General features: G+C 41.6%; 106 protein-coding genes, 4 tRNA genes, 1 other RNA gene and 2 pseudogenes (2 of these 113 cut by a window edge). 34 read left to right on the forward strand and 79 right to left on the reverse strand.

Features of this window, described 5'->3' with window-relative positions; genetic code table 11:
* Positions 1-404 carry the 3' end of a hypothetical protein gene (locus H0R92_RS00310; protein WP_432960010.1) on the forward strand. It extends 457 nt beyond the left edge of the window, so the window shows 404 of its 861 coding nt (coding positions 458-861); its start codon lies off the left edge, out of view; it ends in the stop codon at positions 402-404.
* A 16-nt stretch (positions 405-420) separates the two neighbouring features.
* Here the strand turns inward: H0R92_RS00310 and H0R92_RS00315 are convergent.
* The 3 genes from H0R92_RS00315 to H0R92_RS00325 all read right to left on the reverse strand — a co-directional run bounded on the left by H0R92_RS00315 (position 421) and on the right by H0R92_RS00325 (position 3,080).
* A tRNA-Gly gene (locus H0R92_RS00315) sits at positions 421-492 on the reverse strand.
* Between the two features lie 87 nt (positions 493-579).
* The gene (thrC, locus tag H0R92_RS00320; protein WP_432960012.1) at positions 580-1,995 is read right to left on the reverse strand and encodes a threonine synthase; all 1,416 of its coding nucleotides are present in this window, start codon (positions 1,993-1,995) and stop codon (positions 580-582) included.
* Positions 1,996-2,012: 17 nt separating this feature from the next.
* The gene (locus H0R92_RS00325) at positions 2,013-3,080 is read right to left on the reverse strand and encodes a hypothetical protein (RefSeq protein ID WP_432960014.1); all 1,068 of its coding nucleotides are present in this window, start codon (positions 3,078-3,080) and stop codon (positions 2,013-2,015) included.
* A 131-nt stretch (positions 3,081-3,211) separates the two neighbouring features.
* Between H0R92_RS00325 and alr the strand changes: the two genes are divergently transcribed.
* The gene (gene alr, locus H0R92_RS00330) at positions 3,212-4,366 is read left to right on the forward strand and encodes an alanine racemase (RefSeq protein ID WP_432960016.1); all 1,155 of its coding nucleotides are present in this window, start codon (positions 3,212-3,214) and stop codon (positions 4,364-4,366) included.
* A gap of 19 nt (positions 4,367-4,385) precedes the next feature.
* On the opposite strand, the gene H0R92_RS00335 is transcribed toward alr, so the two are convergent.
* From H0R92_RS00335 to H0R92_RS00350, 4 genes are all read right to left on the reverse strand, one after another.
* Positions 4,386-4,715 carry a zinc ribbon domain-containing protein gene (locus H0R92_RS00335; RefSeq protein ID WP_432960018.1) on the reverse strand — a complete coding sequence of 110 codons (330 nt, stop codon included), beginning with the start codon at positions 4,713-4,715 and terminating at the stop codon, positions 4,386-4,388.
* 71 nt (positions 4,716-4,786) lie between these two features.
* A tRNA-Leu gene (locus H0R92_RS00340) sits at positions 4,787-4,870 on the reverse strand.
* A gap of 154 nt (positions 4,871-5,024) precedes the next feature.
* Positions 5,025-6,005, reverse strand: coding sequence for a hypothetical protein (locus H0R92_RS00345; protein ID WP_432960020.1), 981 nt, complete (start codon positions 6,003-6,005; stop codon positions 5,025-5,027).
* A complete protein-coding gene (locus H0R92_RS00350; protein ID WP_432960022.1) occupies positions 6,002-6,961 on the reverse strand; it encodes a hypothetical protein in 960 nt (319 codons plus the stop codon). The genes H0R92_RS00345 and H0R92_RS00350 overlap by 4 nt, the downstream gene beginning before the upstream one ends.
* A gap of 50 nt (positions 6,962-7,011) precedes the next feature.
* Between H0R92_RS00350 and mfd the strand changes: the two genes are divergently transcribed.
* From mfd to H0R92_RS00365, 3 genes are all read left to right on the forward strand, one after another.
* The gene (gene mfd / locus H0R92_RS00355; RefSeq protein ID WP_432960024.1) at positions 7,012-10,545 is read left to right on the forward strand and encodes a transcription-repair coupling factor; all 3,534 of its coding nucleotides are present in this window, start codon (positions 7,012-7,014) and stop codon (positions 10,543-10,545) included.
* A 237-nt stretch (positions 10,546-10,782) separates the two neighbouring features.
* Entirely contained in the window at positions 10,783-11,409 is a 627-nt protein-coding gene (locus H0R92_RS00360; protein WP_432960026.1) for an HAD family hydrolase, read from the forward strand.
* A 37-nt stretch (positions 11,410-11,446) separates the two neighbouring features.
* Entirely contained in the window at positions 11,447-14,029 is a 2,583-nt protein-coding gene (locus H0R92_RS00365; protein WP_432960028.1) for an AAA domain-containing protein, read from the forward strand.
* Positions 14,030-14,141: 112 nt separating this feature from the next.
* On the opposite strand, the gene rodA is transcribed toward H0R92_RS00365, so the two are convergent.
* The 26 genes from rodA to H0R92_RS00495 all read right to left on the reverse strand — a co-directional run bounded on the left by rodA (position 14,142) and on the right by H0R92_RS00495 (position 36,264).
* The gene (gene rodA, locus H0R92_RS00370; RefSeq protein ID WP_432960030.1) at positions 14,142-15,449 is read right to left on the reverse strand and encodes a rod shape-determining protein RodA; all 1,308 of its coding nucleotides are present in this window, start codon (positions 15,447-15,449) and stop codon (positions 14,142-14,144) included.
* A 1-nt stretch (position 15,450) separates the two neighbouring features.
* Positions 15,451-17,343 carry a penicillin-binding protein 2 gene (mrdA, locus tag H0R92_RS00375; RefSeq protein WP_432960032.1) on the reverse strand — a complete coding sequence of 631 codons (1,893 nt, stop codon included), beginning with the start codon at positions 17,341-17,343 and terminating at the stop codon, positions 15,451-15,453.
* Complete coding sequence (gene mreD / locus H0R92_RS00380) at positions 17,343-17,852, reverse strand: rod shape-determining protein MreD (protein ID WP_432960033.1); 510 nt, start codon at positions 17,850-17,852, stop codon at positions 17,343-17,345. Before mreD ends, mrdA begins: the two co-directional genes overlap by 1 nt.
* Complete coding sequence (gene mreC, locus H0R92_RS00385) at positions 17,849-18,724, reverse strand: rod shape-determining protein MreC (protein WP_432960035.1); 876 nt, start codon at positions 18,722-18,724, stop codon at positions 17,849-17,851. The genes mreD and mreC overlap by 4 nt, the downstream gene beginning before the upstream one ends.
* A 13-nt stretch (positions 18,725-18,737) precedes the next feature.
* Positions 18,738-19,775: a rod shape-determining protein gene (locus tag H0R92_RS00390; RefSeq protein ID WP_432960037.1), complete on the reverse strand. Its 1,038-nt coding sequence runs from the start codon at positions 19,773-19,775 to the stop codon at positions 18,738-18,740.
* A gap of 10 nt (positions 19,776-19,785) precedes the next feature.
* Entirely contained in the window at positions 19,786-20,742 is a 957-nt protein-coding gene (locus H0R92_RS00395; protein WP_432960039.1) for a tetratricopeptide repeat protein, read from the reverse strand.
* A gap of 60 nt (positions 20,743-20,802) precedes the next feature.
* Positions 20,803-21,190, reverse strand: an RNA gene (gene rnpB / locus H0R92_RS00400) — RNase P RNA component class A.
* 4 nt (positions 21,191-21,194) lie between these two features.
* Positions 21,195-22,052: a zinc ribbon domain-containing protein gene (locus H0R92_RS00405; RefSeq protein ID WP_432960041.1), complete on the reverse strand. Its 858-nt coding sequence runs from the start codon at positions 22,050-22,052 to the stop codon at positions 21,195-21,197.
* Between the two features lie 41 nt (positions 22,053-22,093).
* Complete coding sequence (rpoD, locus tag H0R92_RS00410; RefSeq protein ID WP_432960043.1) at positions 22,094-23,875, reverse strand: RNA polymerase sigma factor RpoD; 1,782 nt, start codon at positions 23,873-23,875, stop codon at positions 22,094-22,096.
* Positions 23,875-25,662, reverse strand: coding sequence for a DNA primase (gene dnaG / locus H0R92_RS00415; RefSeq protein ID WP_432960044.1), 1,788 nt, complete (start codon positions 25,660-25,662; stop codon positions 23,875-23,877). Before dnaG ends, rpoD begins: the two co-directional genes overlap by 1 nt.
* A gap of 3 nt (positions 25,663-25,665) precedes the next feature.
* A complete protein-coding gene (gene mltG / locus H0R92_RS00420) occupies positions 25,666-26,763 on the reverse strand; it encodes an endolytic transglycosylase MltG (RefSeq protein ID WP_432960046.1) in 1,098 nt (365 codons plus the stop codon).
* Complete coding sequence (locus H0R92_RS00425) at positions 26,753-26,947, reverse strand: hypothetical protein (protein WP_432960048.1); 195 nt, start codon at positions 26,945-26,947, stop codon at positions 26,753-26,755. The genes mltG and H0R92_RS00425 overlap by 11 nt, the downstream gene beginning before the upstream one ends.
* Positions 26,944-27,882 (reverse strand): MBL fold metallo-hydrolase, encoded by a 939-nt coding sequence (locus tag H0R92_RS00430; RefSeq protein WP_432960050.1) that lies wholly within the window; start codon positions 27,880-27,882, stop codon positions 26,944-26,946. The genes H0R92_RS00425 and H0R92_RS00430 overlap by 4 nt, the downstream gene beginning before the upstream one ends.
* Positions 27,879-28,358: a YkgJ family cysteine cluster protein gene (locus H0R92_RS00435; protein WP_432961165.1), complete on the reverse strand. Its 480-nt coding sequence runs from the start codon at positions 28,356-28,358 to the stop codon at positions 27,879-27,881. Before H0R92_RS00435 ends, H0R92_RS00430 begins: the two co-directional genes overlap by 4 nt.
* A gap of 76 nt (positions 28,359-28,434) precedes the next feature.
* Positions 28,435-28,516 (reverse strand) — tRNA-Tyr (locus tag H0R92_RS00440).
* Positions 28,517-28,537: 21 nt separating this feature from the next.
* Positions 28,538-28,611: transfer RNA gene (locus tag H0R92_RS00445), tRNA-Thr, on the reverse strand.
* Between the two features lie 71 nt (positions 28,612-28,682).
* Positions 28,683-30,317, reverse strand: a complete 1,635-nt coding sequence (locus tag H0R92_RS00450) for a glycogen synthase (protein WP_432960052.1) — start codon at positions 30,315-30,317, stop codon at positions 28,683-28,685.
* Between the two features lie 2 nt (positions 30,318-30,319).
* Positions 30,320-30,703, reverse strand: a complete 384-nt coding sequence (aroH, locus tag H0R92_RS00455) for a chorismate mutase (protein ID WP_432960054.1) — start codon at positions 30,701-30,703, stop codon at positions 30,320-30,322.
* A gap of 83 nt (positions 30,704-30,786) precedes the next feature.
* Positions 30,787-31,554, reverse strand: coding sequence for an ankyrin repeat domain-containing protein (locus H0R92_RS00460; protein WP_432960056.1), 768 nt, complete (start codon positions 31,552-31,554; stop codon positions 30,787-30,789).
* Between the two features lie 145 nt (positions 31,555-31,699).
* Positions 31,700-33,007, reverse strand: a complete 1,308-nt coding sequence (locus tag H0R92_RS00465; RefSeq protein WP_432960058.1) for a hypothetical protein — start codon at positions 33,005-33,007, stop codon at positions 31,700-31,702.
* 67 nt (positions 33,008-33,074) lie between these two features.
* Entirely contained in the window at positions 33,075-33,896 is an 822-nt protein-coding gene (locus tag H0R92_RS00470; RefSeq protein WP_432960060.1) for a hypothetical protein, read from the reverse strand.
* Between the two features lie 248 nt (positions 33,897-34,144).
* Entirely contained in the window at positions 34,145-34,696 is a 552-nt protein-coding gene (locus tag H0R92_RS00475) for an SH3 domain-containing protein (RefSeq protein ID WP_432960061.1), read from the reverse strand.
* Between the two features lie 244 nt (positions 34,697-34,940).
* Positions 34,941-35,063, reverse strand: a complete 123-nt coding sequence (locus H0R92_RS00480; RefSeq protein ID WP_432960063.1) for a hypothetical protein — start codon at positions 35,061-35,063, stop codon at positions 34,941-34,943.
* Between the two features lie 81 nt (positions 35,064-35,144).
* On the reverse strand, positions 35,145-35,417 hold the full coding sequence (locus H0R92_RS00485) for a BrnA antitoxin family protein (protein ID WP_432960065.1): 273 nt from the start codon (positions 35,415-35,417) through the stop codon (positions 35,145-35,147).
* The gene (locus H0R92_RS00490; RefSeq protein ID WP_432960067.1) at positions 35,383-35,709 is read right to left on the reverse strand and encodes a BrnT family toxin; all 327 of its coding nucleotides are present in this window, start codon (positions 35,707-35,709) and stop codon (positions 35,383-35,385) included. Before H0R92_RS00490 ends, H0R92_RS00485 begins: the two co-directional genes overlap by 35 nt.
* 216 nt (positions 35,710-35,925) lie before the next feature.
* The gene (locus H0R92_RS00495) at positions 35,926-36,264 is read right to left on the reverse strand and encodes a hypothetical protein (protein ID WP_432960069.1); all 339 of its coding nucleotides are present in this window, start codon (positions 36,262-36,264) and stop codon (positions 35,926-35,928) included.
* A 63-nt stretch (positions 36,265-36,327) separates the two neighbouring features.
* Here H0R92_RS00495 and H0R92_RS00500 point away from each other — a divergent pair, with 63 nt between their 5' ends.
* On the forward strand, positions 36,328-37,182 hold the full coding sequence (locus H0R92_RS00500) for a hypothetical protein (protein WP_432960071.1): 855 nt from the start codon (positions 36,328-36,330) through the stop codon (positions 37,180-37,182).
* Positions 37,183-37,224: 42 nt separating this feature from the next.
* On the opposite strand, the gene H0R92_RS00505 is transcribed toward H0R92_RS00500, so the two are convergent.
* The 4 genes from H0R92_RS00505 to H0R92_RS00520 are packed head-to-tail and all read right to left on the reverse strand — an operon-like array spanning position 37,225 to position 42,363.
* Positions 37,225-38,187, reverse strand: a complete 963-nt coding sequence (locus tag H0R92_RS00505; RefSeq protein ID WP_432960073.1) for a hypothetical protein — start codon at positions 38,185-38,187, stop codon at positions 37,225-37,227.
* A complete protein-coding gene (locus H0R92_RS00510; protein ID WP_432960075.1) occupies positions 38,180-40,633 on the reverse strand; it encodes a Gldg family protein in 2,454 nt (817 codons plus the stop codon). Before H0R92_RS00510 ends, H0R92_RS00505 begins: the two co-directional genes overlap by 8 nt.
* On the reverse strand, positions 40,623-41,387 hold the full coding sequence (locus H0R92_RS00515; RefSeq protein WP_432960077.1) for an ABC transporter ATP-binding protein: 765 nt from the start codon (positions 41,385-41,387) through the stop codon (positions 40,623-40,625). Before H0R92_RS00515 ends, H0R92_RS00510 begins: the two co-directional genes overlap by 11 nt.
* Positions 41,388-41,436: 49 nt before the next feature.
* Positions 41,437-42,363 (reverse strand): ribonuclease Z, encoded by a 927-nt coding sequence (locus H0R92_RS00520; RefSeq protein ID WP_432960079.1) that lies wholly within the window; start codon positions 42,361-42,363, stop codon positions 41,437-41,439.
* A 65-nt stretch (positions 42,364-42,428) separates the two neighbouring features.
* Between H0R92_RS00520 and H0R92_RS00525 the strand changes: the two genes are divergently transcribed.
* Positions 42,429-43,217, forward strand: coding sequence for a hypothetical protein (locus tag H0R92_RS00525; protein ID WP_432960081.1), 789 nt, complete (start codon positions 42,429-42,431; stop codon positions 43,215-43,217).
* 62 nt (positions 43,218-43,279) lie between these two features.
* On the opposite strand, the gene H0R92_RS00530 is transcribed toward H0R92_RS00525, so the two are convergent.
* The 5 genes from H0R92_RS00530 to H0R92_RS00550 form a co-directional block, all read right to left on the reverse strand.
* Entirely contained in the window at positions 43,280-43,627 is a 348-nt protein-coding gene (locus H0R92_RS00530) for an energy transducer TonB (protein ID WP_432960083.1), read from the reverse strand.
* Positions 43,628-43,769: 142 nt separating this feature from the next.
* A complete protein-coding gene (locus H0R92_RS00535) occupies positions 43,770-44,894 on the reverse strand; it encodes an Ldh family oxidoreductase (RefSeq protein ID WP_432960085.1) in 1,125 nt (374 codons plus the stop codon).
* Positions 44,895-44,969: 75 nt separating this feature from the next.
* Positions 44,970-46,256 (reverse strand): TRAP transporter large permease, encoded by a 1,287-nt coding sequence (locus tag H0R92_RS00540; protein ID WP_432960087.1) that lies wholly within the window; start codon positions 46,254-46,256, stop codon positions 44,970-44,972.
* Between the two features lie 44 nt (positions 46,257-46,300).
* Positions 46,301-46,771, reverse strand: a complete 471-nt coding sequence (locus H0R92_RS00545; RefSeq protein WP_432960088.1) for a TRAP transporter small permease — start codon at positions 46,769-46,771, stop codon at positions 46,301-46,303.
* Between the two features lie 89 nt (positions 46,772-46,860).
* Positions 46,861-47,889 carry a C4-dicarboxylate TRAP transporter substrate-binding protein gene (locus H0R92_RS00550; RefSeq protein WP_432960090.1) on the reverse strand — a complete coding sequence of 343 codons (1,029 nt, stop codon included), beginning with the start codon at positions 47,887-47,889 and terminating at the stop codon, positions 46,861-46,863.
* Between the two features lie 183 nt (positions 47,890-48,072).
* Here H0R92_RS00550 and H0R92_RS00555 point away from each other — a divergent pair, with 183 nt between their 5' ends.
* The 3 genes from H0R92_RS00555 to H0R92_RS00565 are packed head-to-tail and all read left to right on the forward strand — an operon-like array spanning position 48,073 to position 52,082.
* Positions 48,073-49,608, forward strand: a complete 1,536-nt coding sequence (locus tag H0R92_RS00555) for a phytoene desaturase family protein (RefSeq protein ID WP_432960092.1) — start codon at positions 48,073-48,075, stop codon at positions 49,606-49,608.
* The gene (locus H0R92_RS00560) at positions 49,589-50,611 is read left to right on the forward strand and encodes a phytoene/squalene synthase family protein (protein WP_432960094.1); all 1,023 of its coding nucleotides are present in this window, start codon (positions 49,589-49,591) and stop codon (positions 50,609-50,611) included. The genes H0R92_RS00555 and H0R92_RS00560 overlap by 20 nt, the downstream gene beginning before the upstream one ends.
* Position 50,612: 1 nt before the next feature.
* Positions 50,613-52,082 carry a DUF92 domain-containing protein gene (locus H0R92_RS00565; protein ID WP_432960096.1) on the forward strand — a complete coding sequence of 490 codons (1,470 nt, stop codon included), beginning with the start codon at positions 50,613-50,615 and terminating at the stop codon, positions 52,080-52,082.
* 23 nt (positions 52,083-52,105) lie between these two features.
* Here H0R92_RS00565 and H0R92_RS00570 read toward each other — a convergent pair whose 3' ends face one another.
* The 10 genes from H0R92_RS00570 to H0R92_RS00615 all read right to left on the reverse strand — a co-directional run bounded on the left by H0R92_RS00570 (position 52,106) and on the right by H0R92_RS00615 (position 63,609).
* The gene (locus H0R92_RS00570) at positions 52,106-53,257 is read right to left on the reverse strand and encodes a lipid II:glycine glycyltransferase FemX (RefSeq protein WP_432960098.1); all 1,152 of its coding nucleotides are present in this window, start codon (positions 53,255-53,257) and stop codon (positions 52,106-52,108) included.
* 7 nt (positions 53,258-53,264) lie between these two features.
* The gene (gene metG, locus H0R92_RS00575) at positions 53,265-55,679 is read right to left on the reverse strand and encodes a methionine--tRNA ligase (RefSeq protein WP_432960100.1); all 2,415 of its coding nucleotides are present in this window, start codon (positions 55,677-55,679) and stop codon (positions 53,265-53,267) included.
* A 10-nt stretch (positions 55,680-55,689) separates the two neighbouring features.
* A complete protein-coding gene (locus H0R92_RS00580) occupies positions 55,690-57,660 on the reverse strand; it encodes an alpha-amylase/4-alpha-glucanotransferase domain-containing protein (protein ID WP_432960102.1) in 1,971 nt (656 codons plus the stop codon).
* Positions 57,661-57,736: 76 nt separating this feature from the next.
* Complete coding sequence (locus tag H0R92_RS00585) at positions 57,737-58,297, reverse strand: hypothetical protein (RefSeq protein ID WP_432960104.1); 561 nt, start codon at positions 58,295-58,297, stop codon at positions 57,737-57,739.
* Positions 58,294-58,899: a hypothetical protein gene (locus H0R92_RS00590; protein ID WP_432960106.1), complete on the reverse strand. Its 606-nt coding sequence runs from the start codon at positions 58,897-58,899 to the stop codon at positions 58,294-58,296. The genes H0R92_RS00585 and H0R92_RS00590 overlap by 4 nt, the downstream gene beginning before the upstream one ends.
* Positions 58,896-59,342: a hypothetical protein gene (locus tag H0R92_RS00595; RefSeq protein ID WP_432960108.1), complete on the reverse strand. Its 447-nt coding sequence runs from the start codon at positions 59,340-59,342 to the stop codon at positions 58,896-58,898. The genes H0R92_RS00590 and H0R92_RS00595 overlap by 4 nt, the downstream gene beginning before the upstream one ends.
* Entirely contained in the window at positions 59,335-60,396 is a 1,062-nt protein-coding gene (locus H0R92_RS00600; RefSeq protein ID WP_432960110.1) for an RnfABCDGE type electron transport complex subunit D, read from the reverse strand. The genes H0R92_RS00595 and H0R92_RS00600 overlap by 8 nt, the downstream gene beginning before the upstream one ends.
* Positions 60,396-61,676 (reverse strand): 4Fe-4S dicluster domain-containing protein, encoded by a 1,281-nt coding sequence (locus H0R92_RS00605; protein ID WP_432960112.1) that lies wholly within the window; start codon positions 61,674-61,676, stop codon positions 60,396-60,398. The genes H0R92_RS00600 and H0R92_RS00605 overlap by 1 nt, the downstream gene beginning before the upstream one ends.
* Positions 61,676-63,115, reverse strand: a complete 1,440-nt coding sequence (locus tag H0R92_RS00610) for a hypothetical protein (RefSeq protein WP_432960114.1) — start codon at positions 63,113-63,115, stop codon at positions 61,676-61,678. Before H0R92_RS00610 ends, H0R92_RS00605 begins: the two co-directional genes overlap by 1 nt.
* A gap of 14 nt (positions 63,116-63,129) precedes the next feature.
* Positions 63,130-63,609 (reverse strand): divergent PAP2 family protein, encoded by a 480-nt coding sequence (locus H0R92_RS00615; RefSeq protein WP_432960116.1) that lies wholly within the window; start codon positions 63,607-63,609, stop codon positions 63,130-63,132.
* Positions 63,610-63,684: 75 nt separating this feature from the next.
* On the opposite strand from H0R92_RS00615, the gene H0R92_RS00620 reads away from it, so the two are divergent.
* Both H0R92_RS00620 and H0R92_RS00625 read left to right on the forward strand, forming a co-directional pair.
* On the forward strand, positions 63,685-64,761 hold the full coding sequence (locus H0R92_RS00620) for an RluA family pseudouridine synthase (RefSeq protein ID WP_432960118.1): 1,077 nt from the start codon (positions 63,685-63,687) through the stop codon (positions 64,759-64,761).
* Positions 64,748-65,608, forward strand: coding sequence for a hypothetical protein (locus H0R92_RS00625; protein ID WP_432960120.1), 861 nt, complete (start codon positions 64,748-64,750; stop codon positions 65,606-65,608). Before H0R92_RS00620 ends, H0R92_RS00625 begins: the two co-directional genes overlap by 14 nt.
* A gap of 163 nt (positions 65,609-65,771) precedes the next feature.
* Here the strand turns inward: H0R92_RS00625 and H0R92_RS00630 are convergent, their stop codons facing one another.
* From H0R92_RS00630 to H0R92_RS00640, 3 genes are all read right to left on the reverse strand, one after another.
* On the reverse strand, positions 65,772-66,866 hold the full coding sequence (locus H0R92_RS00630) for a formylglycine-generating enzyme family protein (RefSeq protein WP_432960122.1): 1,095 nt from the start codon (positions 66,864-66,866) through the stop codon (positions 65,772-65,774).
* A 152-nt stretch (positions 66,867-67,018) separates the two neighbouring features.
* Positions 67,019-68,143 carry a polynucleotide adenylyltransferase PcnB gene (gene pcnB, locus H0R92_RS00635; protein WP_432960124.1) on the reverse strand — a complete coding sequence of 375 codons (1,125 nt, stop codon included), beginning with the start codon at positions 68,141-68,143 and terminating at the stop codon, positions 67,019-67,021.
* Between the two features lie 74 nt (positions 68,144-68,217).
* Positions 68,218-69,150, reverse strand: a complete 933-nt coding sequence (locus tag H0R92_RS00640) for an alpha/beta hydrolase (RefSeq protein ID WP_432960126.1) — start codon at positions 69,148-69,150, stop codon at positions 68,218-68,220.
* Positions 69,151-69,206: 56 nt separating this feature from the next.
* Here H0R92_RS00640 and H0R92_RS00645 point away from each other — a divergent pair, with 56 nt between their 5' ends.
* The 5 genes from H0R92_RS00645 to H0R92_RS00665 all read left to right on the forward strand — a co-directional run bounded on the left by H0R92_RS00645 (position 69,207) and on the right by H0R92_RS00665 (position 76,060).
* On the forward strand, positions 69,207-70,487 hold the full coding sequence (locus tag H0R92_RS00645; protein WP_432960128.1) for a class I SAM-dependent RNA methyltransferase: 1,281 nt from the start codon (positions 69,207-69,209) through the stop codon (positions 70,485-70,487).
* Complete coding sequence (locus H0R92_RS00650) at positions 70,484-72,391, forward strand: PQQ-binding-like beta-propeller repeat protein (RefSeq protein ID WP_432960130.1); 1,908 nt, start codon at positions 70,484-70,486, stop codon at positions 72,389-72,391. Before H0R92_RS00645 ends, H0R92_RS00650 begins: the two co-directional genes overlap by 4 nt.
* 106 nt (positions 72,392-72,497) lie before the next feature.
* Positions 72,498-74,057, forward strand: a complete 1,560-nt coding sequence (locus H0R92_RS00655; RefSeq protein ID WP_432960132.1) for a P83/100 family protein — start codon at positions 72,498-72,500, stop codon at positions 74,055-74,057.
* 95 nt (positions 74,058-74,152) lie between these two features.
* Entirely contained in the window at positions 74,153-75,058 is a 906-nt protein-coding gene (lipA, locus tag H0R92_RS00660) for a lipoyl synthase (protein ID WP_432960133.1), read from the forward strand.
* A gap of 15 nt (positions 75,059-75,073) precedes the next feature.
* A complete protein-coding gene (locus H0R92_RS00665; RefSeq protein WP_432960135.1) occupies positions 75,074-76,060 on the forward strand; it encodes a lipoate--protein ligase in 987 nt (328 codons plus the stop codon).
* A gap of 360 nt (positions 76,061-76,420) precedes the next feature.
* On the opposite strand, the gene H0R92_RS00670 is transcribed toward H0R92_RS00665, so the two are convergent.
* From H0R92_RS00670 to H0R92_RS00785, 24 genes and pseudogenes are all read right to left on the reverse strand, one after another.
* Complete coding sequence (locus H0R92_RS00670) at positions 76,421-76,783, reverse strand: hypothetical protein (RefSeq protein ID WP_432960137.1); 363 nt, start codon at positions 76,781-76,783, stop codon at positions 76,421-76,423.
* A complete protein-coding gene (locus tag H0R92_RS00675) occupies positions 76,783-76,929 on the reverse strand; it encodes a hypothetical protein (protein WP_432960139.1) in 147 nt (48 codons plus the stop codon). Before H0R92_RS00675 ends, H0R92_RS00670 begins: the two co-directional genes overlap by 1 nt.
* Positions 76,913-77,527 (reverse strand): hypothetical protein, encoded by a 615-nt coding sequence (locus H0R92_RS00680; protein ID WP_432960141.1) that lies wholly within the window; start codon positions 77,525-77,527, stop codon positions 76,913-76,915. Before H0R92_RS00680 ends, H0R92_RS00675 begins: the two co-directional genes overlap by 17 nt.
* A 3-nt stretch (positions 77,528-77,530) precedes the next feature.
* Complete coding sequence (locus H0R92_RS00685) at positions 77,531-78,820, reverse strand: RHS repeat domain-containing protein (RefSeq protein ID WP_432960143.1); 1,290 nt, start codon at positions 78,818-78,820, stop codon at positions 77,531-77,533.
* A gap of 662 nt (positions 78,821-79,482) precedes the next feature.
* Positions 79,483-79,860: pseudogene (locus H0R92_RS00690) on the reverse strand (RHS repeat-associated core domain-containing protein); the annotation flags it as partial.
* Positions 79,861-79,959: 99 nt separating this feature from the next.
* On the reverse strand, positions 79,960-80,511 hold the full coding sequence (locus tag H0R92_RS00695) for a hypothetical protein (protein WP_432960145.1): 552 nt from the start codon (positions 80,509-80,511) through the stop codon (positions 79,960-79,962).
* A 1,017-nt stretch (positions 80,512-81,528) separates the two neighbouring features.
* Positions 81,529-82,371 (reverse strand): hypothetical protein, encoded by an 843-nt coding sequence (locus H0R92_RS00700; protein WP_432960147.1) that lies wholly within the window; start codon positions 82,369-82,371, stop codon positions 81,529-81,531.
* Positions 82,372-82,402: 31 nt separating this feature from the next.
* Positions 82,403-83,422: an RHS repeat-associated core domain-containing protein gene (locus H0R92_RS00705; RefSeq protein WP_432960149.1), complete on the reverse strand. Its 1,020-nt coding sequence runs from the start codon at positions 83,420-83,422 to the stop codon at positions 82,403-82,405.
* Between the two features lie 492 nt (positions 83,423-83,914).
* Positions 83,915-85,288 (reverse strand): RHS repeat domain-containing protein, encoded by a 1,374-nt coding sequence (locus tag H0R92_RS00710; protein WP_432960151.1) that lies wholly within the window; start codon positions 85,286-85,288, stop codon positions 83,915-83,917.
* Positions 85,289-85,457: 169 nt separating this feature from the next.
* Entirely contained in the window at positions 85,458-86,066 is a 609-nt protein-coding gene (locus tag H0R92_RS00715; protein WP_432960153.1) for a hypothetical protein, read from the reverse strand.
* Positions 86,067-86,070: 4 nt separating this feature from the next.
* Positions 86,071-86,229 (reverse strand): hypothetical protein, encoded by a 159-nt coding sequence (locus H0R92_RS00720; protein WP_432960154.1) that lies wholly within the window; start codon positions 86,227-86,229, stop codon positions 86,071-86,073.
* Positions 86,230-86,298: 69 nt separating this feature from the next.
* Complete coding sequence (locus tag H0R92_RS00725) at positions 86,299-86,742, reverse strand: hypothetical protein (protein WP_432960156.1); 444 nt, start codon at positions 86,740-86,742, stop codon at positions 86,299-86,301.
* The gene (locus tag H0R92_RS00730; protein WP_432960158.1) at positions 86,735-87,409 is read right to left on the reverse strand and encodes a hypothetical protein; all 675 of its coding nucleotides are present in this window, start codon (positions 87,407-87,409) and stop codon (positions 86,735-86,737) included. The genes H0R92_RS00725 and H0R92_RS00730 overlap by 8 nt, the downstream gene beginning before the upstream one ends.
* A 389-nt stretch (positions 87,410-87,798) precedes the next feature.
* A complete protein-coding gene (locus tag H0R92_RS00735; RefSeq protein WP_432960159.1) occupies positions 87,799-88,242 on the reverse strand; it encodes a hypothetical protein in 444 nt (147 codons plus the stop codon).
* Positions 88,243-88,252: 10 nt separating this feature from the next.
* Positions 88,253-89,296: a pesticin C-terminus-like muramidase gene (locus H0R92_RS00740; RefSeq protein ID WP_432960161.1), complete on the reverse strand. Its 1,044-nt coding sequence runs from the start codon at positions 89,294-89,296 to the stop codon at positions 88,253-88,255.
* A gap of 529 nt (positions 89,297-89,825) precedes the next feature.
* Positions 89,826-90,260: a hypothetical protein gene (locus H0R92_RS00745; RefSeq protein WP_432960162.1), complete on the reverse strand. Its 435-nt coding sequence runs from the start codon at positions 90,258-90,260 to the stop codon at positions 89,826-89,828.
* Entirely contained in the window at positions 90,250-90,708 is a 459-nt protein-coding gene (locus H0R92_RS00750; protein ID WP_432960164.1) for a hypothetical protein, read from the reverse strand. Before H0R92_RS00750 ends, H0R92_RS00745 begins: the two co-directional genes overlap by 11 nt.
* A gap of 216 nt (positions 90,709-90,924) precedes the next feature.
* Positions 90,925-91,152: pseudogene (locus H0R92_RS00755) on the reverse strand (RHS repeat domain-containing protein); the annotation flags it as partial.
* A complete protein-coding gene (locus H0R92_RS00760) occupies positions 91,074-91,646 on the reverse strand; it encodes a hypothetical protein (RefSeq protein ID WP_428768160.1) in 573 nt (190 codons plus the stop codon). The pseudogene H0R92_RS00755 and the gene H0R92_RS00760, both read right to left, overlap by 79 nt.
* Before the next feature lie 4 nt (positions 91,647-91,650).
* Positions 91,651-92,007, reverse strand: a complete 357-nt coding sequence (locus H0R92_RS00765; RefSeq protein ID WP_428768159.1) for a hypothetical protein — start codon at positions 92,005-92,007, stop codon at positions 91,651-91,653.
* Positions 92,008-92,077: 70 nt separating this feature from the next.
* A complete protein-coding gene (locus H0R92_RS00770; protein ID WP_432960166.1) occupies positions 92,078-94,327 on the reverse strand; it encodes a TIGR03545 family protein in 2,250 nt (749 codons plus the stop codon).
* Complete coding sequence (locus H0R92_RS00775) at positions 94,324-94,842, reverse strand: TIGR03546 family protein (RefSeq protein WP_432960168.1); 519 nt, start codon at positions 94,840-94,842, stop codon at positions 94,324-94,326. The genes H0R92_RS00770 and H0R92_RS00775 overlap by 4 nt, the downstream gene beginning before the upstream one ends.
* Before the next feature lie 12 nt (positions 94,843-94,854).
* Entirely contained in the window at positions 94,855-96,321 is a 1,467-nt protein-coding gene (gene glgA / locus H0R92_RS00780; RefSeq protein ID WP_432960170.1) for a glycogen synthase GlgA, read from the reverse strand.
* A gap of 12 nt (positions 96,322-96,333) precedes the next feature.
* Complete coding sequence (locus tag H0R92_RS00785) at positions 96,334-97,554, reverse strand: pyridoxal phosphate-dependent aminotransferase (RefSeq protein WP_432960172.1); 1,221 nt, start codon at positions 97,552-97,554, stop codon at positions 96,334-96,336.
* A gap of 294 nt (positions 97,555-97,848) precedes the next feature.
* On the opposite strand from H0R92_RS00785, the gene H0R92_RS00790 reads away from it, so the two are divergent.
* The 17 genes from H0R92_RS00790 to pseC all read left to right on the forward strand — a co-directional run.
* Positions 97,849-98,418, forward strand: coding sequence for a winged helix-turn-helix transcriptional regulator (locus H0R92_RS00790; protein ID WP_432960174.1), 570 nt, complete (start codon positions 97,849-97,851; stop codon positions 98,416-98,418).
* A gap of 68 nt (positions 98,419-98,486) precedes the next feature.
* The gene (locus H0R92_RS00795; protein WP_432960176.1) at positions 98,487-99,209 is read left to right on the forward strand and encodes a DUF6675 family protein; all 723 of its coding nucleotides are present in this window, start codon (positions 98,487-98,489) and stop codon (positions 99,207-99,209) included.
* Positions 99,209-100,462: a sugar phosphate nucleotidyltransferase gene (locus H0R92_RS00800; RefSeq protein WP_432960178.1), complete on the forward strand. Its 1,254-nt coding sequence runs from the start codon at positions 99,209-99,211 to the stop codon at positions 100,460-100,462. Before H0R92_RS00795 ends, H0R92_RS00800 begins: the two co-directional genes overlap by 1 nt.
* A gap of 16 nt (positions 100,463-100,478) precedes the next feature.
* Positions 100,479-102,320 (forward strand): aminotransferase class I/II-fold pyridoxal phosphate-dependent enzyme, encoded by a 1,842-nt coding sequence (locus tag H0R92_RS00805; RefSeq protein ID WP_432960180.1) that lies wholly within the window; start codon positions 100,479-100,481, stop codon positions 102,318-102,320.
* Between the two features lie 152 nt (positions 102,321-102,472).
* Entirely contained in the window at positions 102,473-103,690 is a 1,218-nt protein-coding gene (locus H0R92_RS00810; protein ID WP_432960182.1) for an ATP-binding protein, read from the forward strand.
* Between the two features lie 12 nt (positions 103,691-103,702).
* Positions 103,703-104,020 (forward strand): nucleotidyltransferase domain-containing protein, encoded by a 318-nt coding sequence (locus H0R92_RS00815; RefSeq protein ID WP_432960184.1) that lies wholly within the window; start codon positions 103,703-103,705, stop codon positions 104,018-104,020.
* Entirely contained in the window at positions 103,999-104,478 is a 480-nt protein-coding gene (locus H0R92_RS00820; protein ID WP_432960186.1) for a hypothetical protein, read from the forward strand. Before H0R92_RS00815 ends, H0R92_RS00820 begins: the two co-directional genes overlap by 22 nt.
* Before the next feature lie 16 nt (positions 104,479-104,494).
* The gene (locus tag H0R92_RS00825) at positions 104,495-105,355 is read left to right on the forward strand and encodes an ABC transporter permease (RefSeq protein ID WP_432960187.1); all 861 of its coding nucleotides are present in this window, start codon (positions 104,495-104,497) and stop codon (positions 105,353-105,355) included.
* The gene (locus H0R92_RS00830) at positions 105,355-108,255 is read left to right on the forward strand and encodes a bifunctional fucokinase/fucose-1-phosphate guanylyltransferase (protein ID WP_432960189.1); all 2,901 of its coding nucleotides are present in this window, start codon (positions 105,355-105,357) and stop codon (positions 108,253-108,255) included. The genes H0R92_RS00825 and H0R92_RS00830 overlap by 1 nt, the downstream gene beginning before the upstream one ends.
* 19 nt (positions 108,256-108,274) lie before the next feature.
* Entirely contained in the window at positions 108,275-108,568 is a 294-nt protein-coding gene (locus H0R92_RS00835; RefSeq protein ID WP_432960191.1) for a hypothetical protein, read from the forward strand.
* Entirely contained in the window at positions 108,553-109,221 is a 669-nt protein-coding gene (locus H0R92_RS00840; protein WP_432960192.1) for a nucleotidyl transferase AbiEii/AbiGii toxin family protein, read from the forward strand. Before H0R92_RS00835 ends, H0R92_RS00840 begins: the two co-directional genes overlap by 16 nt.
* Positions 109,218-110,483, forward strand: a complete 1,266-nt coding sequence (locus tag H0R92_RS00845) for an ABC transporter ATP-binding protein (RefSeq protein ID WP_432960194.1) — start codon at positions 109,218-109,220, stop codon at positions 110,481-110,483. The genes H0R92_RS00840 and H0R92_RS00845 overlap by 4 nt, the downstream gene beginning before the upstream one ends.
* Positions 110,476-111,363 (forward strand): N-acetylneuraminate synthase family protein, encoded by an 888-nt coding sequence (locus H0R92_RS00850; RefSeq protein WP_432960196.1) that lies wholly within the window; start codon positions 110,476-110,478, stop codon positions 111,361-111,363. Before H0R92_RS00845 ends, H0R92_RS00850 begins: the two co-directional genes overlap by 8 nt.
* Positions 111,356-112,513: a cytidylyltransferase domain-containing protein gene (locus H0R92_RS00855; protein WP_432960198.1), complete on the forward strand. Its 1,158-nt coding sequence runs from the start codon at positions 111,356-111,358 to the stop codon at positions 112,511-112,513. The genes H0R92_RS00850 and H0R92_RS00855 overlap by 8 nt, the downstream gene beginning before the upstream one ends.
* A 6-nt stretch (positions 112,514-112,519) precedes the next feature.
* Positions 112,520-113,800 (forward strand): hypothetical protein, encoded by a 1,281-nt coding sequence (locus tag H0R92_RS00860; RefSeq protein ID WP_432960200.1) that lies wholly within the window; start codon positions 112,520-112,522, stop codon positions 113,798-113,800.
* A gap of 27 nt (positions 113,801-113,827) precedes the next feature.
* Positions 113,828-114,823: a UDP-N-acetylglucosamine 4,6-dehydratase (inverting) gene (gene pseB, locus H0R92_RS00865; protein ID WP_432960202.1), complete on the forward strand. Its 996-nt coding sequence runs from the start codon at positions 113,828-113,830 to the stop codon at positions 114,821-114,823.
* Positions 114,823-115,343, forward strand: partial view of a UDP-4-amino-4,6-dideoxy-N-acetyl-beta-L-altrosamine transaminase gene (gene pseC, locus H0R92_RS00870; RefSeq protein ID WP_432960204.1) — the beginning only. It continues 628 nt past the right edge of the window; only the first 521 of its 1,149 coding nucleotides appear in the window; its start codon is at positions 114,823-114,825; its stop codon lies off the right edge, out of view. Before pseB ends, pseC begins: the two co-directional genes overlap by 1 nt.

Below are 115,343 nucleotides of genomic sequence, written 5' to 3' on the forward strand. Positions count from 1 at the left end.
ATGAAATACGTTATTGGCGGACAAAGGCGGATTACAACAGTGAAAAAGCGGAATTACATACGAGCGATAAAATCGTGCTTGTAGATAAATATATTAAAATCGGTGAAACCGTATATACGGCTGCCGTCGGGCGCCGTACTTATATCCGCAATCCCGTAAAACGTACTTCTTTACCGCCGAATGCACGTATAAGCGCCGACGGAGGTTTGCTTGTTTTCGGATCGCCCTATGCATCACGCTCAAAAATAGTCGATTTGGAAGGCGAAATACAAAAACACAATTCCATAGTATATCCGCCGCGAATCGGCCGTGCAAAATTCATCGAACCGTCGATATACAAAAAACTTGAAAGTATGAGTATAGAAGATTTCAAAGTAAAACCGCTCAGGGTAGGCAATCGGTAAATATTCGGAAAAAAAGAGCGGATGATGGGAGTCGAACCCACGTCATCAGCTTGGAAGGCTGAGATAATAGCCGTTATATGACATCCGCAAAAAAACGGCACTCAAAAGTATTGCTTTTGAGTACGTCCGTATGAATAAAGATATTAGCAAAAACAATGAAAAGTGTCAATATGCATTATTGTAAATTTTTCTTAAGCCATTGGCTGAATTCACGATAATCGTTTTTCATCGGAACGGAATTATCCGGTAAATGAAGCAGTTTTTCCAACCTATCGGGCATCGGAGGTTCTCTGCCTATTGCGCTTTTTACCGTTTCGCCGAATTTTGCAGGATGAGCCGTTTCCAGCAAAATACCTACGGCTTTGTTGTCCAAAACGTTTTGTGCCCAAGAAGGAATATTGGGCGTTAAGCCGGGATTTTCGGTTTTATTGGGAAAGCCCGACATAAGCTTAAGCATTGCGCCCTTGCGTATATCGTACCACGCCTGCCAGCCGACCGCTCCGTGCGGATCGATAATATAGCCTGTTCGTTCATGGCAGCATTTAATTCCCTCCAAAGTTCCGTTATCATCCGTCCAGTATGCGGCAAGTATTTTTTTTACTTCGTCATCCGTATACATGGCGGTAATCCGTTCGTGATTGCTCGGCGCCCCTACATCCATGGCGTTTGAAAGGGTTGGAACGGAACGGCGCGGCTCATATCTGCCTGACGCGATCCAATCGGGAACCGTTTTATTTGAATTGGTCGCCGCAACAAAACCTGCAATGGGGGCGCCCATTTCTTTTGCAATTAAACCCGACGTTAAATTACCGAAATTGCCGGAAGGAACGACGGCTATAATAGCCGGATTTTCAATTTTATTGTCATGTAAACTGCGGCATTTTACCGATAAAACGGCGTATACATAATAAAAACTCTGAGGCAACAATCGTGCTATATTTATGGAATTGGCGGACGACAATCTGAATGTTTTGCGCAGTTTTTTATCCGTAAAAGCGGTTTTTACCAAACGCTGGCAGTCGTCGAAGGTTCCTTCTACGGCAAGGGCGCGCACATTACCCGTGAAAGTGGACAACTGTTTTTCCTGCAGCGGACTTATTTTTCCTTTAGGATACAGTATCGTTACACCTATACCGTCTACGCCGGAAAACGCACTGCCGACGGCGCTGCCGGTATCGCCGGATGTTGCAACTAAAATATGAAGCGGTTCTTTTTCACTTCGGTTAAAGTACGCCATAAGACGCGCCATAAAACGCGCGCCGAAGTCTTTAAAAGCACAGGTGGGACCGTGGAATAATTCCAAAACATATGTTACCGGATCTACGGGTACGACGGGCGTATTAAAGGGATAACAATCGGCGATAATAGCTTGTAAATCCGTATCGGGAATTACATCGCTGCAATATAATTTTGCAATTTCAAAAGCAATATCGCGGAATGAAGGTGCCGAACACCTTTCCAACAAAGCGGGACTGAGTTTGGGAATCCTGACCGGTATGTATAAACCGCCCGTAGCCGGATTCATACCGCTTAAAACGGCATCTTTTAGATTTACCCTGACCGCATTATCTCTTGTATCGGTATATTCCATAATATATTCCCGTCGTTTTAAAAATTGTAATATATATATTCGGCTATCGCCGGAGCTAAAAGCTTATTCCGTATAGTATCCAAAACTTGCCATTGATTTTTTTCTTTAGCGGAAAAACTGTAACTTGTCTGTAATATAATATCGGATGTTTTTATGTCCATTATAAATAAATCGATTCTTTGTACCGCTTCATATAATTCATCTTCCGTCTTTGTTACCGGCGATTCGTACTTTACCGTTCCGAATATCAAATAATCGATTTGTCCTCTAAATAATGCCGAAGCATTTTTATAAAGCAAATCGATATTACCGTTATGTATTTCATTGATAAAATCCGAATTACCCGCTCTGCGGAAACCTTTTCTAAACAAGGCTTTTAAAAGCGAGGAGGAAGTTAAACTGTTTGATGTAATCGCTTTGCCCGATTCCGTATAATCCAAAATGGAAACCGATAAGCTTTTGTTTGTTTTATCGGTATATACCTTATACGGTATTTTTACGGAATTTTCTTCGGCATATTGCAATACTTGGGAATCCATAACCGCGGCGGTAGGGTAGAAGGACACATGCGTATTGCAGGAAAATTCTGGAAGAGGACTTGAAAAAACGACAATACCGTTTTTATCGCTTTGTATTTCTTCCGTTGCAAAAACCAAATTGTCGTTTATACGGCTTGACGGATATTTTACCGTAAAGCCGACCGATGCGGCGGGGTGTCCCTGTTTGTCGGTTACCGCAATCGAAAAAGCGGATGTAAAAGCAAATCCGCTTTTTGTTTCCGACGGGGAATTTACGATTTTAATGTTTATGTTTTCACACAGCAGTTTGTATTCGGCAAGCAAGTCAACGGTTTTTTGTTTTTCTGCGGAATTGTCGGTTTCATCATATACAACCGTCAATTTTTTTCCCGTTTTTTGAACGGTATCCGTTTTTTTTTCTTCCGGCTTGCCTTTTATGTTTTGAACGGAAACCTCTTGCGCCGCATCCGGCTGTGACACCGAATCTTTCGGGGTGCTTAGACAGGAAATGAAAAAAACTGCAATGCAGCATAAAAAAGAAAATCGTATATATTTTAGTATATGCATGATGGAAAACTCCAATATATGTATGATATCTATATTGTACTCTTGAAACAAAGGAATTTCAATATCAAATTGTTTTTTTCTTAACGATTTCTCTTGCAATAGGGGCGGGCTTTTATTATGATAGTACGGGTATGAGAGGAACACAGGCACGTATACATCTTTCAAATTTTGAGCACAATATTTTTCAAATAAAACAACATACCCTCGCAAAGCTTTGCATATCCGTAAAAGCAAATGCATACGGACACGGTGCCGTGCATATTGCGCAAAAAGCCGTAGCCTGCGGTGTCGATTGTCTTGCCGTTGCCTCAGTTCAAGAGGGTGCCCAGCTGCGTCAAGCGGGTATTACAGCTCCGATTCTTTTATTCGGTCTTACGCTGCCCGATGAAATTCCCGATATTGTACAATGGAATTTGCAGCCCTTTGTATGCGATATGGAGTTTATCGAATTACTTGAAAAAGCACTTGAAAAGAATTCCGATTTTAAAAAAGCCGGTGTAAAATATCCCGTTCATTTAAAAATCGATACCGGAATGGGACGTATAGGATGCGCCGAGCGGGATGTTTCGGCTTTGGCTTTGTATATATCGAAATCACCGTATCTGCATTTACAAGGTGTTTGTACTCATTTTGCCGTTTCCGATTCGCTTGAATCCCGAGACATTGCATACACAAACAATCAAATACACACATTTACAAAAAGTATCGATGCAATAAAAAAACAAGCCGTAGAGCCGGGAATTCGTCATTGTTCGGCTTCGGGCGGCATTCTTATGTACCCGCATGCGCATTTCGATATGGTTCGTGCCGGCATTATAGCATACGGCTATTTCCCGTCTAAAGCGCTTAAAACGGCTTTAAGCGAAGGTAGGGAAAAACTGGTTAAGTTAAAACCGGTGATGGAACTTACAGCTCCGGTTGTCAGTATAAAAACGCTTAAAGCCGGCCAATCGGTTTCATACGGGCGCACGTGGACGGCACAAAAAGACACGCGAATCGCAACCCTGCCTATCGGCTACGGTGACGGGTTGCCCAGAAACGCCGCACCGGGTTTGCATGTCGGTATAGGGGACTCATCCTATCCCGTTGTCGGACGCATTTGTATGGATCAATGTATGGTAGATATCGGAAAAAACTCGGATGTTCAAAGATGGGATGAGGCCCTTATTTTCGGGCCGGGCGCAAACAGCCAAACCGCCGAAAATATAGCGGAATTGGTGAATACCATACATTATGAAATCCTGACCGGAATATCGGCACGGGTTCCGCGTATTATGGTTCCGTAGATAAGCCGCTGTTTGCCGGCTAACCTCTTAAGAAATTATACAATACAGCCAAAACGATAGCCAATAGTATAAAGGTCGCGATATAAACCCAAACGGGAAGCGGATCATCCGCTTTTTTTCCGTATGCGCCGCTTTTTTTTGCGGAATCGGAAGAACCGCCGAAATCTTTCATAGCGTAACCGCATTGCGGGCAGCCTTTTTTAAAAGCCGAATGTTCGCCCGTGTGCCCGCAATTCGGACAACGCACCGAGGCGAAAAAACGTCCGCATTTGGGGCAAAATCGCGCATTTACCGGAACTTCCGTATCACAAAATTCGCAAAAAAACTTGGGACGGTGTTTTGCGTTCATAAAAAAAGCATAACCTAATTGGAAAAAAAAATCCAGAGGGAAATACATAAAATGGAGGTTTTTTCCGTTAATGCCCGGAACAAGACTTGAACTTGCACACCCGTGAAGGCTCTAGTACCTGAAACTAGCGTGTCTACCAATTCCACCATCCGGGCAGGAAAAAACGCAGCCGTTAATAAGCCGCTTATTTTTTAACTGCATTAAATATAGTGAAAAAACGGACTTATGTCAACAATATAAATTATTAAAACAAGCGGTACCTATTGTAAAATTACGGCAAACGGCAGGTATTTAATGCCGCAGTTATTTTTATTTTTTTAAAATACACATTTCGGCAACGCCATCATCGAGGCCTTGTACTTGTACCGATACGTTTAAAATTTCATCGCCGCGTTTTATAATGCCGCTCGACTTTTGTCCGAAACGCAAACTGCGGAATAGGTTTTTATCGTCCGGTCGGAAAAATAACAAAGGCGGGTTGTATTCGACTATAGAGCCTTGTACGGCCGTTTTTGTTGACGGATGCACAAAGGTAAACGTATTCGCTTTAGCGGGTTGTTCCGGTTTGCTGTCGGCGGTAAAATCGGCATTAAAATCGTCTTTTACGAAAACAGTTTCCGACGCGTCTGCCTCAGATTCGATTTCGATAGGCTGTGCCGGAATTTCAATTTCAGGTTCGGTTATGCTTTCAAATTCTTTTGTGTTTGTGCCGATTTCGGGTAGCTCTTCAATGTACTCCGGTGCAATGTCTTCGTTATTTTCCAGCTCAATAAGTGTAATACATTCTTTCGAAACGTTCGGACTGCTTTCAATCGGTTCGGCAAAATCTATAATTTCAAGTTCGTCCGCATACTGTTCGTTTTGATTTTCCCGTTCGGCAGGGTTGTCGGGTTTAAGCTGCACTTGCGTATGCGTTTGTGTTTTTCCCGCTGCATCGGAAAAGAGCAGTGCGGTAATTTGCTCTTGAATGTCTTTTTCTTCGATGGAAGTATCGAGGCAGTGGACGCCCAAAAAATCTGCTTTTTCACTTTCTTCTTCCGAAAGGTGTGCTCCAAGAAAAATACGGGGCTGCAAGGGACCGAATCCGGTTTTTATGTGTTGTACCAGTGTTTTCCAATGACGCGGATAATCGGAACCGTCTATAAACACAAGCTGCGGTGCTATTTCTTCCAAATTGTCCATCGCTTTTAAAAGCCAGCGATAACAAATTATATCATAGCCCGCTTTATTAAAAAAAGCTGCATATGAGTTCAGCACATCTTCGGATTCCGAAATCAATAAGGCTTTCATTCTGTCCCCAAATTATCTACCGTATAATCATATATTTGCCATATTCCGTCGCGCAAACGAACGTAATAAGTGTAGCGTTTTTTTTCTTTAAAGGTCGGGTATTTGAACCATTCTATAACACTGACAGTTCCTTCGTTTTTCGTATATGCGGTTTTTTCAATCGTAAACATTTCGGGAATTGCGGCTATATCCGAATCCATATTTTCGGCTGCAAGGAGTTTTTTAAAATTAGAAAGCATTGTTAAGCGTTCCTGTTCGGAAGCTGCCGTATATTTGCGTTTGTTAATATCGTTTTTCATATAAATGGCTTCTACATCCATATATAAAAAAAACTGATCCCAAAGGCTGCGCTGTCTAGCTATAATTGTATATTCGATAACTTTATCCGGTGCAATCGCTTCCGGTTTTAAAATATGAGCCGTTTCATAATCGATAGGAATCATAGTAGAGGCCCCTATTCCCGGATCCGGATTGATTTCAAGGCTCAAACGATTTGAAACAAGGGTAATGTCTTTTGTTTTATATAATTCGGGATAAAAGGTTAATTCAAAATAATACACGGAAGGTTTTTCGATAACCAGATAGTCTTTTAGATTAACGATAAAGGCGTATTCTTCTTCCGGTTCAAGGGCAAGTTCTCTGAAATATACGGTTTGACTTGTTGTACGCTTTCGGATAAGGTTATCGGTTTGTGTAAGCTTTATATTGCGTGCATCAAAGGCCGTAAAATCCACACTGAATACGCGGTCGTCGGCCAATTTAAAACGTAAAGTATTTTGCCCCTTGTTGACGATACTCACATGAACATAGACGGGGTTTGTGTCGGTATTATTCGGATAATACATTGTTTTATCGTACAGCTTAATTGCAACCCGTGCCGTATCCGTTTGTTGTGCATAAAGGCTCTGGGCAAACAAAACAAAAATCGTTATACTATATGCAAGAATACGTTTCACAACCTGTTCTCCGTAAAAAAATATCCATATTATATTATCGGACAAAATTCATGAATTCGTTATATCATATCATACATTCTTCAAAAAATATACAGGGAATTATACAAAATTTTCAAAAAGAAGATGTTTATCCCTGTCAAATCGAAGGTGCGCAAAAGGGCTTGTATGCCTTTTTTTTAGCCGAGTTTTTGAATGCCGATAGAATAAAACCGCATAACGCAGCGGATGCTTTTACGGGCGTTCAAACCGTTTTTCTTATCGTGCCGGAAGAAAAAGAAGCTAAGGACTTATTGACCGATTTGCAAAGTGTGTTTTCGGACAAAGACGGAAATGCATTAGCCGACATATACAGCCTTCCGTGGTGGGGAACTCTTCCGTACCGTGCGGTGGCAAAGGGCGCGCGTGTTTTCGGCGAAAGGGCTTCCGTTCTTGCAAAAATGCTTATGGCAAAACGGGAGAGCGGACAGTCATCCGTGCGCCCGTCAATCTTTGTTATGACCCAGCGCGCTTTTTTAACGCCCGTTCCTCCGGCCGCATACACCGAAAGTCTTATATTTTCCCTTTCGGCCGGTCAAAGCTTTGACCCCGCCGCATTGGCGGACCGTTTAAGCGCTCAGGGCTATATACGGGTTCCGCGCGTTACGGTTAGAGGCGAGTTTACGATGCGCGGCGAAGTATTCGATATCTTTATGCCGGGCGAAGATTATCCGCACCGCATTGTGTTCGACTTTGACCGCATAGAAAGCATACGTTCCTTTGACCGCGAAACGCAAACTTCAATTGAAAAGCTTACAAGCCTTATTATCTATCCGATGAAAGAAACCGTTTGGACGGACAATCTTATTCAAAGGCTCGATACAAAGCTTTCCCGCCTTGCCGGAAAAACGGGCTTAAGCTATGATACCGTGCTTGAAAGTTTAATCAATACGCGGGAAGCCGACGGCGAAGAGCTTTTTTATCCGATTGTACACGCCGAACCGGACGCACAAAGTGCGGGCGTAAAAAGTTCATCGGTACTCGATTATGCGTCAACGGATACGGCGGTGTTCTTTTTCGACTATGACCGCCAATTAAACGCCGTCGAAAACCTGGCAAAAGAGTACTCCGGCTTATATAAAAAAGCCTGCTCTTTTTATCCCGAACGTTTTATTCCGCCGCCCGAAACCCAAATCCTAGACTTTGAAAGCTCCCTTGAATCTCATAAAAAACGCCTTTTATTCCGCACTATTCATACGGAGCATGCGGACGAAAAAATCCCCCTCAAAATCGAATGCGACCCGCCGCGGAGCTTTTTCGGCAATATCAATTATTTAAAAGAAAGCTTGGAAGCCCTGCAAAAAGACGGCTGGCGCATTTTTATCTATGCCGACAGCTCCCCCCAGGCAATGCGCATAGGCGAGCTTTTAAAAGATTTTCCCGGCGTCATTATAGTTCCGCTTCAAATATCGTCGGGTTTTGCTCTTGCCGACGTAAAAACCGCCGTTATTCAGGAAAACGAAATATTCGGCCGGCGCAAACACACGCCCAAGTCGATAAAACAGGCAAAAAGCGCGGTTTTGGACACCTTTGTCGAGCTTAATCCGGGCGATTTTGTCGTACACGTCAATTACGGTATCGGGCTTTTTAAAGGCATAGAACGTGTAAAAGCCCTCGGCCACGAGCGCGATTACGTTAAACTCGAATACGCCGACGAAGAAACCGTTTTTATTCCGATTGAACAGGTGAACCTCGTGCAGCGCTATATCGGAAACGAGGGAGATGCGCCGCGCCTTGACCGCCTGGGCTCCAAAAACTGGGAAAACCGCAAAAACCGCGTTAAACAGTCGGTTGAAGATATAGCCGAAAAACTGATAGATTTGTATTCACGAAGAAAGGCCGCCCGCGGTTTTGCCTTCCCGAAAGACAGTGAATTTATGACCGCCTTTGAAGCCGCCTTTCCCTATGTGGAAACCGAAGATCAGCTTACCGTTGCCGAAGAAATCAAAGCCGATATGGAAAAGCCCGTTCCTATGGACCGCCTTATTTGCGGCGATGTCGGTTACGGAAAAACCGAACTTGCCATGAGGGCGGCTTTTAAAGCCGTTATGGGCGGAAAACAGGTTGCCTTTTTGGCGCCGACAACCATCCTTGCAGAGCAGCACTACGAAACCTGTGCCGAACGTTTTGAAAATTTTCCCGTACGTATCGCCCACATGTCGCGCTTTGTTTCAAAAGCGGAGCAGACAAAGATTTTAAAGTCCCTTGCCGCAGGCGAAATCGATATTTTAATCGGCACCCACCGCATTATTCAAAAAGACGTGCGTTTTAAAGATTTGGGGCTTATGATTATCGACGAAGAACAGCGCTTCGGCGTTAAAGATAAAGAACGCTTAAAACAGCTTAAAACGAATATCGACGCCCTTGCAATGAGCGCAACGCCTATTCCCCGCACCCTGCACATGAGCCTTTTAAAAATCCGCGATATGAGCCTTTTAAAAACGCCGCCTCAAAACCGCCAAGCGATTGAAACCGTTATCGACGCATACAATGAAGAGCGCGTTGCCGAAGCCATCAGGCGCGAAGCCGAGCGGGGAGGGCAGGTGTTTTATCTTCACAACCGCGTCGAAAGCCTCGAAGAAGTACGCATAAAATTACAGCAAGCCGTCCCCGAAATGCTTATCGATACCGCCCACGGAAGAATGAGCGCGGGCGAACTTGACGATATTTTCCGCCGCTTTAAAATGGGCGGTTTTCACGTATTGATTGCCACCACCATTATCGAAAACGGTATCGATATACCCAACGTCAATACGATTATCATAGACCGCGCCGATATGTACGGCGTATCCCAGCTTTACCAGCTGCGCGGGCGGGTAGGGCGCAGCGACCGAAAAGCCTACGCCTATCTTTTGTACCCCGAAAACCGCGCCCTAAGCGAAGTGGCCATGAAGCGTTTGCAGGTAATAAGCGACTTTACCGAATTGGGAAGCGGCTTTAAAATTGCCATGAAGGATATGGAAATCCGCGGCGCGGGAAACCTTTTGGGGCGCGACCAATCCGGCGACGTATATTCTGTCGGCTTCGACTTATACCTCCGCCTTTTGGAAGAAGCGGTGCGCCGCCTCAGCGACGAAAACTACACCGAAGAAGAAGACGTTTTACTCGAACTCGAATACACGGGCTTTATTCCCGACAGCTATATTTCCAATGCACAAATTAAAATGGAAGTCTATAAAAAAATTGCCGCAGCTTCGAGTTCGGCCACAAGCGAAGACGAGGCGGCCCTTATTTATGCCGAATTGGAAGACCGTTTCGGTCCGGTTCCTCCTGAAGTATCGAGCTTGCTTGCTTTGGCGGAGATAAAAATCATGTGCCGCAAATTGTCGATTTCGTCGCTCAAAGAGAGAAACGGAAGCGCAGCAATCGAATTTTCGCGCGTATCCGATATTTCCGTCGAAAAGGTTTTGCGCCTCATAAAAGAAAGCGCCGGCCGCGTAAAACTTGATGCCCGCAAACCCAACGTATTGATTTTACAAACCGGAAAAATCGGCCTTCAAGAAAAAAGCGAATTTATAAAAGAAAAACTTGAAGCTTTAATGGCTTAACCGTGTCAGTTTTTTTTGTCCTTGTGTGTGAACACACCGCCCGCCGTACACGGTCTATAAATCTTATTAAGATGAGCACAAAAGTGCACAAAGGAGCGAAAAACCGCTTTTTCGGTGAAATTTTCGGCCTTTGAATTTCCGGAATTTTTATCACCATGTATACAAAAGTGCTCATTTACAGTTTGATATTTTGTTTTCTCTGTACTTTTATGCCGAAATAAGGTACAATGGGGTATTATGATTAAAGCTTTAATTTTAGACTACGGAAACGTCATTTCAAAAACGAATACCGGCGATTGTGCCGATGAAATGGAAAAATTAAGCGGTGTTCCGGCCGATGTATTTCGCGGTGTGTATGAAAAATACCGCTTTGATTTTGACCGCGGTGTAATAAACGGTGCCGAAATGTACCGCCGCTTACTGGAAGAGGCAGGCTATACGGATGTTGCATCCGACCGTCCGTTGCTCGATAAAATCGCCCGTTTGGATTTGGAAAGCTGGAAAGATATTCACGATGATGTAAGCGATTGGGCGCTCGGTGTACAAAAAGCAGGGTATAAGCTCGGCATTTTATCGAATATGCCGTATGAGTTTTTGGATTTGTATGAAAAAAGCATTCCGCCTTTTGTGCATGCCGATTATGCCTGTTTTTCATGCCGTGTAAAACTTATAAAGCCCGAACCCGCGATTTATAAAGATTGTCTTCGCGGTCTTAAAGTGGAGGCGGCTGAAGCTGTTTTTTTCGATGATATACCTCATAATATCGATGCCGCGCTTGCACTTGGCATGAATGCCTTTGTGTGGACGGGGTTGGAGCAAGCTCAGCGGGATTGGGCGCGCTGTGTAAGGGAAAAAAATACCTGAATATCTGGAAAACTGCAAGAGCCTGAAATTTTGTGATATGAATTTGGAAACACGTGATTCTATAATCATTTTAACCGATAAATACGGTACGCAGGATAGAACGGCGGAAATTACAAACATCACATATAATGCTTCAAAAGAATTGTGGGATATTGAATTTGCGGGCGGCAAGCATACATTTTCTTATAAAACAGAAAATGTAAAAATTATTAAGAATTGTCTTAGAGAAACACAGTCAGCTGCTGTTTTTGATTTTCTTCTGCAAATGGCGGAATTCAGTTCTATCCAAAATGACGACGGACAAAATCTTCTTGTCAAAAAACTTGAAAAATCACGTTTCGTTAATGATCAATCCGTTTTGGCGGTATATCTTAATCCCCAAAAAAAGAAGACGGAACCTGTCAATATTAAATCTCTTATTTTTCCGTTTGGCTGTAATACGAGTCAGTTTAAGGCTGTACGGATGGCCTTACATAATCAAATAAGTATTATTCAGGGACCGCCGGGAACCGGAAAAACTCAAACTATTCTTAATATTATTGCGAATCTCTTGATGGATAATAAAACGGTACTTGTTGTTTCCAATAATAATGCGGCAACTGCAAATGTGTATGAAAAATTAGCATCGGAAAAATACGGTTTCGGTTTTATTTGTGCTGTGCAGGGTAAACGGGAAAATGTTGAATGCTTTATAAAAAATCAAAAACAGTTTTATCCCGATTATATTTCAAACTGGAAAAAATCATTACAAACCTTTTCAACATTATTAGATGAAGAAATAAAGCGGCTCGGGTCCTATTTTGACGCTGTAGAATGTATTTCAATAATAAAATCGCAGATATCCGCACTGAAAACGGAGCAAAAGTATTTTTATTCCGTTATTTATGATATCTATGATAATACACGATTACTTCAGTGTTCTTCTTTAATATTAATGAATTTACTGCACGATATTCAATTCACGTATTCCGAAAAAGAAAGGCTTGGCTTCTTTAAAAAATGGAAATTGAGATTACAATTCGGTATAGGCGAATTGAAGTTCTGGAAAACCGAACCTGAAAAAGTTATAGAGACTATCAAAGCTTCGTATTACCCCGTGAAGCTGGAAGAGCTCAATAATGACTTACGGAAAAAAGAAGAAATTATAAAAGGATTTAATCCAGCTGAGGTTTATGAAAAATGTCTTGCCGTATTAAGATTTCAAATTGCAAACAAGTATTCAAAAAATACGGCACGAAGACAGTTTAAAGACGCGAAAGAGATTTATTTTCATCCTGCCGCCTTTGTCGATGAATATCCGGTGATTTTTAGTACAACATTTTCTTCGAGAGCAACAATAGGCCGGGGAACCGATTTTTTGTTTGACTATGTAATTATGGATGAAGCATCTCAAGTAGATATTGTTACAGGTGCTTTAGCTTTATCGTGTGCAAAAAATGCGGTTATTGTCGGTGATAAAATGCAGCTCCCGAATGTCATTGAAGAGAGTAAGAAAAGAACAGCTCAAGACTTATTCAATAAAACACAGCTGCCGGACGGATATAATTTTATTCACAGTTTCTTGACTTCGTTGGAGAAGATACTTCCCGAAACTCCTCAAACTCTGTTGCGCGAACATTATCGCTGCCATCCTAAGATAATTAATTTTTGTAATCAACAGTTCTATGGGGGCAAATTATTGATTATGACACAAGATAAGGGAGAACCCGATATTCTCGAAGCTGTAAAAACTGTTCCCGGAAATTTCTGTAAAGATCACTGTAATCGGCGTCAGATTGACGTCATTAAGAATGAAATACTCCCTAAATATACGGAAGAAGAAATAAAAAATATCGGAATAATTGCTCCGTATAATAACCAAACGGATGCAATAAGAGCTCAAATTCCGGGAATTGATACTGCAACCGTCCATAAATATCAAGGACGGGAAAAAGATATTATTATTATTTCAACGGTGGATAATGAAATAACAAGTTTTACAGACGATCCGAATATGTTGAATGTTGCAATTTCGCGGGCAAAAAAAAAGCTTGCCATCGTTATTTCGGGAAATAAACAGCCTGAAAATTCCAATTTGTCAGCTTTACTGAAGTATATTGAATATAACAATTTCACGATAGAAGAGAGTAGGCTAACGTCAATTTTTGATTTTTTTTATACCGCGGAAACAGAGTCAAAAATGCAATTCCTGAAACAAATGAAAAGAATTTCAAAATATGATTCCGAAAATGCTATGAATACTTTATTGATAAAAATCTTTGAAGAACCTGTTTATTCAAAATTCGGATTTGTTTTTGAAATGCCGTTGAAAGATATTGTTCACAGAAAGTTTATCGGTAATTTGCCTCGGGGGTTGGCTGAGTATGCAGAACGCAGCTGGTCTCATGTGGATTTTACAATTTTTAATCGCGTAACGAAAGAAATACTTTTTGGAATTGAAGTTGACGGTTATAATTATCACAAAAACGGTACAATACAGGCTGAACGTGATGAAAAGAAAAATAGAATTTTTAAAATCTTGGGTATTCCTTTGTTAAGATTTAGTACAAGAGGTTCGGAAGAAGAAAAAGATATAAAAACATTATTGGACAAACAAAATGAGATGCACTTTTGTAAATGACGGCGTGTATCTTTTATGGTGGAGAAGATTTTATCCTTTGGTAGACAGAATATGCGTTATGGGAAGTAGTGTAAGGAGGAGAATTTTACACAAAGAAGAGAAACAAGGTTTATTAAAAATCCAGCCGGCGGTAATGAATGCTCATTAAAAGACCGATTGCCCACATAGAAGTCCATAGCGATGAACCGCCGTAGGATAAAAATAAAAGCGGAATGCCGGTAATGGGCATAATACCCATTACCATGCCGACATTAACGACAAAATGAAAAAAGAACATAATGAGAATACCGACGCCGATATAATAGCCGAAAGTATTTTTTGTATTGTGAATAATAAAAATAATTCTCAATAAAATAATTAAAAAAAGTACAAAAACAAATAAGCTGCCTATAAAACCTATTTCTTCGGATAAAATGCTGAAAATAAAGTCGGTACTTTGTTGGGGCAAAAAACGGTAATGGCTTTGCGTTCCTTTTAAAAAACCCTGCCCCGTTATACCGCCCGATCCGATTGCGATTTTCGATTGAATGATATTCCATCCGGAACCGAGGGGATCGGTATACGGATCCAAAAATACGATGAGGCGTTTTATTTGGTAATCCTTTAACACCTTGTTTCCGACAATAGATGCACCGAATGCAAGGGTAAAACTTCCCGAAAACCACGTAATAAAATAATAGTATTTGTTTCGATAAAATAAAAAGCCCAATGCGCCTATAAGACCTATCATTGCAAAAGTTGCGATAACGATAAGACGCAGGCGGTTATCGCTGAAAATACTTAAAAAAGCGATATTTTTTTGCAAAATGGATTCTTGCCACACCGGTAAAATCGTAAAAACAATGGTTAAAATACCTGTAAGTATAATGAACAATAAATATGCTGCAGGAATGCCGGCTGCAAATAGCATTGCGATGCATATGGGGAAATACACGCTTGCAGTTCCCATGTCGGGTTGGAGCAAAATCAACAGAGCTGGAAGGCCTAATATGGCAATGCTTATCAAAAAGCGTTTTAAAGGCAGGGTGTTTTCCGATCGTTCCAAATACCAGGCAAAAAATACAATATAAATGATTTTACCGAATTCGGAAGGCTGAATACCGAAATTACCGATACCGAGCCAACTGCGGGCGCCGTTGACATAGCGGCCGAAAATTATTGTGTATATGAGTACAAAAATTAAAACTGCAAATGCCGGCGGTGCAAAACGCTGCAATTTTCGGTAATCGAAAATTGCAAAAAAAACCATAATAACCAAGCCGGAACCGGCAAAAATAATTTGCTTTATATATTCTTTCGATACCGATATTTGCTCCGAGTTTACTCCGGAAGAATAAACAAAAAGTATGCCGATAAAAACCAATAAAAATACGCAGATAAGCAATACATAGTCGAATATTTCAAAAAAACGGAATTTCATCTTATTCCTGCCTTCCCGAAGGTTTTACCAAATAACGGAAACGCAGCGTATCCAACGCTTCGTCATAAGTTTGGTTTGCAAATATTCCCTGGAATATAATCGTTGAAGCATAGGGCGCCCACCATTCCCATGGATTTATAGCTTCTACAAGTACGCATACCACTACAGCATCTTCGGGGGGGGCTCCGTAGGGACCGTAACCGACAAACCATGAATGCCAGCTTTTATCAAATCCGCTTACTTCCGCCGTTCCGGTTTTTCCAGCTATATCGACGGCTTTGTTTTTCATTAAGACGCCTTGTGCCGAACCGTTAGTAACCATATAACGCAAATATTCTTTCATCGTTGTCCATACGGCTGTGTTGATTGTCGATTTATGCAATATTTCAGGGCGTACCGTTTTTATAATTTCCGAACTTACCGGATCGCGTACTTCTTTGAGTAAATGCGGCTTATAAATCACACCCTCGTTTACAAACATAGCCATAACGTTTGCAATGTGCAGGGGCGTTGCAACCGTAAAGCCCTGTCCTATAGACATACTCATAGTATCGCCGCCGAGCCATTTTTCATGATAACGCCTTTCTTTCCACTGGGCATTCGGTATAAATCCCGTTTTTGCAGCCGGTAAATCTATTTGCAAACTTTTACCTAAGCCGAATTCCTTGGCATAGGCGGAAATGCGTTCTACCCCCAAATAATCGCGTCCGGCCGTCCAAAAGTAAATATTGCAGGATTGGGCAAGGGCATTTTTTAAATCCATATGCCCGTGTCCGGGAACACCGATATGGCAGCGAAAACTGCGGTCTCCGTAATCCATCAAGCCTCTACACTCGATTTTTTTTTCAGGAGGAACGGTACCTTCCGCAAGCAAGGCGGCAGTCATAATTGTTTTGAAGGTTGATGCCGGAGGATATTCGGCATTTACGGCACGGTTAATAAGCGGCTTATATGCATCGTTTGCAAGCTTTGTGTAGGCAGCGGCGTTATTCGTATTAAAAATATTCGGATCGAAATACGGATACGATACCATTGCCAAAATTTCACCGTTTGCGGGTTTTAAAACAACGACTGCCCCTACCCGTTCTCCAAGGGCTTTTTCCGCGAGGGTTTGTATGTTTGTGTCTACTGTTAAAATCAAATCGCGGCCGCTTATGGGAGCCGTTATCACGGGTTTTTCCGATACGAGCCGCCCTTTTACGTCAACCGTATGGGATTCGATTCCGGATTTTCCCTGCAGCAAGTCGTCATATTGTTTTTCAATTCCCGTTTTTCCGATAATGCTGGTATTCGTATAGCCTTTATTGTACAGTTCTTTTAGCTCTTCTTTAGTAATATCGCCTACATAACCGACTATGTGCGATATGGAACCTGTTTCTACATAGTTGCGTATGGGTTTTGACCGCCAGCTTACGCCCGGTAAATCAAAACTGTTTTCCGCTATATTCGAAATAACGGAAAAAGGTACATTCGATTTGATTTCTATGGCAGTGTACGAATTTTTTTTGTGTCCTGCCGTTTTTGCATCTATTTCCGACTTTTTTATGCCCAAGTACGCGGCAAGCCGTGCACAAACACCGTCTTGCATACCCGGCGGGATTTCTCCGAGCGTAAGGTCAACGGCAAAAGAATCGTTGTTGATAACCATCGGCAAGGTTGCGTTTCTGTCAAAAATCTCACCCCGCTGAGCCGGAATAATCCGTATACGCTGGGAAATTGTATGCGATTGTTTGCGGTATTGTTTGCCTTCAATAATTTGCATTGAAAAGAGTTTTAAGATATATACGGTAAAGGTGAGAATAATGAGCAGGGCAAACACTGTGCTGACATGAGTTTTTTCTTTTGCGCTGCCCGACCGATTTTTAAGATCAAACGAACGGTTTGGGGACTGCATTATTGTATTTTCTCCGTCGGAAAATCTTTAGCCAAAATCTTAAAAAAAGATAAAAACCAAAATACCACGGGGGCGCACAGTGCGCTGAAAACACATTCATACCATAGAACGGAAGAAAAAAGCGAATACGTTAAAATGCTTCCCGGATAAAAAAACGATACAAATCGTATCAAGATTGCCTTAGCCGCGGTGGCGGTAAAACCGAGTACGGCAGGTATTATAATACCGCTTGTTTCAAAGTTGTTATAGAATAAGCCGCTTAAAAAACCGATAAGCGTGCGCACCAGTGCATTAAGTCCGAGAGGGGCTGCACTGAGAAAATCCAATACAAGACCGGAAAAAAAACCCGATACTTCTCCGGTTAAACTTCCGTTATGAAAACCTATATATAATACGACAAGTAAGAGTATGTCGGGAACAACCGGTAAAGCATACCAATTTGAAAGTACGGCCGTTTGAATCAATAAAACGAAGATAATCAATGCAAAAAAAATCAAAACCCGTTTCATTGAAGCGCTCCCGTTTCAAGCGTATTTTTTTGTGTCGTATCTACCACAATAACTTCTTCCAAGCGCGAAAAATCCACAATCGGTATAACCGAAATCGCCAATGACGTATCGTAATCGACGGTTGCGACCGAATTTACGGTTCCGATGGGGATTTCGCGTATATAGTTACCGTTTTCTCCGGAGGTAACTATAATGTCGCCGAATTGTAATTGATCCAATACACGTTTTTTTATATAATCCATTTTAAGGGGCGTATCGGGGGAACCGGTTCCGCTTATAAGTCCCAAATCGCGTGTATGCTGAATACGCGCCGATACGCTGCACTGAAAATCATATATGGGCATAATCATACTGGTATAGGGACCTACCGTTACAATCTTTCCGACTAAGCCGACGCTGCCCTTTTGTACCGCAATAACGGGCATATTTTTCTTTATTCCGTCTTTGCTTCCCTTATTTACAACGATAGCCGAATATAAATTGTCCGAATCGCGTCCGATAATACGTGCCGGAAGGTTTTTGTATTCATATCGTTGGGAAAAATGTAACAGCGCGCTTAAACGTTCGTTTTCTTTTTTTATTTCGGCATTTGAACGCTGCATATATTCATAGTTTTTCAGTTTTTCGGTAAGCTGTTCGTATTCCTTTTTTAAATTCGATAATTCGCGTATAGCGTTTGATATGTCTTTAAAGCCGGTAACGACGGAGTTAACCCCTCTTTGAGCGGTTGAAATAACCGAAAACCCCGTTTGTTTAAAATTGATAACAAAGTTACCGGTAGATAGGCCTAAAATAAGGGCTGATACGATAAGCAGTATCGCAAGTATGATAAGAGAAAATTTGGAACTGTAAGCAAGTTTATGCGCGCCCATACGTCGTTTGCGTTTACGAGTTTAAACTGTCGTAAATACTTCGGTCGGTTGACATATCTCTGAAGATTTCAAACGAACGGCCTGCTCCTATGGCAACACACTCAAGCGGGTGATCCACTAAGATAACCGGAACGCCCGTTTCTTTCGAAATCAATTTGGGAAGGCCCTTTAAAAGCGATCCCCCTCCGGTCATAACGATACCGCGTTCGACAATATCTGCGGCAAGTTCGGGCGGCGTTTTTCCCAGTGTTAATTTAATTTCTTCGACAATTTGGTTGGTCGGGTCTTTTAATGCTTCACGCACTTCAATCGAATCGATTTCCAAGCGGCGCGGCAAACCGGTAATGGCGTCCGTACCCTTTATTTCCATTTTTTCGATATTTTTTTCCGGCGATGCGTTTCCTATTTCGATTTTTAAACGTTCGGCGGTTTGTTGACCGATAACCAAACTGTGGACGCTGCGTACATGTTTAATAATGGCCTCATCAAATTCGTCGCCGCCTATGCGTATGGCATTTGAAACGACCATACCGTTAAGCGAAATAACCGATACTTCGGTAGTGCCGCCGCCGATATCGCATACCATATGTCCTGCCGGCTCATGTATCGGAATGCCGGCGCCGATGGCCGCCGCCCGCGATTCTTCGATAATACTTACTTCTTTTGCACCGGCTTTCATGGCAGCTTCCACTACCGCTCTGCTTTCGACTTCGGTAATACAGGTAGGAATACCGATTTTCATTTTAATCGACTTTATAAGCTGGTGTTTGGGAATCGTTTTTGATACAAAATAGCGAATCATCTTTTCGGTGCTGTCCATATCCGCTATAACGCCGTCCGCAAGCGGCCGTATCGCGGTAATATCGCCGGGAGTTTTCCACAGCATGCGTTTTGCTTCCGCCCCGACTGCGACAATGCGCTTTGTTCCGCGTTCGACGGCCACAACGGAAGGTTCGTTGATTACGATGTTTTTACCGGGAACATAGATTAACGTATTGCAGGTACCCAAGTCCATTCCGATATATGTTGTAAATCTGTCAAAGAAAGCCATTATTCCTCCGTTATTTTTTTGAATCTATTTTATGCAAGGCTCCCGGATGGTTTACTTGCGCTTTTAAGGCTTTTCGCCAATGGGCACGGGCTTTTATTAAATCACCTTCTTGTTCGTATATAAGCCCTAACCCGTAATACGCATCTGCCGCATTCGGATCCTTTTTCAAAATCATTTCAAATTCCGCTTTTGCATCCGCGAAATTGTTTTCACTGATATAAATATCGCCTAAAAGTTGAGCGCAGGTAAGGATAAATACCTCATCGGTACTCATGTTTTTTATACGGTATAAATAAGGTTTTGCCGCTTCGGTTTGACCGTTTTTATAATATTGCCGGGCAATCGCTAAAAGTAGGGTTTCCGAGCTGTTTACCGATAAAGCTTCGGTAAAAGCCGCGATACTTTCGTTTGTCATGCCCAAATCCGCATAACTTAATCCCAAATACTCATATATATCATCTGCAGTGTACCCCGAAGCGAGTGCTTCTGTCAAATAGTGTACGGCCAAGTCCGCGTAATAATGATAAGCGGAAAGAATATTTTTATGAAAATATGTTTTGCCGAGCATGTATTCGATTTGCGGTTTTAAATTCTTTTTTGCACTTATAAGGGAAAGCCGAAGAGAATTGACGGCCGTATCCATATATGATTGCGCTTGCTGCGGATCCGTTTGAGCCAGGGCTAAAAAAAAGGCGGCATAACCTCGATAAGTAAGGGCGAGATTTTGAAACGGAACATCGTGCAACAGCGTTTCGGTTAAGGTATATATGCTTTCATAGTCTTTCGCAGCCCACAATGTTTCCAATTCCGCGGCTGCGGAAGGCTGTGAAGCGTGTTTAGCGATAAACCGTATAACGAAAAAAACGGCAAAGCCGAATAAAACAAGGGCAGTCAATATAACTGCAACACGGGGAAGTTTGATTTTTCTTTTTACTGTTGCAGTCCGCGTATCGTATCTGTTTTTCATCCCCCGCACCCGTTATTTTATTTTAGGGTTTGTTTCCGAAATTTCGGTTTTAAGCACCCAAAAAAAAGAAGAGTATAAGCCGGATTCTGTAAACGCCTCCTATACGGATGCGCCGTAACCATCTATCTGCAATGCAGATTACCCTGCATTTTTTGCGGCCTACCTGTAACTATAGATTCGGAACAATCAGTTACCGCTTGGCCTTGCTCCGGATGAGGCTTGCAATGCGATATACGTTACCGTATATCCGGTGGGCTTTTACCCCGCCTTTTCACCCTTACCTGCTTTCGCAGGCGGTTTATTTTCTGTTGCGCTGTCTGTACTCCGTTTTTGCAGTGCAAAAACATTTTGCAGTGCAAAAACAAAGCCCCGGCCGTTAGCCGGCATCCTTTCCGAAGGAGCCCGGACTTTCCTCAGGTTTTATACCCGCGGTTACATACTCTTCTCAAAAATCAGTTATCATAGCCCAATTCTTTTAAAGTTTCGCGATCCGCCATCGATTCTCCCATGTCGGAATCTTCGTCTTCGTCGTCATCGTCAAAATCGTCTTCAAAATCGGTCAGGCTTCCCGTATCATCAAGGTGGAAGTAGTCGTTTTCACCGTCTTCAGCTTCCTGATAATATAAAATGCGGCTGCAATACGGACAAAAATTAATATCATCTCCGTTCCGTACTTGGTTGGCAAATTGTGCCGGTAAAATCATGTGGCAGCCGTCGCACACGTTTCCTTTTACGGCAACAATACCGGTTTCTTTACTTTTTATTATACGTTGAAATTTAAAAATAATTTCAGGGTCTATGCCCGGAATAATTTTTTCTTCTTGTTTTGCCAATTTATCGAGTTTTTTTTGCATGCCGGCGGTTTCTTTATTCAAAGAGGCTTTTCCGGCATTCAATTCGCTTTCTTGTACTTCAATTAATTTTTCGTCCTGTTTGAGTTTTTCATTTTGCTCGGAAAGGAGTTTTTCGTGTTTTTGCAATTCTCTGCGGATGTTTTGCTCGGCTTCGGCGGCATCGTGAATTTCTTTTTCAAGAATTTCATACTCACGGTGCGATGTTATGGTATCCATACCCTTTTCGCCTTTTTCACGTGCGGCTTCGGCTTCCGCCAATTCGGTTTTTAACTGTACAACTTTTTTGCGAAGCTCTTCATAGCCGGCATTTTTTTCAATGAATTCTTTTTTTAAACGTGCAAGCAATTCATCCTGCGAAAAAAGTTTTTTAGGCGCTTCTTCAATTTCATGCTGAATGGCATATTTTTCCGCTAAAATATCCTGTAAATTTCTGAGCTTTTCGAAAATTTCCGTCATCTGTTTTATATACCTCTTCTTATTTTATATACTATTATCGGCTAAATGTCTATATAATCGCGCAAACCGCTGGAACGGCGCGGATGCCGAAGCCGCCGGAGCGCTTTTGCTTCTATTTGGCGTATGCGTTCTCTGGTAACGTTAAAATAAAGACCCACTTCTTCCAAGGTGAGCGAATAACCGTCATCCAAACCGAAGCGCATTTTAAGAACTTCCTGTTCCCGCGGCGGCAATGTGGACAAAACCCCTTGAACTTGTTCTTGTAAAAGCGTGTAAGCGGTTTTTGTCGCCGGATTTTCGACTTCTTTGTCTTCTATAAAGTCGCGCAAAAGCGAATCTTCTTCTTCTCCGATGGGCGTTTCGAGCGAAATAGGTTCGCGCGCAACGTTTTTCACTTGTTTAACGCGGGAAACGGGCCAGCCCAATTGGTTTGCAATTTCTTCATCGCTCGGTTCGCGTCCCAAACGCTGCATAAGCTGCCGCGATTCACGCACCACCTTATTGATTTGCTCTATCATATGGACGGGAACGCGGATTGTACGCGCTTGATCCGATATGCTGCGCGTTATAGCTTGACGTATCCACCAGGTTGCGTAAGTCGAAAACTTATACCCCTTGCGGTATTCGAATTTTTCTACCGCTTTAATAAGACCGATGTTTCCTTCCTGTATCAAATCGAACAGCTGCAAACCGCGGTTTGTGTATTTTTTTGCAATAGATACGACTAAGCGCAGGTTGGCGTTTATCAGACGGTTTTTCGCTTCTTCCATCATTTTACGGCCGGCATTGATTTCTTGGGCCATACTCATAATGTCCTGCACATTGTTTTCGAATTCGCATTCAAGGCGGCGAAGCTTACGGTCGATTTTTTGAATTTGTGTGTATACGTCGCGGATTTCATCGGCGCTCATACCTAATTCTTCTTCAAGTTTTGCACGTTCGGATTTTATGGCAACCTTTTTTCCGAGCGTACGCAGTTGACCGTAGTCGCTGATCCGTAAATCCTTTGCTTTTTTTTCTTGGCGATGCCGGTAATCTTGAATACGGAATGTAGCGTCCATAAAGCGCGCCGAAAACCGTTCGATTTCTTCCGATTGAATGTCGATGTTTTGCAAAAGCGGCAAAATATTTTTACGCAAACGCACCAATTCGTCGTCGTCAAAAATATTTTTTGTGGGGTCGGCTTCATAAAGCTGTTTTTTTAAGGCAACATATTGACGCATTTCGGATAAAATGGGTTTTAGATGTTCACCGTATGCGGTCCGCAAACGTCTTTTTTCGGCCATTTCTTCGTTGATTTCTTTACGGGGTCTGCCGCTTTCATGAATGTCGATGCGCGTATACGCTTTTTGGGCGACAAAATAAAATTCGGGTATCATCATGCCCGAATTCTTTATGACATTTTTTATAATATTTTCGCCGTCTTCCATTTTTTTTGAAAGCTGTACTTCCTGTTCGGCAGTCAATAAATGTTCTTTTCCTATTTCGCGCAAATACAGGCGTATAGGATCGTCGCTTCCCGAATCTTTTTCATTGTTAACCAAATGCTTTCGTCTGCTTTCATCGATTTTAATTTCATCGGTAATGGTTTCTTCTTCAATAAGGTCATCGGGGTCGTCTTCTTCGGAAGGGTCCTCTTCTACAAGCTGTATATTATTTTTTTCCAGCAGTATCAGAATTTCTTCCATACGATCGGAGATAATTATTTCCTGCGGAAGGAATTCATTTACGTCTTCCCATGTGATTATTTGTTTTGCTTTTCCGTGCTCAATAAGTTTTACGACGGCAGGATCCAGTTCCTGATCTTGATCTTGATCCATCATCAATAAGTACCCTTTAAATTATTTAATTCTTCATCTATGTTCATTTTTTCCGTTAAAAGAGTGTTGAGTTCCCGCATCGTTTCCGGAGAACCGTCATTTAAGTAACGAATTCTGTTCACAATACGATCGCGTTTGCGTTTTAAACTGTTTTTGCGAATCAAACGTATACTGTCATCGACTGCTTGGCGGGAATTAAGGGTGAATTCCCCGGATGTAACCGCTTTGGCTATCATAGTACGTATTTCACCGCTGCAGCGCTGCAATATACTGTCGGAACTGACCGCATCTTCTCTAAAACACTCTTCCAATGTAACGAACATATCCCGTGCTATTGCATCATCAAAATCATCGGCAGTAAGAGAGGAACGCATTATACTGAAATAATCGGGATTGGCAATAACAGCAAGAACAGAGCGCATTTCGGCGTTAGGTTTAAAACCTCTATTTGAACGCTGTACTGTATCCGGTTCCCTAACCTCCAGTCTTGTGCGTGCAGATTCACGGTTTACATAATCGGCTCTTACCGCTTCAGGTTTTAACTGCAATGCCTGACATAATTGTTCAAAACACGATTCTCTATGTATGTCCGATTGCAGAGCGTCCAAATACGGAAAATAGGCTAAACATATTTTTGTTTTACCTTCGGGCGTATGTGCCGGATATTGGCGCATCAGATCGGATAATAAAAAATCACCATCTAATATAGCATTTTTAACAAAATTTGTCAACGTTTCGGCTCCCGACTTTAATAAAATTTCCGCCGGATCTTTGCCTTCATTGAGCACAATAATTTTTACCGATATATTGTTTTTTCTGCACAATAAAACGGCCTTATATGTGGCCTTTTTGCCTGCCGCATCGGAATCGAAGGAAAGATAAAAAGTGTCGGCAAAGGAACGCAGTATGTGCACTTGTTCTTCGGTCAAAGCCGTTCCCAAAGGCGCAACCGCATTTTTTATGCCGGCTTGATGATACGCGATTACATCCATATATCCTTCACATAAAATAACCGTTTTCGAAGAGCGTATGTGCTGTTTTGCCGCATAAAAAGCGTAGAGTGTTTCGCCCTTTTTATATTGTATGAGTTCGCCGGAATTGATATATTTCGGTCCTTCACCGGATAAAAGCCGTGCGCCGAAAGCTACTACCCTGCCCTGTCTGTTTTGAATGGGGAACATAAGACGGTTTGAAAAAAAGGATATGTCCGGATATTTTTTTGAAAATAAGCCCGATTCACTTAGAAATTCGTCGCTGTAATTTTTTGACTTTAAAAAATTTTTAAGCCAATAACGGTCGGCGGGTGAAAAACCGAGTTGAAACTCTTCAATGCTTTTATCGGAAATGCCGCGCCGTTTAAGATACTCCAAAACCGGTTTTCCCATATCGGCGGACGTTAAAAAAAAGTGATAAGTTCCGCTTACCCGCTCGTATAAGTCTATGTATCGGTCTTTTGAATTTTTTAAATCCTGCTCGATGTTTATATTGCCGTCCTCGAAGATAACTTCGGCACCGCATTTTTTTGCCAAAAATAAAACCGCTTCGGAAAAATTGACTTTTTCCATTTCCATATAAAAGTTTATGAGGCCGCCGCCGACACCGCATCCGAAACAGTGGTACATTTTACGCTCGGCATTTACATGAAATGAGGGCGTTTTTTCGTTGTGAAAGGGACAGCAGCCCCACCACTCTTCTCCGCGTCTTTCCAGCCTTGTATATTCGCCGACAAGGGCAATCATATCGGTGCGTGCGTTTATTTCATCTATAGTGTGCGGTGAAAATTTCGCCATAGGCTATTGTGCCGTCCGTTTTGTAGGTATGGGGGCAGCTTCTTTATGGCTGTCGAAATTTTCGGTAAAAATATGGCTTCCTTTTGTGCTGTCGGTAAGCCTAAAGTAATAATAGCTTGTTTTAGGCGGTGCGGCGGCGGCCTTCAAAGCGGTTAAGCCCGGATTTGAAATGGGACCGGGCGGTAAGCCCGCCCACTTATATGTATTATAGGGGTTGTCGATTTTCGTATCCTCTATTTTGATTAGTTCCGGATGTTCTCTGCCTTCAATTTCCGTTAAAATATAGACAAGGGTCGCGCAAGAATATAAACCGATATTTTTTTTCAGTCTGTTTACAAAAACGCTTGCAATCAGGGGCGCTTCTTCCGGAATACGGTATTCGCGCTCGATAATCGAAGCTAAAATAACGATATTATGTAAATCCTGTGCCGTTTGATTGTTTTTATCGTTCAGCTCGCTTAAGCTGCGTATTTTTGTGAAAAAATTGTTTGCCAAAAGCCGTACTACTTTTTCCGCGTTCATTCCGTAATCGAAATTATACGTGTCGGGAAAAAGATAGCCTTCGAAAGAAGCTGCCGGAATGCCGAATTCGTTAAGCAAATCGGTTTTGTGTGCGGCTTGTATAAAATCCTGTGCGGATGTAACGCCGTTTTTTTCAAGAATTTCGGCGATTTTTCGCAGGGTAAGACCTTCGGCCAGGGCTACGCTGATGTATTCTTGACGCCCGGATTGCAAAAGCGCGCATATTTCGGAAACGGACATACCTCCGTTTATTTTATAGATACCCGCTTTTAAAAATATCCGTTTAAACCGTCCGTACAGGTAAAAAAAATCGGCCGAACGGATTATACCCTGTGCTTTTAAATCGCGCGCGACCGTACGCAATGTCGCTCCGCTTGCAACAATCATGCGGTATTCGTCTGTTTCGGTACCCGTATCCGAAGCGTCACTTTTGTTCGAATCGGTACTTTTGTCTGAAGCGGCTAACAGGGGCACAAAGGCATGATAGGCGTACAAGGCATAGGCCGCCGCCGGAATACAAATCAAAAGCAGGATTGCACATAAAACCGTGTATTTTTTATTTTTCTTTTTATTTTTCATTAAAATCTTCATTAAAAAACCTTTCCGCTTCTTCAATCGTCATGGAATTATAAATGCAGGATTCGAGAAAAGAAAAAAAATTCTGCAATTCTTCCGGAAGACTGTCTTCGTGTTTGCGAAAAAATAAAGCAAGCTGCTTTATTTCATGCAAGGAAAAACGGTATTCGCCGGTTCCGGTTTTCATAAATGGATTTCCTGTCCCTCTATTGCCAAATGAACCGTCACTTTTCCGCCGCACACATAATCGGAATACCATTGTGCGGATTTTAATATTGTGTGTACTTTTTTATCATCGTACATGGGTTCGTGATGAAATAAATATAAGTGTTTTATATGCCAAAAAACGGCAAAATCGATGGCATAACAAAAAGCCGAGTGCCCCCACCCTTCTTTTTGTGCCGTTTCTTCGACTGTGTACTGGGCATCCAATACCAAAACATCGGTATTTTCAAAAAAGGCGATATTTTCTTCGGTACGATCAAAATCGATTTGTCTGAGTTCCACATCGGTTGCGTAGATAAAGCGTTTGCCGTTTTCAATAAACAAATACGAATGGGAGCCTCCGGGATGGAACATCGCTTTTGTCATAATTTGCATGCCGCCGATGGTAAAGGGCACGGAATCTTTAATATCGTGCCAGATAATTTGTTTTGTTAAAGACTCGATGGGAACGGGAAAAAACGGCGGCTGCATTTGTTCTTTTAAAAAACGGCGCATGTTCGGATAATTCGAATAAATATTCAAAACCGTATCGGGTTTATATGCCGGATCGAAAAAGGGCAAACCTTGAATATGGTCCCAGTGAAAATGCGAAAATAAAAGATGAAAAACCTCATTTTGATTTTTTGTATATTGCTTGCCGCACATACGGATGCCGGTTCCCGCATCTAAAATAATATGATCGCGGTTTTCGTTTGTGATTTCCAAACATGCGGTATTGCCGCCGATAGTTCCGTATAAATATTCGGGCAGGTTTGCAATAAAGTTTTGGCGTGCGTTTTCCGATTCCAAATCGCGTACCGAAATTCTGGATACAACGGCAACTATTTTCGATTGTATTTGAGCTGCGGTTATAGGGGTTGAAATAGAGCCTCGTACGCCCCAAAAACGTATTTTCATATTTCCGTCCCGTCCGTATTTAAGATACGGTTTATTTCCGTATATGTCAGCGGATTGTTTTTTTCGTATTTTTCGTGCAAATGTTCGATTTCTTCGGCACTGTACAGCTTGCCTCGATTTATGCCGGGGCAAGCCGCCGCTTCGGATTCCCATGTATGCCGGTTTTGTAAAATAAAAGACCAAAACGGATAGGTGGAACACTGAATGGGTCTTGCACCGTATGCCGTACAGCCGTTATTCCATAAAATACAGTCATAACCGGGTTTTTCCCGCAACGAAAGCACCTTTTTGCCCTCCGCATTATATACAAAACGGCAGTATAAACGTATAAATTCCGCCGCTTTCAAATTAAACCATTTGCAAAGATTTGTCAAATCGCTTTGGGAAAGATATACGAATCCCGGCTCCGCTCGGCAGCAATGCGAACAACGAGTACAGGAAAAATGTAAACCCTGCGAATAAAAGGTATCGGCCATATCACTACATAATCGGTACATAAATCGATCACAATAAAAAAAAGGCTATTCCACTGGTTTACAATGAAATAGCCTTTGGGGAGAGAAGGATTCGAACCTTCGAAGGCGGAGCCAACAGATTTACAGTCTGCCCCCTTTGACCGCTCGGGAACCTCCCCGTATATTCTCAGTTCACAGCAAGCCAACTCAGGGATTCGAACCCTGGACCCCGAGATTACAAATCACGTGCTCTGGCCAGCTGAGCTAAGTTGGCGGTAACGAACGTGTAACAATCTACACTAAGATGAAAAAAAGGTCAATAGTGAAAAGGGGTAAATTGTATTTTTAAACATTTTTACACACATTTTCATAGAGCGGAATATATGCAGTACTTATGATTTTTTTCCATGAATATTCGTTTTGTACGTATTGTGCGGCTTTAGCGGCGAGGGCGGTAAAAAAATCGGGATTTTTTTGTTTTTTGGCGGCCAATGCCGATAAAATCCGCGCAAGCGTATCCGGCGTATTGTCGGCATATAAAAAACCCGTTTTACCGTCTACTATTTTTTGCAAACCGCCGCATGCATGGGCAATCGGTATGGTACCGTACAGTTGTGCAATAAAATCTTCCAAACCGCAGGGTTCGAAAATACTGGGCAGTACTATAAAATCGGCTACCGCAACGCATAATCGGGCTGCCGAACGTTCGTAGCCGCGAAGATACAGGTATTTACCGGGGAATTGGTCTGCCAAAGCTTCTTGCTGTTTTTCCAATTCGGTGTTTCCCTGCCCCGTTACGATAAATCGCACGTAATCACAGTTTTTTAATACGATTTTTGCCGCGTCGGCTAAAATATTCGTTCCCTTTTGATGAACCATCCGTCCGTGATACGAAAAAAATACCGTTTTATGTAGGCCGTTTGTATCCGGCATTGTCGAATCCGGTATCGGCATTGTATCGGGCGGCAAAAGAAAACCGTATTGTTTTAATTCCGGGCGATTTTTTTTATGAAACGGATTCGAATAATACTCGATAAATTCTTTACGGCATCTATATTTACCGGTAAAGTCGCCGGCCGAAGGATTGAATGTGTGCGGAAGCATTGAAACGCTTATGTTTGCAGGATTGTATGTATCGTATTCTATGCCGTTTGTGATGCCCGTAATCCGGGTGTTGCGCCGTGCAAAAACCGCCGAAAGCCCCCCGGAATTGGCATCGCGGGGATCCGTCAGTTCTTTTGCATACCAAGGCGATACCGTTGTAAGCTCGGCATACGGCTCGGCAAGAAGATAGGGTTCGCAGCACCCTGAAATCACGCAGCCGTCAAAAAGATGTTCCGGCAACTGCAAAAACAAAGCCGCCCTGTCCTTGTCTATTTCGTGCCGATAGGCATTGCCCGCATTGTGAATTGTCAAAACAAAACGGGTCGTATTATATGTGTTATCATATAAGGCATCATTACGGGCTATAAACGGAATAAGGGCGGCGGCGGCATCATGACAGTGAATTATATCGGGGATTGAGTTGCGCTTTATATCCTTTGCGGCACACAAACGCCCGTATTCGAGAACTCCTTTTTGAAACAAGACGTTCAGTAAAAGCGCATCTTCATGGCCTTTTCCCTGCATATGACGGTGATTTAAACGTTCTTCGGCTTCCGTATAGGTATAAACGCCACTTTTTTCCGTAAAAAGCGAGTGAATAATAAAAACAAAGGAAATATGGTGAAAAAGCCCTTCGGCAAAATGGAGCGTGTATTCGCGGTTTTCGGCTTTTATACGGGCGGCATGTTCACGGATTTTAAAATCGCGTATTTTTTGCACCGCGGTGCAGCCGTATAGAGGAATAAATACGCAAACGTTAAAGTTATTTTGATACAGCTGCTCGGCTAAAGCCCTTACGACATTTTTAACGCCGCCGGCTTCGGCAATACCCGCATATTCGCGGCTTACAAGCCAAATCGTTTTTTGTTCGTTCATTTTTATTGCCGGCCGCTTCCCGTTTTTGCCAAGTCCGGCCGCAGTTTTTGCGCTTCGCCCGCATATACATGAACGGGTTTGCCGCTGCAATAAGCGGTAATGAGCACACGTATCGTTTTAGGCATAGAACCGCTTATTTGCGGCTCGGCCGAACAAAAAAGAGCCGTATGCGTACACAAACCGTCTTGGCGCAAAGCGGCTGCCGGGTTCAAACAGTCCAAATCTTGTGTAAGCGTAAATTGAAGCGATACAATATCTTCTTCTTCTTCTATAGCATTTTTTTCAAAAATTTCGCGAATTAAAGCACACACAGCGTGCCGAAGCTCATCCGGATTGTTTTCCGTACACACCGCCCCGCGTATGCCGTATAACCGTTTTGTATGCATGAGATTCATTGTACTCTCTATACATAAAAAATGTCAACGTACAATTTTTGTATATACACCGCACTTAATACCTATAAAATTATTTAATATGTCAGCCCTTTGATTTGTAATTTCAACTCATCGGCAATCCATTTTGCAGTATATCCTTCATTGTCAACAATACTTATATCCGCTCCGTGTTCTATTAAATATTCACAAATATCTATTCTACCGTTATTTACCGCATACATAAGAGCGCTGCATCCTATGGAATCTATAGCGTTTACATCTATTTTACGGTTAACCAAGAACTTTACACAATCAAAATGCCCCATTATAATTGCGCCGAACAAAGCCGTTGAATTATCTTCATTCCTTATATTTATATCTTTTGTTTTTTTATATATCATATCAAGTACCTCTACATTTCCTGACATTGCTGCACACGACAAAGGAGTTGCTTTTCCCTTATTTGTAAAGACTTCAAGATTTATATTATATTTTAACAATAATTTAATAGCATTTATATTTTCTTCAATTATTGCTGTAAAAAGGATTGAATCACCACTATAAGGTGACAAAGCATTAGGATTAGCGCCTTTTTGCAACAAAAATTCTGTGATATCATCTTTATGAAGAATTATACTACTTTCCAAAGGATTTATCATAAATAACCCTTCAAGACCGTATTGTTCTACCGATCGGGGGCCGAATCTCTTATAATATCTTTTTACACCCTCCAAATCTCCGTTTTCCAGATACTTTGAATATTCGGCAAAATCTTCCAATGTAGGAAACTCTTCCTTGCAGGAAACAACCGACAAAACCGATATCACAATCAGTACATATAAAATTATTCTTTTTACATTCATTTATTTACAACTCCATGCAAAATTTGATTCCCAGCCGCAAAAATCATTTTTTTTTCGGAAACATATCTAAAATATGCAACAATACTTAAGTATTGCATAAAAAGTCGCAACTGATACACTTAAGAAACCTTTCGTTATTATACATTTATCTACTTTTTTCCAACATATCATAAAATTCCAGCTTTCCTGTCTGAGTGTTTTTTCTTCTTGTTATTACAGCTTCTTCTACATAACTGTAGTCAGACAAAAGACGGTAAATATGGACACGGCCTTGGTTCTCTATCTTGGGGATAACGCCCTTCCAACCTTCTTTATGGGCTTTTGTTTTCAACTTTTCTCTTTCGACAATATTATCATAGATTGATTTATCGGAAAGTATCATAAACTCATCTGTAATATAGGGAACTGCGCTAATAAAGCCGGCGGATTTATAATCAAAGGTATTTATCAGATTAATACCGTTTTTATTCATCGTATATAGTTTTACTCCCTCTTGTCCCGTTGTTATGAATTTGTTATCGTACGAATCAAAATTATAAGCAGCCTCGATAGTCCATAGAGGTTTTCCCGTATCGCTTTTAACATCAAAAGCAAATAGTTCTTCCGAATCATGTACAATAATTATATCGTCGTTTTTTACAAATTTTTCACCGAAACTTCTGCCCGCCGCATATTCTATAAAATTTTCAGCTGCAATTATTTTTTCCAAAATATAATCATTGTCTATTTTCTTATAAAAATATACTTTTCCTTCAGCACTCTTAGGAGGCTCTTTTACTCTTATTTGGCTTTTTGAGATAATATAACGATTGTAAGCGGAATCGGAAATTATTACCTCATCTTTACGTATTAATGTATAGTTTCCGAAAACACCCTCGTTATCTTTATCAGGCGAATGAAATTTATACTTTAATTTTATTTGTCTTTCAGCCAATTCATATAAATATACCTTTCCCGCATTATCTCCAACCAATAATTTATTTCCGCCCAATGAAAGCGAACAACAATCATCGGTCATAAGAATTTTTTTGCCTTTTTTCCATTTCCCGTCTTTAGTATCCTTATAAAAAGTAAATACACAGCCGGGCATAATACTGAAATTGCTAACCCCTACAGCTAAATAGTCATCGGATACAGCTAAATACATCGAATCATAATTTCCAAGTCCGATATTACTTACATTAAATAAGTCCTTTTGAACCCATTTATCACCTTTTTTCTCAAGTAATAATACATATGCTACAGAGTTATTATATGCCGAACTTCCGATAGCAAGTGTATTGCCATGCACTGCTACCGAGTTTCCTGTTACCAAATCGGCTTCAAAATAAAAAGGTATTATGCTATAAAAAAACAGTAAATAAATAACTATGGGCAGTATAAGTATTACTACTAAAAGCACTATAAATTTTTCCAAACAGCTCGAACATCCTTTTGCCGTTTCAGTTTTCATCCGTTACCACCTGTATTACTGCTGCCTGTAAATACCAGTCTAATAGTTGTATGCGATTTTGATAACATTACCAGAACACTTCACTAAAAAGCTCTTCCAAAATATCACTATGGATAAATAATTCTTCTGCACTCATGCCCGTCTCCGCCATTGCGGGGAAAATAGATAACCAACCGTAATGTTTACCGGGTGTCGTGACAAGACCATCATAAGGATCTGGGAGAGTGTAAATAATTCTATATCTGCGACACGGTGTGGGGTGCCAAAATTTCGGATAATTTTTTCCATATAGCTTTAATTTATAATTACTTTGTCCAAAAGGTATCGCCGCAACCGGACCGATACTGTACCCCTGCGGCGATAGATCGTTTACATCTATCAATTCATATTCCTGTGGCTCGTATGGTTCAAAAACTCTTCTTTCATCTATCCAATACATAAAACCATGCATTTGCACATAAAGAATCCCGTTGCGAATATACCATGTTCCCATTTCAAAACTCGCATGCCCCTTTTTTTTATCTATTGCCATTTGTCTGCTAGTAATAAACAAATGATTCGGATAAAAAACATACGTCGGTTCCAGCCCGGCAGTAACAATCATTTCTAACCAACGCCCTAATATTTGAGATTCGATTTCATCTAAGTTATATAAATGTTCATATGCTTTAAATTCATCCCAGAATTTAACACCGATCGGAATTGAGCCTTCTCTGCTGAATTCCTGCAACTGTTCGTAAGTATAGAATTTCCTTGCAACCCGCTCTTTTTCCGCTTGTTTTTTATCGTCAATAACTACATACACCACCATAATTAAAAATAATGCGATACATACGGCCAATAGAATCAAAAGAATCTGTAGTATTTTCTTTACTATCTTTTTTATCATAAAGTACCTCTATTTTACCACCGTATAAAAGCGAACATAGTTCTACCGAAAACGGCACATATCGTAAAAATAAACAATATGGAAATTATTGCAATTATTTTTTTCCCGTTCATAACGTTTTCTGCCATCTTTAACTTATCTCCGGTATTAAAGTCGCGGGGCGGCCGTATTTCTTTTAAAGATTATTTCGGAAAACCCCGAATATGTTGAAAGAATATTACTCGGCAATTTATAAATACCGCATCATTTTAGAAAGCTTGCGCTCCCTTGTCCGCTCCCCCTTCGTTACCCTCTTCTATATCCAAATACTTGCCGTATACCCAGCCGTCGGGGTAGTTTTCGCTTTGTACTTTGTACCAATACCACGTTTCCCCTGCTATTACAAAAGGTTGTTCGCTTTTATCTTTTATTTTTACCTTATCGCCTTTATTTAAGAAGCCCCATGTATCGCAGTCCAAACTGGGCTTTACACGTAAACGCACGCGGCTATCGTTCAAAACGGCATTTTGTACGGGTATGCGGGCAGGACCGGATATGCGGTACCATGGATAATCATATATTTTTCCTCTTCCAACAGACCTATATACCAACATTGTATCATCGTCTAAAAGTTTTAGAACAACTTCCAGAGCAAATCGCCCTTCTTTCGATAATTCCAACATAACAGTACCGTTTTCCAATATCTCTGTTTTTGTTACATCAAAGATGTTTCCGTCCCAATATTCCCCAATCCCATCGTCGTTAAGAGCAATGCTGATTCCATACCTGCTATTGTTTTTACCATGATTTGAGATTTTCAAATCATATACAAATTGGTGTATCCAAAACCCGTTTAAATCAGTAACATCGTATGAATATACGGATGCTGATAAAATACATATAACAACTATGAAAACTATTGCTACCTTATTATTTTGCATATAAATAAACCTCCACAGGTTCAGGAATTCCTATTATACGGGTGTTTTTCTTTGGGTGCAAGGGTTTGATTGGCTTTGTGAAGCGGTTGGTATCCACTGTTCCGGCATAAAAACTAACATTTTGTCATCTTTGCCCGCAGTGCTTTACCCTTTGTTTCGGCAGATTAAGTATTATTATAAGGCTTGATTCAGTCTTTTTTGATATCCTTTTTATTTCATCGAGCGTCATAGTTACTGTAGTACTCATTTATTTCCTCCTTTTCTGCAAAACGTGCGCAAATTATCCTGATATTCTCATTACGTTCGGTATATAAAATTAATGCAAATTTTAACTTTGCGGTATTTGGCAGTTATTCATCCGTGCCCAACGTAAAACATAATTTATTCGAGTTTGATAGTCTTTTTTACCAAAGCTTTGAAGCCAATCAAGATTATCAATATCAATGCTAAACATCATAGCTTTTTTAGGGAGCTTCCGGTATTTAAAATATCCTCTGGCAAAATCTTCTTCCGTCAATTCCGGTATATCGGTCAAATCGATTTCACTGTCGGGTTTCCCGTTTGCTTCACACTTGGCGATATAATCTTCTAAGTCTTTCAAAGTATACCTCCCGCTCTTTTCGTGTTGCATCACGAGCTGAAATTATGTGTATACGTTTTTCATCCGTATAACTTACTTGCAAGACAATATACCTATCTGCAATACTTCCAAGTCCCAAATATCTGGTTTGTTTTTTCGTCGAATGTTTTATATCAAATATTTCATAAAAAAAACGGTCATTAAAAACAGGTAAAATTTCTCTGAATGTGTAGCCGTGCTTGGCAACATTACCTGCTTCTTTTTCAGACCACCACTCAAAACGACCGTTTATGATTAACTTACCTTTTGGCACTTGTCTACTCTGTTAGCCTATTTTATCATACATGTCTAAAAAAATCAACGAAAATAAGATTCCGTATAAGGAAACCGATTTTCAGGTATCACCGGCCATAATTCTGCAATAAAATGCTGCTTTCACCACAGTCTAACAAGTTCCGATATATATTCATCCGTTTGTTGCGGATTAAGTAAAATTTTTCCTATCCTACTTTTTTCACGCAAATGCAAATCATTTGGCAAAAAAAAGTACGCCGCTTGTAAACAAAAGCTGCGCAAAACAAACGATAAAGAAAAAAATGTATAAAACCAAAAAAGGTATAAGCCGTTTATTTTTAGTTTTAATAAGATATACTACAATTTGCACAAAGCCTGCACATAAAAAACAAAGCAAGCCGGCAGATACAAAGCGGACTATGTTCAATAATAATTTTTGGTTTTCATCGGAAAATTGCTGACGGTTTCCGGCAGCGTAGAAAAAAAAGATAATAAGCGAAAAAGAAAACAAAAACAAAATACTGCGGTTTGTAATTTTAAAAAGAAAGGGTTTTCGTTTTTTGCGGTTTTTCACCTTGCATATCCTCTTATAAGACTATATACTACCGATAGAAACGACTTTAGGCAAGGCAAAGGTATGAAAAAAAAATCAATTGTATCGCTGATTATTCTTCTCTTATGTGCGGCAGCCGTATTTTTTATCGGATGGGTTCCTTTTAGAATTCCTGCGGGAAATTACGGTGTTATGGAATCGAAAACCGGCGGCGTGTATGAGCGTGTTATACAGTCCGGCCGATTCGACTGGCGGTGGGAACTTTTGCTGCCGACAAACGCAAAAATACACGTATTCGAAAATACGCCCGTTAAAACCGTCAAACACATTTCCGGAAGCTTGCCTTCGGCCGATTTATATTCCAATTTGCTTGAAGGAAAGCCCGATTTTTCATACCGATTTTCGATTACCGTCAATGCACAAATGGCACCGGAAGCCCTGCCTGTCCATTTTGAAAAAAGCGGTTCCCTTTCTCAAGATGAATTGCACGCATACCTTACCGGCGAAACGGAAAACATCGCCCGCGATACGGCCCGCTTTGTTCTCGATAAAGCTTTGGAAAATCCCTCCTTTGTGCTTGAAGCATCGGTTTCCGATACGGAACTCTTGCGCGGAATTGCCGCCGAAAACCGCTATCCGGGCATAATAATTTCGTCTTTGCATATCGACGAACTGCGCATTCCGGACACCCGTTTGTACAATGCCGCACAAAGCGCTTATACCGTATATCAAAACGCACTCAAAGAAAAATTGGAAAAAACGGCCCTTGCGCAATCGAGTCAGGGAGCGTCTGATTATTTGGAATTGGAACGCTTATCGCGCTTAGGACGTATTTTATCCGAATATCCGCTTTTAATTGAATTTTTATCCGTCAGCAAAGGAAAAAACGTTACCCTTGAATTGCCGCAAAATCCCAAAATAAGCGGAGAAGAACGCTGAAAAAGGCCGCCGGGCCTTCCTTCAAAAGTCCCGTACCGGGCGTCAATATGCCTGAACCTCAGGGGCGGCGCTGATATCTATACCGATATTTGCGGCAGTCCACGCGCTTATTTCAAGGGCGTAATCGAGAACGGAAGGAACGACGATAAAAGTATCGCCTGCAGGATATATAAAAATGCCGGTGTTTTCTCCGTTTGAAAAAACCGCCCGTATTTCGTAGGATTTTTTACTTTCGGCAAAAAACGATGTATGCGGTTTTGCTCCGATTTTGGACGTGCGTGCGGAAAACACATTATAAACCGCTTTTTCGAAGCCCGTATCGCCTGAAGCAAAGGTTTTTTGCGTATACAAATTTCCGCCTGCCTCATATACGCTGTATACGAGTTTTTGCACCTCATCCCTGCTTTTACCGCCCCGTGCGTAATCCGAAAAAAGCGTACCGTCCGCCCATAAAGCGGGATAGCTTAAAAAAGTCGACAAATCGCCGTCCGCAGCATAAATCTTGCCCGTATCCGTACTTATAAGCGTTTTTGCGGCATTTTCGCCTTTTTGTACATAAAAACGTGAAAAAAGCCGCTCGTCCCGCAAAAACTCAAAGCCGAAAAAGTCGTCGTTCGGCTCAAAAAAGGGGCTTTTATGCATGTTTTGAGCGTTATTGTCTGAAATTATATACATGATGCGAACTTTTCTTGAAACATCGAGCAAGGCGGCAATCTGCCCCTTATCGGCGGGAAACAGTATTTTTCGGTCCCTTGTGTCCGTATATTCGCCCGTCCACATTGCAGGCACAAAGTCCGTTTTGCGCAAAATAAGCTCGTTTTGGCCGTTTTTATGCCGTATACGTATCGAATTTACTTCGGCCGCATATTTGGGGTTTAAAAGGGCTGTTTGCACTTCTTTTAGGTTTTTACCGTTTTTTTTAAAGAAGTTTCCCGCAATGCCCGTACATAAAAGCACAAAGCACATACCGTATATAGCCTTTGTAAAATCGGGTTTTTTATGCATTTTTCCCCCGTTTTCGGCCGTTTTGAGGGGTAAAGGGCGGTTTTTCGCTGCCGGAGGTACCGGTGCTGTAAACGGCATAAGGTGCATAAGCGTGCTTTTTGCGGTAAAAACGCACTAAGATAAAAAAAACGCCGAAAGCCGCGCAGCACCATAGAAATAGGCATATAAGCGTTATGCGCGCTTTTTGCGCAAATTCGGCCGAATTCGGCGCTTTTACGCGGTAATCGGTAAAGGCGCGGTTTTTTATTGACAATAAGCCCTGTTCGCCGGAAAGCCGTAAAAGGGCGTTTACGGCAAAATCGAAGTTATAAAAAGCGCCCGTATACTCAACCATACGCGACAAAAAGTATTGGTCGGCAACGGCAATTATGCGCGCGCCGGAAAAACCGTCTTTGTATGCCGTATCTGCAGCGCAAACAACCGGAAAGCCCCTGTGTTCTTCTTTCGGCATAAAATCGGCGGCAAAAAAAGGATTCGTATTATACGCTTTTTCGGCATTGTCCAAGGGTTCCTGCAAGCGCGATAAAACGCTTGTATGAGCCAAAACGGTTGTATCGGTTGTATCCGTGCGTATATATGAGGGCCAAAACAAATCGAGGCCGCCGAAAGCCGTACAAAGCGGATCCGTCTTTTCCGCATTGTCGGTGCGGATTTGTACAAAAAACGGATAATCGATTTCTTCATACGCTTCGGCAATACCGCTTTGCGTTCCGCCGCCGCTTTGTTGACGCAGCATACGAATGCTCGCACAGCTTGCGTCCGCAACAATCGGGTTTTGTACGGAAATGCCGTATTTTTCAAGCAAGGACAAAAACGGATTTTGAGCAAGCGGTTTTAATTCCCATGTATGTAAATCGGCTTCGTGGGCGCTTACCGCGCATAAAAGCGAACCGCCCGACGCTAAAAAAGCATCGAGGCTTTCGCACTGCGCTTCGTTTAAAGCCGAAGAGCCGACAATTAAAAGCGGTTCTTTGTGCGGTAAAAGGCGGCTTGTATCCGTTTGCCCTTCGGCTTCGCCCCCGAACCCGGAAAAATCGGAAAGCGATTCGAGCATTGCAGGCTCCAGTATGCGCACGGCAAAACCGGCAGCTTCCAGCCACTGTGTAAGGTAGGGATAATCGGCTTCAAGGCTTAAACCGTTTGCAATAAGAACGCCCACTGAGCGCCGGGCATGAGAGCCGGCAGGGGAACTGTCCTGCGTTATAAGGGGCAGCATATCGGCAATAGCGAATTCGGCGTCAAAGGGCGTCAGTACAAAGGGAATGACGCTTTTTTTTGCCTTGTATTCGAGGACGATACCCGAATATACCGACAGCGCTTCCTTATTACCGCCGAAAGCGGTATCGCCCCCTCCCGATAAAGCCGCATTTTCCAAAATCTGCGGAAAAACGCCTGAATCTTGGGCGGCCTTTTTTTCCGTATCGGTTTTTACACGCACAATGCGCACTGCAATATCCTTCGATATGTCTGCGTAGTTATACAAAAACTCTTTTACATCGTCTATAGCAGGATAACGGTATGCAAGTTCCGAAGAAACATAATACGAAATCGTCAAGCGATTGTGTAAAATGGAAACGGCTTCCCTACTCGCCTCGGATAAACTGTAGCTTCGCCCCCTTGTCAAATCGGTTCGACCATAAAAGATACGGCTGTTCCACAATACAAGGGCGTACAATAAAAAAAGGGCCGTATATTTTGAAAACAGGGCTTTTTTATGCGGATTTTTCGAAGATGCCGAATACCGTCCGTATTCGACAATAAAAGCGCTTATGCTTAAAAATAAAAGCGTTACGCACAGATAAAACAATATATCGCGGCTGTCTATAATGCCCTTTCCCGCAGCGTCAAAATGCCGTGAAAACGATAAAAAGCGCATAAGTGCTTGTACGCCGGAATGTGAACTCAGGGCAGCCCCCCGGTGAATGAGGGCGGTAAAAGAAAATACAAGTGCCGAAAGTAAAAAAGCCAAGGGCTTGGAGCGGCACACAAGGGAAAGCGCTTGAGCAATGGCAATCATGGCGGAAAAAGCGCACAAAATGCCTATATAGCCGGTACACACAACCGAATATTCGACTGTACCGAAAAAGGAGGCGGCAAAGGGAGCGGCCGCCGACACAAGTAAAAAAAAGGACAAAAAAATAAGGGCGGAAAGCCATTTTGACAGGGTGCGCATAAACGAGGATACGGGAAGTACCGTATAAAAATCATAGGCCGTCCATAAACTCATCGTTACTGCGGGAATGCATAAAATCGATATAAGGGGCATGGGCGCAAAAAAAGAGCGCATATCGGTCGAACCTGCAAGCGGTACAAAAAAACGGCGCAGTATAAAAAAATTTATAAAACAAAACAGGGTAAAAAAAATACCGCTTGCACGGGCTGCAGGATTTAAAGAAAGAGAAAACAAATCGCGGCGTAAAAGGGCGCCGAAGGCTTTATGACGCATCCGGGCATTCTCCTTCGGTTATGCGCAAAAAAGCATTTTCCAAGCCCTGTACGCCCGTTTGACGGCATAATTCGCGCGCACTTCCCTGTGCGGCAAGATGTCCCTTGTGAAGAATAACGATTTTTGCACACAGGTTTTCCATTTCGTGAATAAGGTGGGTTGAAAACAACACGGTTTTGCTGCGGCCCAAATCGGCGATAAGGGCGCGCATTCGGGCGCTTTGGGAGGGATCTAAGCCGGAAGCAGGCTCGTCGAGTACAAGAATCGGCGGGTCGCTTAACAGGCTGCGCGCCAAAGCGGTGCGTTTTTTTTCACCGTTTGAAAGAAAAGCTATTTTTCTGTCCGCCAAGGATTCCAAATCGCACAGTGAAACAACGCGCTCAAGCGCTTGTGTGCTGTTTTTTATCCGTGTGCCGCGCTCGCTTTGTTTTTTTTCTTGCGCCGCACAGAGTATAAGGGCTTCGTGATACAAAAATTCGTACACCGTCAAAAAGGGAGGAAAAACGTTTTGCTCGCCCATAAAGCCGACCGATAAAGCCGCTTTTTCGGGAAAGAGCGCCGTATCGATACCGTTTACAATGACGCGCCCCGAATCGGCGCGGTGAATGCCGCATACCGCTTTTAAAACGGTGGTTTTACCCGCCCCGTTTAAACCGGCAAGGGCGGTTACGCTTGCACGCTCGGCGCAAAACGACAGGTTTTCAGCCGCCCTGCGCCGTCCGTAGCTTTTTGAAAAATCTTCCAATACAATCATACCGCCCCGTATTATCTTTTATCAGTGCTCCGCACCGCGTATTAAAATCTTAATCCTTATAGGGGATTTCAAATATCATCCTGTCCTTTGTAAGAACCGTTTCTTTAAAAACCGCTTGGGCTTCAAAAAGTAACTGTTTTAATTCGCCGTCCGTATAGCGCGGGCTGTAATGAATAAGACCGAGTTTGTCGACTTGGGCATCTTTTGCGATTGTTGCAGCCTGTACGGAAGTCATATGCTTTTTTTCGGCCGCCTGATCTGCAAATTCCTTGGTAAACATTCCTTCGCAAATAAGTAAGTCAGAACCGCGCACTTCTTTTGCTATCGACGGAAGATAGAGGCTATCGGTTACATAGCTGAATTTTCTTCCGCGGCGTGCAGGCCCCAACACTTCATCGGGGAACACGTGCCTGCCGTCGGGAGTAACGACGCTTTCTCCGTGCTGGAGTTTCGACCACATCGGGCCGACCGGAACGTTCAATTCCTTTGCCTTTTCCGGTTTGAACTCGCCGGGTCTGTCCAATTCTTCCAAAGTATAGCCGACGCAGGTTTTTGTATGCTTGAGGGGAAAGGCGCGCACATAAAAACCGTCGCCTTCATAGCATACGCAGGGCGCTTCTATTTCCTTTACGATAATCGGATAATTGATGTACATGTCGAGGACGGAACGGCTCGATTCTATATATTCGGCAATTTTCGGCGGTCCGTAAATATAGAGCGGTTCGTCGCGCTCTACCTGCGACGAGAGCATCAATATTCCCGGAAGACCCGTTACATGATCGGCATGGGTGTGGCTGACAAAAATCGCATTTATTTTTTTCCATTTGAGATTAAGCCGGCGAAGCGACACTTGAGTCCCTTCTCCGCCGTCGAATAAAAAAAGCTGCCCTTCGCGCCGCAATAATACCGATGTTAAATGCCGGTACGGAAGGGGCATCATCCCGCCGCATCCCAATACAAAAGCTTCAAGATTCATAGACTTCAGTATAGCTTAAAAACGGAAACATTGACAAGCGGGAACAAAACGGATATACTGCGGTTATGGCCTGTGCATTTCTGATTATAGACCCGCAAAATGATTTTTGCTCTCCCGACGGAGCTTTATTCATTCCCGGTTCGCCGCAGAATTGCTCAAACACGGCCGCTTTTATCCGAAAAAATGCGGCGCATATAGATTCAATCCATATTACGCTTGATTCTCATCCGTCTTATCATATAGCCCATCCGGTTTTTTGGAAAGATGCCGACGGTGCAGTGCCGCCGCCCTTTACTCAAATTACCTATAGGGATTTTGCAGCGGGAAAATTCCGTCCGATTGATGAGGCTGCCGCAGCAAAAACCGAAAAATACCTTCAGGAATTGGAAGCAAAGGGGCGTTACAATTTAATATTATGGCCGCTTCACTGTCTTCAGGGAACCGGCGGTATGGCCGTTGAAAAAAACATATGGCAGGCGGCACACGATTGGGAACTTGCCCACCCGTTTTGCAATATCGACTATACGACAAAGGCTTCGAATGTATATACCGAACATTACAGCGCACTGCAAGCCGAAGTACCCGACCCCGAAGACACTTCAACCTTAATGAATTTTACGCTTATCAATAAATTAAAAAAAGCGGACCGTATTATTATTGCAGGCCAAGCTTTATCGCACTGTGTTGCAAATACGGTGCGCGATTTATCGGCATTTATACCGCCTGCGTCATTTGTTTTATTAAAAGACTGTACGTCCCCCGTTGCGGGTTTTGAAAAAAATGCTCAGGTTTTTGTCCAAGAAATGGAAAAGCGCGGTATGACGACAAGTGTATCCTGCGAATTACAGCTTTAACACCGAAACGCTTTTCGTACCGAAATCGGCTTTACTGCAAAGGCAGGCCTAATTAATACGGCTTAATAACTTTTCATAAAACGTATCGGAATAGAAAAAGTCGTATCCTGAGGCACGCCGTTTTCCACTGCCGGAAGGCAGTGCGGAATATTTCGGATAACGTTTTGGGCCGCCTCATCGAGTATTTTGTGTGCAGACTTTATAATTACAATATTTTCAACGGTACCGATTTTAGTAACGGTGAATCCAATATGCACTACACCGTGAATACCTTCTTCCAAAGCTTTTTGAGGATATACCGTATTTTGTGCAATGTAGCTGTAAATGCTCGCACCGGTTTCGGCGATAAGAGGCATAGGTCTGTCTTTCGGCAGTGTTTTACATGCTGATATTCCGCTTATAAAAAGCAAGATCAGAGTACAGGATACAATATGTTTTATTCGGTTGTTTTTTAAACAGTCCAAAATAACAGTCCGGCATAAAAGGTATTGAGGCCGGCAAAAAAGCGCTTACTTTTTTAGCGCCTTTTTGCCGGCCCCGGTTCGAATCGGCTTATTCGAAGTCGAATTTATAATTGAGTTTGTAATGGTTGCGGAGGTCAATCATTACTTTTTGCAAAGACGGCGGAACGGGGCATCCGTGTTCTTTACGGTACAGCCATGCAAGGTGTTCTTTTTCGCCTGCGGTATAGATTCTGTCGTGGCCGGGAGCCTTTCTCGAAGCGCGTAATTCGCGCAAAATGCCGCCGGTAACTTTTTTAAAGACTTCCAAGCCCATAAAGCGCTCCGGATCGATGGCGATAAAAAAGTGTCCTAAAGGATAGGGAGTTTGCTTTCCGTTTGCGTCGATTCCGTTCAAAGCCTTTAAAAAGGGGCCGTTTTGCAATGCTGCACAAAGGATTTCCACAACGGTTGCATAACCGAAGCCCTTATAACCTCCCGTTTCATCTCCCAGACCTCCCAGCGGCGTTAAAGCGGCCTTACCCTTAGTTAAGTCGACCAAAACCTGCTGTGTGTCGGTTCTCGTGTTGCCGTTTTCGTCGATTACCCAGCCTTTGGGAAGCTCTTTTCCGGCCCGGCCGTACACTTCGATTTTTCCGCGCTGACTTACGGATGTGGCGCAGTCCAACACAAAGGGAAATTCTTCATCGGTGGGCATACCGAAGGTTAAGGGGTTTGTTCCGAGCATGTTTTCAACGCCGAAGGTCGGAGCAATGGACGGGCGCGCATTTGTTCCGGTAATGCCTATCATACCGGCTTGGGTTGCCATCGTTACATAGTAACCGGCGATACCGTAGTGTGTGGAGTTTGTAACCGCCACCATTCCCATACCGTATTCTTTTGCTTTGGCGATTGCCATCTCCATAGCTTTGTGGGAAACGACATGGCCCATACCGTTATTGCCGTCCAAAACGGCGGCGGTTTTATCGTCTTTTAAAACATCTATCTTTGTAACCGGATTTAAAATCCCGGCTTGAATGCGGTCGATATAAATCGGTTTTAAACGTCCGATACCGTGAGAATCGATTCCTCTTTTGTCCGATTCAATCAATACGTCGCCGATGATTTTTGCATCTTTTTCGGGAACCCCGGCGGCTTCCAAAACATCGGTCATGAATTTTTCAAGATACTCAAAATCCATCCAAATGCAGTCTTTGTAGGCATCTTCATACGCCATTTTATTACCTCCAATTAAAATTTCCGATCTGCTATATAGTTATAGCCGGAAAATTGTTTTCCGTCTATAGACATATTATATAAATAAATTCGGAATAAACAAGGCAACATTTTTCGAATATGTTACCAAAAGCAATACGCATAAAAGAGCTATAATAAAGGGCCAAATCTCTTTTAAAAACTCTTCAAGCTTTACATTCACAATAGAACAAACCGTAAACATCATCGAACCGAACGGAGGGGTGAGGCCTCCGATCATAATGTTGACGATAAAAATAACGCCGAAATGCAGAGGATCCACACCCAAAGCTTTTACGGCAGGAACCAAAAGAGGCGCTAAAATAACAAGGGCGGCCCCCCCTTCGATAAACATGCCGATAAATAACAAAAGCACGTTTATTACCATAAGCAGGATAAAAGGATTTGACGTAAAATTCATCAACATTTCGGTAATCATTTGCGGAATCCGTTCGAGCGTCAAATAATAACCGAACACCTTTGCACTTGCAATGATTATCATAACCGCTCCGGTACTTTTAACCGTTTCCATTAAAATAAGGGGTATATGGTGCAGTTTTAACTTTTTGTATATAAAAAATCCTACGATAAAGCAAAACAGCACGGCAATGCCTCCGGCTTCGGTGGGAGTAAACATGCCTACGCGCATACCGAGAATAATACCGAAGGGAATTGCAAGCGCCCAAATCGATTTAAGAGATTGTTTTCCTATTTCCTTAAATGTCGCACGGCGTTCCCGTGAGGGAGCATAGCCTCTTTTTACCGAAACGATATGGACTGCAATCATTAAGGCGGCAGTCATAAGAATACCCGGCGTATAACCGGCAAGAAACATATCGCCGACCGGAACGTTTGCAATAAGGGCATACAAAATAAGATTTGTGCCGGGAGGAATAACCGGACTTACCGCCGACGAAGCTGCGGTAATAGCTGCGGCAAAGGGTTTTGAAAATCCCTTTTTAATCATTTCGGGAACAAGAATTTTGGATTCCATCGCAGCATCCGCATTTGCCGAACCGGAAATGCCTCCCATCAAGGCGCTTAAAATACAGTTTACCTGTGCAAGACCGCCTTTCATATGACCTGCCAACACTTCGGCCATATTCATAAGCTGTTCGCTTATGCCCGAATAATTCATAACCGAACCGACCATAATAAAAAGCGGCACGGCTAAATACGGAAAAGATTCTATCGATGTAACGAATCGCTGAATAACCATATTCATCGGCATTGTGTTGTTTAAAAAAACAAAATAAAACAAAGACGAGCCGATAAGAGCAAAACCGATGGGAATATCTAAAAAAAACAGTATAAATAAAATTATAATCGGATAAAACGACTCCATATTTCCTCCTAAAAACCGCACAAAAACATATTCATATCGTACCGCTAATTTTTTTTGTTCAAAAAAGCTTTTTTAAAACTTTGCACAGCAAAAATAAAGGAATATATTGTCATAAGTCCGAAAGAAATAATGATGGAAGAATTGATATATGCATAGGAAACTTCCAAAGCTGCGGTTATTTTCGATGATGATGTAACATAGGTAAAACTGAAATACAGCATAACGGCGCTTAACAGCAAAAGCAAAAGATGGGTAAAAAATGCTAAAATATTTTTGCTTTTTTCAGGCAGCAATATGACAAGGGCTTCAACGCCGATTAAAGCTTTTTCCTTATAGGCGGCCGCCGTACCTAAAAATATTGTCCATACAAAGCAGCCTACTGCAACTTCTTCAGCCCAAAAAAACGTAAACTTTAAAACATAGCGGGTAAATACGTTCATACCTACAACAAGAACCGTTATGCCTATAAAAACGCTGCCGATATATAACTCGAATTTTTTAAAAAACTCTTTCATTGCACACTCCGTATTGAAAGATAAGAAAGATTAAAAAGGGGCCGCCGCAAAAATCCCGGATTTTTCGGCAGCCCGTTCATGTTATAGGGTTATTTCCCGTTTTTGATATCTTGTCTGATTTGCACGAGGTTTTCCATAATTTTATCGTAAATTCCTTCCGACCACTTGGGGAATTTGGAATATACGGGAGCAACGACCTTATTAAAAGCATCCGCATCGACTTCATTAAAGTGTACGCCGAGTTCTTTTAATTTTACTTCGTACTCCGCCTCAAGTTTTACGGTTTCTCGCAAATTATCTTCGGCACCCCTATTTACTTCTTCTTGAATAATCGTGCGCTGTTCGTCCGTTAAACTTTTCCAACATTTATCCGAAATACATACGGCCGAAACGCCGAGCAAGTGTCTGGTTAAAGAGAATTCTTTGACGTTTTCATATTGCTTTGTACCGTACAAGGTCATAATCGAGCCTTCGATGCCGTCTATAACACCCTGTTGCAAGGCGGCATAGGTATCCGGATAAGGCATCGCAATCGGGTTACCTCCGAGCGCTTCTATCGTAAACGTATAGAGCTGGCTTGTGGGTACGCGGATCTTCAATCCCTTCATATCGGAGGGAACCTTAATCGGTTTTTTGGTAATCATACTTCTAAAGCCGAACAGCCAATCGAGCGACAAAACTTTAATGCCCTTTTCTTCGGCAGCGGCATTTAAGTTTTGTACCAGCGGTGTCCGCATCATTCTTAAATATTCATCGAATGATTGATACAACATCGGGCCGGTAACCGCATTGTAATCGGGAACGTAATCGCCCAAAAAGTTTACTCCGTCAACCAAAATCCAATCGGAGCCGGTGGCAACCTGTTCCATACCGTCCTTACCGATGGGAAGCGTACCGCTTGTAAACAGCTGTAATTCAAGGCTGCCCTTGCTCCGTTCGTTAATAGCTTTTACAACTTTGACCAACGACTTTACGGTTTGTTCGTCATCGACAAATTTTGTACTGACCTTGATTACCCGCGGTTTCGCCGTCTGTTTTGATGCCTCATTATCTTTAGAACAACCTATAACCAAAAGAACCGCTGTACATAAAGACAGTACGAGCCATAATTTTTTCATATGTCTTCCTCCTGGTTACATTAATTATCCCATAGAAATATGGAGTTGTCAATTTTATTTTTTACTCCATACATTGCCGCCTTTGTTACGTTTTTTTATATTAGGATGTAAATAAATCTTATTTCCGATTGACAAAAAGTCGTTTTTATTCAATAGTGCAGGAATACGAAAAGGGAGATTCAGATGAAAAAAGTTATCGTTATAGGCGCCGGAATGGGCGGTCTTTCGGCTGCAATACGCTTGCAGCATGCAGGCTATGAAGTCGAAATTTACGAAAAAGAAAAGGTAAGCGGCGGCAAAATGCATCCGATACATGAGGACGGCCACCGTTTCGATGTAGGACCTACCATTGTTATGATGCCGAGCGTATACCGCGAAGTGTTCGAGCTTGCAGGCAAAAATCCGGACGACTACATACCTATGACGCGTCTTGACCCCATGTACGAAGTATATTTTAAGCAATCTTCGCAGGGCTCTTGCGAAAAAGCCCCTCCCCGTCATTATAAAGTCAATAACAATCTTGTCGATTTAATGAATATGGCCGAAGCCAAGGGAACCGAAAATTCGGCAGGACTTTTATCATATTTGAGCGAAATATACAAGCGTTATCTTGTCGCCGTAAAACATTTTATAAGCCGGCCGTTCAGAAAAGCGACGGATATGTATAATCCCTATACCCTGTACCAGGCGCTCAAATTAAAAACCTTTGACAGTGCCGATAAAATGATGGCGTCTTTTATACCGGATGCGGACTTGCACAGTATGTTCAGTTTTCAAACCCTGTATATAGGAGTTTCGCCCAAAAAAGGCCCCTCTCTTTATAATATCATTCCGATGATTGAACTTTTTTACGGCATATGGTTTATAAAGGGCGGAATGTACACAATGGCCGAACAAATGGCCAAGCTCTTTAAAGAATTGGGCGGAAAGATTCATTATAACAGTCCCGTCGAAAAAATCCTTATAGAAAACTCAAAGGTAAAGGGAGTCCGCGTAAAGGGCAAGACGGTAGAAGCGCCCTATGTTATTTCGGATGCCGACTTTCCCTACACGATGAGCGAATTGATTGACGATGAAAAAACGCGCGGAACATACACGGCGGAAAAAATTAAAAACATGGATTATTCGTGTTCCTGTTTGGTATTTTATTGGGCCGTAAAAAAGCCGCATAAGGATTTAAGCGTACACAACTTTGTCATATCCGAAGATTTGGACGATAACCTCTCATCGATTTTTACGGGCGATTTGCTTAAAGATCCGTCAATATATCTTCACGTGCCTTCGAATGCGGATCCGGACACGGCTCCGAAGGGAAAGGCAAGCTTTTACCTTTTAATACCGGTATCCGAACTTAAAACCGTAAAATACGAGTGGGACGCAAAAACCGTCGATTATTACCGTGAAAAAGCCCTCGAATCACTTAAGTCCGTTCCGGGGCTTGAAAACCTTAAAAAAGAAATCGTTTCGGAACACGTATTTACCCCGAACGATTTTAAAAACCGCTTTAACGCCCATTACGGTGCAACCTTCGGTCTCCAGCCGACCTTACGGCAAAGCAATCACCTTCGTCCCCAATCGAAGGCAAAACACTGCGAAGGCCTGTATTTTACGGGAAGCAGCACTCATCCGGGAGCGGGCGTACCGATTGCGATTGAAGGCGGAAAAATATGCGCATCCGAGCTGCGAAAAGACAATCCCGATGACCGCGGCAAAAACTGAAGATACGGGGCCGCTGAATCTTGCGCCGTCCTATCGGGCGGCTGAGGCGGTTATAAAAGACAGGGCAAAAAGTTTTTACCGTGCCTTTTCGCGTTTAAGCGAAGAACGTTTTAACGCCGTCGCCGCAGTCTATGCCTTTTGCCGCTATGCCGACGATCTTGTAGACGATACGGGAAGGCGGCGCCCTCAAGCCGAAACGGAAAAGCTTTTGGACGGCCTTGAAAGCGCCGTCCTGTCGCTTTACGGAAGTCAAAAAAAGACGGCTGCGGCGGGAAACGGTACCGGTACGGATCGGGAAGTCCGGAACGAACTTTGGTGGCCCGCCTTTTCCGATACGGTACACAGGTTTGCAATTCCGAAAGACGGGTTTTTAGCCCAAATACGGGGGCAAAGGCTCGATCTTCACTTTAGAGATATACGCACAGGCGATGAACTTATCGAATACTGCCGCCTCGTTGCAGGCTCGGTAGGACTAATGCTCGCCCCCGTATTGGCGGATAAGGCGCAAGCGGCTCAAGACGGGCGCTTTCTTTGCGCCTGCGAAAACCTCGGCATCGGTATGCAAATAACCAATATTTTGCGCGATGTGGGAGAAGACATACTCACACGTAACCGCCTTTACCTTCCGCAAAACATGATGAGCCGGCACAATCTCACAAAACATGACATTAAAAACATCGCCGATACGTCATTAAAGGGAAACATTGAAGTACCTTCAAACTTTAGGGCATTGTGGGAACAGCTGGCTATGCTCGGAAACGGCTTTTATACGGACTGTGAAAAATATCTTATGTATTTTCAAAGCTCATGCCGGCTTTCCGTAGCGGCGGCATCTCTTATATATCACAGTATTGAAGATGAGGTGCGAAAAAACGGGTATAACTGTTTTTCAAAACGCTGCGCATCATCAAAATTGACAAAGTTCAAACTCATCATAAAGGCAAAAAAAATTATCAGGCAAACCGAGCGCCTTCAGGCGCCGAAAATTTTAAAGGACGGATAATATGCAAAACGCACTCGCTTTGGGTATTTCGATGGCTTATATTTTAGCCGTTATCTTTGTGTCGGGCATTATTGCAAAGCTGAAAAAGGGCAGTACCGAATTTACCCGTAAATTCGTACACATCCTTGTAGGAAATTGGGTGTTTATCGTACCCTTTTTTACCGACTTATGGGCGGTAGTGCTTATACCCTTTATCTTTATCATCGTCAACAGTTTGAGTTTAAAATATAAGCTTATTTCATCGATGGAACGCAACGACGACAGCTTGGGAACGGTTTACTATGCGGTTGCCATGTTTTTTCTTTCCGGTACAGGCTTTTTGCTGAATTGGATGATGCTGCCCTTTATAGGTTTATTGACCATGACATACGGCGACGGCCTTGCGGCAATTATCGGCAAAAGATGGGGGAAAAAAAGGCCTTTTTCCTTTGCCCCCGAAAAATCCCTTTTGGGCTTTTTTACGGTTGCCCTTTCATGCCTTATCGTAAGCTTTGCGGTTATGATGTATTTTAATACGCATTTAAATGCCGACGCTGCTTTTTCCCGCTCCGTTTTAAGTTTGATTGCCATATCGGCGGTTAACGGGGTGTTTGCCGGTTTTACGGAATTGACCGGCAAACGCGGCTGCGACAATCTTTCGCTTCCTATAGGTTCGGGACTGCTCGCTTCGTTTTTATACTATCACGGCAGTATCGAATTCGCTTTGTATTTGCTTGCGGCAGTACTTTTACTGTATATTGCATACCGGAAAAAATCCCTAACGGAAGACGGCATTGTCGCTGCGGTTTTGACGGCGGCTACCCTCTACACTTTCGGCGGAATATGGGTCGGCATAAGCTTACTTGTGTTTTTTGTTTTCGGAAGTATAAGCAGTAAGCTGAAAAACGAGCGGAAACAACAGGGCGAGCTTATTCAGGAAGCCGGCGGAAAGCGCAACTGGAAACAGGTGTTGTGCAATTCCCTTCCGGCAACTGTTCTTGTGTGGCTTTCGGTTTTTATAAAAAGTCAAAGCGATATGTTTACGCTTTTAGCCTTTGCCGTGTTTGCCGCCGCCTGTGCGGACACCTTTTCTTCGGAACTGGGAATGTTGTGCAGAGGACGGGTGTTTAACATTATCAACGGAAAAAGTCTTCCGCGCGGCTTATCCGGCGGCGTTTCTTTGTGCGGTTTTTTTGCCGGCATTACGGGAAGCGCATTGATAGCCCTGTGCGCCCTTCCCGGCTTCGGTATAAGGGGATTTGCCGTAACGCTGATCTTGGGATTTTTCGGTTCGCTTATCGACAGCGTATTGGGTTCAACCATTCAAAGAAAATATAAGGGAATAAACGGTTCATTGCAAGATAAGGCTTCTTATAAAGGCGAAATACCGGCTGCGGGTTTACAATTCGTAACGAACAATACGGTCAATTTGTTAAGCCTTTTTATCGTCGCCCTTACAGGCACCCTTATTTTTATCGGAACGCCGCTTTAAAAGAGCTAAAAATCGTTCTTTTTTTATGAATTGCGCTTTTTTACGCGGATTTTTTTAATGCGTTTGTGGTAAAAGCCGCGCAGTTTTTCCGCCGCTCTGAAAAGAGAATACAGGAGCGACAGGGGGAAGTCTATGCTTCCCGGACGGTGGACGTTTTTTCCGCCGAAGCCGGTTTTAAAGCGGTATAAGCCGTGCATGGGGTGATTTTCATCATCGGTCGGCGGTATGCCGTAAAAATCGTATGTGGTGCAGCCGGCTTTTTTTGCGTCCTTTATCGCCGTCCATTGCAAAAGGTAGGCGCTCATAAGGTTACGCTTATTGTTTGAAGAAGCGCCGTACAAATATACGGCTTCACTTCCCGAAAAAAGCACGATAATCGCCGCCAAAGCTTCTCCTTCGTGCTTTGCGATGTACATAGTGATTTGTACGCCGTCCCTTCCCGAACGAAGCAGCAGGTCGCGGTAATAGTTTTTTGCATGCACGGCAATACCGTCGCGCTTTGCCGTTTGAAGGTATAAATCGTAAAAAATATCGATACCTTCTTCGCCCGCTTTTTCGACAACGACGCCACGCTTTGATGCCAAATTGATGTTATAGCGCCACTTACTTTTCATATTTGCCGAAATTTTATCTTCGCTTAGAGTTAAATCGAGGATGTTCGTATCGGGCGGCTGAATGTCCGAAGGCGCTTTTACAAGCGGTTTTGAAATCGAGTACACAAAGTCGCCGCGCTCCTCAAGCGAGTAAAAGTCGAGCGGAACGTCCATGCGCACACAAAGGCTGTTTCGCGGCAAAAGGGGCTTTAAGGCACGGGCGGTATCGGCAAGCACTTTGCTATACAAGACAGGCGGCGTATTTTGCATGAGCGGAAGCTCCGGCCCCATGGGAATATAGGCAAGGGTAAAAAAACGCTTAAAACTTCGAAGCAGCACCGATATCTTAAAGGGGCTTTCCGCTCCCGTTTGTCCGTCTTTTAAACAAAGGCTTACTGAAAGCGGCTTCCAGCCGTGAGCTGCTTTAAAATCGGCCCAAAAGGCGCTTTGCAAAAAAGAAGCGTTCCCCGTTCGGGACGAAGAGCCGCCCTGCTCCGCAGTATCGCAGGCGCCACCCGTGCTCGGCCCACTGGGCGATTCTATGAGGCTGATTGTATAGGTACAGGGGCTTTCGCTTTTCAAAGCCGCCTCAGTGTACGTCGCCCGATACGGTTTTGCCGGTTGTAATTTCTTTTCCCGCCGCGCTTAACACTTTACCGCCGATTGTAAACTTATTGTGTTCGATTTTCATCGGGCAGGCAAAAAACACATCGGCGTCGATTTCCGCCGGCTTTGAAACTGCCGGTTTTTCAGACGCGGCACCGGATGAGCTTCCGGAATCCGAAAAAACAAGGGGCGTTCCCGGAGGGACACCGGGGCATCCGAGAATTTCGACGCAGGTTTTGCCTTCGCTGTCGGTATAATCGGCGGCCAAAAGCATACCGCGGCTTTCTATTCCGCGCATTTTACGCGGCTTTAAATTATCGGCGATGATAATATCGCGTCCGGTCAATTCTTCTGCGGTAAAATACGGCACAAGGCCTGAAAGGATTATGCGCTCGGTGCCGCTTCCGTCGTCAATCGTTTCGATGTAAAGCTTATCGGCGTCCGGGTGGCGCTCGGCTTTGAGAATTTTAGCCGTTTTAAGCTGAATGTATTGATTAAAGTGGGAAACGGGATCCTCGGCGATAACCGGCTCGTTTTTTTTCGGTGCGGATTTCGCGGCACCCGAAGCGGAGCCTGCACCCGAAGCGGATTGAGAAGCCGCCTTTGACGTGGAGGATTGAGCGGCTCCTTTTGCACGCTCTGCCTGTGTACCGGCATAGCGCTTTCGGTAGGCGTCGGTTTTTGCGTTATCAAGGGGCGTAAAAATGATTTCCGTATGTACTACTTCGCTTAAGCCCTCGGTAAGGCCCACATTGTCCCATAAAAGCGCGTCTTTTTGCGCAGGGATGCCGATTTTATGCGTACAGCCCTTTTTTCCGAAAAAGCCGAGTACCTTTTCGGCATACTGCGGCATAACCGGATGTACCAAAATCATCAAATCTTTAATGATGTAGCACAGGTCGCGGATAAGGGACGCCGCTTTTTCAGGCGCGCTTTCGCGGGTTTTCCACGGCTCACCGTCCTGAAAAGCCTTGTTCGCAATCGAAGAAAGGGCAAAAATTTCGTGAAAAGCGTCTTTTAAGTCGGCCCGGTCGTATAAATCGGTAATGCGTTTTTCGGCTTCGCGCACCTTTTCCCAAAGGGCTTCGTCGCTTTTTCCTTCGGGGATTTTTCCGCCGTAATAGCGCGAAACAAAGGTTGTGGTGCGGTTTACAAGGTTTGCCAAATTGCCCACCAATTCGCTGTTTACCTTATCCTGAAAATCCTTCCACGTAAACTGGGTATCCGACTTTTCGGGACGGTTGTAAAAAATATAAAAGCGCCACATATCGGCGGGAATACCGGATTCCTTGGCGTCGCTTCCGAAAACCCCTACCCCCTTCGACTTGCTGAATTTTCCGCTTTCGTAATTCAAATACTCGGTGCTGCTCATGTGGAAAAGCTTTGTCCAATCTTTGCCGCTTCCGATAAGGGTCGAAGGAAAAATCACCGTGTGAAAAGGAATATTGTCTTTTCCGATAAACTGAAACAGCTCGACCGGCTCTTTTGCGTCGGGAGCCTTTGATTCTGCAGGAAGCCACCACGACTTCCAATCGGGCACCGTATCGGCGGGAATTGCACCCTCGCGGGCACTTTGTTCCATCATATCGCACAGGGCCTTGGTTATAGAAATATAGCCGATGGGAGCGTCGAACCATACATAAAAGACCTTATCTTCAAAGCCCGGCTTGGGAACCGGAATTCCCCACTTTAAGTCGCGGGTGATGGCCCGCTCGTGCAAGCCGTCGCGAATCCACGCTTGGGTCATTTGAACGGCGTTTTTAGCCCACATGCCCTTTTCGCTTGCTTCTTTCATCCAGGGCGTATATTCTTTTTGTATGGCCGGAAGATTTATATACAAGTGCTTGGTCGATTTTAAAACGGGGCTGTGAGAACAGGTTGAACAGCGCGCTTCTTTTAACTCGGTCGGTTCCAAAAGCTTTCCGCAGTGCTCGCACTGGTCGCCCCGTGCATCATCGTAGCCGCAGTGGGGGCATGTTCCGCGCACATAGCGGTCGGCTAAAAAGCGCTTGCAGTCTTCGCAGTACAGCTGTTCAATCGTATTTTCGCTTATAAAGCCGCGTTCGTCCAAGGCTTTAAACAGCGACTGTACGATTTCGGTTTGCTGTTCCGTTGATGTGCGGCCGAAATGGTCGAAGTTTATACCGAACCATTCGTAAATGTCTTTATGAATTGCGTGATAATAGTCGCATAATTCTTTGGGAGTTTTACCCTCTTCGAGGGCGCGGGTTTCGGTTGCAGTCCCGTATTCGTCGGTGCCGCACACATACATGGTTTTATAACCGCGGCTGCGGCAAAAACGCGCAAAAACGTCGGCGGACAATACTTGAATCAAATTACCCAAGTGGGGAATATTGTTTACATAGGGAAGAGCCGAAGTGATGAGTTTTCTTTTCATAAAGGACAGTTTAGCGTTTTTTGGGCTTTTTTGCAACCGTATTTTTTTTAGGCGCTTTTATCGTTAAATTAAGGATTTTTTCCGTTTCCATGCCGGGAAGAAGCTCTATATCCCAGTAAAAGGCGCAAGTGTGCGCTTCGTATTGTGTAAGCGTACTTCCGTCGTCCGAATGTACGGATGTATAAAAGGGTTCCAAATAAAAGCCGCAGGATTCGTTCGGTTCGAAAATAAAATTGATTTCCGAAGCGGTATCGGTAAGCTGCACAAAGGAGATTCCTGACTGGCGTATATATTGGCGGTCGGTCAGGGGATTTTCCCGCACATCGTTTACAACAATTTCGGCATTTAATACTTGTACGTCGCTGCCGGGTAAAGATATATTATGCTCGACGGCAAACCGTGCTTTTAAAGGAACGCTTCCTTCGTTTTTTAAAATATATTGACAAAAAATATTATTGGCGGTTACGGCATAATTTTTTTTCAAACTTACCGGTATCTGCATTTTTCCCCATACGGCGGAAGTTTGCAAGCGCATTTCTTTTTTAGATCGGTTAAAAGATATTTCTTTATATTCTTCGGCGGCAAAAATAGAAGAACCGGTTTTACCGGAAGTAAAATTATCAAAATCGGCTTTATCCCATAAATGATCGATAAACATTTTTTTCGGATAAGCGATTTTTTCCGAATTCTGAAGACAATACTGTGCGGCAAGACAATAATTCGATGCATTGTGCATAATATCAAGCTCAAACAATATTCCGCCTTGCAAATCGAAAAAAGCGTTAAAATTTTCAAAACAGCATAAAAAATCTCTTTTACCGGACATATTAAAGTCGAAGGCGCTGGCATTTTCTTGAAATCCCGTTGCTTCGCGCACCAGTTTTTCCGCAGTAAGTAAGCGCCGATAGGTTTTACAGCGCAATTCTTTATTGCTTATTCCGCCGCTTCCCACATAGATGTAGGGAGCAAAGTTTTGTGCCGCATGTAAGTGTTCTTTTGCGGCTTTTTTTCGTACCTTATCGCCGCGGCATTGATTTATAAGCATACTTACGTACATCATGCGCGAATATAAATTGCGGGCTTCCGGATATACGGTTAAAAAATCTTTTACGGTAGGCCGTATCGCCTCGGTAAAAACCCTCGTATGCGGTACAAAGGGTTCCAATGTCCATAGCGCCGCATCCGACATACAGCCGGCCGGAATATATGTGCGAAAACGGGTGCGGGATTGTTTTAAATAAAGCTGAGGAAGAGATAAAGAAGTGACGGTATCTTCTTTAAGCAAGTTTAAAAAATGTTCGAACCATTTTGCTTCCAAAAGATTGAGAAAATTTTTCGGAGAAAATACGCATGCTAAAATCGATGATTCTCCGGATTCGGCAATCGTATGGGTGAAATTCAAATATTCCTGCGGACTTTGTTCGATACGCGGTAAGCTGCTTTGGTGCAAAGGAATAACGGTTGTCGTTTTTCCCATCTCTTCCATAAGGAGGGGCGAAAAAGTGGAAACCGGCCGGAATTGACTTTTCGGAATAAGGCGGCTGTCGAGCAATGTATATTCAATACCGCACGTATTAAAAGTTGAAATAAGGGAAGGATCCCATACGCTTTCGGTTAAAAAAACACCCCGCGGTCTTTTACCGGCTGCTTTTCGTATAGCCGTTATAAGCGCTTCAATTTGCGCCGAACGGTCTGCGGGGAGCAAAAGAGGAAATAAGGGTTCATAGTAGCCGCCGCCGAGTACTTCAATTTGTCTGCGGTTTACCATTTCCGAACAAATCGATATGATTTCTTCGTGTTTTTTTTCAATCCATTCCAAAATGAGTCCGGGAACAAACAGGGAAACGCACATGTCCGGATGGGCATATAAAAAGCTGAGGATTTTTTTATATTTTTTTTGATATAAATCTTCAATATTTTCCGGCAGTTCGCTGCCGGATATACTGAAAGATAATACAAAGCATATTTTTACAACGCCCATATTCTTACATGGTATATCAATATTTTATTTTTTTAAAGTGGATTTTACACTTTTTTTTGTTTTTTCTTGCTTTTTTTTATTTAAATATTTCAGGATTCAGCCAAGACAAATTCCATCCGTAAAATCCGCAACTTATAAGTGCAAGCGTAAGAAAAATCATAATATTATCGGCAAAAGCCGGATCCGTATTCGTTATGCGCAAGCGTTTGCGGATAGCTGCAAGAAGCGGATACAGTAAATAAAAGGACAATACGCAAATGACGGCTATAATAAGGGTTTGTTTAAGCGTAAAACCCTCGCTGACGGCTAAAATAACCGATAAAAAAGCTATATCGAATTCTTCGGTTTTTATTTTAAAACATATGTTGATTATCTTATCGAATATAAATGAAAAAAGAAAACTTATCGCTACGGTAAAAAACGGAAAAAGAACCGCAAGCGAATACGGCGCAAGTAAATTCAAAGCCAAAAACCATGTGGCAAGAATGGCGGATACTGCGGTACAAGCGGATTTTATACCGGACAATACAAGGTAATTAAGACTGTAATTTGTATATAAGAGTTTTTTTATACCGATTCCGTATATAATGGGTACGATACAAAGTATGCCGTACATAAAAAACGAACGAATAATCATTGCGCATCCTCCCCTTTTGCATATCTGCGGTACATAAAGGATAAAACACCGAGCAATCCCGCCAAAATAACAAGTGCGCCGGGTACGGTTGCCCAAAAAAATACGGGATGGGCGTGAATATAGCCTATAACAGTAATTACCCTTAATCCGTTTGAACTCGGTACGGAAAGCGTTCCGTATGCAAGTATTTCCCGTATAGTAAAAAATAAAATACCTAAAACGCTTAATACCGCAGCATCTTTAAGACTTGCGTATGCAGTTTGTTTTAAAGTAGGATATTCGGATTTAAAAAAGCCGTTACTCATAAACAAGGATACGGGAATAATATATATAATAAAACCCAAGGTAAACGCAATTATCGGAGACCATACGGTAAGCAACGCATATAAAAGCATGGTAATACCCAAAGTTCCGGTCATTGCCGCCGGATTTTTATATTTTTTAATATTCAAATAATCGATTAAAGCATGTAAAAACAGCACTGCAAAGACGATGATATTTGCATACAATAAAACAACAAGTCCGAAACCTAAACGGGGAGGAACCGGGACAAAAAGGCTTAAACATAAAGCGGTAAATAAAAAAGAAGCTTTTTTTGTCATTTTTCTAAAACCTCCGCAAAGGTGCTTATGCGGGAAGTCCAATAGGAAACCTGCATATCCGTTAGAGCGCATACTTCTTTTGTAAGCATTCCCTCTCCCGGTATTCCGACAAAACCTATGTTTTTATCCGCATCACATACAAAAACTGCCGGTACGGGGCCGCATATACCGGTAATCCGTATTAAGCATACAAAGCCCGACTTTTTGCCTGATTTGTTTTTAAGGGCGAACATAACCGTACTTGTTTGTGCGGGAGTTTTTAGAATAAGGTGGTCGGCAACGAAATCGGGGTATCCTTGTGAAGTCAAAAGCTTTTGAATTTCATCGCCCAGTTTTTTTGTTTTGATTTTTTCCGCTTGAATGTATATGACAGCCAAAACGGCGGACAAAATCAAAAAAGCAAACGCAAAGCAAGACAGTTTATATATTTCTTTTTTATTCATGACTCGCCTCTTTTATACCTGCATGTGTAAGGATTTTGCCGAGCTGTATACCATATACGGTATCTTCGATATATTGGATTGCGGGGGAAATAACGTTTAACATCATAACGGTAAATATTGCACCCGCAGAAGACATGCCCCCGCCGCAAATACAAAACATCAGGATACCGCCGAGCATACCGTATATGCATTTGCCCGCAAAGGTTTGCGGAACGGTACCGAACCATCCCAAAATAAAAAAGGCCGTAAACAAAGTACCGCTTGTACAAAGGGCAAGCAACATGTCGCCGCCGCCGAACATGCCGCCGTAGGGGTATAGACTGAATATGCGCACTAAAAAACCGTACACAAACAAAAATACATAAGAACAAACCGCATCGGCGGCTTGATACGATACAAGTACAAGGGATGCCGCCAAAGTCAATATATTAAAACGAAAAGCGGGGATCATTGACTGAGAATCCCACAGTAAACTTATGTATCCCTCCGGAACTGATATGCCTAAAGAATAAAACATTGTGTTTAAAAAATCGGTAAACACGATGTCAAAGGAAACGGGCTGCAATATTCCTTCCGAATACAAACGGGAAGCGGCGTTTGTATATGTAAAATATTCATAAGAAGGTAAAGAGGAAGAAAATGGCTGCGGATTCATCAAATATAATAGTATCACGGTTACGGCAACCGTATTTGCCCAGGATTGGGCAAAGGTGCCGAAAATGATATTTTGCAAAAAAAGAACACAAAAAACGGTACAAAAAATAAAGGGCAAAGGATAAGATGCCGGTAAAAATAAACCGACAAGAACGGCTTGCAAAACGGGAGGCCATGCAAAAAACGCCTTTGTTTTTTGCATAAGAGCAAAGCATATTTGAGAAAGCAATGCCGCAATGATACTGCATAAAATTATATATAACGAAGCATAGCTTTTTGTAATAAATAACATTACAATTTGCGGCAAAAGAACGACGAGGCTCATTTTAATAATGTCTGTAACCGACGGGCTTGAGCTGCAAAAGGGATCCAATGTGATAAAATCATATGTTCGCCGCATTATTTTTTTTCCTTATATGTTGATACTGTTTGATATAGGGGAAGCCGTGCCGGACAAGCGGCATTGCAAAGCGCACAATTGTCGCACAAATGCGCCGACAATAAAATATCCGGTTCAAGCGGCGCTTTGTTTGTATAGTGACTGTATATACGGTCGGGTTGAATACCGAGCGGACAGGCTTTTCGGCAAAAACCGCAGTGTATACACTGCGATACCGTTTGATCCGGAAGATCGGTGGCTGCAAGCAGGGTAATCGTTTTTACATATTTTGTAACGGGAATATCCAAATCGCAAACGGCAGTTCCTTTTATCAATCCGTTTATGACGATTTTTGCCGGCGGTTTTTCGCAGCCGCCGCACTCTTCCAAAAGCCGGCGTATCGGAGTTCCTATTTTAACTTTAAGCATTTTGCTTTCATGCAAAGCTTGTCCGTTTACCTCAATGATTGTGTCGGTAAGGCTCATAGACAAAACGATACACTTATACACACTGAATGCCGTTCTGCTGTCTATAAAAAGATTGACGGACGATACCGCATTTTGCACCGGCGGCGTTTTTTTTACGATTTTTTGCAATACCCGTTCCGATCCGGACGGATAAAAACGTGTATCCGTTTTTATAAACGAATATGAGATTTTATTAAAATAGGCATCCGTTTTTTCTTTATCGGGCAGTACAAAATCCGATGCGCTGTAAAAAAAAACGACGGACTTTGCCTGCATTGCCGTTGCACAAATCAGTACGCCCTGCAATACTTCATCGATAAAAAAAGAAGATATAAAACCGTCAACAAAACAGCTCGGATCGAAGTCGAATAAACGCACACCCAACACGGGAGAAGCCGAACATTTTTCCATTTGCCATGCCAAAGAAGCGTTTCCCGTATCGAAGGTATTGATTATTCCGTTATGACGTATTTGCGAAATAAGTTTATGTGCCGATTGTTTATTCCAGTGCAGATTTGCACTACAGTTTTTTCCTTCAAAATTAAAACTGCCTTTAAATGCAATGCAAATACATTCGGCGTTTTTTCCGTCAGGCATTGTCCGTTCCGTTATGTCGATTACGGTTCCGGGAATAGGTGCATGAACGGGAACCGATGTTTTATATCCGGAGGCGATTGTTTGTCCTTCAAATACGCTGTCGCCGGGTTTAACCAGCGGTTTTGATACGCCGCCGCCTTGCTCCAAAGAAACAAAAACGGCATTCGGTATATAAGCGGGATGCAAACACATATATTCGTAACGGGGAAAATTAAAACGTTCTTTTTTTTCTGTCATTATATCAGCCTCTTTATTCCCAATGCACTGAGTATCGACAGTATATAGATAAACGCCGCGAGGGTAAAGATAAAAACGGATGAACCGCTTTTTATACTGTCGGATCGTGCATAGGCGGTACGTAAGAATCCGTTTTGTTTTGCCAGCAGCATTTCCGCACCGCCGTTTGCTTGTGTTTTACCTATAAGGTCGATTATGTGTGCAATATATTCGGCATCGAATACTGCGGCGGTAACCCGAACTTCTTTTAATTCGTTTCCGATTTTTTTATAATCCGCATATTCGACTTTTTCACCGATGGCAGGCAGCACATACGTTTTTTCTACGCCGGTTTTTTCGAGCCTTCGAAACGGATAAGTATGAGTGAACCAAAACCTATGGACAAAATCGGTTAAATCCGGCAAACGGTTTTCCGTGTCATATGATAAAACACGTGTGTATGATGTAGACGAAAAATCTTTTTGTGCCGTTTTATGTACCGGAAAAGGAATATACAGGTTTTTTACTTTTTTGCCCGATACACCGAGCGGTTTATAAATTACCATAATCATAAAAAACGACACGCATAAAGCCGGAATAAGGGCAAAACGCAGGCATAATACATCGCGCACGGGTATTGTACGGGCGGGAGCAATGGGTACGGGAACAAACGATTTACGGCTGCGTAAAAAAACATCGATTTTCAAAAAGAGGTATGTGAGCGAACATGATGCGCCTATAGCGGCGCACAAAAGCAAAAATTGGCGCAATCCCGAAAAAGCGGCGGATATGCACAATAAAACAAACGACGATACAAAAACACTGTGTATGACAGGTTCGCCGAAAAAACCGCGTCTATGCCAAAATTTTTGGATAATAAACAAACCGTATCCGCAAAGGCATACAAAGGCCGCACTGTGATACAAGGGAACCGCCGCCGCATAGCACACCAGCGGAAAAAACGAAGATATAAAAAACAAACGCTTTTTTGCAAAAGCGGCAAAACATAAAAAAAGCAAAAAAACGGCCGCGAATACCGCAGAGCGTGCAGCGCCGCTTCCGTCGATACCCCATGTTACCGGAAGCGTTTTCAGCACTTTAACGGCTTTTTCTTTATATTGTTCGGGGATATAATACAAGCGAAAAGCATCCGACTTATCCGAAAAAAACAGATTTTGCAAATCCTCATACGAAAAAACGGTATCGGCTTTATCGTTGTATTGAACGGGAGCAAAGGGTGAAAGAGGCGGAAAGCCTGTGTGCGTCGCCGATAAAACGCCCGTTATACCCTCTTGTGCAAACAAATCGAGTATATCTTCAACGCGCTCTTGTTTTTCCACATATACGACACTGTAGGACTGCCATATTTTAACCGCAGGAAGGGTGCGGAAAAAAAACAGTACGAACATACAAGCGAAAAAACATATAAAAGCCGTAATAATAAAGGTTTTTTCTTTCATCGGAGGGAAATTTTCTAAAGCACTGAAAAAGCGGTTCCTGTGAACAGTCCTAAAAGACAACCGACAAATACTTCCAAAGGTTTATGACCGTGAACTTCTTTTACCGCTTGAAATTCTATAATATCCTTTTTATGAAGTTTTTTTCCTATTTCATTTAAAGCACGGGCTTGTAATCCGCTTGCCCGCCGCACACCGACCGCATCGCGGATAACAACCAGTGTAAAACAGCAGGATAATACGAATACATCGGAATTCATGCCCGAATGAAAGCCTATTGAAGCGGTTAACGCACACACAAGGGCAGAATGGCTTGAAGGCATACCGCCGGTGCGCCACACGAGTAAGGCTATAAGTTCTTTAAAATCCGAAACCTTCCCCGTTAAAAGTTTAATAACCGTTTTTATAAACTGTGCGGACAGCCAACTGAATACGGCCGATAAAAACACAGGATTGATACAAAAAATATATAATTGTTCCCGCATTGTTAAAAACATATCGATTCTTATTGTACCCGTATACCGTTTTTTGTCTAGTAGGCAAAAAATTTATGAGTTGGTATACTTATAAAAATGGTTTTTGAATATTTTTTTATAACGGATGATGATGAAAACAGAAGGCTGGAACGTATTGCCCGAAAATTTCTAAAACACCTTCCACTCAGTCTTATACACAAAAGTATACGAAACGGCTGCATTAAAATAAACGGAGAAAAAAAAGACGCCTCATACCGCGTGCAAAAAGGAGATCGGCTTGATATCGATAAAACGCTTGTACCGCTTTTACAACACGGTTCCGTATCGGATTCGGCCTGTTTTTCAGCGGATGCTCCGCACACATTATTTACCGACATTTTTATAAACGAACATATACGGATTGTAAACAAAGCTTACGGAGTGCCCGTACAAGGCGGAAATCCGCGTATTCCCTGTGCGGACGAACGTATAAAAAAAGAATATGCTGAAAATTCGGTACAGAATTCGCAGCATTCCCTTTCGTTTGTACCCGGTCCCCTTCACCGCCTTGACCGCAGAACAACGGGCTTGCTTGTTTTTTCGCAAAGTTTGTCGGGCGCCCGATGGTTTTCAAAAGCGCTGGCGGAACACAGAATACAAAAAAAATATATTACCGTGCTTGAAGGAAGGCTGACTCAAAACAGCATTTGGGAACACTATATCGAAAAACATACCGCAAAAAACAGCCGTGCGGGTTTTAATACCGTAACCGTACACGGGACAAAAGGGACAAACGGGGATTGCAGCACCGATATGCGGGGAAGTATGAGCAAAAATCGTGCACAAACCGAAGTACATCCGCTTGCATACGGTATGTTCGGTAAAAAAGAATTGACGCTCGTATCGGTCGGCATACAAACCGGAAAAATGCACCAAATACGTTCTCAAGCCGCTTTTTGCGGTTATCCCCTTTTGGGAGATACCGCATACGGCGCCTCTTTTTTTTCGTTTCCCGACAGTGCCGGACAGCGGCTTTTTTTACATGCATATACATTAGGCTTCGAAAAAGACAATCCTTTGGGCTTACCGCCTAAAATATCGGCACCGCTGCCCCCTTTTTTTCGACAATTTATTGAAAAGTACTTGCCCGCCTTTAAGCTTTCAACGTATACTGATACCGATGAAATTTATTGATGATATTTTTTCTTTTTTCAAAGGAATTACGGTATTTGCTCTTGTAGGAGAAAGCGGAACGGGAAAAAGTTTTCGAGCCAAACTGCTGGCGCAAAAATACGATATCAATGCAATCATCGATGACGGTTTACTTATTCAGGACGATAAAATTTTAGCGGGACATTCGGCAAAGCGCGAAAAAACCTTTTTGGCGGCGGTCAGAACCGCCGTGTTTGACGATAAAGAACATCGGGATGAAATTGCGCGTGCTTTAAAAAAAGAGGATATACGGCGCTTGCTTATTTTGGGCACATCCGAAAAAATGGTTTTAAAAATAGCAATGCGCTTACAAGTTCCGCCGCCTTCCAAAATTATAAAAATCGAAGACATCGCCACAAAAGAAGAAATAGAGCTTGCGATACGCTCGCGCCATATCGAAGGGAAGCATGTTATACCCGTTCCTTCATTGCAAATTAAACGCAGTTACCCGCAAATCTTTTACGATTCCATCAGAATAAAACTTGCACGCAAAGAAAAACCTTCGGGAACCAATACAAAGGTATATGAAAAATCGGTAGTGCGTCCCGAATTTTCAAAAAAAGGCAGGGTAAGTATTTCGGAAGCCGCCCTCACCCAAATGGTTATGCACTGTGTCAGCGAATTCGACCCCGAAATAAAAATTAAAAAACTTGCAATAAAAACAAACGCACAGGGCTATAAACTGGTTATTACAACCGATGTCCCCTTCGGGACGGAATTGGCCGGGAAAATTCATAATTTACAAAAATACGTTATACAAAATATCGAACGCTATACGGGAATTCTTATTGAAAGCGTAAATATTATTGTCGATAAAATATCGCGGTAAAAGCAGGGCACCAAAACATTTTGCCTGTTCGGTTTCGCTGCAGCGGGCGGCTTAGGTTGCCGAATCGGCACGGATGCCGGCTGTTCCATACTTACGAGTTTTTTGCGAGGCAAAAACACTCGCAGCTCAAAAATGTACACGGATGTACATTTTTGACCCCCCTCTAGTGCCGATAAGCCAAGCGGAAGCCTTGGCGGGTATCCGTGACGGTGTGGCCGAGGTTGCTCCTAAAGCCTACAGTGCAGAATTCGGATTCGTTTTCCCAATGGCCGCCGCGGATCACACGGTAAAAACCCGAAGAGCTACCTACAGGATCCGTTTCATTCCCTGCCGTTACATCAGCGTCCAAATCCCAGCACCACTCGGACACATTTCCCGACATGTCGTATAGGCCTAAGTAATTGGGTCTTTTTTTTCCCACGGGATGCGTTTTACTTCCGGAATTAGCGGAATACCATGCTACTTCACCCGTTTCGGCCGTGTTCCACTTGTCTTTAGCTCCGCTTGCACTGTTTAAGTTTGTAAGCCAAACAGAGCCGTATTGCTCGGCATTTGTTTTATTTGTTCCCTGCCAGCGGGCGGCATATTCCCATTCGGCTTCGGTAGGAAGTCTAAAGCCTTTTTTAGCCATATCGGCATAGGCTTTATCACACGCATACACTGCGTCTGATCCTTCTCCAGTGTGTTCTGTTGCATCCTTTAATACGGTAGTGTCGGCAGAACTTTTTTGGTATACACATGCGTCTATTCCCTTTTCTTTTTGTGTATAGGCATTGCACCATACAATACAGTCCCGCCAAGAAACCTTGGTTACAGGCTCGTTGTCGCTGCCGCTTCCGTCACTACCCTTTTTCCCCTCATTGGCAAACGTATACCCGTTTTCAGGTCGTACCGCCCAGTCGTACACTTCTTTCCATAACGAATAGGGAACTTCCGTCTTTAAAAGGGCATAGGCGCTTAACTTCACCGTCCGGCCTTGTATAAAAACACCCTTCCAATAATCTTCAGATCCCGGCAATTCATAAGCAGGATTTTTTCCGGTAATAGTGACCTCGGGAATGTGCACAAAAGAATCGGGAACGGCAGGAACTGTCGGGCCGCCCGAACCGCCTCCGGCCGCATTGGGGCAGGAGGTTAAAAAGATTGTAAAGACTGCTGCGCAAAACACTGTAAGTGCCGCAATTCCTAAGCTGAAGCTGCTTTTTTGCCCCACTCGCCTACTTTTGTAGACGGTTACTGTGTTGTCGGATCTTATCATAAGGCCCTCCTTATGTAATTTCAGCCGTGCGGAACATAAAATTGAGTGCCTGATTGTAACGACTATAGAATATTCTAACTCACTATTTCATATAATGCAAGGGCAAAAAGAGAGCACGGGATGTGCCGGATGTACCTATTACACAGTAAAAATTAAGTATTGGCATTGCCCGGTACCGATTTTGCTTTTTTTGTCTTAGCCGTCTTTTTTTGACTTTTTACCGGTATTCCCCGTTTTTTTAGACAAAGCCGTACCGCATATTCCAATTCGGTGCGCTGCGGATTCATAGGAAGCACAAAGTTCCTGCACTCTTTCCACGCAAACTTATAAAGTTCGGCAGCCGGTGTTTTTTCGGCACTGTACCGTTCCCAATCTTCCAACAGGTCGATAAAATCGCGGATTAAAAAAACCAATTTGTTTCCCAAACGCATATCCGGATCCGCATGCTGAAGCTCGTCAAGTTCTTTTAAGCCCTGCATATAATTTTGTGCAAAGTCTTTTTTTTCGGTAATCAGCACGGCGGCGGCAGGCTGTAAATACATGTAGAGGCCCGTTTCTACACACATGGATACGATATCATAGGCTTGGCCGGAATTGATTATTTTCAGCAATTCTTCGGTTAGGCGCGAGGGCGATACCGGCGATAATAAATGTGAAGATGCGCTTATTTTACGCCGCAGCAAAAACGGCATTTTAAAACCTGTTGACGCCGCATATTTTATTGCCCGCAGCATTCGCACCGGATCTTCTTCAAAGATTTGTTTTAAAGGAATTATCGGTACAACCCTTTTTGCGCATATATCTTTTACGCCGCCTACATAATCTATAATATGGTTTTTTGCAGGATCGTAATACAATGCATTTAAAGTAAAATCTCTGCGATGAACGTCTTCTTCAATTGTCCCGAACGTATTACCGACCGTTTTACCTTCGGCAAAAGAACGGAATGTCGTTACTTCAAATATTTTCGGACCAAAAAAAACGTGCACAATACGGAAGCGTTTTCCGATAATACATGAATTGCGGAATATTTTTTTTATACGGGCGGGAGTGGCGTTTGTAACCAAATCAAAGTCTTTAGGCGTTTTGTGCAATAATAAGTCGCGCACGGCTCCGCCGACAATATAAGATTCGAATCCGTGACTTTTTAATTGACGGATTATCCACAAAGCGTCAGGATCTATAGCGGTTTTTTTTAAACAATGTTCCGTTTCGGTGTAGATGACGGCGGTTTTTACGGGCCGGCCGTTTTTATTTGCTGTATATCGGAATAACACCGTTTAATAATAGAGCAAAAAAGCATTGCAGGTCAAGTATGGTTTTTTCGAAATTGTACGCCTTTTGTTAATTTTTAATGAGATGTAATCCACGAAAAAATATCGGCGTATACTTCATCGTAATTCAGTTCGTTAAGCATTTCGTGCCGTCCGTCCTCGTAATATTTTTCGCTCACATCTTGTATACCGTTTTTACGGTATACGGCAGCCAAAGCACGGATTGTTTTTGTATAGCCGCCGACGGGATCCGCCGTTCCGGCAAATAAAAAAACGGGCAAATCGCCTCTGATACCCGCCATGTTTTTTTTGCGGTGAATACGGCTTAAACCTGCGGTTAAATCGTAAAAAAAGCCCGCCGTACACAAAAAACCGCACAGAGGGTCGGCTTCGTATTTTTTTACCTGATCTTTATCGCGCGAAAGCCATGCAAAGGGACTGTTTTTTTCGGATTCGGGAATTCTGTCCAAATAAGACGAAAAACTGAGCTTATCCAAAAATTTTGAGCGGTAACGGGAGCCTTTAAAACATTTTACCGCAGCGGCAATACGGTTGCCGGCAATGCTCAATGCTAAGCGCGGCCCTGCAGTTCCGGATAAAATGCATGCGTCTATTTCGTTTGAAAACTGCTCGATAAAAGACTGCGCGACAAACGAACCGAACGAGTGTCCGAACAGGATAATTTTAGCCTGCGGAAAATCGAGGCGGCTTTTTTGTATAATGCGGCGCAAATCCGAAACAACCCGCTGAAATCCGTCTTTTTCGGCTAAAAAGCCCAAATCGTCTTCACAAACAGCGGTTTTTCCGTGTCCGCGGTGATCGTGCGCATAAACCGCAATACCGTTTTCGGCTAAAAAACGTGCAAAACGGTCGTAACGCAGCGCATATTCGGCCATACCGTGGCTTATAACTACAACATACCGTATTCCGATTTCCGGAATCCATGTATGCAGTGCAAGGCGCGCACCGTCATCCATAGCGACAAAGTCGCTTTTTGTATTGATTTTCATAGCCCCCTCCGTTTACGGTTTTTGACTCGCAGCGGTATTTTTGTTATACTGTATCCGTGATTGAAATTATAGCACAAAAAGCGGTTTTTGGGGGAGATTGTATCGGAAAAATCGACGGAAAAACCGTTTTTATCGGTCAAAATACGTATAAAATCGATAAAGCCGCCGACAAAACGCCGCACGCGTTATATCCGTCCGGGGCATTGCCCGGAGAAACTGTCGAAATAGATATCGTCGATTCAAAAAAAGACTACGACAAAGCTGTCGTAACGAGGGTTTTAAAAGCGTCAAAACACCGCATACCTCCCTTTTGCCCGCTTTACGGCCGTTGCGGCGGCTGTAATTTTCAATATGCGGACTATGCATATCAGGTAGAATTAAAAAAAAGTATTGTGGAAGACATAATGCAGCGTTCATTCGGTAAAGACGGTATCGGTTTTCCTCCCGTACACACCGTTTTCGGCCCCGATACCGAATACCGCAGCAGGTTCCAATTTTATGAGGGCGGATTAAAAGAGCGCAATTCACATACTGTCGTACCTCTTGACGATTGTCCCTGCGCGGTAAAGCCGTTAAGAACCTTTTTACAAAACGGACTTTTAAAACAAAGCGATTTTTCAAAGCGCGTAAACGTTTTTGCCGACGAGCGCCTTATCGACGCCGATTTTTCCCGCTCGGGAAAAAAGCCGGCGGATATACATAAGGTTGTATGTGCAAGCGGTAATTCGAGCATATGTACAATGAAAATTGCGGGTAAAAGGATTGCTTTTGACGTAAACGGCTTTTTTCAGTCAAATATGCCCATGCTTGAAAAAACCTTAAGCCTTATAAGCGGCGGTTTATGCGGCGAACGCCTCTTGGATATGTACGGCGGAACGGGGATTTTATCGCTTTTTGCGGCCGCGCACTTTACTTCGGTAACAATTGTGGAATCCGATAAACGTTCCGTGTCGTTTGCAAAGCAAAATTACAGGGAAAACGGCATACAATGCGCTTTATCCGTACAGGTAAAGCGCGGCCGCGACTGGGCACTCGAACAGATAAGACGCAAAAATGCGGCGGGGCGTTTTGACGCGGTTATTATAGACCCGCCGCGCACGGGAATGGAAAAAGAAGTAACCGATTATTTGTGTATGCATAAACCGCCGCTTATCCGCTCACTGTCGTGCGACCCTGCAACTCATGCCCGCGATTTAAAACGCTTGGCTCAAGCCGGCTATACAATCGAAAAATTATATATGCTCGATTTTTATCCGCACACATCGCATATAGAAACGCTTGCTTTTTTGAACTGCACGGCAAAATCCGCCGAAAAAAGCGGCAGGAGTGATATATGAAAGCGGCTGTTCAAACCGTAAAACGGTATCCGATTCTTTTTTTATTTTGCGCCGCTGCGGTTTTTGTCTTCGGACAAACGCCTTCAAACAAAGGCAAGGCGAAAACCGCCGGAGCCGACGACGCTTCGAAACCGTTGTGGCAATCGGTTTTAGGGGGCGATGCCGTTTCTTCTCCGAAGCGTACGAGCTACGGTTTTGTCGGCTTAAGCGAAGGAAAAATCTTAAGCGCATGTACGGGAAACGGAACGGTTATTTGGCGGCGCAGTTTACCCGATTCGCCTTCGGCATGGTTTACCGTAAGCGCTTACAATTTTATATATCTTGTGTCCGAAGACGGCACAAAGCTTGCGCTGTACAATCCCGACGGCATTATGCTGTGGCAAACAGTATTGGAAGAAAAAGCCGTAAGCGACCCCTTATGCGGCCGCGACGGCAGGGTGTTTATAGCCGGGAAAAATTCGCTCAGCTGTTACGGAACGCAGGGAACAAAAAAATGGACGCTTTCTCTTCCGCAAGCCGGCCGTTTCGCTTTACAGGAAATGAACGACGGAAGCGTTCTGTATATTCCCGAAGCGAAAAAAAACGGTGCAAGTATGGGAATCCGCATATCACCCTACGGAGAATTGATTGAAGATATCGTTTTTACCGCCGAAATTTCATGTCTAGCCTCGCACGAAAGCGGCCTTATACTCGGCTTTAAAACGGGGACGGTCGGCTGCGCTTCGGTTTTAAAGTCGGTAACAAAAACGCTGTGGTCAATTCCTCCGCAAAAAAGCGGATCCGTTCCCGGTTTAATTATACCGGGCAGTCAGGGGTTTTGCGTTTTGTATTCCGATTTTACTTTGTGCGAATACGATTTTCAAAAACGTTCCGTTTTATGGAGTGCACAAAACAGCCGCTTAAAACCGGGAGAAAACTTTTTTGCGGCCTACGACACGGATTCTTACCTGTTTGCGCACACTGCACCTTCGGGTACCTATGCGGCATCTTATACGGCAGCCGGAATCCCGGAACAAAATGAAAAAAAATCGAACGGCGGTGCAAAAAACGGAGGAACAAACCGCGATAAACGCGATAAAAAAGACGAAAGCAAAAATAACGACAAAGCTGACAAAGCGCCGCAGCGCTTGCTGTGGGAACGGGAAATAAAAACGGCGGCGGATTCGCGCTTTCCGCTCATTACGTCCACACTCCACTTAATTGTCTGCGGTAAAAACTGGGTTGTGTCGGCCTATGATTTAAAAAATAAAAACGAAAACATAAAGCCGCCGATTTACGACTTTGAACCCTACCGCATACAAAACTATGCGGGTTTTACCAATACGATAGAGCGTTTAGCAAAAGAAACCGAACAAGCCGTCCGCAGCGCACGTTACGAAAAAAATGCGGATGTTGCCGAGCATTTAAGGGCGGGAAATTACGGCGTAAAAGAATACGGGTATAAAAAGCGTATACAAAACGCACTGAACTCATATGCGGAAGATTATCTTTTGCCGAACCGCCGCAGTACGGATACCGTAGAAAAAACGACAACGCTCGCACTTATGGCGCAATTCGAAACAACCGATTTTAACTATGCCGTTCCCCTGTTTTTGAAAAACGAAGAAGAACCCGTTTTGCTTGCCGCCGCTATGCGTTGTGCAGGTTCTATTGGCTACGATCCGGACGGCAAAATGCTTGAAGCCATAGAACACTTGTATGCGACAAAAAAAACGGTTTTGCCCGACCCCGTTCTTGTGGAACTTGCCGAAGCCGTATATGCGCTGTGCCGTTACATGGGGCGGCCGGCTTTTATCAAACGGGGTAAAGCCGTATTATCCGATATGCTTACATCGGGCAAAAGCGGCAGCGTTCAAAACAAGGTACGGGCTGTTATGCTGCGCTTTATAGCGCTGGAACAGTAAAAAAGGGTTGGCATTTTAGCGATTTTTGCATTATACTATATAAGACTGTATAAGCCGGGTGTCCGAAAACCGACGGATTTTTGCGGCAGTTCCGGATTCGGAGGATATGATGAAAAAATACATGTTTTTGTTGAGTGTCTTTGTTTTTTTCTCAGTAATGCTGAATGCTTTGGAAGTTGACAGAGCCGAAATAGAATCGGCCGGTTCCGCCGCTTCCGTAGTATTTATAAACTATTCGGGGCCGCATCAAATTATAAATACGGCGGATCAAATTCGAAGCATCGGAAGCGGTTTGGCCGGTGCCGTTATGCAAAATCCGCAACGGGAAAGTACGGCCGGACAGTCGGCTCGTTACTATGTTATCCATGCGGTAGATCCGTCGGTTAAAGAAAAACTCGATGCCGACATATTGATTTTAGGCGAGCGGGCTATCGTAGACCATATAGATAATGTCCGGCGCATTATAGCCGCTTATTTGGAAGGCGCATACGGCTACAGCCGAAAAGATGCCGAAACTTTGGCGGTTTTTGTTACCGTATACAATGCCGTATACCGCGGCAACATGGATGCGTTTAATCAAAAATATAAAACGGTTGTTACCAAGCATTTGACCAAGGATAAAGCCGGTTTAGCGCTCAATTATGAAGAATGGCCGGGAAAAACGCAGATTGTCATTCCCTTATCCGACATACAGGCAAAGGGACTCGGAACCATAGAAACAAGCGTTATTTCGGACTCAAAGGTTATCGAATCGATGAAAAAAGAGCCGGATAAAAGTATCGATGAACGTAAAAGTATGGTTACGATAAAAGAAAAAGAAGCCGAAAAATCACAGATAAAAGCCGAACAAGCGCAAAAAAAAGCCGTAGAAGCTAAAAAAGAAGCGGCCGTAGAAAAGAAAAAAACGGAAGAAATAAAAAAAGAAGCGGTACAGGCTAAAAAAGAAGCCGAAGCAAAACCCGGCGATAAAGAAGCGCAAAAAAAAGCCGAAACAAAGCAAAAAGAGTTGGTAAAGCAAGAAGAAAAAACGGCCGAAGCCGAAAAAAAAGCCCGCACGCTGGAAAAAAGAGCCGAAACGGAACAAATAATAGCGGATAAAAAGCAAACCGAAGCTCAAAAAGAACGGATAGAAATTGCAAAAGACCAACAGCAGCTTATCCGCGAAAGTGCGGGTTTGGATTCGGTTATAAAAGCGGCTTACGGTCTTAAAATTACCGACGAAAGAGAACGGCTTTCCGCTATGGTTTTAGTCGATACAAAAACCGGCCGCACGGTAAAAGAATCGCCGGTAACCGTTATCCGCAACCGTGTTATCTATCCTTCCGGCAAAGATTATATTGCCGTAGCGGGAAAGACCGGCGGCAATGCGGCGGTCAGATTGGTAAAACTCGATGCCAAAAATATGGAAATAATCGCTCAAAGCGAAGAAACGCTTGCAACCGATTCGGTACTGGTAAAAGAAGGCGAGTTTTACTATGTGGTTATTCAAGACGGTAAAAACTATGTTGCGGCAAAATACGATGCGAATTTAAAGCAGGTTTTAAAATCGAACGTTCCCGTTATTGCCGGTACTCCGATTACCGTTACCCCCGAAGGAGTTATGGTAACCGATACTTACGGTTTTGCAAAACTGCTTAAAACGGAAGATTTGCAGGGTGTAGAATAAAGATAAAAGCCGGACAAAGAAAACGCTTTTTGTCCTCGGGCGGTTTTCCGAAAAACGGTGCCGCCCTTTTTTTTAAGTTTGTTTTTAAGGTTTGTATGGATTTAAAAAAGCCCGAATGGTTAAAAATAAAGTACCGCGAAACCGACCTTTCCGAAGTCGCTTTGTTGATGAAAGAGCTTTCGCTGAATACGGTGTGCAAGGAGGCCGCCTGCCCCAACCTCTGCGAGTGCTATAAAAAGGGAACGGCAACCTTTATGATTTTGGGCAGACAGTGTACGAGAAACTGCCGCTTTTGCAATGTGGAGTGCGCTCCCCCCTCGCCCGTCGATAAAGACGAGCCCCTTCACGTTGCCGAGGCGGTACAAAAACTGCGCCTTAAATATGCGGTTATTACAAGCGTTACGCGCGACGATTTACCCGACGAGGGGGCCGAGCACTTTGCGCAAACAATAGAAGCAATTCACTCTTTATGCCCCGGTGTAAAAGTTGAAGTGCTTATTCCCGATATGCACGCAAAAAAAGAGCTTTTGGACAGGGTTTTGCAAGCCCGCCCGGATGTATTGAATCACAATGTCGAAACGATCGAGCGCCTCTACCCTTCCGTGCGCCCGCAAGCCCGCTATGAGCGTTCGTTAAAAGTTTTGGCATATGCAAAGCGGAATTATCCGGATATTTTTACCAAAACGGGGATTATGGTCGGCTTGGGCGAAACGAGCGATGAGGTTTTAAAGCTTATGGACGATGTGCGGGAAGCGGGCTGCGACATTATGACAATCGGCCAATATTTACGCCCTTCGGCGGCACATATCGAAGTTACGGAATACGTAAGGCCCGAGCAGTTTGCAGAATACAAAAAAATCGGCCTTAAAAAGGGCTTCCGTTACGTTGCAAGCGCTCCCTTTGTGCGCAGTTCTTACAATGCTTCGGAAGCGTTGTGCGGAAACGAAAGCATTTGTACACACGAACATGTACAAAACTCCGATGCAGCCTGTGCTTGCTGAGCCGGGAACGGAAGTATGACTTATATCGAACACGATAACACCGACCCCTGTTTTAACTTTGCCGCCGAAGAATACTTTATGAGCGAAAAGGATATAGGCGACGACAATCTTTTTATGTTTTGGCGCACAAAGCCCACCTTGATGATAGGGCGCTTTCAAAATACGGTTGAAGAAATAAATACTTCCTATGCCGAGCAAAACGTTTTGCACATTGTGCGCCGCAATTCGGGAGGCGGTACTATTTACACCGACGAAAAAACCTGGCAGTTTTCGTTTATTGTAAAAAACTACGATAAAAACGCTTGCGAATTCCGCCGCTTTACCGAGCCGGTTGTAGAGGCTCTGCAAAGGGCGGGCATACGGGCGGAATTCGGCGGGCGCAACGATTTGTTTATCGAAGGCAAAAAGGTTTCGGGAAACGCCCAATTCCGAAGGCAAAATGCGATGGTACATCACGGTTCCATTCTTTTTGCAACCGATTTGGAAGCGTTGGTAAAAAGTATCAGCGTTTCCGACGATAAAATCGTTTCAAAAGGGATTAAGTCGGTGCGCGAGCGGGTTACGCGGATTGCCGACCATTTGAAAACTCCGATGGACGAAAGTGCTTTTCGTGACTTTATGGTACAAAGCATTTTACAAACGGGAGCCTCGGTGTACCGCCCCTCTGCCGGCGACATTCTGCGTATCGAAAAAATTGCCGATACAAAATTCCGCACATGGGAATGGAATTACGGCACTTCCCCCGCCTTTAATATAGAGCGCAAAAAACGCTTTGCTTCGGGCGGAATCAGCGTGAACCTGTCGGTAAACAAGGGCATAATCGAAGCGTGCAAAATATACGGCGATTTTTTCGCTTCGGGCGATATAGAAGCCGTGGAAAAAGCCCTATGCGGCATCCCTTACGAAAAGCAGGCCCTGGCCGCTCTCATCGAAAAGCAAAAACTGCACGCCGCCTTTTATTCCCTGAGCGCCCAAGAACTCCTTGAAAGTATAATAGGGTGAAGATATCTATGCAAATACAGGACGTTTTTTTTCTTGAGCATATATCATAAATATCTGTCAAGAGTTTAAAAAACGGATAAGGAAGCACTCAGGACAAAAAAAGAAAACAAAGCTGAAAGCATCGATTGTAAAAATAACTATTATTATACAACCTTTTTTATTTTCAAATCAAAATCGATTTGTTAAATTATAAAAAGATGACAGCATAAATTGAAAAAAACAGCCATAATATTATTAGAACTATTCCTGTAACAATATTTAATTTATTCCATGTCTTACGAATAAAAAAATGAGAAAGTGTAGACAGTGAAATTGCGGCTGTTCCAATCAAAAACAACCTCATTATTTCTATAAACTTACTCATACAGAAATCTTGTCACAGGATTTTAATTTGTTTATTAAAATCTTTTTCTTTTGCCGGCAATTCATCTCTTCTTCTTCTGAAGTATAAGACACACAATCCGGAGGTGATAAAGTTAAAATCCTGCTATTTAAAATACTAGAAATAGAAAGGTCAAACTCTAAATCGTACTTATTGGAATTTTCAAAATTTTCAATAAATTTATTTTTTCCATTTTTTATCAGAAATTCTTTTAAAATTTTATATTCAGAAAAATTTAATTGCATCGGATCTACTGAAACACCATAACTAAAGGGGCTGTACCCATTATGAAGGAAAATAACATACTCTCCATTATCTACCTTATCTAAATATTTATTCATTATGGCTCTACCGCCTCCGGCGTTAAGATTGTAGGATTTATTATAGCATAATTTGAACCACCGGGGTTCTTTTCACTTGGATAACGAATCGCATCGATACTTGATAAATTCCAGTTTTTCATTGGTATTTTAATCAGCAGGTTCAAATCTAAAATTATCCAGAAAAATATTTCCGCAAAAAATTGAATAAGGATACTCCATTACATATGAAACAAAAAAAGCTTTTTTCTTATTATCAAATCTTATATTAATAGTAGCTCCTATATAATCCTGTACTTCAGTAATATAAAATTCTTTTATTCTTTTTTCGGAAGCTATATCATAAAGAGAAGGAAATAATTGTTTTCGATGTATTACAGTCCCTAAGATATCCCGGGTGTTAATATCAGCTTCTTCTTTCACATTAGTTTTTATTGTTGTGCAAATATATACTCCATCACATGAGACTGAAAATACGTAATCACACGGTATTTTCGTATAAAAAAGTTTTTTCTGTAAAATATCATATTTAATTAAAAGATTATTATTTCCCACCAGAAATAAAAAATTCTCATTTAGAACATATTGCCGAGCAGCATTAAAAACATCATAGGAAATGATATCCTGCAGGATTTTTGTTTCATTTTCTATAGAATATATTTCAAGTCTGTTATCAAAGCCATTGTCAATAACAGTATACTGTAATTCTAAAGAATATATGTTGTATACAAACATAGATATAAATATAAACGATAATTTTCTCATAATTTAATCCTCTAAAAAGATAACGCGTATTTCCTTTAAATTCTTGATATTATATGCAGACTTCTCACGAATATTTATCAACCGTAGATAATCCCCATTACTACTACCGGTTATTCCGGAATTAAAGTACCCTTCAGAATCTGGAAGTTCCGAAATACCAACCATATGATTATTAACACTAGGGGTATCTTCACTTAAATCAAATATTCCAAGTATCATATACGCTTTATTACTTTGTTTATATTCTTTAAGTTTTTCTAAGAGCCCATCTGCTCCTTGTTTATCTTTAGTCCAATAATCCCATTTCCCAGTACCAAATAGCGCATTCATAGCATCTTTTCCTTTCAGTTCCCCTAAATCTTTTCCAAACAGTGCTTTATCGCTATTAATTTTTAGCGGAGAATCATACTTTTCAGCATTTATTAGAGGTAATCCATAATATTTTGATGATGCAAAAACATTGGCAAAAGCAGTAATATAACAACCATGCGAATTAATTGTTTCTGTAGTAGAATTCCCTAGAAAATTGGTATAATTACTCATATTATGAATTGCATTTATCCCGAAGATTACTCTCCCATCCGGGTCAATATACTTCACCGGATTATTGGCTTGAAGCTCGCTGTCGCTTCGCTGCCCGATGCCCGCATAATGGTACAAGTGCATATTTATGCTGTTATATATACCACCCATGCCGGGTAAGTTTTGGTTATGTTTACGGGCATTGTCATTTGTCGGTGCCATGGGTATATACTCACCTAACGCCGGGTCTGTTGTCAGCCATCTTGATGTTTTAGCGTCCAGGTACCGTGCGCCGTAATAATACAGTCCCGTTTCCTCATCGCGCTCTTTGCCGGTGAATTTAAACGGCAGGGTTCTGTTCTCCGTCGCTCTTTTTTCTATCCAATACTCTCCGTAGGGTGTGTATTCTACTCTTTCGTACTCCTTTCCTTCACTGTCGGTTATAAGTTGTGCGCTTCCCAAGTGGTCACTGTGGTAGTAGTACGTGCTCACCTGTGCCGTGTATGTGTTACCCTGTGTGCCGGCTCCGTTTGTCCGGGTTACCAAGCGTTCGCTTCCCAAATAGATGTGCTTGGACTCCCGCTCGGTGTTATAGGCACTACTGTTATGCAGCCAGCTCCACATCGTGTTAAAATACAAGGTTTCACTTTGGTTTGAACTCTTTAAAGCTCTCTGCCCGTCAGCTCCGTAGCGGTAATATACCGACTGCCTGTTTTCGCTACTTTCTTGCATGAGGTTGCGCTCGTTCCACACATATTTTCTTTGGATCATGACCGATACTATAATAATATCAATATTATAAAGAATATTATTACACACCCACTTATTAAAAGGACCTTACTTCTTCTGGTAAATTTTTTATTTTTTTTACCTATTGTTATTGAATAAGCAATACAAATGATTGCTCCGAAAAGCGGTATTAAAACATTAAAAATTTTTTCAAACATTGTTTACTCCTACTTACAAATAGTTGTTGCTGTATCAACAGTATCATATACATGTGATACTTCATTTTTAATAACTGAAAATGCTTCTTTTCCGGTATTAATTACTTCTGGTGTTGATTTTATAGTATTTACATAATCATAAGTATTCGCCATATAAGATACTGCGGCATTAATTTTTTCTCCAAGTTTTTGATTAGGACCTATTTTTCCGGTGTCAGTAAAACATTCTTTATTCTTTTTATCAATAGTAGCACCTATCATTCCTCCAATAGAAGAAGGTATATTCTCACTTTTTATTGTTGTTTGTATTCCTTTATTTTCAGCACAACTTGCTGTAAAATCAGCCATACCTAATGCAAAACGACCTATTCCATCTAAAATCATTATGGTCCCAGCGACTGCTCCTACCCCTCCTGTAGAACCAGCTAAAGCTATACCGCCTACAATCTCAGATGCAGCTAACCCCATTTTTAATAAACCACTTTTTACTGATTCCCCATCCGGATCCGTATACTTCACCGGATTGTTCCCCGCATAGTGGTACAAGTGCATATTTATGCTGTTGTAGATGCCGCCCATGCCCGGCAGGTTTTGATTATGCTTACGGGCGTTGTCATTCACCGGCGCCATGGGTATGTAATCGGATAACGCCGGGTCGGTTGTCAGCCACCTTGATGTTTTAGCGTCCAGGTACCTGGCACCGTAATAGTATAAGCCCGTCTCCTCGTCTCTTTCTTTTCCCGTAAATTTAAACGGCAATGTCTTATTCTCCGGCGCTCTTTTTTCTATCCAGTATTCCCCGTAAGGGGTATATTCTATGCGTTCGTATTCATTCCCCTCATAGTCGGTTATTAAGTGGGCACTTCGCCGCACGGCTCCCTTACGTGAGCCGTGCTTACCGAGTTTTTTACAGCCGCTCGGACTGCTCAGTGTTGTGTCTGAAAAAACTCGCGTACCTGTGCTTTATTTTCTCCTTCGTTTTTTTATTTTCGGATAATCTTTCGGTAAATACAAGTATATACCTTTCCCATCCTCGCCCAAAAGAAGAAAATCGTAGTTATATTGTGCAGCAAAGAATACTGCATTTATCTCATCTAAGGAACTAAATAACGGATCCCTCAAATCATCACGAAGCATGTAATACTTTTTACCCTCAATTTTTAGCAAATATTCTTTTATAAAATCTTCAAGCGGTAATTTTTTATCCGCTATTTTTGTCGATGCTTTTTTGTCCGGGCTTTTAATCTTTGCACAAAAAAAATATCGTGTATTACCTATCACTCGATAATCCACATCGGTATCGGTTAATTCATAGTAACCGTCAATGCAATATACATATATGAGCGCATATGTTCCCCACACATTTTCTCCCGAATAATAATAATTTTCAAGAAAAATACGTTCGCTGTTTTTTTCGAGCCGCCGTTCATATGTATCCTGCGCATAAAAAAAAGCACAAACCGACAACATAAAAAGAAAAATACCCGTTTCTTTAATGACTGACTCTTTCATCATATCCCATTTGTCTCCGTAATGAATTTTCAGTTATCTGCTCATCCTTATACTCACCTATTCCTATTGTTTTTGCTTCTTCTCTTGGGTAAGAAGACCCTTTCCATCGTGATATTTCGGCATCCCCCGAACGTTTTTCACCGGCTAGGACACCATCCAATTCATAGTTAAAAGCTTTCCAATCAGCTTCTTTTGTACCTTCTGCATTATGAAGATACGGTTGAATCAGTCCCCTTTCCTTTTATAGAGGCATCCGCTATCGATTTAGGTTTAACGCCCGGCTGTCCCTCTTGAATTGTTATTGTGTTTTTAGTGGCCTGTAATTTACTTATCAGTTGACTTCCCGGCGTATCTCCGCCTTTTACTTTCAGGAATTGTATATCCCTCCCACCGCCGCACGGCTCTCTTGCGTGAGCCGTGCTTACCGAGTTTTTTACAGCCGCTTGGACGACTCTGTTTTGTGTCTGTAAAAACTCGCCTATATTCTGCCACTTCCTATACCTTCTTTGTATGGGCGTGCTCGCCTTACAGGCGGTCGGGCTTTTTGCTTGTATGGCCGTGTTGTTCTAATGCAAGCACTTCACGCACGGCCATATCGCTTCAATCCCTCACGCTTTTACATAAACGCTTCTAAAATACCTCAAATTATTTTAGGAAGATTTTTTATATGCAAGAGACTTATTTACAGCTTCTGTAGGAAAAGTATACTCTTACCGAATACGCTTTTCCTACAGCTCAAACGCCATGATTTTGAGCCGCTGCTGAATTGTCAAAGAACAACACTGCAAAATATTTCATGGGAATATCTTGCAGAAAATCCCTTTCAAATCGTTTTATTATAACCGACCAACGACGAATTGTAAAATGCTTTTTTTCAGTTGTATAGAATTATTTTGTGTCTCTGTTAGAGTTTTGAAGTAACGCTTAAACAACACTTGAAATAAAAAGTAAACTTTTCGGTATGGAAGCTTACAGCGGCGACTCTGCAGTTTTTATAAAAATTACCGGATCTAAAAGAAATTATTCAAACATTATCGGTTCAGCACAAATGTTTTTAATCTTGTTTTCATTAAAAAATTTGTAAACACGATTTGAAATTATAACACGCTTGCAGCACAAAAGACCGTCACCTGTACATTCTTGCGACAAATAAAAATCTTTATCTAAATCTTTTATGATTTCTTTTGAAGCAAAAATTTCAGCGTCGTCTTTCTTCAAATCTTTTTTTTGGTTACAAGCTTTACACACAATGACGTTTTTTACATTATATTTCAATTTCTGCGGAAAAACAGGATTAATTTTAAGTTGAACAATATTGTCAATAATCTGTTTTGTTTTTATATTTTTTACCGGCAAGAATTCTATCCCTGAAAATCCTTCTTTTACAAATAAGTCTCGAAGCTCGTTTGTAATAAAGAAAGTATCATAGACCCAGTAAACTCCGCCGATCCTGACTTTTTCAATATTAAAAGATTTCTTTAAATAAAAAGAATCTCTCTGAATAAGTCCGCTGCCGCAGATTGGGCAAAAATTCGTAATGTCATAAGTATAATTTATATACGAATTCTTAACATCAATCGTTTCAGGCTGAGGATAGCCGGAATATTTTCTTAGCCATATTCTTAAATATTTTGCTTCAGTGAGTTCTTTTTTAGAATATTCAAGTCTGATTTGTATTACCTTTCCATTTCTCGTATCTAAAAATTTTTCAATGTCCTTAAAATCTGCTCTATCCTGAGAAATCTCAAAAATTAAAAGCAAATCTTCAGAATATTTAATCTTATGATAAATTAAATACTCTCTTATCTCTCTCTTAGGATCATCCTTGTTGGTATTAAAAATATATCGATATATTCTAGTCATTATTCTAATCCTAATGTTTGAGCTGCTGCTTTCAATAATTCGGGATACTCTGCATATATTTTTTGTGCAGCTCCCATATCTGTGATACGGAAAGTTCTTCATACTTTGTTTTCCCATATTTGAAAAAACTTCTCCAAGCGTTAGTAAACACTTGATGTTCTTCCGGAGTTACTGCAACAGATAGCATTTTATTCGCCGTCAAACCTAATTTTTGTAATGCTGGTAGAAAGCGTTTTTCAATTATATGATGGGCTTGTAAGCCTGTATTTGCAATGGCATTTCTTAAATCAGAATATGCCTGTATTCCAAATTCTTCTGCACGTTGTAAATTGCCCCAAGCCTTTTCTCCCATAGTGGTAATAGTACCACCCGCACCAAATGTAACAGCAACAGCCGCTTTTGCAGAAACGGCAACAGCTGTTACACTTGCAGTTGCAGAACCGGTTAATGCAACAGCTGCTGTAGCACCCAATCCGAGGCCGATTATTCCGCCGATAAGAGCATCTTTGCCGGCTTCTCTTAAATCGACAGCACCTGTTTCCGTATAAGATTTATAAGCACCATATGCAAATCCTATTCCTGCGCCTATACCTGCAGTGACAAGACAAAACACCTTTCCATCCGGATCCGTATACTTCACCGGATTGTTCCCTGCATAGTGGTAAAGATTAAAGTTTACCTGATTATAAATCCCGCCTTCACCTTTTTCCGTTCCTGAAACATATTCCCCCAGCGCCGGATCTGTGGTCAGCCAGCGTGATGTTTTAGCGTCCAGGTATCTGGCGCCGTAGTAGTATAATCCCGTTTCCTCATCTCTTTCTTTCCCTGTGAACTTAAAGGGCAGGGTTCTGTTTTCCGAAGCGCGCTTTTCTATCCAGTATTCTCCGTAGGGGGTATATTCTACTCTCTCGTACTCATCCCCCTTGTAATCGGTTATGAGGTGTGCACTTCGTCGCACGGCTCTCTTACGCGAGTCGTGCTTACCGAGTTTTTTACAGTCGCTTGGACTGTTCTGTGTTGCGTCTGTAAAAACTCGCCTACCTTCTGCCATATTCTTTATTATAAGGGCGTTTCCCTTTAGCTGCAAGGCCTTGACTGCTAAAGGGTCGGGCTTTACAAGGCTAGCGGTACAACAGCACGGAAATTACCGTGCTGTTGTGTACTGCGAAAACGTTTTTGAAAAAACGTTTTCGCACCTTTCCAAGCCCTTACGCAGATAGTTTTATTTTCATTTCATCTGTTTATTTATTTTTTCAATCATAGCTGCATATCCGCTTCCTCTGATGTTTTTTTTACAACTTTTACCCAATTTCGACCGTATTTCAGCAGCAGATCAACTTGACTTCCCCATCGATGCAACCCTTAAAAATTAAGATATATTGAAATTATAAAAAAAAGAATTGAACCCATGATAAATAAAACTATATCGATTTTAGAAAATAAAGTTTTATAGCAGAAATATCTGACTATGAAAACAATTACAAAGACAACTTCAACAATAATAAAAATTACTATTGAATACAAAATTTTATTTATCATATTGCTATTCATTAGGACTTCCAAGATTCAGTTTCAATTGCAAATTTTTCAAATCACAATATAACCTATCTACAGCATATTGATTATTAATTTTATAACTCTTTAAGACACCTTTTTTATCAATATCAAGTGTTATATATCCACAATCTATAAAATCATCTATATGTTTTTTCGCATATGCATATAGCAACTCAACATTCTTTCGCGAGGTCCCTTTCAAAACATTAGAAAATTCGTTCTCGATAAATTGTTCTCTACCAACAGTTTGGTTATTTAATAAATCTTTGACAGCTGTATAGAGCGTTTTAGCAATATTAATTTTATTTAAAGCTTTTCCAAATGATTTTAAATATCTATTATCAGACATGTCCATCATACTTAAAGCAAAATCATTCCCTGTTGATTTTAAAATCTCAATATTTGACGTTTCATCTATTCTATTCAAAGCTGAGGTCGCATTAAATAATTTTTTTGATAACGAACTATAAGGTATTAGCCCCATAAAGTCATCAAAAACTTTATCTAATACACATAAATCTGATGAAAACCAATATTCCTGTTCTGCTACCTGAAATGTGTACGCCCTCCCCGTCGGGTCAGTATATTTAATCGGGTTATTCCCTGCATAATGGTACAAATTAAAGTTTACCTGATTATAAATCCCGCCTTCACCGACAGACGAGCCCGCCATATACTCCTCCAGTGCCGGATCTGTGGTCAGCCATCTGCTCGTTTTAGCGTCCAGGTAACGCGCTCCATAGTAGTATAATCCCGTTTCCTCATCTCTTTCTTTCCCTGTGAATTTAAAGGGCAGCGTTCTGTTTTCCGGCGCTCTTTTTTCTATCCAGTATTCTCCGTAGGGGGTGTATTCTATGCGTTCATATTCATCGCCTTTATAGTCGGTAATAAGATGCGCGCTGCCGAGATGGTCTGAATGGTAGTAATAGGTACTTGCCTCTGCGGTACTTGTGTGGCCGTCGCTTCCGGCCCCGTTTGTTCTGGTTACCAAGCGCTCGCTTCCCAAATAAATATGCTTTATTTCCCTGTCGGTGTTGTATGCGCTTGAGTTGTGTATCCATGACCACATGGTATTAAAGTATAAGGTTTCGCTTTGCTCGGAACTCTTTACGGCACGCTGTCCGTCCGCTCCATAGCGGTAAAACACCGTATGGCGGCTGTCGCTGGATTCTTTGAGTAAATTCTTTTCATTCCACGCATATTTTCTTTGGAACAGGCCGTGGCTGTTTTGTTGTATCTTCTCTTCGTTCACAAGTGCCCATGTCGCACGGCTCCCTGTCGTGAGACGTGCCATCGAGTTTTTACAGCCGCTTGGACTGCTCTGTGTTGCGTCTGAAAAAACTCGCGTATTTTCTGCCATATCCTCTATTATACGGGCGTTTCCCTTTAGCTGCAAGGCCTTGACTGCTAAAGGGTCGGGCTTTACAAGGCTAGCGGTACAACAGCACGGAAATTACCGTGCTGTTGTGTACTGCGAAAACGTTTTTGAAAAAACGTTTTCGCACCTTTCCAAGCCCTTACGCAACGACTTAATTAAGTTCAAAGGTTTGCATATCTAATTTTCCTATATATATTTTATAACTACTATCTAATACCCCATATTCAACTAACAAATATCCCTTTTGAGGAGTAAATTCTAAATACAAATCTCTTATCTGAAATTTTTGAAGTTCTCTTTTTTTATCAAACGAATATGTTTTTATTAAGGATTCATTCTCCAAATTATAGATTGATAAATTTAATGGCATTTTTTTAGAAAAATCAGTGTTAAAAACATCTGATATTTCAGAATTATTTTCAATGTTACACAAAGAACTTGTAAGAACTTTTAAATCAGTTGTAACAAAAAAAGAACAACCGGTTTCTATTTTTGTATAAACCAATTTCTTTTTTTTACAATCAAAAAAACATAAATTGCCATATTCTGATATCCTTGAATTTCTGAAACTCACAAAATAAATATTGCTATCGATAACTTGATACCCACAAAAAGAACTGAATGGGAAAGTTCTTACTATTTCTTTATTTAAATAAATTTCATATTGCATAGTTTCAAAATTCTGACGAACTGCAATTGACTCTGCCAAACATGGAATATATAATAAAATAAAACTGAGTAAGAATATTATTTTTTTCATAAATTTAATCCTCCAAAAAAATCACACGAATTTCTTTTAAATTTTCAATTCTATAAGCATTATCATCTCGGATATTTATTCCCCGATTAATATCTCCATTACTTGTTGGAGTCATATTATGAAACACTCCATTCTCATCGGGACCTTCTGATAATCCAACCATATGATTTGAAACCTCTGGATTATCAGACGATAAATCAAAAATGCACTAAACAGCCTATAAGTAAAAAAATTACTTATACTTTAAATAAACAAACATATTTGAGATTCGTTCCTCATTTAGTTGACCGTATGAATTCTTTTCTTTGAAAGCCTCTTTTTCAATAGCACTTAAGTTTATTCTTATCTTACATTTTCCTATTTTATTAAGCTCACTAATCGCATCATTAGAAGCATCAAGTTCTATCATCTCAGTATTTATAATTTTAAGACTTTGTCCAAATAAATAATTACTTTTTATCACTATTTTTTCAATATAAACTTTTTTTATTAATATTAACTCTATTTCATACTCCGGATAAATCTTACCATCTTTTTCTTTTGAATTAATTGTACACTGTTCGATTTTTATAATTTTTCCAATTTTTGGATTTCCAAAACCTTTCAATTCTTTTGCATTACAATTTATATAAAAAGCTAATAACAAACTAACTAAAAATAATACTTTTCTATTCATCTAAATTTCCTTTTCTAAAAAGATTTCTGAAAAAATTACTGTTCTGCACAGAATAATTTACTTGTTCATTGCCATTTTGAATTCCAAGATCATCTCTTAAAATATTCATAACTTCACGATTATCAGCATCATTTTCAGTTACAACACAACCTTCTGAACCAGGCTTACTTTGACCAGGAGCTGGTGGATGTAAAAAATCCCCTTTATCATCAAATAATAAAGTATCCTTTATAAAGGGTTTAGTTGCACCATTTTTTCCAACATCAGCTTTCGCTTTTGTTCCTGCTGGTATAGTATCATCAACTCCACTTGGATGATCTGCGGTTGATTGAACTTGAATATTATTTAAAGGAATTCCACAAACTTCTACTGACAAATTGTCTTGATAATAAGTATCTGTTTCATCATAATTATATGACGACCATGTTGCATGTATTTCTTTTCCTTCATATACATTACGTGTAATTGAAACATTTGTATGATCTTTTATAAAAGTTGCTACTTTTTCATTATGCCTTGCAACATAGTTTAATGCTTTGGAGAATGCTTTTTGTGCAAAATTTTGCTTTCTTCCATCCGGGTCAGTATATTTAATCGGATTATTGGCTTGAAGCGCGCTGTCGCTTCGCTGCCCGATACCCGTGTAATGGTACAAATGGAAGTTCATCGTATTGTATATCCCTCCCATCGCCGCACGGCTCCCTTACGTGAGCCGTGCTTACCGAGTTTTTTACAGCCGCTCGGACTGCCTTTTTTTGCGTCTGAAAAAACTCGCGTACCTTCTGCCACTTCCTATACCTTCTTTCAACTATTGTATGATACAAAAATCCTGTTGTCTACAGGCTGTTGCGGTAATTCTATTTTTTTATTTAACGAGTTAGCAAAAGTCGCTGCCGCAGGCTTGCAAAATATTTTTAGAACAACTGAACGCACACAGGTGTTCCGTTTAAGCATTTTAAACGGACGTAAAATGCCGTGCCTATACGCCATACCGAAGAAAAAACACGCTTTTTGTTGTGTGAATCTGCGGGAGCAACTCCTGAGTTTTAGAGGAAATCATTCAGTTGATAAAGAATTAAAAATATCTGGATCAATAAGATTTTTAGCTCTTATTAGCAAGTACGTATCTCCATAAAGACGAGCTAAATCCTTACCCTCATCTGAAAATTCTTTACAATCAATAAAAAACTCAATCAAATCTGATGATAAAAACTGCATATATCCAAAAACCTTATTCTCAAAACCATCAATAAAATTAAACTCATATTTATCATGTTTTTTGTAAGCCGTAACTGTTTTTCCTACAATATGAGATAGAGGAAATAATGTTTTCTGAATATTAATTTCCACACTATCATCAATTTTAGAATTCATAGAAACTTGAACAAAATCAATAAACTTATAATTATTAGGCTGTGCAATATAATTTATAGAAACATAATGCTCTTTTGCATAAGCAATTGAAAAATACATTAAAAAACATAGCATAAGTTTTCTCATGAGAATCTCCTTAATTGGCAGTACTTGTGTTTTGATTTGGGAGTTGTCTTAATAAACCTGCTTCTGCATTTCGTCGATTTGCATATCCATGGTCTTTTCCATATTGTGTTAGGATATCTGCAGCACCCGAATAATCTCCCGAAACTAATTTATCAACCAAATCTTGAGGGATTGCGCCAGAACCATTCTGATATGCAAACGAAAATAAAGCAGTCTGTGCATTATCTGGCAAATTGTCAAAATTTACATCTTTATTTTTACTTGCACCATTGAACGCATCTTTTATAGATTTTAATTTTTGCGAAAAAACAGCAGCATCTGTTCTGTTAGCTTGTTCTTGGGTTACTGAAAGTGGTATTTCTGCCAATTTATCAATGGCATCTTGTTTTCGTTTGTCCAAATACGGAGTGTATAATTCTTTTAAATCTTTGTTTGTATCACTCCTCCCAAAAATACGATTTAAATCATAAGAGTTATGCTGTCCAATATCAAAACCTGTCGCAATTGTTACTCCACTTCGACCGATTGCACTGCCATCCTTGTTCGTAGGTACATAACCATTCAGCTGTTGTTTACCTTCATGTTTTGCAATAAATTTATAATCAACTTCTCTTCCATCAGGATCTAGGTATTTAATTGGATTGTTATTTGCATAATGATACAAATTGAAATTAATAGAATTATATATTCCACCGCTTGTAGAATTAGATTCTTTTGCATTAACATAATCGGATAACGCCGGGTCTGTTGTCAGCCACCTGCTTGTTTTAGCGTCTAGGTAACGTGCTCCGTAATAATACAGTCCGGTTTCCTCGTCGCGCTCTTTTCCCGTAAACTTAAAGGGCAGGGTTCTGTTTTCGGAAGCGCGCTTTTCTATCCAGTATTCTCCGTAGGGCGTGTATTCTACTCTCTCGTATTCGTCCCCCTTATAGTCTGTTATGAGGTGTGCACTTCGTCGCACGGCTCTCTTGCGTGAGCCGTGCTTACCGAGTTTTTTACAGCCGCTCGGACTGTTCTGTGTTGCGTCTGAAAAAACTCGCCTACCTGCTTCCATATTCTTTATTATACGGGCGTTCCTTTAAATTCGTCAACCACAGAAAACATCTATTTTCGACGCTGTGTTTAAACGTTCCCCTTTAGCTGTAAGGTTTTATCGGCTGCGTGCCATGGATGGCACAATTACATTACTTATTGCGAGGTTCACCTATGTGAAACTCATGTTCAACACGGTACACGAAAGTACAGTGTTGAACCGCTTTTCGGGTTCCGCTTACGCTCGATAACATCTTTAAGTGTGAGCACATTTTCAAATGTGCGAACTTAAAGCAATGTAGCGCAAGCGGGCAGCGATATTTAAGATGCCCGCTTGCACACCGCTTCAATCCCTCACGCTTTTATCTAAACGTTTCTAAACTACCTTCAACTATTGTATGATACAAAAATCCTGTTGTCTAGCGTAAAAAAATAATTTTTGAACAATAAAAAGTATTCACTTTACTCGGGGCTACAAGCATTTTTCAAAATAGATTTCGTAAAATTACATAATTTTCTATCATATCAATAAATTCTAAATTTCCATCTTCTTATTTATATTTGCCATAGAAAAAGAATCTTTCCGAATTTTCTTCTTTGAACAAAAAATAAAAAAAACTATCGGAATCAATCAAAATATAATTATCTAAATCTTCAAAACAACCTATTTTCCGCAAACGTTTTCTCATTTGTTGAATATTAAAATCTCTTTTTTGCTGAGAATAGTCGCTTTTCTCAAATATGTTTTTTTCATCACTTATAAAAAAGTATCCCCAACTTTGATTCGTATCTAAATCATGACATTCATAAACATTATAGACCATTTCTTTTGTTTTATCATCGGATAATAGAAAAAAAGGAATCCAATCTTCTGACTGCCCACCATCTAGATTAGTTAAGTTATTGTATGTCTGCGTTTTATATTCTGAGCAAGAATTAAAAAAAATAATTATGATAGCAAGAAAAATGCAACATTTATTTTTCATAAACATCTCGCGTAAAATAGGATTTCAAAAATTCAGCTGCAGTTTTAGGAGTTGCCTTAGATGCTATTCCCTCTAAGTCTGCCCGTTGTCCACCTTGTCGAGTATCGAAAATCGCATTGTGTTCTTCGGGTTTCTCTCCAGGCTTTATCTCTCTACCATATCTATTCGCAATGTTATCTTCTCTAATATCCATATCTGTGTCACCTTTGCGAAGTACATCTGTCACTTCTCGCACGAAACTCAAAATTTGAGCAGTCATTTTTCCATATTTTCCACGCAATGTTGCTCTGCTATTTGCCATCGCATGATTATAATGATCATTTCCAATTACGTTTTCATCCTTCATTTTTTTATATTGAGAAATAAAATCGTAAATTGCACCTATAATTTGAGTTTCAGCTTTTCCAACTTCGATAATCAACCGAGTCATCGCTAATTCAGCAATCATTCTTCCATCCGGATCCGTATACTTCACCGGATTGTTCCCCGCATAGTGGTACAGGTGCATGTTTACCGTGTTATATATTCCCCCCATTCCGGGTAAGTTTTGATTATGCTTTTTTGCCTCATCATTCACTGGCGCAAGCGGTATGTAATCGGATAACGCCGGGTCGGCGGTCAGCCATCTACTCGTTTTAGCGTCCAGGTATCTGGCACCGTAGTAGTATAAGCCTGTTTCCTCGTCCCGTTCTTTGCCGGTAAATTTAAAGGGCAGGGTCTTATTTTCCGGTGCTCTTTTTTCTATCCAGTATTCTCCGTAGGGCGTGTATTCTACTCTCTCGTATTCGTCCCCCTTTATATGGTCATTTTTTTCTAACCTTTCGAACAGGTATTTACGCGGTTTGCCTTTGCTTTTTGTACTTTCAGTTTTATTATATATATAATATATAATAAAAAAGTCGTTACCGTAAAAATAGGTAAGCTTTTTTGCTTCGGATGTATTGCAGGATTGAAATAGAATTTATATAGTTTCATTATTATTGAACCTTGATATCCTTCCCTTATTAAAAGTAAAATAATTTGAATAACTGTCAACAATAAAAAAATCAAAAATATATTTCGTACTGAAGAACATGTTGTTTTCAACGATTGTTTATTTTTATTTGTTTTCTCACTTTGGGTATTCCATCGCAACTGAAGATAAGCAGGGTTCCTTATGTATATATCAATAAGTTCTTTGATATTCCTACTTTGCAATTCATTGCAATAATATATTTTTCCATCCTGAAACTTTGCAACCGAAACATATGTATTCTCTCTGAAAAATTGTATCCAATTTTTTTCATTATGTTTTATTTCAATATCAAAATCGTTTTCCGTATTTTCAATCACATCTATAAGTAGATTGACACTCCGTACCTCTTTTTCATTCAAAAACAGTTTCATAATTTTATGTTTCCATAAATATTCTATAATAGGATTCGATTTCTTTTATGATATTCAATGAATACATATCTTTTGCTAATTTTCTCTTCAAAACTTGAAGATTAGTTACAAAGCCTTTTGGGATTTCCGTGGTATCGCTTTTTCGTATAAGTAAATATAAAATATTAATAAGTTCAGTACATAAATAAATATTTATTTCAGACTGTATAAAAAATACAACCTCCATTATAGCATTAAAAGATTCTTCTGCCGTAAACGAATTATTTATTTTATCTCGTTCTTTTGCAAAAAACCATTCATCTTTTTGCAGTTCTTCTTGCCAATTTAGCTGTAAATTTTGAAGAAGTTCATTTATTTTCATGTTTATTTCTGCACAATAGCTGCTTTATCTTACTTGTCATGTTACCTTTTGCATTATCCGCCCCTATCGGCTATCGGCCGAATAAGCCCTTTAAAGCTTTGCCGGCGGCATCTCCGGCGGCTTCTTTTGCTTTTTCTGCGGCGGCATCGACTGCCTTATCTTTCGCTTTGTTAAGCGCTTCTTTTCCCGCATTTTCGGCACGCTGTGTCAATTCTTTTTTGCGGTTTTCAAGCTCTTTTTGAATTAAATCGACCGCTTCTTTTTGACTTATAATACCTTTTTCTATGCCGCCGAAGACTGCAAGTTTGTCGTTTAAAGGCCCCGTATATTTTTCCAATTCGGCTTGAGCTTGCTGCACCGCCTGTTTTTTTACCGTTTCAAGTTCTTTGTTTATGCCTTTTTGAAGGGCGGCGATAAACACCTTGTCGGCATCGGTTTGAATATCCATACGTGCGCCGGAAGACGAAAACTCGCTTTGTACACTGAACCGCAAATTCCGTACGGCCGCAAGTGATTCGTTATATATGCGCGAAATAAAGGCCGGCTCAAAATCTTGGGCGCTTAACAGTACCTTGTCGAAGTCGAAATCCGCCTCGATTCCAAAGCGTCCGTCTTTTTCGGCTTTTATACCCGCCCGTATTGCCGCTCTTCCTGCAAAAGAAGGAATGCCCGCCGTATCTACGGCGCCGCCTGCAGCTTCAGCCGCCTGTATTATGACGGATGCGGGATTAAACGAAACTTTATAGCCGCTTCCGGTATAAGAAGCTTTAAAAAGCGGGTCTTTTAATTTTTTTCCCGCATTGACGATTCCGTCCGCCTTATGCGTTCGTTCCGTTCCCAAACCGGCCGCCCCTTCATCTAAACTTCCTTCAAAGGAAACGGGCTTTCCCCACAAGTCCGGATCGCTTGAAATATCGCCGAGGAGGCTTTCAAAACCCGTGCCGCTTGCAAACATCCTTTGTATCAAAAAACGCGGATACACGTCGGCCTTATATTCGATTGTGCGGCCCCTCATGCGCCGCTGTCTTTGCTTTTTAACTTCTTTTTTAGTCTTTTTTTGTAAATCTTCGCGCGAAAGCAGCTCCATAGCCTTTTCGGCATAGGGATAGTATTTACCTAAGGCACCGTAAGCGGCGGCTTTCAGCGTTTGAGAAAATATGTTTTTGCCGTCGGCAACCGTAAAGGATTTGATTTTACCGATTTCTTTATTGATAAAGGCCGTATCCGATTTTACCGCATCCGATGCGCGCCGGGCGGCATCTTTTACCGCCTTGCTGTCGGTTTGCAATTCTTTGACGGTCGATTCGGTTAAGGCGGACAGTTTTTTCCCGTTTTGAATAGCCGTATTTAAGTCTTCTATAGCACTCTTGATTTCCGCAATGTCTTTTATCGTCTGATAATCGCGCGAAAGCACCTTTTCGGCACTTGAGCGGAAATCGTTTACGGAGCTTTCCAATTCGGCGGGGCGTTTTTCCCACACGGGAATCAGCCGTTCGGCCAGCTCTTGGGCCTTTTGCGCTTCTTCGGGCGTTTTTAACTGCTTAAGGGCATTGTCCAAAAAGGTTTGCGGATTTAAAGCGGCAAACATCGAGTCAAGAATTTGTTGTCCTTCGGCTAAAGCCGCTTGCTGCTGTGCCTGCATAAAGGCTGCGGTTTTACCCGGTTCGGCCTTATCCGTGTTTTTGTCTTTTTTTACCTTTTTTTCACGCTTTGCTAAAGCACCCGAGGTTTTGCGCTCGGTGCCGAAGGCCATACCCGATACTTCAAGATTTTCGCAGACAAAGCGCTTTTTTAAAAGCTGCACAAGGTTAAAGTCGGCTTCGAGCTTTTGGGCTTCGAACACGTTTTTCATCGGCGCATTTTTATCCGCCACCGCCAAGCCGTTTACGGTTAAAGCGGAATTGAAAATTCCCACATTGACCGATGCGATTTCCACCTTTGCTCCGGCGGCTTTTTGCAGTACGTTTATTAAAACACGCTTTGCAATCGGATTTTTAAAAAGTCCTGTAAGGATAATTACAGCACCGATAAAGCCTGCGGCAGCCGCTAAAGGAATAAGTTTTATGCGCCCTTTTTGACGCTTTATTTGCTTTGCAAGATTTTTTAAGCGTATAAAGTCGGCGTCCGGATACTCGGTTACGGCAATGCGCTTTTTAAGCGGATCTTTTTCGTCGGCCGTAAATTGGGCGGCTAAAAAATCGCGGTCGGTTTTTATGTACAGCTTTTTTAAAAGCTTTTTTTCAAGCGCTTTTTCCGTATAGGATTTTTTCAAAAGCGCAGGCAGTCTTTTTGCGGGAACTTTTTTTTGTTCTTTTTTCATAATTCCACCTCGGTAAAAAAGCCGGCTATTTTGGCAGCTAAGGGAGTTTTGTACAGGGCTTGAACGAATTTGTTTTGCGCAAGAGCCGGAGCGGCGAATTTTCGCCATCCGGATACAAGAAATCTTGTTAAGATGTATACGGGAATATACAGTATCAGGCTTGCAGTAAGGGAACCTGCAACAATCGTGTTGTTAAATTTCGTAAATGCGACAAAGGGAATCTCCAGTAAAGCCGCGTACGCAGGTTTTAAAGCTCCGATGTTTAACACCGCATACCCGAGCGCATCCAAAAGCGGATCAAAAAGAGGGGCTATAAGGGTTCCCAGTAAAATACTCAAAAACAGAGTGCCCTTATGGATACGGACAAACAGAAAAAAAACAAAGAGAATGTACCAAAGCGCATTATTTTTCGGTACAAACCCAAGCAAAATTCCTATGCTTGCCGCATGGGCTATTTCTCCCGGATGCGAGTTTGTGTTCAAGGCTTTGAACAATTTAACGACAGGTGCAATCATAATTTCTCCCGTTTACACTTTCAATAAAGCTTTTTTATACAGCTCTTCGTATTTTTGTGCGGATTCCGCCCAGCCGAAACGCTGTGCCATTGCCCGCTTTTTCATTTGTTCTATATGTTCTTTTTTGTTGTACCACGCATATACGGCCCAGCCGACCGTGTCGAAAATACTTTGCGGAGTCAACAAATCGAACATAAAGCCCGTTCCCTCGCCCGTTTTTTCGTTGTAGTTTTGAACCGTGTCGGCAAGGCCGCCCGTACGCCGGACAATCGGCAGGGTTCCGTATATAAGCGAATACATTTGATTTAAACCGCAGGGTTCGTAGCGGCTGGGCATAAGAAAAAAGTCGGCGCCCGCTTCCATCAAATGACTGAGGGCATCGTCGTATCCTATGCGGCAGCGCAAATTCGGCAGTTTTGATTGGAGTGCAAGCAATTCGTGTTCGCACCATTTTTCGCCCGAACCTAAAACGGCAAACTGTACATTCATCTTTGTGCACATATCGTAGGCACAGCCGTAAGACGGCCCGAACAGTTCCCCTATTCCCTTTTGGTGGGCAAGCCGCGTAACCATCGTAATGAGGGGAACGTCGGGATTGACTTCAAGCCCCATTGCCTTTTGAAGGGCTTCTTTATTTTGCTTTTTTTTCGCTAAGCTTTTAACCGAATATTGTACCGGAATTTTTTTGTCCGAAGACGGATTCCACACATCGGTGTCTACGCCGTTTAAAATGCCGACCAAATCGTCTTTACGGCTTCGTAAAAGTCCGTCCATACCGAAGCCTTGTTCGCTTCCCTGTATTTCGGAGGCGTAGGTCGGCGATACGGTAGTCAGCATATCGGCGCTTGTAAGGCCGGCTTTTAAAAAGTTGATTTTATCCCAGTCTTCAAAACCCGATGCGTAAAAGTGTTCCCATGCAAGGCCTAAAAAAGGATAGTTGTGTTTACCGTATACGCCCTGATAGCCGAGATTGTGAACGGTTAAAACGCTTGCCGTTTTTGCGAAAACACCCCGTCTTTCGTTAAAACGGAGCAATACCGGAACGAGGGCTGCCGACCAATCGTGTGCATGCATAATGTCGGGAAACCACGAAAGCTTTTTGCACAGCTGAAAGGCGGCTTGGCATAAAATGGAAAAACGGTAGGGATTGTCGTGAAAATCGCTTTCGTCGGCAGTACCGTATACGCCGTCGCGGCCGAAAGCCTGCTCATGGTCGATAAAGTATACGCGAAGATTTTTTGTGCCGCTCATGACGGCCGTATAGACGGCCGTCCATTCTTCTTTATAACCGCCGGGAAGCCCCATCGGCCCTTCAAGCAGTGTCAGCTTTGATTTATCTATGCCGTAATAGCGCGGCATAAGGATACGCACATCATGCCCTTCGTTATGCAAAGCGATTGCCAAAGCCGAAACCGCATCGGCCAATCCGCCCGTTTTTGCAAAGGGTACCGCTTCTGCGCTTATCATTAGAATTTTCATAGACACCAGCCTTTACCATGCTTCGCAAGCTTCTTTGAGAGCCGCTTTGCAATGTATAATTGTTTTTTCGTCGGTGCAATAGGCTGCACGAATCCAGCCGGGACAGCCGAATACACTGCCCGGTACGCATAAAATACGATAACGCTGTAAATGCTCACAAAAAGCATAATCGTCCGCAGTTTTTAACCGGCGGGATTCGGGAACCTTGCAAAAAAGATAAAAAGCTCCCTCCGGCTTGATATACTGCAATCCGGCAGTGTCGGCGGCATCGATTATTAAAGCGCGTCTTTTTTTATAAGCCGAATAATCGACGGGAACATCCCATGTTTTTTCGATAACCCGCTGAAAAAAAGCGGGAGCGTTTACAAAACCTAAAATGCGGTTTGTAAAGGAGCAAGCTTGAAATAATTCGTGAACATTTTCGGCAGACGGATTAAGGGCAAGATAACCGATACGTTCGCCGGGTAAACTCAGATTTTTTGCAAAGGAGCTTACGATAACCGTTTCCGTATACAGAGGAAAAACCGCCGGAACGGCTGCGGTATCGTATACAATATCGCGGTACGGCTCATCGCAAATCAAATAGGGTTTTTTTCCCGTTTTTTCGGCATATGATTTTATAAGGGAAACAAGACCGGAAATGTTTTTTTCGGTATATATTTTACCGGACGGATTATTCGGAGAGTTCACTATAACTGCGGCAACATCCTTTTTTTCTTTAAGAGCTTGGGCAAACGCTTTTTCAAAGGCATCGGTGTCTAAAGACATATCGTCTTTGCAGGCAATCGGATGTAGCAGGCCTCCGTGGTTTGCGGCGTAATGCGCGTATTCGGGGAAAAACGGAACGGAAACAAAAACCGCATCTCCGGGATTTAAAACGGCTTTTAAAAACACATTTAAAGCGCCTGCAGCTCCGGAGGACATAACAATACGGTCGGCACAAACGCACGTTCCCTGTTCTTTCGATACTTTACGGGCAACGGCTTGTCTGCATTCCGGAAGTCCCGCATTCGGCATATATGAATGCAAACCGCAACTTGTATCGGCTGCAAGTTTTTGCATATGAATGCGGACTTGTTCGGGAGGTTCCAAAGAGGGATTTCCCAAACTGAAGTCGAATACGTTTTCGGCTCCGAATTGTTTTTTTAGCAACAAGCCCGTTTCAAACATACTGCGGATGCCGGCATTTTCCCGTCCGTTTATTTTTGATTTTACGGCTTCGGCAACGGCCATTTACATCTCCTCTTCCGGTCGGAAGTATAGCATAAAAATCGTATTAACGGAAGATGTATTATAAAAACATAAAAAAAAATCACCCGATGCTTGCCATTCACGCCGTAACATGCTATAGTGTTCACAGTTTGAACAATTGGTAAAATGTCCTTTAGCCTGTTTCGGCGGCAAAGATACTCATTTTATCATTCATTTTTTTCATTCGGCGCAGTTTTGCACCGTGCTATAGGGAAAAAAATATCCCGAGTCTTAAAACAGGCTCGGCGTTTACAACCTGCCTTTACGGCTCGAAATATGGAACAGGATTCCGAACTTCAACTTCTTTCAAACGTTCATCATGCTCTCAGATTAAACAGCGATGCAAGTCAACGCGATCTTGCCCAATACACGAATTTATCGCTGGGAATGACCAATGCCCTTTTGCGCCGCTTTGCGGATAAGGGGTGGCTGTATATGAAAAAAATCTCAAAGCGCAATATCCAATATATGCTGACCGCCCAGGGAATAAAAGAACTGAGCGCTCGGTCAAAACGTTATTTTAAAAATACGGCACGTCTTATGAACGAATATCAAAGCTGTATACGCCGCTTTGCACAAAAAGCCGCCGATTCAGGATGCACCGATTTGATTTTGGTCGGCGACAACGATTTGGAATTTTTATTCGATTATGCCTGCCATTTTTGTAAAATTTCATTTATAAAAATAGACTCTAACGATTTCGATATTCGGCAAAAATATGTAACTTCGCGTGCCTTTATTGTTTTTTCGGATGAAGTTCAGTATGAAGCTTCCGTAAATCTTGCACAAAGCGAGTATAAAGCGCGATGTACGAGTGTTATGCAAATTGTGGAAAATGCCGGTTAGCGGCGGCTGAAAACCGGGTTGACAGCCGAGCCGATAAGCGTTTTAAAATTGCAGTTTTAGGATTGTGTATGATAAAAAAACATATTTTTATTTTTTCGATATTTTTTTGTGCTTTTTCATTGTTTTCGCAATCCCTGTTCAACGACAATTTAACGGTTGAAGAAAGGCAAAAACTTGCGGACGGGCAAATTGTCATACGCAATATCGGAAAAGCGAAAAACATAAGTTTAAATCCGGTAACGCCGCAAGCCGGACGCTTGATTGAATCGGTTAAAAAATTAAAACCCGCATATTTGGCCGAGGTTATTCAAATACGTCCTGCAAGCGGCAACGAGGATTTGATTGAGCGGATAAAACCGCTTTTACTTGATATTGAAGCGTATGCAGGCATTCCCTATTGGTCGGAGCGGAATCAGCAGTTTTACGATTTATATTCGAGCGCTTCGATTGTAAAAAGCGATATAAAAGAAAACGGTGCCTTATTGAACGCAGACTTATACATGCTGCCCTTCGGAGATTTAAATGTTGATATAAAGCTTTCCGATATCGACGGTGAAGTTTTGTATTCGATGATAAATACGGGGAACGTAAAATACGATAATATAACGGTCGTCCGGCCGGAAAAAATGCAGTCGTTCGTTTATGCATTTAAATACAATGACTTTATCGTTTTATACGGTATAGGAGGCGTAAATGCGCCGAGCATATTTTTTTTGCGCGACCGTATAGAGCTTTCGTTTATAAACCGCATAAAAACTTTTTGCAAATATATTTTTGAAAAGCTTGAGTGATGAATATCGTCATATTGGCCGGCGGTTTTGGAGAGCGTTTGTGGCCGGCATCCGGTTCGAATTTCCCGAAGCAGTTTATGAGATTTTGCGGCGGATTGTCTTTTTTTCAACAAGCGCTGCGCCGCGCCGCTTTGCTTAACTGTCGGGATATAAAAAACTTTCAGAATGTAAAAAGCGCGGACAATGCCGATATACAAAATCGGAAAGAGGCGGAAACCGGAGATTCCTTAATAGCGGTTATTACACGTAAAGCGATTTTTCAGCAAACCGTGCGGCAATGCGCCGATTTTGCACAAACGTTAAGCGCCGATATGCGCCGCCGATTTTTAGATCAATTGACGGTGATTGCGGAACCCGCTTCTCGTCATACAACTGCCCCGCTTGCCCTTGCCTGCCGCTATATACAGGCATTGTACAAACAAAACGATATAAAAGAACGGGCGCTTTTATCGCTTACCGCCGATCATGTGATTGAGCCCTTTGAAGCGTTTGCCGCGGACGTACAGACTGCCGAAAAACAAGCGCAGAGCGGCCGCTTTGTATGCTTTGCAATTTCCCCTACGGAAGCTTCAACCGGTTTCGGTTATATAAAAACGGGCGAATGCATCGAAACGGGTGTACATACAATCGATGCTTTTAAAGAAAAGCCCGATGCCCAAACGGCGCAGCGTTACATAAAAAGCGGCTTGTATTTTTGGAACAGCGGTATGTTTTGTTTTTTGCCGTCCGTTTTTATGAACGAATTAAACCTGCATGTGCCGGAAATTGCAAAGCATTTTCCCGAATGCGATTTTTTACAGCCGGATATTCGGGAAACAGACGGTATAAAAACCGTACAAAGCTGGCCGTATATGGAGGACGCATATAAAGACGTTCCCGCCATTGCCGCCGATATTGCAATTGCAGAACGGACGGATAAAGCATGTGCGGTAAACGCTTCGTTTGATTGGCGCGATATAGGAACATGGGAAAGCTTTGCCGAACTGTTCGATGAACTTAAGTACAGCGCTTCGGTTACGGACGGTTCGACGAAAACGGCTCATTCGGCAGACGATACAAAAAAGGCGAATTTTATAGAAGCGGACAGTTCGGGCTGCTTTGTATATTCGGATATTCCCGCAGTTTTATGCGGGGTAAAAGACATTATTGCGGTTGTAAAAAACGGTAAACTGTTTATTGCAAAAAAGGGCTCGAGTTCCCTTTTAAAAGATAAAACCGTGCGCGGTTTTATAGAAGGTTTGGATTTGGAATAGTTTTTTAGGAGAAAAAATGCAGGCTCTTATGTTGGCTGCGGGCATGGGTAAAAGGCTCGGTCCTTATACGCAAAATGCAACCAAGTGTATGGTTCCGGTAAACGGAAAAACCCTTATTGAATATTGTATTGAAGCTCTATTAAAAGCGGGAATTCATAAACTGGTTATGGTAATCGGTTATAAGGGCGAAGTACTGCAAAAATTCCTCGATAATAAATATTCCGAATTGGAACTGGTGTGGATAGAAAATCCGGTATACGATAAAACAAACAATATATATTCACTTTTTTTAGCTTCCGAAGAACTTAAAAAAGACGATACAATCCTGCTTGAAAGCGATTTAATATTCGACCCTGCAATTATTGGCGAATTGGTAAATTCAAGCGAGCCTAATTTAGCTGTAGTTTCACATTTTGAACCGTGGATGGACGGTACCGTTACCTTGTTGGACAAAGAACACAATATAACCGGTATGCTCAATAAAAAGCAGTTTGTATGGAAAAACATAAAAGACTATTATAAAACCGTTAATATTTATAAATTATCAAAAGAATTTTCTGCCCAATACTATATTCCTTTTTTAACGGCATATCAAAAAGCATACGGTCAAAACGAATACTATGAACAGGTTTTAAAAGTTATTTCGTTTTTGGATTCCACAAAGCTGCGCGGTCATCCTGTAAGCGGAGAGCGCTGGTATGAAATAGACGATATGCAGGACTTGGCAATCGCATCGAACCGTTTTGCCGAAAAAGAAAAAAAACTGGAGTTAATGCAAAAACGTTACGGCGGTTATTGGCGGTTTCCGGCACTGCTCGATTACTGTTACTTGGTAAATCCGTATTTTCCGCCGAAAAAATTGGTAAAAGAATTAAAGGCTAATTTTAAAACACTGCTTACCCAATATCCGAGCGGCGGCAGTGAACAAAGTTTACTTGCAGGTAAAATATTCGGTATAAGCCCCGAAAAAACGGTTGTCGGTAACGGAGCGGCTGAACTTATTTCGGCTCTGTGTCCGTATGTTAAGCCTCCCTTTTTAACCGTACATCCGACTTTTAACGAGTATCCGGAGCGCTTTAAAAAACAATTCGGAGAAGCGGCCCTTATTCCGCTTCATGCGGATTCAAAAACCATTGCCTACGATGCAGCCGATATTATCAATGCTCTTGATGAAGCGGAAAAAAGCGGAAGCAAAATACAAACCCTGCTGTTAATCAATCCCGATAATCCCAGCGGTAATTTTATTGCCAAAGACAAAGTATTGACGCTTTTGGATTATTGTGCCCAAAAAGGTATTGTTACCGTATTCGACGAGTCGTTTATAGATTTTGCGGAATCTGCGATTCGTTATACCTTTTTCGACAATACCGTATTGGAAAAATATCCCGATCTCATCGTTATAAAGAGTATCAGTAAAAGCTACGGTGTGCCCGGTTTAAGGCTCGGCGTTTTAGCGTGTTCGCAAGCGGAACTTATACAAAAATTGCATAAAGAAGTTTCGATTTGGAATATCAATTCGTTTGCCGAATATTTTTTGCAGATTATCGATAAATATAAAAACGATTATAAAATCGGCTGTGATAAAATTGCCGAAGAACGGAATCGATTTAAAGCCTGTTTGGAGAGTATTGACGGTATTGTTCCCTATCAAAGTCAGGCAAACTATATTTTATGTAAATTGACCGGAAAGATGACTTCCGCCGAACTTAGCGTACAGCTTCTTGAAAAATACAATATCTTTATTAAGGATTTGTCGTCTAAAACAGGTTTTGAAAACGGTCAGTTTATACGCCTTGCAGTCCGTTCGACAAAAGATAACGACAAACTGACATCGGCACTTAAGGAAATTCCGTTATAAAGCAGCGTATACTTTTTTAATATCATCGGCATACATCATGCATATGCCGTTTTGAATGATATATGATGATATAAATGACATATATATGCCAATTATGGCATATATATGTCATTACCGTTGACATATATTAATTTCAGTCTTACACTGTACGTATGCTGAAAACAAAATTACAGGAAATATGTGTAACGCAGACGGAATATCTTAAAAAAGCCGATAACGGAGTGTTACGTACGGCTCTTGAATCGGTGCCGAAACTGAAAAACCATGCCTTTGTTATAAGCGGGGTAAGAAGATGCGGAAAAAGTACCTTGCTTCGGCAGGTTATAAAAAAACTCAATGTTCCGTTTTTTTATCTGAACTTCGACGATTTGCGGCTTTTAGAATTCTCCGTTTCGGATTATGCCGTTTTGGATGAAATAATAAAAGAGAGCAAAACAAAACTCCTTTTTTTTGATGAAATACAAACGGCGGCAAACTGGGAACTTTACATTCGTCAAAAACTCGACCAGAATTTTCGGGTTGTGTTAACCGGTTCAAATGCGTCCCTGTTAAGCCGGGAATTGGGAACAAAGTTAACGGGCAGGCATATCGTTAAAGAGCTTTTTCCGTTTTCATACGCCGAATACCTGCGGTTTGCAAAACGAAAAAAAGGATATAAGTCATTTGAAAAATATGTTCAAACCGGAGGTTTCCCCGAGTACTTAAAATTAAAAAATTCGGAAGTGTTGACACAGCTTCAAAAGGATATTTTGTATAGGGATATAGCCGTGCGTTATAATGTGAGCGATGAGCGCTCCCTGCAAAATCTCTATGTGTTTCTTGCTTCCAATGCGGCATCCCTTATTTCGCCGAGTAAGCTAAAACATATAGCGGGCGTAAAATCCCATACGACAATACTTGAGTATTTTTCGTATTTTGAAAATTCCTATCTTTTAAGTTTGGTACCGAGATTTGCATGGTCGCAAAAAGCGCAAAGCCTTGCACCTAAAAAAGTGTATTTTACCGACATAGGATTTATACGGACAGCCGGATTTTCGTTCAGTACGAACAAGGGGCACATACTTGAAAATTTTGTATTTAACGAATTGCGCAGAATCTACGGCAGCTTTGACGATAAGCAAATCTATTATTACAGCGAAGAAACCTGCGAATGCGACTTTGTCGTCAATCCTCTTTTTGCTCCGAAATGCATCCAGGTATGCTGCGAATTAAATGCCGAAAATACCGACAGGGAATTAAAGGGTCTTTTATCGGCAATGGATTTTTTTCAAATAAACGAAGGAATTATCTTAACCGAAAATTCTTACGACCTTTTTGTGCAGGAAGACAAAAGAATAGAAATCATGCCCGCATGGGATTATTTCACTTAGGAACACTTACAAATGCGGTTAAACGAAAAAACAAAAAACGGTATTATAGAGTCGGTCCTTAAGCATTTTTCCCGGCCGGAAAAAATTATTTTATTCGGGTCGCGGATTGATGATTCCAAAAAAGGCGGCGATATAGACTTACTGGTGCAAACGCCTGTAACCGGGGCTGCTGCATTTGAAGAAAAATTAAAAGCCGTATCCGCAATGCAAATAATACTCGGCGAACAGCGTATAGATCTTATAACCAGTACCGGTACGAATGACGATCGTTTAATTGTGCGCAATGCTTACCGTGAAGGAATTCCCTTATGGACGAAACAACAAAGTTAAGGTGTATATCCGCAAAAGAAGAGTGTGAAAAGCACATTTTCCGTATTCAAACTGCTTTAAAACGGCTTAACAGCTTATTCCCTTTGACGGAAGAAAGTCTGAAAAATCTGTGCGATGAAGATATGGCGGTGTTGGATCAATTTTTGTACCGCTTTACAAAATTGCAGGATTGCCTCGGTTTGCGCTTAATTCCGACACTCTACCTTTTATTGGAACCTGAAACGATTGCACGTCCTTTTATAGATATCCTTAACCGCCTCGAAAAACTTAATGTTTTAACATCTGCCGAAGATTGGCAGTATTTTCGTTCATTGCGCAATAACTTGGCGCACGAATATCCTGAGCGAACCGCCGATATTATTTATGCGATTAATTCTTTGCATACATCTTGGAAGCGGTTTTCCAGATTATATAACCAGCTTATAGATACAGCCGAAAAAACAATTCAAAAATTATAAGGATTTTAAGAATACTATGCAAAACACAGCAATAAAAGACGAACATTGGGATATGATTCTTGAGCCGAAAAATCGGCTTTTGGATTTGAAAATCCGCGAATTGATACGTTACCGCGATCTTGTATTTATGTTTATTAAGCGGGATTTTGTTACCGCCTATAAGCAGACAATTTTGGGACCGATTTGGTACATCGTTCAGCCTTTGGTTACGACAATTATGTACACCTTTGTATTCGGTAACTTGGCAAAAATCGGTACGGACGGAATTCCCTACCTTTTGTTTTATTACGGTGGTACGATGTTTTGGACCTATTTTACCGCATGCTTAAACAGCGCAGCCGGATGTTTTTCATCGAATTCGGGGATATTCGGTAAAGTATATTTTCCGCGTCTTACCGTTCCCATTTCGACTACGGTCGGCCACATGATAAAGCTGGGCATTCAATTTGCAACCCTTATGATCTTTTATATTTACTATATTGTAATGAAAGCTCCCGTCTATCCTTCGTTTTGGGTACTTGCCCTGCCCCTCCTTGTTATTTGGGTGGGAGCCATGGGAACGGGCTTCGGTATGATTATATCGGCTTTAACGACAAAGTACCGCGATTTAAATCAGCTTTTGGGCTTCGGTCTTTCACTTGCAATGTATGCAACCCCGATTGTCTATCCTTTGTCCGAAGCGCCCGAAAAATTCCGCTGGGTGTTTTATGTAAATCCGATGAGCGCTCCGATTGAATTGTTCAGAATATGGTTTTACGGTGCGGGAAATGTTCCCCCTTCAATGATTTTAATAAGCCTTGCCGAAACGGCGCTGTTTATGTTTTTCGGCCTTGTTTTGTTTAACAGAAACGAACGCACTTTTGTAGACGTTATTTAATGCAGTATCTTTTATCCGTTCCCGAAAACTTTGCCTCATGCAGGGAAAAAATCCTTCCCGATACCCCGGAGCGCCGTTATATTGCGGCAGCCGACCCCAAGGACTCTAAAATCGGCTCGGGAGGAGCGACCGCCTGGCTTTTGCAAAAAGAGAGGGAAAACGTCAACAAAGCTGTCGATAGGCAAGCTGCCGGTAAGAGTACGGGTGCCGAATCCAAGCGCATTATCATCCATGCGGGCGGTCAAAGCAGAAGACTCCCCTCTTATGCGGTGTGGGGAAAGCTCCTTACTCCGATTCCCGTCTTCCGCTGGGCGATGGGGCAGCCGATTACGCAAACCCTTCTCGATGTGCAAAGCCGTTTGTATGAAAAGCTTATGGCTTTGACGGGGGAACATCAAAACACCTTGATTGCATCCGGCGATATTTTGGTGCGCACCGATGAACTGCCTGAAACCTTGCCCGATGCCGATGTCGTCTGTTTTGCAATGTGGACAACCCCGGAAAAAGCATCCCGACACGGTGTTTTTGTTGTCGAAAAAGAAAAGCCCGAAGTACTCGATTGTATGCTTCAAAAGCCTTCTCCTTCCGAGCTTGAAAAAATCGGGCAAAGCCGTTTTTTTATGATGGATATCGGAATCTGGATTTTAAGCGATAAGGCACTCGGCGTGCTTGAAAAAAAATGCAAACCGCTTTCAAAAACATCGGACGGTGTCCCGCGCTTTTACGATTTGTATTCGGACTTCGGCCCTGCAATGGGCGTTAATCCGGTTTTAAAAGATGCCGATATTGCGCGGCTTACAACGGCGGTTGTCCGCCTTGACAAGGGTGAGTTTTATCATTATGGAACGAGCGCCGAACTTATTTCGTCTACCGAAAAAATACAAAACCTTGTAACCGACCAGCGTGCCGTTTGGCAAAAAAAGGTAAAAACGCATCCGAGTATCTTTGTACAAAATGCGGATATCCATATTGAATGGAATTCTTCGCACCGCAATATTTGGATAGAAAACGCTTCGGTTCCTAAAAGCTGGACAATCCGCGAAAATACGATTATTACGGGCGCTCCTGAAAACAAGTGGACGGTTGATATTCCCTCTAATATCTGTGTCGATTTTGTGCCTATCCAAAATGAAGGAAGAATCGATTGGTGTCTTCGCCCCTACGGAATGAACGATGAGTTCCGCGGCCGCTGTGCCGACGAAAAAACAAAGTGGTGTTCGATTTCTTTGCAAACCTGGTTTAAAAGACGCGGCATTCAATTTGAAGATACGGGAATAGGCGGCAACACCGACATTCAGTCCGCTCCCCTTTTCCCTGTAGTGCAAAAAGAAGATATACCCTCGCTTTTAAATTGGATGATTGCCCTAAAGCCCGAAAAAACATCAGGCGGAGAAAGTGAGCGGGCTTTCGCTTTACAATGGCTTAATGTAAAACGCCTTTCCGCCGATGAAATAGCTTCACGTTGCGACATTCCCTATTTGTATAAACAGAGGCGCGATCTATGTCTTAAAAATCTTCCCGTATTGGCGCGGCACTACGAAAAAAGCGTTTTTTACCAAAGCGATTTAAGCGTTACCGCCCGGCTTTACGCGGAAAATGCAATCAAGCTGCCCTCGCCCCTTCCGCACAATGCCGACTACATAAGCCGCATGCGCGACTTTATGTTCAGGTCGCGCTTTGCCGAATTGACGGGAAAAGACGGGGCTAAAGAAAAGGATAAAGCCTTTGCGGTATTGCGCGAGCTTATTGTGCAGTCGGCAAAGCCGGTTATGCCGCGCTACGATTTATATTCGGACCAAATTGTGTGGGGAAGGAGCCCCCTGCGTATCGATATTGCGGGCGGCTGGAGCGACACCCCGCCTTTTTGCAATATAAACGGCGGCCGGGTTTTAAATGCGGCGGTCGATCTAAACGGACAGCAAAGCGTTCAGGTTTATGTGCGCTCGATTCCGGAAAAACTCATACGGCTTCGTTCAATAGACAACGGAAAAAGCGAAGATGTGCGCTCATATAAAAGTCTTGCCGCCTTTAATCAAGTAGGCTCGGTATTTTCGATTCCGAAAGCCGCCCTTTGTTTGTGCGGATTTCACCCGGACTTTTGTACGCAAAGTTTTACATCGCTTGAAGAACAGCTCGGTGCGATGGGAGGCGGTTTGGAAATAAGCCTTCTTGCCGCAATTCCGAAAGGTTCGGGCATGGGAACCAGCTCCGTTCTTTCGGCGGCTGTTTTGGGAACGCTTTCGAACGCCTGTTCTTTAAATTGGGATAAGAGTGAAACGGCAAACCGCGTGCTTGTATTGGAGCAGCTTTTAACGACAGGCGGCGGCTGGCAGGATCAATACGGGGCGGTGTTCGGCGGCTTAAAGCTTTTGGAAAGCGAGGGCGGAATGCAAAACGACATTTCCGTCGGCTGGCTGAACGAAAAGCTTTTTACCGAGTCCGATACGGCCGGTTGTTGGCTTTTGTATTACACGGGAATTACACGCACGGCAAAAAATATTTTAGCCGAAATAGTAAAGTCGATGTTTTTAAATGAGCAAAAGACGCTCGATATTTTACAGGACATAAAACACCACGCAAGTGAAAGCGCCCTCGCCTTTCAAAGCGGAAGCTACGAAAAAGCGGCCGCCGCGGTTTTACGCTCATGGCACTTAAATAAAAAGCTTGACAGCGGAACAAGCACCGCCGAAATCGAGCGCATTATATCGCTGATTAAAGATTATGCGGCGGGCTATAAACTTCCCGGAGCCGGCGGCGGAGGCTACATGCTTATATGTGCAAAAGATACGCCTGCCGCAGCAAGGATAGTCCGTACTTTGGAAGAACATCCCGTAAACAACCGTGCCCGCTTTGTTAAGTTGAGTTTGAACACAAAGGGCTTGGAAATCAGCAGGTCGTAAGGGGTAAAGGAAAAGGAACGTGAGCTTAAAAGATTGCTTTTGGGATTATAATATATCCGAAGATGAGTTAAAAAACATCGCTTGCGGAAGTGATATAAAAAAAAAGCAATGGCTTTTTAACCGTATAGTCTATAACTCGCCTGATAAAATACATGACTTATCGATTTTTAACAAAAAGGATTTACAGAACCTCTTTGATAATTTTAAACTTTCCGCCCGCTTAGGTCTAAGCTCTGATTCTTTTTCGGCATTGCGAAATACAATGCTGAATGAACGTCAGTATATAGAGAAGTTTCAATGGAAAAAGATATAATTCGGGATTATACCCAACTGTATGCCCTACAGGATAAAGTTCTGAAAATTATTTTTTCGGAAGCAACTTCTTTTTATTTAACCGGCGGAACGGCTTTGCACCGCTTTTATTGTGAAAGGCGTTACTCGGATGACCTTGACTTATTTATGCAGGGACAGCCGTATTTTTATGACGAAACAAAAGCGGCTATTTATAAACTGAAAGAAAAGTTTACCGTAGAGGCCATAGTAAATGCAAAGGATTTTTTGCGTGTACAAATAGAGAATTTAAAAATCGATTTTGTGAACGACCGTGTGTACCGGTATGGTATGTCAAATATAAAAGACGGAATAGCCGTTGATAACGTATACAATATACTTGCAAATAAGTTGACGGCTGTTCTCGGCCGTGATGAAGAAAAAGATGTTTTTGATATTGTTTCGATTTGTTTGATGTACGATTTTAATTGGGCGAATGTTTTGGAAGCGGCACATGAAAAAGAAGGCTTTGGCGATTACGTACTTATCGAACGCTTAAAAAGTTTTCCGCTCGAATGGCTTGAGAATCTAAAACTTATCAAAAAAACGGACATAACGGACAAAATGATTGATATAATGTGCAGTGATATAAAAGGAAAAAAGAGGAATTCATTAATTAGGGAAAATAAAATATGAGCGATATTGCAATAAAAGCTGAACAGCTTTCAAAATATTATAGACTCGGTGTTATAAATAACGGAACTCTCTTCCGCGACATTCAAACATGGATTGCCTTAAAGAGAGGTAAAACTGATCCGCATTCCAAAATCGGTGAAAACAAGTATGACGGAACCGCAGACGGTTTTTGGGCTCTTAAAGATTTGAACTTTGAAATAAAACAAGGCGACAGAGTCGGAATTATCGGAAAAAACGGTGCCGGAAAATCCACCCTGCTTAAAATATTGAGTAGAATAACCGCACCGACCGAAGGCAAAGTGAAAATAAAAGGCAGAGTTGCAAGTCTTTTGGAAGTGGGAACCGGCTTTCACGGAGAGTTGACAGGCCGCGAAAACATCTATCTTAACGGTGCCATCCTCGGTATGAAAAAAAAAGAAGTGGACCGGAAAATCGATGAAATTATAGACTTTTCGGGAATTGAAAAACACATAGATACCCCCGTAAAGCGTTATTCCAGCGGTATGTACGTCCGCCTTGCTTTTGCCGTTGCCGCTCACTTGGACTCGGAGATTTTAATTGCCGATGAAGTGTTGGCGGTCGGCGATGCGGAATTTCAAAAAAAAGCTATTGGAAAGATGAGTGAACTCAGTATGGGGGAAGGCAGAACCGTTTTATTTGTAAGCCATAATATGGCGGCGGTAAAATCTCTTTGTAATAAAGGAATATTATTAGAACAAGGAAAAATAAGATATCTTTCTGATATTGATAGTTCGATAGATGTGTATCTATATGGCTTAGAAAAAGCAAAAAATAATGTAGTTTATTTTAATACGGGGCGTAATAAAAAAATAGAAATATCACAAATACGGGTTTATTCAATGCAAAATTCGGTCAATTTAGATTTTGAAATTGGAACGGGAGTTTGTATAGATATTTATTATATTGTTCATGAGATTGTGAATAATACAAACTTTTCTCTTGTTCTATTTTCTGATGGTATAGAAGTTTTACACACATGGGATACTGACATAAATACACAGTTGATGATAAAAAAAACAGGTACATATATAACATCATTATTTCTTCCTCCAAATTTAAACATAGGAAAATATAGTATTTCAGTTAATTGTGGTCATCCCAATATAGGTGTAATTGATGCAAAAGAACATTGTATTTCATTTAATATTATTAATACAAATATAAATGATAGAAATAAATCTTTTTCTCGTGGAGGAATTCTTAAAGCCGATATAGAATGGAGGGTAAAAAAAATTGACTGAACCGATTGTCATTGCAGAAATAGGTTGTAATCATACGGGGAGCATGGAAATTGCTCATAAAATGATAAAACTTTTGGGTGTCTTTAAGTATTTAGATGACAAATCTCAGATTGATATTGTAAAATTTCAAAAGCGAACTAATAAGGAATTATTGTCGGAACAGGAATATAATGCTCCGCATCCGCATCCTGAAAACAGTTATGGAAAAACATACGGAGAACACAGAGAAGCTTTAGAATTTTCTATAGAACAGCATAAACAATTACAAATTTGGTGCAGAGAAGAGGGGTTAATATATTCAACTTCAGTATGGGATATGACTGCAGCAAAAGAAATCGTATCTATATCTCCTAAAGTTATAAAAATTCCTTCTGCGTGTAATTTGGATTTTGAAATGCTTTCATATTTATGTAGTGAATATAATGGAGAGATTCATCTTTCATTAGGTATGACAACACAAAAAGAAGAAGAAACAATATTAAAATTATTTAAGGATAAACATAGATTAAAAGATCTTGTCATTTATGCCTGTACTTCAGGATATCCGGTTCCATTTGAAGACATCGCATTGTATGAAATTACGCGTCTAAAGCAAAAGTATGAACACAAAGTGAAGGCCATAGGTTTTTCCGGTCATCACTTGGGGATTGCTGTGGATGTTGCAGCTCTTGCATTGGGTGCAACATATTTTGAACGTCATTTTACCCTTGACAGAACATGGAAGGGGACAGATCATGCTGCAAGTTTGGAGCCAACAGGATTACAAAAACTTGCTAGAAACTTGCGAAATGTCTCATTAGCATTATCATATAAACAAAAAGACATACTTGATATTGAGGATGTACAAAGAAAAAAACTAAAAAGGAAAGTTAATGGCTAATATCGCTTTTATTCCAGTAAGAGGCGGTTCAAAGTCCATACCGCTAAAAAATATAAAACCCTTATGTGAAAAACCGCTTGTTTATTGGACTATAGCAGCGTGCGAAACGGCGGCTTGTATAGATAAAATAATCATTGCGACTGACAGTCAGCTTATTACTGATACGGTGTTGGCGTTCAAATTCCAAAAAGTAGAAATATATCATCGTTCGCCTGAAAATGCACAGGATACTTCATCGACAGAAAGTGTTATGCTCGAATATATTTTGAGTACACATCTAGATCCGAATGATTATTTTTTTTTAATACAAGCAACTTCTCCTTTAACCCGTGCGTGTGATATAGATTCGGCATTTAAGTTTTTGTTAACGGAGGAAAAAGATTCTCTATTAAGCTGTGTTTTAACCAAACGTTTTTTTTGGACTAAATCAGGGGAATCCGTTAACTATGATTTTTATCATCGTCCTCGTCGTCAGGATTTTGACGGTTTTTTAATGGAAAACGGGGCTATATATATAAATAAAGTCGGGAATGTCTTAAAATTTAAAAATAGATTATCTGGTAATATTGCTGTATATGAAATGCCCGAATATACGGGAATTGAAATAGATGAACCTGATGATTGGATTATTCTGGAAGCATTAATGAAAAAGTATGTAATACAACCTCAGTGTCCGAATTTGAGTAAATTTAAAATCGTCCTTACGGATGTAGATGGAGTTTTAACCGATGGCGGTATGTATTATTCGGAATATGGTGATGAACTTAAAAAATTTAACACTCGAGACGGAATGGGGTTTGAATTATTAAGAAAACACGGTATTAAAACAGGTATAATTACTTCTGAAAATACGCAATTGGTAAAAAAACGCGGAGAAAAATTAAAAACAGATTATATAATTCAAAATAAAAAATATGGAAATAAATTGGATGCTGCGTTAGAAATATGTAAAAAAGAAGGTATAGATATATCCGAAACTGTATATATTGGAGATGATATAAATTGTTTTTCTTTATTAACAAAAGTCGGATTTGCTGCTTGTCCCTTGGATGCGGCAGCAGAAATTAAAAAGATTTCGGGTATAATGATTTTATCACATAAGGGCGGTGAAGGCGCTTTTCGTGAATTGGTCGATTTCCTCTTAAAATAATCTTTTATGACTTTACGATCTTTTATTAAAAAAAACTTTCCTCAATCTTTTGTTGATATGTTAATAAGAATTTATCATTATTTGAAATTACGCTTCGAAAACATTTATTTTTGCTTCATTCCTTATGAAAATATGAGAAATATTGAAAATAGTATCCCCGATATAGTTAGAAATATTGAAAAACATAATATAGCCACTGTTAAATCAATAATATTCAGTATTTTCTCAAACAAACGTTTAAATAATAAAAAAAAGATTTTTCTTAATTCTTTTATTAACTTGATTTCAATACAACTGTTTAATCCGAAGGAATACAAAATATACTATGATAAATCACTAAAAGACTATAGACAGACTCAAGTCAATTTATTTACTACCCAAGAATGGCAATGTTTAAAGCAAATATCTATTGCTGTTGGAATGTTTAAATTGGCATATTTATTCTTTGAAAAATCATTATACTCTGCAAAAAGAAGAGTAATAAAAAGAGAAATAGATAAAAAATTATTATATCTGTCTAAGATTTTTTATTTCGGCAGTCAAATAACTTCTTTTATATCGATTCTTAAATATTTGAGAAAAAAAAATATCTGTGGTTTTAATTTAAATTTTAGTACGCCTTTTTTTGATTTTATAAAACATAAATCTCTTGTTGTTATGGGCCCCTCTTTTGATCCAAAGAATTCCGATGTTAACCTTTTTGATTATGATATATTTATATTAAATAATTACAAAGAAAAAAAACAATGCTCAGATTCTAAACAGAACACTAATAAGATAATAAGTTATTATAATAGCGAAATTGGGACTTGGTTTAATCACAATTTTAAGACATTAGATTTTGAATTCTTGGATTTTTTAATTTTTAAAGATTGTACAAGTAACCTTGATATCTCCCAATTTGATATTCGTACAAGAAAAAAAATTAGAGAAGCTCCGATAATTTATCCCCTTTTTATAAATTCATCCCCATATATGTTGCCTATCATGCTTTTTGATTTATTACAATATGAACCGAAAAAGATTTTTGTACTTGGTAATAACTTGTACCTAAACAATAAACCGTATGCAGACAATTATCATAATAGGATATCTGCAACGACTGATCCGTATGCTTTTAGGCTTTCCTTTGCTATACATGGAATAATCGATAACTTTTTATGGCTGCAGTCTTTATATAAAATGAAATTGTTTGATACAGATTCATATTTTGCAACTATTCTTACAAATAGTATAGATTCGTATTTACACCAAATGGAAGAAATTTGGATTTATCCTTATTTGTAATAAACTTTACTGGAGGAAGTAACCATTATGCTGACAAATTCAATAATTTTAGTTACCGGTGGTACCGGTTCTTTCGGTAACACCTTTATTCCGATGACTTTAAAAAAATATAATCCAAAAAAAATTATCATATATTCGCGGGATGAAATGAAACAGTGGGAAATGGCAAAAAAGTTTCAAAATGAGGATAGAATCCGTTTTTTTATAGGTGATGTACGCGATCGCGAACGTCTGCATCGTGCTCTTGACGGAGTGGACTATGTGGTTCATGCCGCAGCTACAAAGATTGTTCCTACAGCCGAATATAATCCCTTTGAATGTATTAAAACCAATATCAACGGTGCTATGAATATCATAGATGCCTGTATCGATAAGGGGGTTAAACGCTGTGTTGCTTTGAGTACGGATAAGGCCAGCCAACCGGTAAACTTGTACGGAGCGACGAAACTGTGTAGCGATAAGGTTTTTATTGCAGGAAATTCTTATACGGGCGGAAGAACACGATTTGCCGTTGTGCGTTACGGAAATGTAATGGGGTCGCGAGGTTCGGTTATACCCTTTTTTCTTGATACGGCAAAAACGGGAAAATTGACTATAACGGACAAGCGTATGACGCGCTTTATGATTTCTCTTGAGCAGGGAGTCGAGCTTGTCTGGCATGCATTTGAAGATATGGAGGGCGGAGAAATTTATGTTAAAAAGATTCCTTCGATGAATATCTGTGATATCGCAACTGCGGTTGATGAAAAAGCCGAACAAATAGAAATCGGCATCCGTCCGGGTGAAAAATTGCATGAACAAATGATAGGCGTAGAAGATGCCCATTTCACCTATGAATATTCCGAACATTTTAAAATTATTCCGCAAATTTGTGAATGGGGACAAGCTGAAAAAATGATTAAAGGCGGAAAGCAGGTAGCCGATGGCTTCAGTTATACATCGGATAATAATACTGAGTGGATGACTATCCTTCAGCTTAGAAAATGGATAGAAGAAAATAAAGATAAAGTAGGAAATATCTAATGATTCAATACGGACATCAATACATTGACGATAATGACATACAGGCTGTTATAGATGTATTAAAATCTGATTTTTTAACTCAGGGGCCGGCGGTCAGCCGCTTTGAAAATAAAATCCGTGAGATAACGGGGGCGCGTTACTGTGTTGCCGTTTCCAATGCGACGGCGGGGCTTCATATTGCAGTTGCGGCCCTTAACTTATCGGAAAATTCGGAAGGAATAACATCGCCGAATACCTTTTTGGCTTCGGCAAATTGTTTAGTGTACAATAACCTTATACCGGTTTTTGCGGATATCAATCCCGACACATACAATATCGAACCCGATGAAATTGAAAAGAAAATAACGTCGAACACCGAAGTAATTATACCGGTGCACTTCGCAGGCTTGGCATGCGATATGGGACGGATTAAAAACATAGCGGACGATCATAATATTAAAGTTATTGAAGATGCAGCTCACGCAATCGGTTCCCGTTATGCGGACGGTACTCCTGTCGGAAATTGTACATATTCGGATAT

Origin of the sequence: Treponema sp. OMZ 840, from assembly GCF_050937815.1 — a bacterium.
Classification (GTDB): Bacteria; Spirochaetota; Spirochaetia; order Treponematales; family Treponemataceae; genus Treponema_C.

What these genes read in the sequence shown, in the direction of transcription:
- thrC (WP_432960012.1), bottom strand. Translation starts at nt 1,995, where the DNA reads ATGGAATATACCGATACAAGAGATAATGCGGTCAGGGTAAATCTAAAA.
- H0R92_RS00325 (WP_432960014.1), bottom strand. Translation starts at nt 3,080, where the DNA reads ATGCATATACTAAAATATATACGATTTTCTTTTTTATGCTGCATTGCA.
- alr (WP_432960016.1), top strand. Translation starts at nt 3,212, where the DNA reads ATGAGAGGAACACAGGCACGTATACATCTTTCAAATTTTGAGCACAAT.
- H0R92_RS00335 (WP_432960018.1), bottom strand. Translation starts at nt 4,715, where the DNA reads ATGAACGCAAAACACCGTCCCAAGTTTTTTTGCGAATTTTGTGATACG.
- H0R92_RS00345 (WP_432960020.1), bottom strand. Translation starts at nt 6,005, where the DNA reads ATGAAAGCCTTATTGATTTCGGAATCCGAAGATGTGCTGAACTCATAT.
- mfd (WP_432960024.1), top strand. Translation starts at nt 7,012, where the DNA reads ATGAATTCGTTATATCATATCATACATTCTTCAAAAAATATACAGGGA.
- H0R92_RS00360 (WP_432960026.1), top strand. Translation starts at nt 10,783, where the DNA reads ATGATTAAAGCTTTAATTTTAGACTACGGAAACGTCATTTCAAAAACG.
- H0R92_RS00365 (WP_432960028.1), top strand. Translation starts at nt 11,447, where the DNA reads ATGAATTTGGAAACACGTGATTCTATAATCATTTTAACCGATAAATAC.
- rodA (WP_432960030.1), bottom strand. Translation starts at nt 15,449, where the DNA reads ATGAAATTCCGTTTTTTTGAAATATTCGACTATGTATTGCTTATCTGC.
- mrdA (WP_432960032.1), bottom strand. Translation starts at nt 17,343, where the DNA reads ATGCAGTCCCCAAACCGTTCGTTTGATCTTAAAAATCGGTCGGGCAGC.
- mreD (WP_432960033.1), bottom strand. Translation starts at nt 17,852, where the DNA reads ATGAAACGGGTTTTGATTTTTTTTGCATTGATTATCTTCGTTTTATTG.
- mreC (WP_432960035.1), bottom strand. Translation starts at nt 18,724, where the DNA reads ATGGGCGCGCATAAACTTGCTTACAGTTCCAAATTTTCTCTTATCATA.
- H0R92_RS00390 (WP_432960037.1), bottom strand. Translation starts at nt 19,775, where the DNA reads ATGGCTTTCTTTGACAGATTTACAACATATATCGGAATGGACTTGGGT.
- H0R92_RS00395 (WP_432960039.1), bottom strand. Translation starts at nt 20,742, where the DNA reads ATGAAAAACAGATACGATACGCGGACTGCAACAGTAAAAAGAAAAATC.
- H0R92_RS00405 (WP_432960041.1), bottom strand. Translation starts at nt 22,052, where the DNA reads ATGACGGAAATTTTCGAAAAGCTCAGAAATTTACAGGATATTTTAGCG.
- rpoD (WP_432960043.1), bottom strand. Translation starts at nt 23,875, where the DNA reads ATGATGGATCAAGATCAAGATCAGGAACTGGATCCTGCCGTCGTAAAA.
- dnaG (WP_432960044.1), bottom strand. Translation starts at nt 25,662, where the DNA reads ATGGCGAAATTTTCACCGCACACTATAGATGAAATAAACGCACGCACC.
- mltG (WP_432960046.1), bottom strand. Translation starts at nt 26,763, where the DNA reads ATGAAAAATAAAAAGAAAAATAAAAAATACACGGTTTTATGTGCAATC.
- H0R92_RS00425 (WP_432960048.1), bottom strand. Translation starts at nt 26,947, where the DNA reads ATGAAAACCGGAACCGGCGAATACCGTTTTTCCTTGCATGAAATAAAG.
- H0R92_RS00430 (WP_432960050.1), bottom strand. Translation starts at nt 27,882, where the DNA reads ATGAAAATACGTTTTTGGGGCGTACGAGGCTCTATTTCAACCCCTATA.
- H0R92_RS00435 (WP_432961165.1), bottom strand. Translation starts at nt 28,358, where the DNA reads ATGGCCGATACCTTTTATTCGCAGGGTTTACATTTTTCCTGTACTCGT.
- H0R92_RS00450 (WP_432960052.1), bottom strand. Translation starts at nt 30,317, where the DNA reads ATGAACGAACAAAAAACGATTTGGCTTGTAAGCCGCGAATATGCGGGT.
- aroH (WP_432960054.1), bottom strand. Translation starts at nt 30,703, where the DNA reads ATGCATACAAAACGGTTATACGGCATACGCGGGGCGGTGTGTACGGAA.
- H0R92_RS00460 (WP_432960056.1), bottom strand. Translation starts at nt 31,554, where the DNA reads ATGAATGTAAAAAGAATAATTTTATATGTACTGATTGTGATATCGGTT.
- H0R92_RS00465 (WP_432960058.1), bottom strand. Translation starts at nt 33,007, where the DNA reads ATGAAAACTGAAACGGCAAAAGGATGTTCGAGCTGTTTGGAAAAATTT.
- H0R92_RS00470 (WP_432960060.1), bottom strand. Translation starts at nt 33,896, where the DNA reads ATGATAAAAAAGATAGTAAAGAAAATACTACAGATTCTTTTGATTCTA.
- H0R92_RS00480 (WP_432960063.1), bottom strand. Translation starts at nt 35,063, where the DNA reads ATGAGTACTACAGTAACTATGACGCTCGATGAAATAAAAAGGATATCA.
- H0R92_RS00500 (WP_432960071.1), top strand. Translation starts at nt 36,328, where the DNA reads ATGAAAAAAAAATCAATTGTATCGCTGATTATTCTTCTCTTATGTGCG.
- H0R92_RS00505 (WP_432960073.1), bottom strand. Translation starts at nt 38,187, where the DNA reads ATGCATAAAAAACCCGATTTTACAAAGGCTATATACGGTATGTGCTTT.
- H0R92_RS00510 (WP_432960075.1), bottom strand. Translation starts at nt 40,633, where the DNA reads ATGCGTCATAAAGCCTTCGGCGCCCTTTTACGCCGCGATTTGTTTTCT.
- H0R92_RS00515 (WP_432960077.1), bottom strand. Translation starts at nt 41,387, where the DNA reads ATGATTGTATTGGAAGATTTTTCAAAAAGCTACGGACGGCGCAGGGCG.
- H0R92_RS00520 (WP_432960079.1), bottom strand. Translation starts at nt 42,363, where the DNA reads ATGAATCTTGAAGCTTTTGTATTGGGATGCGGCGGGATGATGCCCCTT.
- H0R92_RS00525 (WP_432960081.1), top strand. Translation starts at nt 42,429, where the DNA reads ATGGCCTGTGCATTTCTGATTATAGACCCGCAAAATGATTTTTGCTCT.
- H0R92_RS00535 (WP_432960085.1), bottom strand. Translation starts at nt 44,894, where the DNA reads ATGGCGTATGAAGATGCCTACAAAGACTGCATTTGGATGGATTTTGAG.
- H0R92_RS00540 (WP_432960087.1), bottom strand. Translation starts at nt 46,256, where the DNA reads ATGGAGTCGTTTTATCCGATTATAATTTTATTTATACTGTTTTTTTTA.
- H0R92_RS00545 (WP_432960088.1), bottom strand. Translation starts at nt 46,771, where the DNA reads ATGAAAGAGTTTTTTAAAAAATTCGAGTTATATATCGGCAGCGTTTTT.
- H0R92_RS00550 (WP_432960090.1), bottom strand. Translation starts at nt 47,889, where the DNA reads ATGAAAAAATTATGGCTCGTACTGTCTTTATGTACAGCGGTTCTTTTG.
- H0R92_RS00555 (WP_432960092.1), top strand. Translation starts at nt 48,073, where the DNA reads ATGAAAAAAGTTATCGTTATAGGCGCCGGAATGGGCGGTCTTTCGGCT.
- H0R92_RS00560 (WP_432960094.1), top strand. Translation starts at nt 49,589, where the DNA reads ATGACCGCGGCAAAAACTGAAGATACGGGGCCGCTGAATCTTGCGCCG.
- H0R92_RS00565 (WP_432960096.1), top strand. Translation starts at nt 50,613, where the DNA reads ATGCAAAACGCACTCGCTTTGGGTATTTCGATGGCTTATATTTTAGCC.
- metG (WP_432960100.1), bottom strand. Translation starts at nt 55,679, where the DNA reads ATGAAAAGAAAACTCATCACTTCGGCTCTTCCCTATGTAAACAATATT.
- H0R92_RS00580 (WP_432960102.1), bottom strand. Translation starts at nt 57,660, where the DNA reads ATGGGCGTTGTAAAAATATGCTTTGTATTATCTTTCAGTATATCCGGC.
- H0R92_RS00585 (WP_432960104.1), bottom strand. Translation starts at nt 58,297, where the DNA reads ATGATTATTCGTTCGTTTTTTATGTACGGCATACTTTGTATCGTACCC.
- H0R92_RS00590 (WP_432960106.1), bottom strand. Translation starts at nt 58,899, where the DNA reads ATGACAAAAAAAGCTTCTTTTTTATTTACCGCTTTATGTTTAAGCCTT.
- H0R92_RS00595 (WP_432960108.1), bottom strand. Translation starts at nt 59,342, where the DNA reads ATGAATAAAAAAGAAATATATAAACTGTCTTGCTTTGCGTTTGCTTTT.
- H0R92_RS00600 (WP_432960110.1), bottom strand. Translation starts at nt 60,396, where the DNA reads ATGCGGCGAACATATGATTTTATCACATTGGATCCCTTTTGCAGCTCA.
- H0R92_RS00605 (WP_432960112.1), bottom strand. Translation starts at nt 61,676, where the DNA reads ATGACAGAAAAAAAAGAACGTTTTAATTTTCCCCGTTACGAATATATG.
- H0R92_RS00610 (WP_432960114.1), bottom strand. Translation starts at nt 63,115, where the DNA reads ATGAAAGAAAAAACCTTTATTATTACGGCTTTTATATGTTTTTTCGCT.
- H0R92_RS00615 (WP_432960116.1), bottom strand. Translation starts at nt 63,609, where the DNA reads ATGTTTTTAACAATGCGGGAACAATTATATATTTTTTGTATCAATCCT.
- H0R92_RS00620 (WP_432960118.1), top strand. Translation starts at nt 63,685, where the DNA reads ATGGTTTTTGAATATTTTTTTATAACGGATGATGATGAAAACAGAAGG.
- H0R92_RS00625 (WP_432960120.1), top strand. Translation starts at nt 64,748, where the DNA reads ATGAAATTTATTGATGATATTTTTTCTTTTTTCAAAGGAATTACGGTA.
- H0R92_RS00630 (WP_432960122.1), bottom strand. Translation starts at nt 66,866, where the DNA reads ATGATAAGATCCGACAACACAGTAACCGTCTACAAAAGTAGGCGAGTG.
- H0R92_RS00640 (WP_432960126.1), bottom strand. Translation starts at nt 69,150, where the DNA reads ATGAAAATCAATACAAAAAGCGACTTTGTCGCTATGGATGACGGTGCG.
- H0R92_RS00650 (WP_432960130.1), top strand. Translation starts at nt 70,484, where the DNA reads ATGAAAGCGGCTGTTCAAACCGTAAAACGGTATCCGATTCTTTTTTTA.
- H0R92_RS00655 (WP_432960132.1), top strand. Translation starts at nt 72,498, where the DNA reads ATGATGAAAAAATACATGTTTTTGTTGAGTGTCTTTGTTTTTTTCTCA.
- lipA (WP_432960133.1), top strand. Translation starts at nt 74,153, where the DNA reads ATGGATTTAAAAAAGCCCGAATGGTTAAAAATAAAGTACCGCGAAACC.
- H0R92_RS00665 (WP_432960135.1), top strand. Translation starts at nt 75,074, where the DNA reads ATGACTTATATCGAACACGATAACACCGACCCCTGTTTTAACTTTGCC.
- H0R92_RS00670 (WP_432960137.1), bottom strand. Translation starts at nt 76,783, where the DNA reads ATGAATAAATATTTAGATAAGGTAGATAATGGAGAGTATGTTATTTTC.
- H0R92_RS00680 (WP_432960141.1), bottom strand. Translation starts at nt 77,527, where the DNA reads ATGAGAAAATTATCGTTTATATTTATATCTATGTTTGTATACAACATA.
- H0R92_RS00685 (WP_432960143.1), bottom strand. Translation starts at nt 78,820, where the DNA reads ATGATCCAAAGAAAATATGTGTGGAACGAGCGCAACCTCATGCAAGAA.
- H0R92_RS00695 (WP_432960145.1), bottom strand. Translation starts at nt 80,511, where the DNA reads ATGATGAAAGAGTCAGTCATTAAAGAAACGGGTATTTTTCTTTTTATG.
- H0R92_RS00700 (WP_432960147.1), bottom strand. Translation starts at nt 82,371, where the DNA reads ATGACTAGAATATATCGATATATTTTTAATACCAACAAGGATGATCCT.
- H0R92_RS00705 (WP_432960149.1), bottom strand. Translation starts at nt 83,422, where the DNA reads ATGGCAGAAGGTAGGCGAGTTTTTACAGACGCAACACAGAACAGTCCA.
- H0R92_RS00710 (WP_432960151.1), bottom strand. Translation starts at nt 85,288, where the DNA reads ATGGCAGAAAATACGCGAGTTTTTTCAGACGCAACACAGAGCAGTCCA.
- H0R92_RS00715 (WP_432960153.1), bottom strand. Translation starts at nt 86,066, where the DNA reads ATGAAAAAAATAATATTCTTACTCAGTTTTATTTTATTATATATTCCA.
- H0R92_RS00720 (WP_432960154.1), bottom strand. Translation starts at nt 86,229, where the DNA reads ATGGTTGGATTATCAGAAGGTCCCGATGAGAATGGAGTGTTTCATAAT.
- H0R92_RS00725 (WP_432960156.1), bottom strand. Translation starts at nt 86,742, where the DNA reads ATGAATAGAAAAGTATTATTTTTAGTTAGTTTGTTATTAGCTTTTTAT.
- H0R92_RS00730 (WP_432960158.1), bottom strand. Translation starts at nt 87,409, where the DNA reads ATGAACTTCCATTTGTACCATTACACGGGTATCGGGCAGCGAAGCGAC.
- H0R92_RS00735 (WP_432960159.1), bottom strand. Translation starts at nt 88,242, where the DNA reads ATGAGAAAACTTATGCTATGTTTTTTAATGTATTTTTCAATTGCTTAT.
- H0R92_RS00740 (WP_432960161.1), bottom strand. Translation starts at nt 89,296, where the DNA reads ATGGAAGCAGGTAGGCGAGTTTTTTCAGACGCAACACAGAACAGTCCG.
- H0R92_RS00745 (WP_432960162.1), bottom strand. Translation starts at nt 90,260, where the DNA reads ATGAAAAATAAATGTTGCATTTTTCTTGCTATCATAATTATTTTTTTT.
- H0R92_RS00750 (WP_432960164.1), bottom strand. Translation starts at nt 90,708, where the DNA reads ATGATTGCTGAATTAGCGATGACTCGGTTGATTATCGAAGTTGGAAAA.
- H0R92_RS00760 (WP_428768160.1), bottom strand. Translation starts at nt 91,646, where the DNA reads ATGAAACTGTTTTTGAATGAAAAAGAGGTACGGAGTGTCAATCTACTT.
- H0R92_RS00765 (WP_428768159.1), bottom strand. Translation starts at nt 92,007, where the DNA reads ATGAAAATAAATGAACTTCTTCAAAATTTACAGCTAAATTGGCAAGAA.
- H0R92_RS00770 (WP_432960166.1), bottom strand. Translation starts at nt 94,327, where the DNA reads ATGAAAAAAGAACAAAAAAAAGTTCCCGCAAAAAGACTGCCTGCGCTT.
- H0R92_RS00775 (WP_432960168.1), bottom strand. Translation starts at nt 94,842, where the DNA reads ATGATTGCACCTGTCGTTAAATTGTTCAAAGCCTTGAACACAAACTCG.
- glgA (WP_432960170.1), bottom strand. Translation starts at nt 96,321, where the DNA reads ATGAAAATTCTAATGATAAGCGCAGAAGCGGTACCCTTTGCAAAAACG.
- H0R92_RS00785 (WP_432960172.1), bottom strand. Translation starts at nt 97,554, where the DNA reads ATGGCCGTTGCCGAAGCCGTAAAATCAAAAATAAACGGACGGGAAAAT.
- H0R92_RS00790 (WP_432960174.1), top strand. Translation starts at nt 97,849, where the DNA reads ATGGAACAGGATTCCGAACTTCAACTTCTTTCAAACGTTCATCATGCT.
- H0R92_RS00795 (WP_432960176.1), top strand. Translation starts at nt 98,487, where the DNA reads ATGATAAAAAAACATATTTTTATTTTTTCGATATTTTTTTGTGCTTTT.
- H0R92_RS00800 (WP_432960178.1), top strand. Translation starts at nt 99,209, where the DNA reads ATGAATATCGTCATATTGGCCGGCGGTTTTGGAGAGCGTTTGTGGCCG.
- H0R92_RS00805 (WP_432960180.1), top strand. Translation starts at nt 100,479, where the DNA reads ATGCAGGCTCTTATGTTGGCTGCGGGCATGGGTAAAAGGCTCGGTCCT.
- H0R92_RS00810 (WP_432960182.1), top strand. Translation starts at nt 102,473, where the DNA reads ATGCTGAAAACAAAATTACAGGAAATATGTGTAACGCAGACGGAATAT.
- H0R92_RS00815 (WP_432960184.1), top strand. Translation starts at nt 103,703, where the DNA reads ATGCGGTTAAACGAAAAAACAAAAAACGGTATTATAGAGTCGGTCCTT.
- H0R92_RS00820 (WP_432960186.1), top strand. Translation starts at nt 103,999, where the DNA reads ATGGACGAAACAACAAAGTTAAGGTGTATATCCGCAAAAGAAGAGTGT.
- H0R92_RS00825 (WP_432960187.1), top strand. Translation starts at nt 104,495, where the DNA reads ATGCAAAACACAGCAATAAAAGACGAACATTGGGATATGATTCTTGAG.
- H0R92_RS00830 (WP_432960189.1), top strand. Translation starts at nt 105,355, where the DNA reads ATGCAGTATCTTTTATCCGTTCCCGAAAACTTTGCCTCATGCAGGGAA.
- H0R92_RS00840 (WP_432960192.1), top strand. Translation starts at nt 108,553, where the DNA reads ATGGAAAAAGATATAATTCGGGATTATACCCAACTGTATGCCCTACAG.
- H0R92_RS00845 (WP_432960194.1), top strand. Translation starts at nt 109,218, where the DNA reads ATGAGCGATATTGCAATAAAAGCTGAACAGCTTTCAAAATATTATAGA.
- H0R92_RS00855 (WP_432960198.1), top strand. Translation starts at nt 111,356, where the DNA reads ATGGCTAATATCGCTTTTATTCCAGTAAGAGGCGGTTCAAAGTCCATA.
- H0R92_RS00860 (WP_432960200.1), top strand. Translation starts at nt 112,520, where the DNA reads ATGACTTTACGATCTTTTATTAAAAAAAACTTTCCTCAATCTTTTGTT.
- pseB (WP_432960202.1), top strand. Translation starts at nt 113,828, where the DNA reads ATGCTGACAAATTCAATAATTTTAGTTACCGGTGGTACCGGTTCTTTC.